Here is an 82,276-nt window from a genome sequence, read left to right as displayed (position 1 = left end):
ACTAATCCCCACCGAAGTGGTTCATCGTTCGACTTGCATGTGTTAAGCACGCCGCCAGCGTTCGTCCTGAGCCAGGATCAAACTCTCCGTGAATGTTTACTCGGCCAGTAAATTAATACTGCCGGTGCAACACGCACGAGAGCGGAACCGGAGGGGAGGAATAGTCCCCTCGGTTCACAGCGTCCTCGCTGTGTTTTTTCAAAGGAACCTCGTCCCAGCGGATGCTGGAGACGGGGTATCAACATATCTGGCGTTGATTTTTGGCACGCTGTTGAGTTCTCAAGGAACGGACGCTTCCTTTGTACTCACCCTCTCGGGCTTTCCTCCGGGCGCTTCCCTTCGGTGTTTCCGACTCTATCAGATCTTTTTTCTCGACCTGACCCCCAGTCAGCGGGGTTCGTCTTGGGTTTTCGGACTTCCGCCCGTCGGCCTTTCGACATTCACTACGTTAGCCGATTTCCCTGGCGACTCATAATCGAGTCCCGCGAGTTCGAATTCGGGTACGCGAGCGCACCGAAGACGACCCCGTCGAAGGGGTTCTCGGTTGGTAGTGGGTTGGCCGCTCCGGCTGCAGGCGATCGCCGTACCCGGTTCAGCGGCTTGGGCTACGTTACGCACCTTCCTCGGGCGAGTCAACTCCCGCCGTCAGCTTCGGCGGCGCCTCGGCGTATGGGCCCGGTACGGGCTCACCGTCGGGTCGTCGGCGGCCCAGAAGCGCCACGGGTGGACGTCGCCGTTGCCGCCCTCGCCGGCCACTCCGGTGCGGGGGCCGTTGCGGGCCGAGAGGCGGCGGGCGCGGACCGACTCGGCGCCCTCGACGATCTCGGCGGCACGGAGCAGAACTCCGCTCGTCCCGCCCTCGACCCAAGTTGGACTCTTCGGCGTCGAAGTTCCGCGTTGTTGAGGGCCGCAGGGTGTCGGCCCGCGGTGAAGGTTGGAGGCGCGTGGTCCAGCTGGTTCGAACGTGTATGGCTGATGTTGTCGTGGTCAGGCACTACGACCGCCTCTACCGGACGACACGGGACCTGGTCGAGCTGGTGGACCTGGCCGAGGAGACAGGCGTTGGCGCTGCGGTGGCCGAGAGAGCAGCACTACGCCGAGCAGGCAGCGGCCGAACGAGCGAACCTGAAACCCCGCCAACCCGCTCTGCCCAGCTGATCAGCCCCTCCCGAGCAACGGGGGAACCTCAGTTTGCTCCTGTCGGCCCCTTTACCGGGCCGCACTGTCGTTGATCACCGCGACTATGGCGGCCGGTAGGCCGCCCGTTGGCCGGAAGCGTGAGGCAGGCGGCACCGGAACGAGGCGACACAAGGCCCATCACCTTGGCGCGTGCCATCGCGTTGCGCGGGCTCTGGTCGGACAACGGCTTGCCGTCCTTGCCCAGCAGCGCGGCCAGCCGGCCGGGACCGAAGCCTGCGTGTCCGGGACGATCGGCCCATCGGCGGCGAAGTGAACGCGGAGTATCACGCGCCAAGCTCGCGAGCGGTTACGCGTCTTCGGGCCCGACTTCCGCGCCGACTCACCGAGGGGGCCGCGAGCCAGGCGCGCAGCGGCTCAGGCTCCGGCGGCTGGCTTGGCTCTCGGGCTCAGTCGGTACGCCGAGACTGTTGGATCACCGGCGAGGTAGAAGCGGTGCTGCCAGTCATGGGCTTTGCTCACGCCCACGCGAGGACCGACCCGGATGAGTGCCGCGGGTACTGGCTCGCCCTCGGACAGCTCGACCGATGCACCTGTCAGTAGGTCGGTGCCGTTGTGCTCTGCCGTGATGCCGAGCGCCTGGCAGAAGTTCCCCGGCCCCCGCGCGAGACGTGGACCCTCGACCTTGTTCCCCCGCCGCTCGCGAGCCAGGTGCTCCCCTTCGATGACCCTGCCTGCCCGGATCAGCACCGCTGTGGCGACGCCGTCTGCCCCGGTGACGACGTTGGCGCACCAGTGCAGCCCGTGAGAACGGTAGACGTACAGGTGTCCCGCGGGTCCGAACATTACGGCGTTTCGGAGTGTCCTGCCTCGATAGGCGTGGGAGGCGGGGTCGGCGGAACCGGAGTACGCCTCGGTCTCCGTGATGGCGATACTCACGGTTCCCTCGGGTGTCTTGTGGGTGAGGACAGCACCGAGCAGCTTGGGGGCGACTTCTTCGGCGGGATGAGCAAGATCCACAATGTTCATGCTGACCGCCTTGACATGATGGGACCTTCGGGGGTCGTGCGTACCAGGACGCGGCCCAGCAGATCGGGAGCGACCTCCACGAAGGGGCGGTCGAAGAACTCTCCGGGCAGCGGTGTACGGGACGTGGGCGCGATCACGGCTCACGAGCGTAGTCGAGGCAGGTGGGATCATTGATCGGGAATCATCCAGGAACCGATCAGGAGGTACCGAGGTGACCGAGCACAAGCGGCGGCCGCTCCCCCACGACTTCCATCCGCCCGTGCCGTCCTTCACGGTCACGAGCGACGACGTCCGGGAGGGCGCGACGCTCGGGGACGCTCAGGTGCACGCGGGTGGGAACACCTCCCCGCAGCTGCGCTGGGCGGGTTTCCCTCCGGAGACGAAGAGTTTCGCCGTGACCTGCTACGACCCGGACGCCCCGACGGGCAGCGGGTTCTGGCACTGGGTGCTGTTCGACATCCCGGCGTCGGTGACGGAGCTTCCGGCGGGTGCGGGCGGCGGCAAGTTCGAGGGGCTGCCCGAGGGCGCGGTGCACGCGCGCAACGACTACGGCACGAAGGACTTCGGCGGTGCCGCGCCGCCGCCCGGGGACGGACCGCACCGGTATGTGTTCACGGTGTACGCGGTGGACCAGGACAGGCTCGGTCCGGACTCGGACGCCTCGCCGGCGGTGGTGGGCTTCAATCTGCGCTTCCACACGCTGGCGCGCGCCCAGCTGATCGGTGAGTACGAGAACCCCGCCGAGGGCTGAGCCGCGCGGCGCGCAGGCCGCCGTTCACTGAACGTTTGCCCGCTTCCGGTCTTGAACGTGGCCGGGAGCGGGCACTTTTATTGCGTTGTCCATCCCGGCGCGCCCGGCCAGAGTTGATCCAGCCCGCCACGGGGTGGGCCGGCGCTCTTGGGAGGTGGGCCGGGATGCGGGACACGCTGGTGCTGAACGCGAGCTTCGAGCCGCTGTCGACGGTGACGCTGAACCGTGCGGTCGTGCTGGTGCTCCAGTCGAAGGCCGTGGTCGAGCAGACCCATCCGGAGCTGCGGCTGCGCGGCGCGCAGGTCGACATTCCCGCGCCCCGGGTGATCCGGCTGTGCCGGTATGTGCGGGTGCCGTTCCGAAGACAGGCACCGTGGTCGAGGCGGGGTGTGCTGATACGGGACCGGCACCGGTGCGCGTACTGCGGGCGGCGCGCGACGACCGTGGACCACGTGGTGCCGCGCTCGCGGGGCGGGCAGGACACCTGGCTGAACACGGTGGCCTCGTGCGCGGAGGACAACCACCGCAAGGCGGACCGGACTCCGGAGCAGGCGGGAATGCCGCTGCTGCGGGAGCCGTTCGAGCCGACCCCCGCGGACGCGATGCTTCTGGCCCTGGGGCAGGAGGAGTTCGAGGCGCTTCCCTCCTGGCTGGCCCGGTCGGCAGCCTAGTTGGACGGCAGTGGGGCCCGCCTTCGTGGTTTGTCACGATGGCGGGCCCCACTTGCCGTGGCGGACCGGGCGGGTCAGTCGATGGACGGCTTCTCGCGGCGCTCGGTGGCCGCGGGGGCGTTGCCGCCGCCCGGGGCGCCGCCCAGGGAGCCGAAGCCGCCGATGGCTCCGGACAGGCCCTTGAGGGCGTCGCCGATCTCGCTGGGCACGATCCAGAGCTTGTTGGCGTCGCCTTCGGCGATCTTCGGGAGCATCTGGAGGTACTGGTAGGAGAGCAGCTTCTGGTCGGGGTCTCCGGCGTGGATGGACTCGAAGACCGTACGGATGGCCTGGGCCTCGCCCTCGGCGCGCAGGGCGGCGGCCTTGGCCTCACCCTCGGCGCGCAGGATCGCGGACTGCTTCTCACCCTCGGCGCGGAGGATCTCCGACTGCCTGACACCTTCGGCCTGGAGGATCGCGGCGCGCTTGTCACGGTCGGCGCGCATCTGCTTCTCCATCGAGTCCTGGATGGAGGTGGGCGGTTCGATGGCCTTGAGCTCGACGCGGTTGACGCGGATGCCCCACTTGCCGGTCGCCTCGTCGAGGACGCCGCGCAGGGCCGCGTTGATCTCCTCGCGGGAGGTCAGGGTGCGCTCCAGGTCCATGCCGCCGATGATGTTGCGCAGGGTGGTGACGGTGAGCTGCTCGATGGCCTGGATGTAGCTGGCGACCTCGTAGGTGGCGGCCCGGGCGTCGGTCACCTGGTAGTAGATGACGGTGTCGATGTTCACGACCAGGTTGTCCTGGGTGATCACCGGCTGCGGCGGGAACGGGACGACCTGTTCACGCAGGTCGATGCGGTTGCGGATGGTGTCGATGAACGGGACGACGATGTTGAGGCCCGCGTTCAGTGTCCGTGTGTAGCGGCCGAAGCGCTCGACGATGGCGGCGCTCGCCTGTGGGATGACCTGGATCGTCTTGATCAGGGCGATGAAGACCAACACCACCAGGATGATCAGGACGATGATGACCGGTGCCATCGTTGCTGCCCGTACCCTTCTCCGCCTCGGCTCTTTCGGAAGATCTTGCGGCTGTTGAAGATCTTGCTGGTCGAGTCTGACAGACCGTGGCCCAACTCGTGGCCTGTTCGGTCCACTTGTTGTTGTCGCCTTTGGTGCGAGGTCACATGACGACGGCGGTGGCGCCCTCGATGTCCACGACGTCGACCTGTTCGCCGACTTCGTAGGCGTGGTCGGTGTCGAGCGCGCGTGCCGACCAGATCTCCCCGGCGAGCTTGATGCGGCCGCCGGAGCCGTCGACGCGTTCCAGGACGACGGCCTGCTTGCCCTTCAACGCGTCCACCCCCGTGGCCAGTTCGGGCCGCTGTCGGCGGTGCCTGGCCGCGATGGGCCGGACGACGGCGATCAGGGCGACCGAGACGACGACAAAGGTGAGCACCTGGACGACGACGCCGAAGCCGAAGCCCGCGACGGCCGCGGCCACGACCGCGCCCACCGCGAACATGCCGAACTCCGGCATCGCGGTGACCACGAGCGGGATTCCGAGCGCCGCCGCGCCGACCAGCCACCAGACCCATGCGTCGATGTTGTCCACATGGTCATGTTAGGCCGGGGCGGTGGCGGCGGACAGGGTGCGGAGCGGTGTTCAGGACAGCGGGAGTCCCTTGGCGGTCCAGCGGTCACCGGCCTGCTCGACGACGAGCGGGAGACCGAAGCACAGGGACAGGTTGCGGGAGGTGAGTTCGAGTTCCAGCGGGCCGGCGGCGAGGACCTTGCCCTGGCGGATCATCAGGACGTGGGTGAAGCCGGGGGCGATCTCCTCGACATGGTGAGTGACCATGATCATCGAAGGGGCGATCGGGTCCCGGGCGAGCCGGCCGAGACGGCGGACCAGGTCCTCGCGGCCGCCGAGGTCGAGACCGGCGGCGGGCTCGTCGAGCAGGAGCAGCTCGGGGTCGGTCATCAGGGCGCGGGCGATCAGGGTGCGCTTGCGCTCGCCCTCGGAGAGGGTGCCGAACTTGCGGTCCAGGTAGTCGCTCATGCCGAGGCGGTCGAGGAAGGCGCGGGCGCGCTGCTCGTCGATGTCCTCGTACTCCTCCTGCCAGCCGGCCGTCATGCCGTACGCGGCGGTCAGGACGGTCTGGAGCACGGTCTGGCCCTTGGGGAGCTTCTCGGCGAGGGCGATGCCGGCCACGCCGACGCGGGGGCGCAGCTCGAAGACGTCGGTCCCGGGCTTCCCGAGGGTCTCGCCGAGGACGGTGGCGGTGCCGCTGCTGGGGTAGAGGTAGGTGGAGGCGACGTTGAGCAGGGTGGTCTTGCCGGCGCCGTTGGGGCCGAGGATGACCCAGCGCTCCCCCTCCTTGACCGACCAGGAGACCTGGTCCACGAGAGCCCGGCCCTCACGGACCACGGATACGTCCTGAAGCTCCAGAACATCGCTCATGAGCGCGTTGTCTCCCCTTGCAGTGTGCCGCCGGTCTCGGCATCGCGTACGCCTGTGGCTGGGCCCGCCGCGCCGGTGGGCGCACGCAGCCCTCACCGAATCTACGCCACGAGCCGGGCGGGCCGTTCCATCGGTCCGGTCCTTAGGGTGGAGGCATGCTCTCGGAACCGCGCTCTGGACGCCTCGCCGCTTGGGGAAACTCACTCTTGTCCGGATATGTCTCGCCGGATGACGCCGTGCTCGCCATCGTCGGGGACGACGCCGTCCACCGCGTGGAAGGGCTGCCCGGTGAGTCGGGTCCGGTCGGGCTCACGCTGGCGCTGGGGCGGCTGCGCCGGCTCGGGGTGGACGCGCTGCGGGTGGCGCTGCCCGCGCCGGGGCATCCGCTGGGGCTGAGCGGGCCGCCGGAGTTCAACGCGCGGGCGCTGGAGGCCGGGGAGGCGGTGCTCTGCCACGGGGCCGCCTTCGGGCTGGTGCCCGAGTTGCACGAGGCCGGGCCCAAGGGCGATGTGCACGCCGAGGTGCTGTGGCACGTGTTGCCGGTGCGGGAGGCGCCGCCGGTCGACGTGCCGTCGCTGGGCGAGGCCGAGCGGGAGCTGGCGGAGGCGCTGCGGGAGGCGACGTCGGTGCTGTCGCGGCTGGACGTGGCCGGATCGGGCCCGGTGGCGGAGGCGGCGATCGACGCGTACCGGGCGCGGGCCGAGCATTCGGGAGGGTCGGCGCGCAGCGCCTCGTTGAGGGGCGGTGGCCGGGCGACGGGCGGGCCGGAGGTTCTGGCGCCGGGGTATCCGCCGCGGGCGGTGCGGGTGCTGGAGCTGGCGCGGCGGGTGGCGCTGCTGGTCTCGCTGGCGTACGGGAACGGGCACGGGGGTGCGGTGAGCGCGTCCGAGATGGCGGCGCGGGGGGACGCGCTGCGGCCGGTGGAGCGGACGGCTCGGCGGGCGCAGGTGGCGGCGTACAACTCGATGCTCGAGGAGCGGGAGCGAGGGGCGCGCTGACGGACGGCCGCGACGGACGTCCAGGCCGCGCGCGGACCGCGAAACGGCCTCCCGGGGGGAGCCGGGAGGCCGTCGGTCGTGGTGGGCTCAGGGCCTGACCGGGCTCAGCGGCCTCAGCGGTTGAGGCCGAGGTTGCCGAAGGCGGGGTTCAGGACGCCGATGACGTTCACGCTGTTGCCGACGGCGTTGACCGGGATGTGGACCGGGGCCTGGACGACGTTGCCCGAGACGACGCCCGGGGAGCCCTTGGCGGCGCCGCCGGCCCAGGCGCCGTCGGTGGCGGAGGCCATCGACGCACCGGCGGCCACGAGCCCCCCGGCCACCATCGCCACGGCCGCTGCCTTCTTCAGGTTCTTCACTTCTGACCCCTCCTGGTGATCGCCGCGGCAGGCGCCGCGGCACGCACTGGAGAACGGCCGGGCCGCACGGAGGTTGCGCCATCCGGGGGACATTCCCACGACGGTATGAATCTCAGTCCGGAGCGGGACCCTCCGAATTGCCCTCGGCGGGCGGGATCACCCGCTCAGGCCGTGGCGCACGGCCCACAGCGCGGCCTGGGTGCGGTCCGCCAGGTCGAGCTTCATCAGGATGTTCGACACATGGGTCTTGACGGTCTTCTCGGAGAGCACCAGGGCCCGGGCGATCTCGCGGTTCGAGCGGCCGTCGGCTATCAGGGCGAGCACTTCCCGCTCCCGCTCCGTCAGCGATGTCCCCCGGCTCTGGCCGGAGTTGCTCTCCTCCTGGGACAACAGGGCGCCCGCGACCTCCGGCTGGAGGAGGATGTGCCCGGCGTGCACCGAGCGGATGGCGCCGGCGAGCGCGTCGGGATCCACGTCCTTGTAGACGTACCCGGCGGCGCCCGCGCGCAGCGCCGGGACCACGGTGCGCTGCTCGGTGAAGCTGGTGACGATCAGTACGCGCGCGGGGTTGTCGAGTTCGCGGAGCCGGCGCAGCGCCTCGACCCCGTCCATGACGGGCATCTTGACGTCCATGAGGACGACGTCGGGCCTCAGTTCCTCGGCGCGGGCGACTCCCTCGGCGCCGTCCGCCGCCTCGCCCACGACCTCGATGTCGTCCTGCACCTCCAGGAAGGTGCGCAGGCCCCGGCGGACCACCTGGTGGTCGTCGACGAGCAGCACCTGGATCGGGTCAGCCACCGGGGACCTCCATCTCGATCGCGGTGCCCTTGCCGGGCACCGATTCCACCGTCAGCCGTCCGCCGGCCCCGCTCGCCCGGTCCCGCATGGAGACCAGGCCGAGGTGGCGGCCCGCGCGGCGCACCGCATTCGGGTCGAAGCCGGTGCCGTCGTCGGTGATCCGCAGGACGGCACCGCCGCCGCGGCGGTCCAGGGTGACGTCGACATGGTCCGCCCGCGCGTGCCGCAGGGCGTTGTGCAGGGCTTCCTGGGCGACGCGGAGCATGGCCTCCTCCTGCGCGGCCGGCAGGGCGCGGATGCCGCGGGCGGTGAAGGTGACACGCGCGCTGTGGGCGCGGTCGAGGACCTGGATCTGGGTGCGGAGGGTGGCGACCAGGCCGTCCTCGTCGAGGGCGGCGGGGCGCAGTTCCACGACGGCGGCGCGCAGTTCGTCGACGGCCTCGGCGGCGAGCGCGGCCACCTGCTGCAGTTCGCCCTTGGCGCGTGCGGGGTCGCGGTCGACGAGGGCGGTGGCGGCCTGGGCGGTCAGGCGCAGGGAGAACAGTTTCTGGCTGACCGCGTCGTGCAGTTCGTGGGCGAGGCGGGAACGCTCCTCGGCGATGGTCAGTTCGCGGCTGCGTTCGTAGAGGCGGGCGTTGGTGAGGGCGATCGCGGCGTGCTGGGCGAGGATCGAGAGCAGTTCCTCGTCCTCCTCGGTGAAGCCGCAGCCACCCTCGTGCCTCACGCCGTTCTTGTTCGCCAGGAAGAGGGCGCCGATGACCTCGTCGCCGTCGCGGACCGGCAGGCCCAGGAAGTCGGACATCTCGGGATGGGCGGCGGGCCAGCCCTCGAAGCGCGGGTCCTCGCGCAGGTCCGCGAGGCGCTCCACCCGGGCCTCGCTCAGCATGGCGGCGAGGATGCCGTGCTGGCGCGGGAGCGGGCCGATGGCCCGCCACTGCTCCTCGCTGACCCCGTCGACCACGAACTGGGCGAAACCGCCGTGGTCGTCCGGTACGCCGAGGGCGGCGTACCGCGCGTCGAGCAGTTCACGGGCGGAGGCGACGATCGTCTTCAGGACGTCGCGCACCTCGAGGTGTCTGCTCATGGCCAGCAGCGCGGAACTCACCGCGGCGAGGCCTGACCTGGGGCCTTGACTCATGTCCTCACGGTACCGGCGGGGGATGACGGTCGGGATCGGCCCCGCGACGGCCGTACCCGGGCCGCTGGACCTAGGTCCGGCGACCGGTACCGGACGGGCCCCGGACGCGGGCGCGCACCACGTCAGGCCGGCCGGGATCCGCTCACCCAGAGCGTTGCAGTGGCAACCAGGGGTGAGAAAACCTCTGCCTCGATGTGAGGGCACCCATAGGACGCAGGTCACGTACGAACGGACATAGGAGACGGAGGGGCCCGTCACGAACGGCACAGACGCTCTAGTCTGTCCCGTTTTGTCCGTTCCGCTCCACTATCCAGCTTCGTACGTCACACCTTTGCCACCGGATTTTGCGGCAGCTAAGAATTGCTCTCGTCGCTCAACGCCGCGGGTTTCCGCTCGCGGCGTTTGTGTGGGACGGACCCCCTCCCGCAGTCCGGAGAGCGGCCTCCGCGCTACTCGAAGAGGTCTATTTCGCCATGCCCGCAAACTTCCGCCTTCCCGGTCGTGCCCTGGCCAAGCCCCGCAGGATCGCCGTCGCCGGCGTCGCCGTCCTCGGAGCGGCCGCCGTCGCCTTCTCCGCCGCGCCCGGCCACGCCGAGACGACGAGCAGCGTCGCGGCCGCCCCGGTGCAGCTCGGCACCCAGCCGATCCAGGGCGTGAAGGCCAGCGTCACCGACCAGCTGGCGGGCGAGAGCGTGAAGGTCCAGGCCATCGCGGCCAAGAAGCAGGCCGTCGTGACGCAGCAGGCCCGGACCGCCGCCCTGCACAAGGCCGCGGCCGCCCAGAAGGTCAAGTCCGCGCACCAGGCCAAGCAGGCCGCGAGCCGGTCCGCCAAGCGCCCGCAGGCGCAGACGGTCGCGTACTCCACCAACTACGGCAACAACCTGGACGGCTGGATCCGTCAGTCGCTCGCCGTCATGAAGCAGCACAACATCCCCGGCTCCTACAGCGGCCTGCACCGCAACATCATGCGGGAGTCCTCGGGCAACCCGAACGCCATCAACAACTGGGACATCAACGCCCGCAACGGCATCCCGTCCAAGGGGCTGCTGCAGGTCATCGACCCGACCTTCCGCACGTACCACGTCCCCGGCACGTCGTGGAACATCTACGACCCGGTCGCCAACATCACCGCCGCCGCCAACTACGCGGCGCACCGGTACGGCTCGATGGACAACGTCAACAGCGCGTACTGAGGCCGGCGCGGATCTCTGACGAGACGCGGAAGGGCGGCACCCCGTTGCGGGGTGCCGCCCTTCGTGCCGTGACGCGGCGCGGCTACTTGCGCATGACCTCCGGCTCGTGGCGGCGCAGGAAGCGCGCCACCAGGAAGCCGCACACGACTCCGAGCACGATCAGCATGACCATGTCGAGGCTCCAGGCGGAGGCCGTGTGGTTCCACAGCGGGTCGGTGCTGGTCGGGTCGTCGGTGTTCGGGGCGATGTTGTTGAAGTCCAGCGTGGTACCGGCGGCGGCCACCGCCCAGCGCGACGGCATCAGGTACGAGAACTCGTTGACGCCCACGGTGCCGTTCAGCGTGAACAGGCAGCCGGTGAACACGACCTGGACGATGGCGAACATCACCAGCAGCGGCATGGTCTTCTCGGCGGTCTTCACCAGCGAGGAGATGACCAGGCCGAACATCATCGCGGTGAAGCCGAGCGCCATGATCGGCAGGCACAGCTCGAACAGCGTGGCGTTGCCCAGGATCAGGCCCTTCTCGGGGATCTCACGGCTGGAGAAGCCGATCAGACCGACCATCAGTCCCTGGATCACGGTGACCGCGCCGAGCACGATCACCTTGGACATCAGGTACGCCGAGCGGGACAGGCCGGTGGCGCGTTCCCGCTCGTAGATGACCCGTTCCTTGATCAGCTCGCGGACGGAGTTCGCGGCGCCCGCGAAACAGGCGCCGACCGCGAGGATCAGCAGCACCGTGGTCGCCGTGCCGTTCGGGACGTGCAGTCCCGTCGTCCGGTTGATCTGCTCGTTGACCAGCAGACCGCGGTTGTGGTCGATGAGCAGGCTGACCGCGCCGAGCACCGCCGGCAGGATCACCGACAGCGCCAGGAAGCCCTTGTCGGAGGCGATCACCGACACGTACCGCCGGATCAGGGTCATCAGCTGCGAGCCCCAGCCCTGCGGCTTGGGCGGCTTGATGGCCGGCGGGGGCATGTGTACGGACTGCGGCTCGACGGCGTCGATGTCCGCGGCGTACATCTGGTAATGCTGCGAACCCTTCCAGCGGCCGGCCCAGTCGTAGTCGCGGTAGTTCTCGAAGGCGGAGAACACATCGGCCCAGGTGTCGTAGCCGAAGAAGTTCAGCGCCTCCTCCGGCGGGCCGAAGTAGGCCACGGCGCCGCCCGGCGCCATCACAAGGAGCTTGTCGCACAGGGCCAGTTCGGCCACCGAGTGGGTGACGACGAGGACCGTGCGGCCGTCGTCGGCGAGTCCCCGCAGCAGCTGCATGACGTCGCGGTCCATACCCGGGTCGAGACCGGAGGTCGGCTCGTCCAGGAAGATCAGCGACGGCTTGGTGAGCAGCTCGAGCGCCACCGAGACGCGCTTGCGCTGGCCGCCGGACAGGGAGGTGACCTTCTTGTCCTTGTGGACGTCCAGCTTCAGCTCGCGCAGCACCTCGTCTATGCGGGCCTCGCGCTCGGCCGCCGTGGTGTCGGCCGGGAAGCGCAGCTTGGCCGCGTACTTCAGGGCCTTCTTCACGGCCAGTTCCTTGTGCAGGATGTCGTCCTGCGGGACCAGGCCGATGCGCTGGCGCAGCTCGGCGAACTGCTTGTAGAGGTTGCGGTGGTCGTAGAGGACCTCGCCCTGGTCGGCGGGCCGGTAGCCGGTGAGCGCCTTCAGCAGGGTCGACTTGCCGGAACCGGACGGGCCGATGACTCCGACCAGCGACTTCTCCGGGAGGCCGAAGGAGACGTCCCTGAGGATCTGCTTGCCGCCGTCGACCGTCACGGTCAGGTGGCGGGCGGAGAAGGACACCTCACCGGTGTCGACGAACTCCTCGAGCCGGTCGCCGACGATCCGGAACGCCGAGTGGCCGACGCCGACGATGTCCGTCGGGCCGAGCTGCACCGTGCCGCCCTTGGGCACCGGGTGGCCGTTGACGTACGTGCCGTTGTGCGAGCCGAGGTCACGGATCTCGAAGCGGCCGTCGGGTGTGGCGTGGAACTCCGCGTGGTTGCGGGAGACCTGGAGGTCGGAGACGACCAGGTCGTTCTCCAGGGCACGGCCGATGCGCATCACGCGGCCGAGCGAGAACTGGTGGAAGGTCGTCGGGCTGCGGTCGCCGTAAGCCGGCGGCGCCCCCGCGGCGCTGCCGGGGCCGCCCTGCTGCTGCGGGATCGACGGCGTCTGCGGGCCCTGCTGCGGCTGCTGCCAGTCGGCCTGCGGTGTCTGCGGCCGCGGTTCCTGCCGCTGCGACCAGCCGGGGTTCGCGCCCTGGGTCGCGTACGGCTGCTGCTGCGGCTGGGCCTGCGGGGTCGCCGCCGGGGCCGCGGCGCCGGCGAGGCTCAGCACGGGCCCGTCGGTCGCGTTCCCGAGATGCACGGCCGAACCGGGTCCGAGCTCCAGCTGGTTGACCCGACGGCCCTGCGCGAACGTGCCGTTGGTGCTGCCGTGGTCCTCGATGACCCAACTGCGGCCGTTGTGGCTGACCGTGGCGTGACGCCAGGAGACCCTGGCGTCGTCGAACACGATGTCCCCCTGTGGATCGCGTCCCAGGGCGTAGGACCTGGACGGGTCGAGCGTCCAGGTCCGTCCATTGGTTTCCAGTACGAGTTCCGGCACTCCATGCCCCACTGAGTTGTCCCCCGAGTTACCCCCGTAGCGGGGAGTCTAGGGATGTCGAACATCGGGGGGAACTATTTCAGGCTCAGCCCACTGACCGAAAGCCGGGCCTTGTGAAGAGTGTCTACGTCCGCTTCGGCCGCCTTTTCGCCGACGGGGTTGAAACCCGGCCGCAGAGTGGTATTTCACGCGAGGGGGACATGCGCGGCGGCCGGGCCGCGCCGCGGATCGGGGGGTCTGCCATGAGCGCTGCCACGGGCGTCGGGACCGTGAGGCACGGTGCGCGCCTGCCGTGGCTCGACGTACTGCTGTCCGCGATCGCCTGCGTGAGCTGGGCGTTGACCGGCATGGCGGGCGCGGCCGCGCTCGGTCTGCACCTGCTGCGGGCCGACGCGTCGGGCTCGCTGGGACCGATGACCGCCGCGGTGGTGGCACTTGGGGCGGGTGGTTCGGTCACGCCGTCCGGCGATGTGTCCGCGTTCGGCCTGAAAGGCGCCGAGGCGCACACCGCCCTCCAGATCACGCCACTCGGGGTGAGCCTGGTCGGTGCGCTGCTGCTGTCGTGGTTCTTCCTGCGGTCCTTGCGCTCGGCGGGAGTGGTGATCGCGCCGGCTGAACTCCTGGCCCGGGCGGGCGCGGTGGTGGCGCTGTTCGTGGCGGTGCTGGGCGGGCTTGCCTGGGCGGGGCACGACGTCGTCACGATCGACGGGGATGCGCTCGGGCCCGGCGGGCTGCCGGGCGGCGCGGGATCCGGTGGCGTGAGCATTCCCGGGCTCGGTGACCTGGGGGACATCGGCGGGCTCCTGCCCGGCCGCATCGGCGGGCTCATCGGCGCCAAGGCGGCGGTCGGCTTCACCGTCGACACGGCGCCGACCGTGCTGGGCGGGCTCGGCTGGTCGTCCGGGGTCCTGCTGATCGCGCTGCTCGCCTCGCGCCGCACGCCGCTGCCGCGCGGCTGGGAGGCCGTGCACCGGGTCGTGCGGCCGGCCGTGTCGGCGCTCGTCACGGTGCTGATGGCCGCCGTGGCGGCGGGGCTCGCGGCGGCCGCGTACGCGGCGATCGGCGACGACCACCCCCGGCGCGTCGCGGGCGCGGCACTGCTCGGCACCCCCAACGGTGTCTGGCTCGGCATCCCGATCGGTCTCTTCGTCCCCTGGGACGGCAGGGCGACGGGCGGACTGGCCGGGGTCCTGCCGGACCCCTTGGACAGGCTGCTGACCGCGCACTCCGACCAGCCGGTCACGCTGTCCCGGCTGGCCGGCCTGGACGGCCGGGTGTGGCTGCTGGGCATCGCGGCGGTGCTGGCGATGCTGCTGGCGGGCGTACTGACCGCGGTACGCACACCGGCGGGGGCCGCTCCGGTCCGCCGTGACGCTCCCGGCTTCGCGGGACGGTGCGCGCTGCGGCTGGGCATCGCCACCGCGCTGACGCTGCCGCTGCTCGCGTGGCTGACGGAGGTGTCCGTGGACGCGTCCTTGTCCGTCCTCGGCCTCGACGTGTTCGGCGCCGGGGTGGGACTGCGCGGCCACCTGGGCACGGCCCTGCTGCTCGGCGCCGTGTGGGGAGCCGGCGCAGGTGCCGTGGGCGCCCTGCTGGCCACGGCGGCGGGAGCCGCCGGCAGCCGCGCGGCACCGCTGGCACGGGGCGAGGCGGGACCGGCCGCAGTCGTGGAACACCGGGGCCATGAGGTCCGGCCCGGTCCCACCGAGGGCACCCCCTACGCCCCGGCCGCGCCGTACCGCCCACCGAACCCGTCCACCAATCCGTACTTGCGCCTGCCGCGCGGACTGCGAGGCCCGCGGGACACCCACCCGCCCGAGGACCGGGGGCCGGCCGACCGCGCGGAGCCGGCCGCGCCGGGCAGCGGTGGGCGGCCCCGGCCGGCCGCTTCGGGGCACGACATGTACGGGGCGCCGACGGTGGCCGGTCCCGTGCCGCCCCAGCCCCCGCCCCAGCCCCTTCCTCCCCCGCGACCGCCGGGGCGGCCTCCGCGGCCCCCTCGGTCGCCCCGGTCGCCCCGGTCGCCGGGAGCACCGGACGGCGAACCGCCGCCTCTGCCGCCGATGCCGCCCCGGCCTCCGGAGAAGTGACCGCCGGACGACGGGTGGCTGGTGGCGGACGACGGGGGCGGGTGGCAGCCGGGCCGTCGTCCCGTGGACATCTGTTGTTCGCTGTCCGGCAGGCGGACCTGAGGGGCAGGGGGCACTGGGTGCCGGATACGGTGGAAGCACCATGAGCGCTTCGCAGACCTCTGCCGATCCCACCCTTCTCGTCAAGATCTTCGGGAAGGACAGGCCGGGCATCACGGCCGGTCTCTTCGACACCCTCGCCGCCTACTCCGTCGACGTCGTCGACATCGAGCAGGTCGTCACCCGTGGCCGCATCGTGCTGTGCGCGCTCGTCACACAGCCGCCCGCCGGGCTGGAAGGCGACCTGCGGGCCACCGTGCACAGCTGGGCCGAGTCGATGAGGATGCAGGCGGAGATCATCTCCGGCCACGGCGACAACCGGCCGCGTGGCCTCGGGCGTTCCCTGGTCACCGTTCTCGGCCACCCGCTCACCGCGGAGGCGACCGCCCGGATCGCCGCCCGGATCACCCGGGCCGGCGGCAACATCGACCGTATCTTCCGGCTGGCCAAGTACCCGGTGACGGCGGTGGAGTTCGCGGTGTCCGGCGTGGAGACGGAGCCGCTGCGCACCGCCCTGGCGACGGAGGCCGCGGCACTCGGTGTCGATGTCGCGGTCGTCGGGGCGGGCCTGCACCGGCGGGCCCAGCGCCTGGTCGTCATGGACGTGGACTCCACGCTCATCCAGGACGAGGTGATCGAACTGTTCGCCGGGCACGCCGGCTGCGAGGACAAGGTCGCCGAGGTGACGGCGGCGGCGATGCGCGGCGAGCTGGACTTCGAGCAGTCCCTGCACGCCCGCGTGGCGCTGCTGGAGGGGCTGGACGCCTCCGTGGTGGACAAGGTGCGCAGCGAGGTCCGTCTGACGCCGGGCGCGCGCACCCTGATCCGTACGCTCAAGCGGCTCGGTTACCAGGTCGGTGTCGTCTCGGGTGGTTTCACCCAGGTCACGGACGATCTGAAGGAGCGGCTGGGACTGGACTTCGCGCAGGCCAACACCCTGGAGATCGTCGACGGCAGGCTGACCGGCCGGGTCACCGGCGAGATCGTCGACCGGGCGGGCAAGGCGCGGCTGCTGCGCCGGTTCGCCGCCGAGGCGGGTGTCCCGCTGTCGCAGACGGTCGCGATCGGTGACGGCGCGAACGACCTCGACATGCTGAACGCGGCCGGCCTCGGAGTCGCCTTCAACGCCAAGCCGGTGGTGCGGGAGGCGGCGCACACGGCGGTGAACGTGCCGTTCCTCGACACCGTCCTGTACCTGCTCGGAGTCACCCGCGAGGAGGTCGAGGCCGCGGACGCCCACGAGGAGGGCTGAGCGGCCCCGCCGGCCCCCTCCCGCACCGCCGCCCGGTTACTCCGACGGCGCCCAGTAGTCGAGCAGCGTGGCCACACCCGGCTCCAGGGACTTCCAGGATCCCTCGAAGGAGACCACGGCGAACGCGGCGGCCGGGAACCCGCGCCGGCTCATCCGCTCGCGGGCGTCGCCCTCGGCCGAGCCGGACAGCACCTCGGCAAGACCCTGGATGCCCGGGTTGTGGCCGATGAGGATCACATTCCGCACGTCGTCGGGCGTCTCGTTGAGCACGGTGATCAGCTCGCCGGGCGAGGCGTCGTAGACCCGCTCCTCGTAGACGGTCTTCGGCCGGTGCGGCAGCTCGTGGACGGCGAGCTTCCAGGTCTCGCGGGTCCGGGTCGCGGTCGAGCACAGGGCGAGATCGAAGGAGACACCGGTGCCGGCCAGCCTGCGGCCGGCGACCGCGGCGTCCGTGCGGCCCCTTTCGGCGAGTGGTCGTTCGTGGTCGGTCACCTGCGGCCAGTCGGCTTTCGCATGCCGGAAGAGAACAATCCTGCGGGGTTCTGCGACGCTCATGGGTCCCAGCTTCGCATGAAACAGGTTGGGGGGCGCAGGGAGTTGACATGCGGCTTCCCGGGCGGGGCGGGCGGCACGAGGACGTGCGCGGGAGCGGCGACCGGATGCCCCCGCGGGGAGTCAGAGGGCGAGCAGTTCCCGGGCGTGCCGCAGGAGCTGGGGGATGGTGGGGTCGCCGCCCGCCGCCTGGGCGTCCGCCGGATTGCCTATCAGGAGGAGCAGCGCGACGAAGGCCAGCACGGGCAGGGCCAGGGCCCACCACGGCAGCCGGGAGTCGACGCCGGCGCCCGTGGTCGCCGGGTGGGGCCGGGTGTGCGTACGGGCCGACATGATCGCCTCCGCTGGTCTCCGAGGTCCGCGGACCGCCTCGCGCGGTCACATCTCGAAGCTACGGAATCCGCGCTCCCCGGCCCATCCGGTGATCCACCCACTTGCCCCTGACCCTCACCCCCTAGGGGATGGGGGGATAACCCCACCATCGACCCTGAGGACGGGCCTCACCGGCGGGCGGACGTCACAGGACTCACCCCGCGGCACGGGGAAAGCGGCCGCCGCCGCGCGGGGCCGCGGCGGCGGAGGGTCACGGCGCCGCGAGGGTCGCGACGATGGCGATGATCACGAAGATGGCGAAGAAAGCGCCGAGGACGAGCAGCATCTTCCGCTGGCCGTCCTTGGGGTTCGGGTCGAGCACAGGCTGCATGCGCCCCAGTCTCGCACCCTTCGTCCGGAACTCGGTCTCCGGGGGCCGCCTCAGCGCGCCGCCTCGTCCTCCACCGTGCGGTCGCGGCCCGCCACGTAGCCGACCACCATCTGCGGCACCATCAGGCCGGCCATGAGCGCGATGGGCAGCCCCCAGCCGCCGCTGCTCTGGTACAGCACGCCCACCAGCAGCGGACCCGGGATGGAGATCAGGTAGCCGGTGCTCTGGGCGAACGCGGACAGCTGGGCGACGCCCGGGCCGGTCCTGGCCCGCATGCCGACCATCGTGAGCGCGAGCGGGAAGGCGCAGTTGGCCACGCCGAGGAGCATTGCCCAGGCCCAGGAGCCGGCGGCGGGCGCGAGGTAGAGACCGGCGTAGCCGGCCAGGCCGCAGACGCCGAGCACCAGCACGATCGGGCCCTGGTGGGGCAGCCGGGTGGCCAGGCGCGGGATGACGAAGGCCAGCGGCACGCCCATCACCATGGTGACGGCGAGGAGCAGCCCGGCCTTGCCGGCGGGCACGCCCGCGTCCCGGAAGATCTGCGCCATCCAGCCCATGGTGATGTAGGCGGCGGTGGCCTGGAGTGCGAAGAAGACGGCCAGCGCCCAGGCGGTGCGGCTCCGGGCGATGCGCAGCGTCGGAGCCTGCGCCTGCCGCGCGCGCGGCGGTTCCCCGGGCGCGGCCGGCGTCCGCGCGGCGGACCGGGCGCCCCTGTCCCGTACCAGCGGCAGCCACGGCAGTACCGCCGCCGCGGCGAGCAGGGCCCACACCGACAGGCCGGACCGCCAGTTGCCGCCGAGCGCCCCGGTCAGCGGCACGGTCACCCCGGCGGCGGCCGAGGTGCCGAGGGCGAGGGCCATCGAGTACAGCCCGGTCATGGTGCCGACCCGGTCGGGAAACCAGCGCTTGACGATGACCGGCATCAGGACGTTGCTGACGGCGATGCCCATGAGGGCCAGCGCGCTGGCGGCGAGGAACGCGGCCGTGCTGCCCACGTAGGGCCGTATCGCCAGTCCGGCGGCGATGGCGACCATGCCCGAGCACACCACGGCGGCCGGCCCGAAGCGGCGGGCCAGCCGGGGGGCCATGACGCCGAAGACGGCGAAGCAGAGCGGGGGCACGGAGGTGAGCAGCCCGGCCACGCTGCCGCTCATGCCGAGCCCCTGGCGGACCTCCTCCAGGAGCGCGCCGAGGCTGGTGATGGCGGGGCGCAGGTTCAGCGCGGTCAGCACGAGGCCGACGACGAGCAGGCGCGTGGTCCACGCGCGCGTGGCGGCGCCGGAGGCCCGCGCTCCCTGCGGTTCCGGTTCCGGGACGGGCCGGGAAGCGGCGGTCGGGACCGGGGTGCGTCCGGTCGTCGGTGTCGTCGTCCGGGTCGTTTCCTCGCGTGGCATGAGAACCATCATAGAATCATGGGATGATTGGTTGTCGACAGCCGGTTACTCCACCCCCGGGTCCCGCGTGCGAAGGTGAGCCATGCCACTGAGCCATCCGCGCCGGTCGGCGCTGTCCGAACAGGTCATCGCCGCACTGCGCAGCCAGATCACCACGGGCGAGTGGCCGGTCGGCTCCCGCATCCCGACGGAGCCGGAGCTGGTGGAACAGCTCGGTGTGGCCCGCAACACGGTCCGCGAGGCGGTCCGGGCGCTGGCCCACAACGGCCTGCTGGACATCCGCCAGGGTTCGGGCACGTACGTCGCGGCGACCAGCGAGCTGGCGGGCGTGATGCACCGCAGGTTCGCCGAGGCCGATCCGCGGCACATCGCCGAACTGCGCTCCGCGCTGGAGTCGGCCGCGGCCGGGCTGGCCGCCCAGCGGCGCACCGAGAAGGACCTCAAGCAGCTCCACGCGCAGTTCCTGCGCCGCGAGGAGGCCTGGGAGTCCGGGGACACGGAGGCGTTCGTGTCCGCGGACGCCACCTTCCATCTGGCGGTGGTGGCTGCCTCCCACAACGACGTGATGACGGCGACGTACGCGGATCTGGGCGAGGTGCTGCGGGACTGGCTGCGCGCGGACGTCGGCGCGGCACTGACGCCGGACACGTACATGGACCACACCCGGCTGCTCGACGCGATCCGCGCGGGCGACGCCGAGGCGGCCGCCGCCGAGGCCGCGAGCTACCCGCTGCTGTGCCGTCCGGGCCGGTTCACCTCGCCCGCTGGTGAGTGACCCAGGCCGAGCGCACCCTCTTCCAGCAGCGGCCGGTCATCCGCACGGTCTGCGCGGGTCCCGCGGCCACCGGGGAGCCGTCGCTGCCGATGTCCCACCAGCGGTCGCACTCGACGTGCAGGCTGACGCGGTCGGTCCCGGGATACGGGTTGTGGCAGTACGCGGTCACCTCGGAGCCGGAGACGGTGGTGCGGCAGCCGGCGCCGAACGGCTCCGGCGCCGCGGGCGGACCGGCACGCGCGCGTGTGTCCGGCGTCGACCCGTACGGCAGCGGCAGCGCGAGGGCGACGGCCACGATCAGTGGGGCCGCGCCGCGGAGCAGACGCACAGCGGAACCTCCTCGGCCGTCCTGCGAAGGAGAACGCGAGGTGAGGGCGGACTTTCAGCGTGCACACCCGACACGCCGACTGCCCGGCCGAGTGCCCCGGCCGGGTGAACCGGCCGCGGAGGACAGCACCGGGCAACGGCGGAGGGCCCGCACCCCCTCGGGGTACGGGCCCTCACACGTCGCTGAGGCTCAGCGGCAGCGTCACGCGCCGATGGCGTGCAGACCGCCGTCGACGTGGACGATCTCGCCGGTGGTCTTCGGGAACCAGTCGCTCAGCAGCGCCACGATGCCGCGGCCGGCCGGCTCGGGGTCCTTCAGGTCCCACTCCAGCGGGGCGCGGGTGTCCCACACCGAGGCCAGCTCGCTGAAGCCCGGGATGGACTTGGCGGCCATGGAGCCGAGCGGGCCGGCGGAGACGAGGTTGCAGCGGATGTTCTGCTTGCCGAGGTCGCGCGCCATGTAGCGGCTGGTCGCCTCCAGGGCGGCCTTGGCGGGGCCCATCCAGTCGTACTGCGGCCAGGCGTACTGGGCGTCGAAGGTGAGGCCGACGACCGAGCCGCCGTTCTGCATCAGCGGCAGGCAGGCCATGGTCAGCGACTTCAGGGAGAACGCCGAGACGTGCATGGCGGTGGAGACCGACTCGAACGGCGTGTTGAGGAAGTTGCCGCCGAGCGCATCCTGCGGCGCGAAGCCGATGGAGTGGACGACGCCGTCGAGGCCTCCGAGCTCCTCGCCGACGACGTCGGCCAGACGGCCCAGGTGCTCGTCGTTGGTGACGTCGAGCTCGATGACCTTGGCGGGCTTCGGCAGCTTCTTGGCGATGCGCTCGGTCAGCGTGGGCCGCGGGAAGGCGGTGAGGATGACCTCGGCGCCCTGCTCCTGGGCCAGCTTGGCCGCGTGGAAGGCGATGGAGGCCTCCGTCAGCACACCGGTGATCAGGACGCGCTTGCCCTCGAGAATTCCGCTCATGGTGATCAGTGACCCATTCCCAGTCCGCCGTCAACGGGGATGACGGCTCCAGTGATGTACGAGGCGTCGTCGGAGGCGAGGAACCGCACCGCCGCGGCGATCTCCTCGGGCTGCGCGTACCGGCCGAGCGGCACCTGCCCCATGATGTTCTCGCGCTGCTCGTCGGAGAGCGCCCGGGTCATGTCGGTGTCGACGAAACCGGGGGCGACGACGTTGAAGGTGATGTTGCGCGAGCCCAGCTCACGGGCGAGGGACCGCGCGAAGCCGACCAGGCCGGCCTTGGAGGCGGCGTAGTTGGCCTGCCCCGCCGAGCCCAGCAGACCGACCACCGAGGAGATCAGGACGACACGGCCCTTCTTGGCGCGCAGCATGCCGCGGTTGGCCCGCTTCACGACGCGGAAGGTGCCGGTGAGGTTGGTGTCGAGGACCGAGGTGAAGTCCTCCTCGGACATGCGCATCAGGAGCTGGTCCCGGGTGACGCCGGCGTTGGCGACGAGGACCTCGACGGGGCCGTGCTCGGCCTCGATCTCCTTGTAGGCCTGCTCCACCTGCTCGGGGTCGGTGATGTCGCACCTGACGGCGAGGCAGCCAAGCTCCTCGAGGGCGGCCGGCGGCTCCCCCGAACGGTAGGTGATGGCGACCTTGTCGCCGGCCTCGGCGAACGCGCGGGCGATGGCGAGGCCGATGCCCCGGTTTCCTCCGGTGACGAGAACCGAGCGGCTCAACGGATCACCCTTTCGATAGCGGTCTGAAGCATTCCGACAACCCGCCCGAACACCTCGATGACAGGCGGCTTCACCGAAAACCTATCGGTCCGGCCACGCCGGCGGGCAATCGGGCACCGACAGTGGCGCTCCCCGGCTCCTGTCGGGTTCCTACAGTCGGAGGGCTCGCAGGCACACCGGGTCAGTCCGCCGTTCCCGGCGCGTGCGCGGCCAGTCCTTCAGTGCGAGCGGTCTCAAGCATCCTGCGGTCGTAGGTCACCAGGGCCGTGAGGTCGTCCCGCAGCGACATCGCGCTGGCCACATGGACAGCGTCCAGCGTCCTCAGACGCCCTACGAGCAGGGCCGCTCCGTCGCGCACCTCCCGAGTGAGGAGGATCTCGGTGATCCGGGCGTCCAGGTCCTCCATCGCCTTCGGGAAGTGCCCCATGAGGTCCAGGGTGCGTACGGTCTCCACGAAGCCGAGGGTGCTGGTGGCGAGCGGTTCCGTGGCTCGCTGCTGAAGGAAGGCGTCCAGTGCTCCCCAGTGACTGCGCCGGGTCATCCAGGTGACCAGCGCCGAGGTGTCCATGTAGATCAACGGTCGCCCTCTTCGCGCTCGGCCAGCAGCAGCGCCACGGGGTCGACGTCTTCCGGCACCTCGTAGTGCGGCATGCTGTGACGCTCGGCGGCGGTGATCGGCTTCAGCTTGATCTTTCCCTGCGCCACCAGATGCGCGTACCGCTCCATGGGACTGCCGGCCGGTGACAGTATCGCGATCACGTTGCCGTGTCTGGTGACCTCGATCGCCTCACCCTTCTCGACGCGGGCGAAGACCGCGCTGGGGTTGTACGAGAACTCACGGACGGAAATGGTGCTCATACCGCGCTCCCCTCACAGCAGGGCAGATTGTGCGTACACCTCCCTGATAGTACCTACATTCAGCCGTACCGCCGGGGCATCACCCCTCCGTGAACCGTGACGGCCGAAAGCACGAGAGGCCGGTAGCGGCGAGGGCCGCACCGCCCTCCGGCTTCCAGGGCACCGCCGCTTTCACGTGGCCCCGCCGCTGCGCGCGGTGTCGACCGACCCGGCGAGCCCCTCGATGTCCGAGGCCAGGATCCGCCAGGGACGTGAGAGGTCGACGACGTGCCGCCAGATCCTCAGCCGCCCCTCCCCCACCGGTACCTCCACGACTCCGGGCCTGCCCGAGGCGTAGACGAGATGACCCTCGGCGAGACCAAGGCGTACGCAGTACGCGGTCATCTGGTACAGGTCGCCCCGCTGCGGTCTGGTCTTGAACTTGGCGTCCAGGACGACGGCCTGGCGCATCGCCCCGTCGCGCGGGGACGGCAGGTAGTGCACGAGGTCGGGCTTGAGGACGTGCCGGCCCGCGACGTCCAGGGAGAAGTTCCGGTCCTGCGACTCGGGCCTGCCCCCGACGCGCAGGCGCAGGGCCTCGCCGACGGCGCGGGCCAGGTAGGCCTCGAAGAGGCGCCACATGGTCACGAGCATCCCGTCGACGGCGACCTCGCGGCCGTCGCCGAGTTCGTAGGAGGCGCCGCGCAGGACGAGTTCGGCGAGGACGAGGGCGTGGGCGTAGCGGGTGTTGCGCCGGTCGGGGGCCCACCGGGGTGCCGGGGCCCCGGCGGGCAGGAGCCGGACTCCGTCGAGCCGGGCGGTGAGGCGCTGGAGGGCGGAGCGTGGGGCAGGGTCGAGGCCGGGCACGCGCAGGAGGCGGCGGGCGGCGGCGAGGAGGAGGCGGTTCTCCGGTATGTCGGGCGTGTGGTCGTCGTAGACGACTTCCAGGGGTACGGGGACACCCGGCCTGCGGCGGAGCTGGTCGGCGTGGCGGATGCGGCCCCGGACGACGGGCAGCGTGTCGTACGTCTCCCGGTAGTCGTGGAGGACGCCGTGCAGCAGGGCGCGGTCGGCGGCGGAGACGAAGGCGTGCGCGAGGGCCGGGAGGAGGTCCGGGCGCGTGTCGGCGGTGACCGGGCGCGGATCGAAGTCGACGCGTTCGGGGGCGTAGGAGACGAGGTGGAGCAGACGGTCGACCGGGACCTTGGGGGTGATCGTCAACTGGAGGGCGCCGTCGCCCCTGCCGAGGCGTACGGAGCCGACACGGTCCTTGGCCTTCACACGCCAGCGCGTGGCGGTCTCGGGGTGCAGGTGGACAAGGCCGTCGTGGGCGGCGAGCGTCGCGACCTGGGCGGGGGTGAGGTCCCAGGTCGTCCAGCCACCGCCCTCCGCGAGCCGGATGCGCGCGGCGGTGTCACGGCAGTCCCGTGGCCGGGTGTGGCGGGGGCTCACGAGTCCTCGGAGTCGGCGGTCTCACCTGAAGGCGGCAGGATGCCGAGCTGTTCCCTCAGCTTGTCCAGCCCGTAGGTGAACTCCACGTCGGTGCCGTCGCCCCAGTGGTGCTCGGTGAGGAGCGGGATGATCTGTGTCTTCCACAGCCGTTCGAGGGCGCCGTCGCCCGTGTGGGCGAGGTCCTGCATGAAGTACGAGGGGCCGACGCGGAAGGAGCGGTCTCCGGGGCTGCCGTCGGCGAGGAGGCGGTTGATCTCGTCGAGGAGGCGGGCGTGGGAGTCGTCGTACGCGGCAGGGTCCTCGCCCTGTTCCTCCGCCCGCCTCCGCAGCCAGGAGTCCAGCACTCCGGCGACCGGTGGGGTGTCGGGGTGCAGTTCCATGAAGGAGAAGCGGCGGCGCATGGCCGCGTCCATGTACGCCACCGAGCGGTCGACGGTGTTCATGGTGCCGAGGATGTACAGGTTGGGCGGGAGGCGGAAGCCCCGGCCGTCGTCGGAGCCGTACAGCAGGTGGACGCGCTCGTTGCGGTACTCCAGGAGGAAGTACAGCTCGCCGAATATCTTGGCCAGGTGGCCGCGGTTGATCTCGTCGATGACCAGGACGAACACCTCGGCCGGGCGCCGCTCCGCCTCGTCGGCGAGCTTGCGCAGCGGGCCCCGGACGAGGTCGTAGGCGAGCCCGCCGCCCGTGTCGCCGTCCTGGCCGCCGCCCAGGCGCGGGCGGATGCCCTCGAAGAAGTCCTCGTAGGCGTAGGCGGGGTGGAACTGGACGAGGCGCACGTTCGTGGCGCTGGAGGCGCCGGCCAGATGGCGGGCGAGGGCGAGCGCCGTGTACGTCTTCCCGGTGCCGGGCGGCCCGTGGAAGATCAGCTGGGGGGGTGGCGCGGAGGAGTTCGACGCAGTCCTGGAGCCAGGTCGTGTCGGGCAGGTGGAGCGCTTCGGCCAGTTCGGCGGTGGCGTCGGGCAGGGCGGCCGGGCCCGTGGGCAGCGAGGCGGTGCGCGGCATGTCGCCGATCAGGGCGAGGACGGTCTCTGCGTATTCGGTGGCCTCCAGGACCTGGGAGTCCGCGTCCTGGACCACACTCGACAGTCCGGAGGGCAGGTCCTTGAGGAAGTCCAGGGGCTTGTTCAGGTTGCGCCATTCGACGGGACGCTCCAGCCGCTCCGCACTGTGGGCGGCAGGGCCGTCGACCACTCCGACGTACGTCTCGAAGCCGTCGGTGGACAGCACGATGTCGCCCTTGCGCATGCGGTTGAGGAAGGCGTCGAGTTCCCGGGAGACGGCCTCCCTGCGCGCGGGTCCGGTGGCGGGGAGGGCGGTTTCCACGGCCCTGCGGACACTGTCCAGGTCCCGGGCCGCCGCGGTCGGGGGCGGGAAGCCCGTGTCGAGGGTGACCTTCGAGTCGTCGCGCCACGGTCCCCGGACGAGGGGCACGCCGGTGGTGGCGTCCACGCCCCGGACGATCCAGAGCTGGCGGGGAGCATCCTCGTCGGCCGCCGTGTCGTCGAGTGGCTGCTTGGCGGCCACCAGCGCCTCCCAGACGGGCATTCGCCGGTCGGGTAAGGCACGGACGGTGTCCAGGCTGCTGCGGCCCTGGTCGAGCAGCCCTTCCTCGTCGAGCAAGGTGCGCCATTGGTCGCGCTCGAAGGGCCACATGGGCAGTCCGGCGCCCGCCTGCCCGTCCTCCCCCGACGCCAGGTACCAGCCGGGTGTCCGCGCGCCACGCAGCACCGGTCCCAGAACGTCGGGGTCGACGGTGAATTCTGCGGCCAGCTCTTCCAGCGCTACCCAGTGTCCCCCGTCCGGAAGCTGCTCCAGCGCGGTCATCGCGACTGAGACGAACGGCTGCTGCCGCTCCCACTGCCGGTAGCGCCGACAGGCATCCAGGTAGAAGTCGACGGGGTCGGGCCAGCGGTCGAGGGCGTCGACTCCGATACCGGTCAGCTGCCAGCGGCGCGCGCCCCGGTACAGCCATCCGGCCTTGACCAGGTTGGTCGCGTTCCGGTTCACGTAGTCCTTGAAGGGAGTGTTGTTCTCCTGTCCGGACTCGCCGACCGCCTGTAACCAGTCGGCCTCCAGCCCCGGCTTCCTGGCGAGAACCCGCTCCCACAGGTCCCGGAAGATCATGCCGTCCTGAGGAGCGTCTCGCCGCAGGATGGTCGCGGCGGCGTGCAGGGCCTGGGCGACGACGGTCGTGATGCTGGGCACGGCGTCCATTCTTCGCAGGTACGGGGGTGACTGCGGCGCCCGGACTCAGTCCAGGCCGACCGGGGTGATCGGCGTGACCGGGATGTCGTCGGGGCCGTTCGTCTGGACGAGCAGCAGGTCACCGACCGTGGCATCGCGGCCGAGACCGAGGCTGGATACCGGGACCGCGCCCGGGGCCTTTGCCGTGCCGACGGGCTGGAGCCGCAGCTCGCCCTCCGCGCCCCGGTAGGCGAGGACCGCCCACACCTCGTCGTGGCCGATGCGGGACACCACGCTGCTCAGCCGGTCGGGGAGGACCGCGCACACGACGGTGAGCCGCTGCTGCTCCGTCCTGGGGACGGGGATCGCCGCGAGCCGCTCCAAGACGCCGGGCAGGGCCAGCGTGCCCTCCAGCAGCCGCTGGACGGTCTCCCGTTCCTCGTCCCGGCCGTCCCCGGCCTCGGCGGCGGTGAAGTGCACCAGGGGCAGGCCGTCGTCCAGGGTGCGCTGCCATTTGTGCAGCAGGAAGTCGATGGTCAGGGCCTCTTCACGGGTGGGCGGGTGCACCTCGTCGCCCTCGCAGAACTGGGCGAGCCAGGCGTTGACGTCCCCCCAGCGCCACACCGGCGAGCGTCCGGTGATCCCCTCGGGGTCCGGGAAGGGCAGCTTGTCCTGCCGCCGCTCGCCGCTCACCCACTGCTGGACATTCTGGCGCGAACGCTCGACACGCTCCGCGATGTCCGAGACGCCGACGAGGTCGGGGTCGGTGCGCACCAGTCTCAGGGCGGGCAGGGACTTGCGCAGTCGTACGACGATGCGGTGGGCCGCGTCGATCGCGTTGACCCCACTCTCGGAGACGTCCAGAAAGTGCCGGCCGCGATGCCGGGTCAGCACCCCGTCGAAGGTGTCGTGGACGATCGCGACGGCCTGATCGTCGTCCACCTCGATCCCGTCCACGACGAAGTGAAATTCATACTCCATAGACGCCCCAGTCCCCCATGCGTATGCCTGTTCGCTCTTCCTGGTCCGGTATCTGCGCCTCTCGCTCCAGGGAACGCCCCCTGTGGCAAGCTTCGCCGAGCCCGGCGGCGTTGTCAATTGACAACGCCGCCCCGGAGGGCCGCACGCGGGTTGTCCGGAGGCAGCGGGCACCACTTCGCCTTGCGGGCTATTCGACGGGCCTCCTGGCCGGGATTCTTCGGCGTGCAACCCACACGGATCACCGTGCAGTGGTGGTCCGGGCACGGGCAGTACAGCGTGCCCCAGTGGGCCTCCGACGCAAGCGTCCACCCCTCGGCGACGAGCCGCTTGAGGACCGCCCTGACCTCCTTGCTCGGATGGTCCGCCGCAGCGATCTCGCGTCCGACCACGTACGCCTCCACAAGCCTTCGCCCGTCGCAGAGCTGACCGTCAACTCGAACAGGCCGGCAAGCCTACCCGGCCCTACCGACATTGACGGAAACCATAACTCAGCACGCGTAGCGGGGCTTTGCGGAAGATGATCGTCAACTACGGCCGAACGGGACGCGGGTCGTCCGGGACGCGGACCGCGCACTCGGCCCACACGGTCTTCCCCGGGCCCGTCCGCCCGTCCACGCCCCAGCGGTCGGCGACGGCCTCCACCAGGAGCAGGCCTCTCCCACCATCTGTGCCCTCGGACGGCTTGGTCGCCGACCCGGGGATCTCCGGGTGACCGGGGTGGGTGTCGGACACCTCGACGCGGACGAGGCCCGCGGTCCGGTCGTACCTGAGCCGCAGCTCGAAGTCGCGCCCCGGGACACGGCCGTGGAGGACCGCGTTGGCGGCGAGTTCGGCCACCACGAGGGTGACGGTGTCGGAGGCGGGGCTGCCGTACGGCAGCTGCCACAGGTCGAGCCGGTGGGTGGCGAGCCTGCGGGCGAGGCGCGCGCCCCGGCGCGTGGCTGAGAACCGCTGGACGAACACACTTACGGTAACGGCCTCTTGGGCCCGTGGTGCTGGCATGCGGCCAGCGTTCCGGGCCACTCCCGGCCTCCAACAGGCACGACACCCATACAGGCGTGGCTGTATCGGTGCACACTCTGGACTGGGTGGGTAACTCCCCGTGACCCCGGGCGGGTCGGGCGGGGTTGAGCGAGGCGTGAAAGCGCGGACACGGGAGGCACGCGGCGATGAGGGCGGACCACGGCGGAGGCGGAAACGGCGGCGCGAACGGCACGGAGGCGGAACTCTCCGACAGTCTGAAGACCTTCGGCGCGGTCCTCAAGGCGCTGCGGGAGGAATCCGGCCTGACGCAGGAGGAGTTCGCGGTGCGGGTGCGGTACTCGGCCGCGTACGTCGCCAAGATCGAGCAGGGGAAGCGGTTCCCGCCGGCGGACCTGCCTGCGCGGGCGGAGGAGATCTTGGGGCCGGTCGCGGTCAAGGTCCTCACCGCGGCGGCGAAGAGCCTGACGCGGAGAGCGGGGCTCGCTTCGTGGTTCCGGGAGTGGGCGGGCATCGAGGAGGAGGCGATCTCCTTGTATGCGTATGAGTGCCGGGCGGTTCCTGGGCTGTTGCAGCCAGAGGGGTACGCCCGGGCGGTGTTCGAGCGTCAACTTCCGCCGTTCACCCAGGAGCAGATCGATCGCAAGGTGACCGCACGACTTGAGCGTCAGACACTCTTGACCGAGCGGCCGAACACCGCCTTCGCGTTCATCATCGAACAGGCCATCCTAGAGCGCGGGGTCGGCGGCGCATCGGTCACCAGGGCTGTCATCGACCACCTGCTGAACATGGGCGACATGACCAACGTCGAGATTCAGATCATGCCGCTGAATCAAGAAGACCACTGCGGAGTCGATGGTCAGCTGTACATGGCCGAAACGCCGGGACACCAGTGGTTCGGTTACATCGAAGGGCATCGATCGAGCAGTCTGATTGCAGAACCCGGCGAGGTGAGTGTCCTCCATCAGCGCTATGGCAAGCTGCGTTCCCAAGCCTTGGACTGCCGGGCTACGGTGAACCTCCTGGAACGGATGCGAGGAGCGCTATGAGAACCACCCCTGAGCTGAACTGGTTCAAGAGCAGCTACAGCGGCGGAGACGGGGACAACTGCGTCGAAGTCGCCGTGCGTCCCGAGGCCGTCCACGTCCGCGACTCCAAGGACAAGCGCATCCGTCCTCTCGTCGTCGCGCCGACCGCCTGGTCGGCGTTCGCGGCACTCGCGGCCGGCGCGTCCCTGGACGGTTGAGCTCGCGTCGTACGTGACGCCAGCGGGCGGGTAAGGGAGTTGGTCCCGTACCCGCCCGCTGGTCTGTGTCCGAGTGTCCTACTCCTGCTCGTCCTCGCCGAACAGATTGAGCATGTCGAGCTGGATGTCGCCGCCCTCGACCTCGTCCAGGCCGAACAGGCCTCCACCCAACTGATCGGGGGCGGACTTGCCCCGCCGCTTCTTCTTGGCCGCTGGTGCGGTCGGGTGTTTCGGAGGGCCTCCGGTCGGAATCACGCGAGTCAGCGGACTGGTACCAGGGGGGTGGCGCAGGCTCTGAGCCGGGGGCGGGGTGAGGGAGGGGTGGGTGAAGGGCCGCCCCTCGGCCATCGCCTCGTAGACGCGGACGATCTCGTCCTTCGTGTCCTGGAAGACGGCGGGCTGCTTGTTCTTGAACGCCCGGAAGCTGTCCAGAACCAGGTCCAGGTCTGCGCGCTCGATCCCGTACAGGTGGAAGTACGCGGCGTCCAGCTCCGCACGCATGAGGAAACGACGCCTCTCGTCCCACACGAAGGGTGGCCCCTCGTCGCCGAGGTACTTCGCCCAGGGGGCCATCTCGTAGGAGGTGTAGGAGAGTTCCAGGACTCGGGGGCGAATCCAGTCGGCGAGGGGAGCGTCTTGGGTCCAGGGGGCGGAGAGGCCGTAGGTGGCAGGAGGCAGGACGGGAAACTGCTCCAGATAGGTGTACGTGAGGTGGGCGCCCTGCACTTTCTGACGGGCTGCGAAATCCAACACGAAAGCGGAGAGGTTGGCCAGCAGCGCATACATCGGTTCATCCGCAGACATTGGCAACATCACTGGCTGGGTGTGCCCCACAGCCGTCCTTGGTAGCACCGTCGCGATTACCGTGCGATCGTCCGATGCCCGGCACACATCACGCCAGCCCATTAGCCATCCGTGCCGCCACGCCTTGCGCGGAACAGATCTGTCTTCGGCCAGTCGTTCCTCGACGTCACCCTCAGCAACCCAATGGCGTGGCAGTGGAACGGCAGATGGATCGCGGTGAGCTTCGTGATCAAGCCTCGGGAGGGTGCCCTTGTTGATCTGGGCCTGAGTGGCGTTCTCAAACGTCGCAAAGCGGCTGTCGAACTGGTGGAGGAACTTCCCCTCATACAGAGGCAGATAGCGCACATCCTCACTGACAAAGACCGTGCCGTCACATGTTCCACCCTGACCAAAGAGCGTCTCGGCAGACTGGAACTTCTTGGAGGCCGTGGCCATGTCGAACATGCGGAGAAACGGCCCATTACCCAGCTTCCAAGGATCCGCCGGGCCACCACTGACGTGCCGCCGCAGCAGCGGCACTCGATCGTGCACCCCCTCCAACACGAGGAGATGACTCCGACTCTCACAAACCGGCGCCGTCCGCGTGTTCGGATTGATCCGCTTGAACCCCTCCTCATCCAGCGTGAACTCGCGAGCGTCCAACTGATCCGGCCGCCGCGCACGGAACGCGAGCCGCACGACCGGGTAATGCTTGGCGAGGTCGCGGCCCGCCATCGTGAACAGGCAGAACGCCACCCGGTTGGTGACCGCCGGAAACAGCTTCTCCTCGTTCTCCATGTCCAGCACGGCCACCATCTGCCGCTTCTCCACCAGATCCGAGAAGAACGACGCCGTCGTCTTGTCCGTGGCGATCCCCGTAGGCAGGACCAGCCCAGCCATCCCCTCCGGGCCGATCAGCTGCCGCGCCTTCTCCGCGAAGACGGCGTACGTGTTCACGTCACCGAAGCCGGTCTTCGGGAACAGCCCCGACTTCCGGTACATGGTGACCTGCCCCTTGGACTCCCGCTGGTCGAACTGGTACTCCACGTACAACTGGCGGTCGCCCTCGTTCGGGCGGCCCTCCTCGTCCACGCTGGTCGCCAGCGCCTCGATCATGCGGTCGCGGATGCTGGCCGTGTCCGCCGCGGCGATCTTCTCGTCCCGCGCCGCGAACCACTCCTTCTTCTGGATCTTGACCCGCTCCCACGGCGGGTTGCCCAGCACCGCGTCGAAGCCGCCCTGCCAGCCGGTCTCCGGGTTGACGTCGTCGGCCTCGTACTCCTCCACCCGGAAGACGCGCGGGAATTCCAGGTGCCAGTGGAAGAACTGGTTGCGGCGGACGATGTCCCTCAGCATCGCCTCAGCGCCCTCGTCCTCCAGCGGCCCGTCCTCCTCGTCCTTCTCCACGGCCCGCAGCACGTTCGTCGTGATGGGCGCGGGGACGCCCTTGTGCTTGGGCCACAGGAACGACGCGCACCACACGTCCGCGACCCGCTTCAGGTGCCGCAGTTCGGGCTGCTTCTCGAACTCCTTGTGGGCGCGGGCGTGCCGGCGCACCTCGGCCAGGCTGTGGTCACCGATCCCGGCGATCTTCTCCGCCGCCACGCGCACGGACGCCGTACTCGTCCGCACGACCCGCTCGGCGAACGGGAGGTGCTCCGCGCCCTTGCGTTCCCGGTCGTTTTGCTGGCGCAGCTCGGTGAGGACCTTCTGTTCGTCGCCCTCCAGCTTCTCGAAGGCGCCGTCCGGGATGCCCTTCTCCAGGACGGCCGGGGTCGCCCCCAGCAGGGCGTTCCCCGTCTTGATCCGGTCGTCCAGGTAGGCGAGGGGCTCACCGGGGGTCAGGGACTCCAGCCACAGCGACACCTTGGCCAGTTCGGCGGCGAGCGGGTTGATGTCGACGCCGTGGACACAGTGCCGCACGACCTTGGCCATCGCCTCGCGGACCAGCTCGGGGGCCGGCTGGCTCTCACCGTGCTGCATTCCCGCGTACCGCAGGGCGATGCGTCGGGCCGCCGCGACGAGGAAGTGGCCGGAGCCACAGGACGGGTCGACGAAGTTGATCTTCAGCAGGTGGTCCGGGACGCCGGAGGCGGCGTACCGCTCTATGACCGGGTCGAGGGCGGTGTCGAGGAGCTTCTCGATGAGGGGGGACGGGGTGTAGTAGGAGCCCGTCAGCTTGCGCTTGTTGCCCGCGACGAGGTCCTTCAGCTCGAACAGCTCGTTCTCCGGCTCGCGGGCGGGGACGAGTTCCAGCAGCGACTCGTAGACGCTGCCCAGTTCCTCGGCGCCCAGGTGCCGGTAGTCGACGCGGGTGGTGCGGCCCTTGTCCTTGATGCGGGAGAGCAGGCGTACGGCTTCCAGCAGGCGCTCGTTGGGGAGCTTCGCGGCCCGCAGGGGTTCCGGGCTGCCCGGGAGGCGGGTGGCCTGGGCCTCCTGGTCGATCTCGTCCGGCTCGGGGAGGTAGTAGAGGCCGCCGAGTTCGGGCAGCGCCAGCGCGGGCTCCCCGCCGATGGCGCCGAGGGCGTCGAGGACGCGCTTGAGGCCCTGCCACAGGTCGGTGTGGTGGTCGCCCTTCCTGCGGGAAGCGATCCGGCGCAGGCGGGCGGTGGAGAAGTAGAGGTTGTAGCGCTCGCGTGCCGCCTGGTTCGCCTTGACCTCCGCCTTGGTGGCCCTGGGGCCGGGGTGTTCGAGGAGCGCGTCGCGGTCCTCGGCGACGAAGAGGAAGATCAGCTGGTAGGCGAGGCGCAGGAGTTCGTGGTGGAAGTCGTCGAGGGCGCGGCGGCCTCCGGCCGTGATCGCCTCGGCCAGGTGCGGGTTGTTCTGGAGGAAGCCCGTGCCGAGGACGTTCAGCGCCTTGGCGACCTGGTCGCGCAGGAGGTTGCGGGAGCGGATGCCGGTTTCCACGGCGAAGTCGCGCCACCACTCCAGGCGGCAGTCCGCGGGGGTCAGCGGGAGTTCGTCGGGAGCCGCGAGGCCGTCGGCCGCCTCCTCCTCGTCGGCGTCCTCCTCGTCCTCCGCCACCGCAGCCGCCGCGCCCCGGCGCTTCTTCTCGGGCTTGGGCACCAGCTCCAGGCGGGAGGCGTGCAGCAGCGCGTACATCAGCAGGAAGTCGGAGAAGTCTCCGCCGCCGAAGATCGCTTCGAGGTCGAACTCGACGTACGCGGAGCCGACGAGGGCGGTGGAGTCCCGGAGCAGGCGCAGGACGCGGCCGTTGGAGAGGATGCCCCACAGGTGGTCCGGGGAGGCGTTGAGCAGCTCCTGCATCATCGACTGCGGGACGCGGGCGCTGCCCGCCGACCAGCGGTCGAGGGGGGTGCTCCAGCCGAGGAGGTGGACGGGGAGATGGTCCATCCACTGGTGGCTGACCTGGTACGGCTCACGGCCGGGCAGCTTGATGCCGCCGCGCCGGGCGGCGAGACGGCCGTAACCCAGCTCCTCCAGAACAGTGAGGAGCCAGACGCGGGTCGCCTTGGTGGGGTCGGCCTTGCCGTCGAGTTCCTTCAGTTCCTCCTGGAGGGAGGTGTACGCGGCGCGCAGCGCGTTCCACTTGCGGCTCGCGGCGTCCTCGATACGCACCCCGCGTCCGAGCCCGTAGTCGGCGGGGGCGCTGCCGGGCAGTTCGGGGTCGCCGGCACGGATCTTGGCGAGGAGGTCCGCGGAGAGCAGGCCGCCCTCGACGCGTACGGCGGCGGAGGCGGGGAGGCGGTCGGGGGCGAGGGTGGTCACCGGTCTCCTCCGGAGGCGGGGGGCTGTGCGGCCGGGGCGCTGAGGTACACGTACACGCCGAGCAGGTCCGGGTCGCCGGACGGCCGGACGTCGATGCGGCGCACGGCGGCGGCGCCGCGTTCGCGGCCGCGCTGGCCGGCGGCCTCGCGGACCCGCTGGTGGGCTTCGCGGAGCCGGTCCGCGAGGAGCAGGCCGCGGGCCTCCAGATGTTCCTTGATCTCGTCTTCGCGAAGTTCCGCGGCGGCGCGGGTGGCCTGCTGGTCGCGCAGGGCGGGCAGGGTGTTGAGATCAGGGGTGGCGGTGAGCAGGGCGGCGGTCTCCTCGTCGGACAGCCAGGTGCGGCCGCCGTCGTCACCGGTGCGCCAGGCGAGGACCTGGGCGTCGTCGGCGACCAGGACGCGCGGTTCGTCGCTCGCCGTGCGGCCGGGCAGGGTGAGGCGGAAGCGGTAGCGGGCGAGCAGCAGGACCGTGCGGCGGTCGACGGCGCGGGTGCGGATCACGCCGAGGCGGCGGGCCGGGCGCTCCTCAGGGGGCAGGCCGGTGTCGACGGCCGCGTCGAGGAGGTACCGGGCGAGGGCGCGCACCGCCGGGTCGGTGCGAGACAGGGCGTGTTCGCCGCGGGCGACGGGCAGGTCCTCGCGGAAGACGAGGTCTCGGGCGGTCGCTTTGGCACGGCCCTTGGCCTTCGCCTTGGCCGCTCCGCCCGGCGCGGCCATCTGGTCGGCGTCCTCGTAGAAGCCGAGGGCGTGCTTGAGGCCGGTGGGCAGCGGATCCACGGGGGCCTTGAAGCCCCGGTCGCGGGCGTCGCCGATCGGCTGGGCGCCCAGCTGGGCCAGGGACTCGCGGGTGAAGGTGGCGATGTCGCCGGGGTCGCCCAACGCCTGGCGCAGTGCGTCCAGTTCGGCCTCCACCTCCTCGGGGCGCAGACCGGAGTGGGCGAACTTGGTGAGGACCTTCGACTCGCGCTCGGCGGCCGACTCCCACTCCTTGTGGAGGGCCTCGCGGGCCCGGCCGAAGTCGGGGTCGTCCTCGAAGTCGAGGGTGAGCTGGCCCTCGGGCTGCTCGCCCCGCAGCAGCAGCGCGCTGGCGAGGGCCTCCAGGACGCCCCGGCCCTGGTCGGGGACGAGGACGGCCACGCCGGTCTGGTCGGCAATGTCCTTGTGCTTCTGGATAAGGACCTTCAGGACGAGTCCGTCGATGCCGGTGTCGGTGTCGTAGACGGTGATCTCGCGGACGCGGCGGCGGGGCTGGCCGAACCGGTCGACGCGACCCGCGCGCTGGAGGTGGCGGGTGGGGTTCCAGGACAGGTCGTAGTGGATGACGGCGCCGAAGTGCTCCTGGAGGTTGACTCCCTCGGAGAGGCAGTCGGTGGCGACCAGGACGTGCCGGCCGCGCCGGGCGGTCAGCTCGTCGACGCGGGCCTGCCGGGCGTCGGGGTGGAGGGTGCCGGTGACGGCCTCCACGCTGGCGCTGCGGCCCAGTTCCTCCTTGAGGTGCCGGGCCACGTACTCGGCGGTCGGGATGTAGTGGCAGAAGACGATCGGGTCGTAGCCGTCGACCAGCTGCCGCTTGACCCGGTCGACGAGGATCCGCAGCTTGGCGTCCGTCGTGGGGCCGGCGAGGGCGTCCGCCCGGTCGGCGAAGCCGGCCAGGGCCTTGGCCTCGCCCGTACGTCCCTTGCGAGGCCCCCCGGGGGTGGCGGCATCCTTGTCCGGGAGTGAGCCGGGCACCACGTCCATGCCCTCGGCGGTCTCGTCGTCGGTGAGTTCGAAGGCGGCGGCCCGGCCCAGCTTGTCGGCCTCGGCCGGGGTGCGGGTGGCGGCGATCAGGGAGCGGGCGCGCAGGGTGGCGGCGGCCGCGGCCGGCGAGGACAGGACGCAGCGCAGCAGGGTGAGCGCCGTCCACCAGGACATGCGCTGGCGGTGGTCGCCGCCGGGGCCGCGCACCTGGTGGCGGGTGTGGGCGAGGATGTCGGCGACGAAGCGCGCGTAGTCGGCGTCGAGCCGGTAGAGGGCGTCCTGGGTGTCCCGGTCCTCGGGGAAGGGCGTGTCCTGGCCGACGTACCGCTTGATGTCGTGGCGGCGGCGCTGCACGAAGTGGCGGGCCAGCTTGTCGCGGTCGGCGGACCGGTTGGTGTCCAGGGTGCGCAGGGACGGGTCGAGCAGACCGGTGAGCTTCGCGAACGCCTGCGGGTCGCCGCTGTGCGGGGTGGCGGTGACGAGGATGAGGTGGCGGTCGCGCTCGGTGCGGTCGGCGAGCGCGGACAGCAGTTCGTACCGTTTCTGCTGCTCGTTGCCGCCGGTGCCCACGCAGGTGTGCGCCTCGTCGATGATCAGCACGTCCGGGCAGTGGCGGCGGAACGCGTCGCGGCGCTCGTCCTGCTTGATGAAGTCGGTGGAGACGACCGTGACCGGGTAGTGGTCGAAGATCGACCGGTGGGGGTCGTCGATCGCCTTCTGCAGCCGTGCGGCCGTGGACGGCAGCACCAGCTCGGGATCCATACCGAACTTGTCGCGCAGCTCGCGCTGCCACTGCTCGGCTAGCGAGGGCGAGCAGAGCACGGTCATGTTGCGGGCGGAGCCCTGCTCCATGAGTTCCTTCGCGATCAGCGCGGACTCGACCGTCTTGCCGATGCCGACGTCGTCGCCGATCAGCAGGCGTACGGGGTCCATGCGCAGCGCCATCATCAGCGGCACCAGCTGGTAGCGGCGGGGCTCGACGGCGACCGCGTTCAGGGAGCGGAAGGGGCCGGCACCTGCCGTCGAGGCGATACGCAGGGCGGTGCGCAGCAGAGATGCGGACGCGAAGTCACCGGCCTCACCGGGCAGGGCCTGAGGCAGGCCGAAGCCAGGCTCATGGACCTCGTCCGGGAAGAAGGCCGCCACGAACTCGCGGTCCCCGTCCAGGGGCTGGGCGAGGACCAGGTCCTCGGTGCTGCCCGGCAGGACCACCCAGTCGCGGTCCCGGGCGCGTACGAGGGTGCCGGGCGCCCGGTCGGTCGTGGCGCTCATCGGTCGCCTCCCCTGTGGTCGCGGCCGACGCCGAAGACGTCCGGGTATGCGCGCACGGTGTCCTTCCAGTCGGGTTCGGCTCCGGCCCTGATCACCAGCCAGCCGTCGTCCATCATGCGGTACTCGTCCTGCTCGCCGAGCCGCCGTGCCCCGTCGTACTCCAGGAACACGGCGACCTCGGCTCCGGGGAGGTGGAAGACCGCGTCCGCGACGTCCGTGGCCGTCTCGTCGGGCAGCCGGTGACCGCCGTCCGCGAGGAGGCGCACGAACGCCTCGATGGGGGTGTCCGATGCCGGTTCCCGGCGCGGAGCGGGTGCCGTCGTCGAAGGCTCGGGGCGCGACTCGTCCCTCGTGCGGGAGTGGGCCAGCGCCACCAGCCACGGCGCGGCGCGGTGCCGGTCGATGCGGCGGTGGAAGCCCTGGTTGGAGTACGACAGCAGGCAGTCGTAGCAGCCGAGTTCACAGCGCTCGGCCGCGCCGTCGGCCCGGTCGAGGTCCTTGCCGTCCTCGTCGTAGTGGATGATCCGCAGGGCTTCCTTCGCCACCAGGGCGAGGGCGTCCTCGTCGTCGTACAGGCGGCGCAGTACGCCCGCTCCCCCCTCGGCGCTCTCGACGAAGAGGGTCCGGCCGTGCCGTTCGGCGTCGGGGAGGTCCTCGCTCTCCAGCTCGGAGTCCTCCAGCTGGAAGTGCGCCTCGATCCCGCGCTCCAGCGCGTAGCGCAGGGAGACGGCGGTGAGGTCGTCGACCGGCTCGGCCAGCCGCACCACGGCGATGTTCTTGGTGTCCTGCGCGTAGGGGATGACCTGGAGGGTCCGCTGCGCGCGGTCGAAGGACGCCAGCGACTCCTCCTCCGCGGACTCCTCCTGGGCAAGACGAGCCGCCTTGCCCTCCGAGAGCCATCTGCCGCTGACCGGGTCCAGCCAGAAGCCCTGCCCCGAGCGGTCCTGGGCGTCGCGCTTGCGGTAGCCGAGGTTGAGGACGCGGACACTCGCCGAGTCCCCGTAGGTGACCTCCGCCAGGGGCGCCCCGTCCGTGTCGCGCACCTGTGCCTGGTGGGCGCCGCCGGGCGCGTACCGATACACGGTCCGCAGGTCGAAACCTCGCTTGAGGCGCTCCTCCTCGTCGGAGGAGATCCGGCGGCGGGGCTCGGCGTGCACCTGCGTGAGCTGCATCAGTTTCGGCAGGGTGCGGTGGAGCGGGACGGCGCAGTTCTCGCAGCGGTCGGCTCCGTCGACGCGGTCGTGCCAGTAGCCGCAGGCCTCGCACAGCCTTACGTCGCTGGTCGCCACCTGTCCGGGACGGTCGCCCATCGGGACGGTCACGCGGTCGATGGTGTAGCGGTTGCCCTCGTGGTAGATCAGCGCGCCGGGGCCGAACTCGCCGATCGCGATGAAGCGGGGGCGCTGGATGTAGGCGCCGTTGCGCTGCCCGTAGATCCCGGCCGACCGCTCCCCGGGCACGTAGGCGGCCAGGGGCAGGCGGGGGAAGGAGTAGCCGGGCAGGAAGCCTTCGGAGGCGAAGTAGCGGTAGGTGTAGAAGTCCGTGTACGACCCGCTGTCGGCCTCGTTGCGCAGCAGCTTCAACTGGTTCTCGGCCTCGGCCCGCCGCCCCGCGGCCAGGTCGCGGTCCCTGCGGCTGAGGGAGAGGTCGTTGGCCCGGCGGTGCTGCTGTTCCACCTCGCTGCGCGCGGTGCGGTAGAGGCGGCGCCAGCGCTCGCACGCCTCGTCGAGACTGCCGAGCGCCTGGCGGACGGTGCGCTCGACCCAGCCCTCGTACCACCAGGAGGAGCCCGAGAGCTCGTCGTGGAGGGGGGCGAGAACCTCGGTGGCCCGACTGATGGCGCGCAGCCGGGCGGTCTCGCTGTCCAGGTCGTCGCGCACCCGCGACAGCAGGTTCAGGGGCCATCGGCCTTCCTCGTCCGCGGTCTCCGCGTCGAGGACGTCGGTGAGGCGGCTGCCCAGGTGGACGCCCGTCTCGGCCAGCCAGACCGCGTGGACGTGGGAACGGATCAGCTCCTCGTTGGCCAGGTCGAGCCGGGGCGGGGTGACACTGCCGGACACCATGAGACCCGGGCGGCGGAAGTAGTACTGGTCATGGGGGGAACCGGTCGAGCAGTAGGTGGTGACGAGAGCGGGCTGGCCACTGCGGCCGGCGCGTCCGGAACGCTGCGCGTAGTTGGCCGGAGTCGGGGGGACGTTGCGCATGCCGACCGCGTTCAGCTCGGCGATGTCCACGCCCAGCTCCATCGTCGGCGAGCAGTAGAGGATCTCCAGGTCCCCTTCGCGGAACGCGTCCTCACGGACTCGGCGGGTCGTGGCGTCCACCTGCGCGGTGTGCTCGTGCGCCCTGATGCCGGTGAGTCCGGCGGCCCCGGCACGGTAGAGGTCGCGGAAGTACGGGTTGACGCGGACGTCGGCCTCCGCGTCGGTCACCTTGCGCACCGGATCCGGTTCGGGTCTCGTGCCGTCACCGGGGAGCCAGCGCAGGGCGGAGGCGCGCAGCTGGTGGCCGTAGGAGCCGTCACGCTCGTCCGGGACGGCGGCGAGCAGCCCGCACTCGCGCAGCACCCGCATCAGGTCGCGGATGACCGCGTCGGCGTCGGCCACCGCGATGCGCTTGCCCGCCTGGCCGGGGAGGGCGGCGAACTGGCCGATGCGACGCAGGTATCGGCCGTATCCGCCGAGTCCGCTGAGATGCACGGTGTCGGCCGCCGCACCGGTCCGGCCGGGGCCCGCGTAGGCCAGGCGGGAACGGACACGCGGCTCGCGCGGGGAGAGGGCCCACGGAGCCACGAGGTGCGCCTGGCTGATGCTGCCGAGCCGGTCGAAGCCCTCCTGGGTGAGGCAGCCCACCTCCACCGCGAGGGAGCGCCGGAGTTCGTCGAGGAGGTCGCGGGCCAGCTGCTCGCGGTGGGCGGGTGTGTCACCGGTGAGAAGGGGATGGCAGCCCTCCCAGCACGCGAGGTCACTCGCGATCTCGGTGAGGGACGTGTAGTCGAAGCGCAGCAGGCCGGTCTGAGAGAGGTTGGGCATGGTGACGCGCCAACCGCGCTCCAGGTCGGCGTAGACGCGGTAGGCGAGGATCTCGCGCAGGGCCGAGTGGGCAAGGTCGCGCTGGTGGAACTTGGCGGTCGGCGCCTTGGCATACGTCTCCAGCGGGAGGGCGAGGGTTTCGAACACCGCTTGGGGTAGCCGGTCGTAGGTCAGCCCCTGCTCCCCCGCCGTTTCCAGGGCCCGGTACAGGGCACCACGTACTTGGCTGACCAGGGCGAAGTCGTTGAAGTGGCCGGCCTGGAGGCTGGCGTCCTGCCGGTTGTCGACGAAGGTGAGCAGTTTGCGTGCCCTCTTCGTCAGGTCGGGCTGGTCGCGCAGGGAGCGCACGACGCGGGAACTGATCAGGGAGACGGCGGAGCTGCGGCCTTCCGCGGAGAAGGTGCCCAGCTTGGCGAGGTCCTTGAGCCGCAGCTGCTCGTACGAGGTGCGGCAGTGCAGGCAGAAGCGGAACGGGGCGGCGATCCACCAGGCGCGCAGGCCCGTGCCGGGCTCGGTCGCCCGGCCGTCCGGGCCGACCCACACCTCCTCGGGAAGATCTCCGGAGCGGGCCTTCAGGACCGTCGACCGGCCGTCGTCGTCCGTCTCGACCCAGCTCGCCGGGAGGCGCCGGAACACGGCTTCCTCGTCGTGTGCGTCGGGCCAGGGCCGGTCGTCGCTGACGTAGAGGAAACCGTCGCCGTCGGCGGCCGGGGCGTCCGGGTCCTCCCGGGCTTCGAACACCGCACCCTCGTGCTCGGCGGGGCGGGTGACCACCAGGTACTCCTTGCCGCAGTCGCGGCAGAAGTGCAGGGGGACGAGCGGCTTGTCGCGGTGGTCGGGGACCCGGGTCTGGTACTGGCTGGTGAGGTGGCGACGGCCGGGTGGCTCGAAGCTGACGTAGACGGTGTCGCCCTTGGACAGGAACTGGTGCAGCCGGAAGGCGAACAGGGGCCTGTCCAGCTCCGGGTGCCTGGCCTTCGCGCCGACGCGCAGCACGGTCTCGATGGCGCGGTGGCATACCTCGGTGGACTCCCCGCTCGCGTCGGCCAGTAGCCCGGACGCCTGCGGGATCGTGAGCGGTGGGCGGCGGACGAGCCGCCCGCTGGGCTCCTCGACGGCCAGCCCCACGGTGTCCTCGACCCAAACCGCGAGGGGGTCGCGGCTCAGGGCCTCGTACTCGGGCGGGAGCTCGTCTGGTACAGCGGCGGCGCGACGGACGGCGTCGGCGAGGGGTTCGCGGGGGTGTACTCCGGGTACGGCGTCGGGTCCCGGGTCGGTCGAACGCTCCAGGGTCTCGCCGATGACCCGCTCCGGTTCGATCTTCGTACCGAACAGGCGCGTGGCGACGTCAGCGATCTCCTCCCGGGCCTCGGCGAAGGTGACGCCGGTCGCCATCGTGGCCGAGGTCCCGACGCACTGGAGGGCGGGTGCTTCGCAGGCGTCCCGCAGCCGGCGGACGAGCAGGGCGACGTCGGCTCCCTGGCGGCCCCGGTAGGTGTGCAGCTCGTCCAGGGCGAGGAAGCGCAGGCCACGAGCGGCGCCGATCAGCTCCCGCCGCTCGTCGGGGCGGGTGAGGAGGTACTCCAGCATCACGTAGTTGGTGAGGAGGATGTCCGGCTTCTTGCGCAGCACCTGATGCTTCTGCTCGGAGTCCTCCTGGCCGGTGTACCGCGCGAAGGTCACCTTGCGGCGGTCCTCGGGGACGCCCCACGTGAGGTACTTCTCCAGCTCGTGGAGCTGACTGTTGGCCAGCGCGTTCATCGGATAGACGACGATCGCCGAGATCCCGTCGGGATTCGGGTTCCGCAGCACCTTGTCGACGATCGGCACGATGTAGGTCAGGCTCTTGCCCGAGCCGGTACCCGTGGTCAACACGTACGAGTCTCCGCGGTCGGCCACGGTGATGGCCTCGCGCTGGTGCCGGTGGAGGGAGAGGGTGCGGCTGCCCGGGTCGTTGGGGTGTTTCTTGTGCCGGAAGTACTCCCGGCACATCGGGTGCAGCAGACCGTCGTCGCACAGCGAGGCGACCGTTCCGCCGCTGCGGAAGGTGGGATTCAGCGCGAGCTTGGGGTCGGGCCAGCGGGTCTTGCGCTCACGCTCGCCGGCGAGGTGGCTCTCGATGTCGGGGTCTCGTACGGCGACGAGGGAGCTGGTGAACGCCTCGTACTCGGCGATGAGGTCCTGATGGACACCGAAGACGTCCATGGGTAGGTCAGCCCCCTTGATCCCTTGCGTCCGCTTGGTCGCATGTCACGTCCGCGAAGCAGACCCCCTCCGGAAGACGGACCACGCAACTGATCCACCCTACTGCCCCGCCACCCTCCTTTCGCCGGTGGTTTTCCGTTCTCACGCTCCAGCCTTTTCAGGGGAGCCCGAATAGCGAGACGTGGTTCACTGCCTCCGATGGTCACCACAGGCAAGTCCCGAAGGGATGTCCACCCGTGCCCCATGAAGTCGATCAGTCGTTTCTCGCCCTGCCCCTACGTCCCCTCGCCGACGCCGCCCTGGCACGCGCGCGTTCGCTCGGGGCCGAGCACGCGGACTTCCGGTTCGAGCGGGTGCGCAGTGCTTCCTGGCGGCTCAGGGACGCCCGGCTCGCCGGTTCGTCGGACACCACCGACCTCGGGTACGCGGTGCGGGTCGTGCACGGCGGGACCTGGGGGTTCGCCTCCGGGGTCGACCTGACGCCGGACGCCGCCGCCAAGGTCGCCTCGCAGGCGGTCGCGATGGCCAAGCTGTCGGCGCAGGTCATCAGGGCCGCGGGGGCAGAGGAGCGAGTGGAGCTGGCGGACGAGCCGGTGCACGCCGAGAGGACCTGGGTGTCCTCGTACGGGATCGACCCGTTCTCCGTGCCGGACGAGCAGAAGTCCGCGCTGCTCGCCGAGTGGAGCGCGCGGCTGCTCGCCGCCGACGGGGTCGACCATGTCGACGCCTCGCTGCTGACCGTGCACGAGAACAAGTTCTACGCCGACACGGCCGGGACCGTGACCACGCAGCAGCGGGTGCGGCTGCATCCGCAGCTCACCGCCGTGTCGGTGGACGACTCCAGCGGCGAGTTCGACTCGATGCGCACCCTCGCCCCACCCGTCGGGCGCGGCTGGGAGTACCTCACCGGCACCGGCTGGGACTGGGAGGACGAGCTGGAGCGCATTCCCGGGCTGCTCGCCGAGAAGATGCGCGCGCCGAGCGTCGACGCGGGCGTATACGACCTGGTCGTCGACCCCTCCAACCTGTGGCTGACCATCCACGAGTCCATCGGCCATGCCACCGAGCTGGACCGGGCCCTCGGCTACGAGGCGGCCTACGCGGGCACCTCCTTCGCCACCTTCGACCAGCTCGGCAAGCTGCCGTACGGCTCCGAGCTGATGAACGTCACCGGCGACCGCACCGCCGAGCACGGACTCGCCACCGTCGGCTACGACGACGAGGGCGTCGAGGCGCAGTCCTGGGACCTGGTCAAGGACGGCACACTGGTCGGCTACCAGCTCGACCGCAGGATCGCGCGGCTGACCGGGTTCGAGCGGTCCAACGGGTGCGCCTTCGCCGACTCCCCGGGCCATGTGCCCGTGCAGCGCATGGCGAACGTGTCGCTCCAGCCGGACCCGGCGGGACTGTCGACCGAGGACCTCATCGGAAGCGTCGACCGCGGGATCTACGTCGTCGGGGACCGGTCCTGGTCGATCGACATGCAGCGCTACAACTTCCAGTTCACCGGTCAGCGGGCGTACCGGATTCGCAACGGCCGCCTCGACGGGCAGGTGCGGGACTTCGCCTACCAGGGCATCACCCCCCAGTTCTGGGGCTCCATGGCCGCTGTGGGCGGCCCGCAGACATACGTGCTGGGCGGCGCCTTCAACTGCGGCAAGGCACAGCCGGGCCAGATCGCGGCGGTCTCCCACGGCTGCCCGTCGGCCCTCTTCAAGGGCGTCAACATTCTGAACACCACGCAGGAGGCCGGTCGATGAGCCCGCGTACCAGCAAGCCGCACGAGGTCGTCGAGCGTGCCCTCGCTCTGTCCCGGGCCGACGGCTGCGTCGTGATCGCCGACGAGCAGTCCTCCGCCAATCTGCGCTGGGCGGGCAACGCGCTGACGACGAACGGTGTCACGCGCGGCCGCACCCTCACCGTGATCGCGACCGTCGGCGGCCGGGAAGGCACCGCCTCGGGTGTGGTGTCGAGGGCCGCCGTGACCGAGGACGAGCTGGAGCCTCTGGTGCGGGCCGCGGAGGCCGCCGCACGCGGGGCCGGGCCCGCCGAGGACGCCCAGCCGCTGGTCACGGACGTACCGCAGTCCCCCGGTTTCACGGACGCGCCCGCCGAGACCTCCTCCGCGGTGTTCGCGGACTTCGCGCCGGCGCTCGGCGAGTCGTTCGCACGCGCGCGTGCCGGTGGCCGCGAACTGTACGGCTTCGCCAACCACGAGATGGTGTCGACCTACCTGGGCACGTCGACGGGCCTGCGGCTGCGCCACGACCAGCCGGCCGGGACGCTGGAGCTGAACGCCAAGTCCCCGGACCGCACCCGATCGGCGTGGGCCGGGCGCTCCACGCGGGACTTCAAGGACGTCGACCCGGCGGCGCTGGACGCGGAGCTGGCCGTACGGCTCGGCTGGGCGGAGCGCCGGATCCAGCTGCCCGCCGGGCGGTACGAGACGCTGCTGCCGCCGACGGCGGTGGCGGACCTGCTGATCTACCAGATGTGGTCGTCCTCGGGCCGGGACGCCGCCGAGGGGCGGACGGTGTTCTCCAAGCCGGGCGGCGGCACCCGGGTCGGGGCGAAGCTGACCGGACTGCCGCTGACCCTGCGCAGCGATCCGCACGAGCCCGGACTGGAGTGCGCCCCCTTCGTGGTCGCGCACTCCTCGGGCGAGGACCAGTCGGTGTTCGACAACGGGCTGCCCGTCGCGCCGACGGACTGGATCGCCGGCGGCGAGCTGAGGCATCTGCTGACCACCCGGCACAGCGCGGCCCTGACCGGGCTGCCGCTCGCGCCGGCGGCCGGGAACCTGATCCTGGACGGCGGCGAGGACCGCTCGCTGGAGGAAATGGTCGCGAACACCGAGCTGGGGCTGCTGCTCACCTGTCTGTGGTACATCCGCGAGGTGGACCCCGCGACGCTGCTGCTCACGGGCCTGACCCGGGACGGCGTGTACCTCGTGGAGAACGGCGAGGTCACCGGCGAGGTCAACAACTTCCGGTTCAACGAGTCGCCGGTGGACCTGCTGGGCCGGGCGACGGAGGCCGGGCGGACCGAGAAGACGCTGCCCAGGGAGTGGAGCGACTACTTCACCCGGGCCGCGATGCCGGCGCTGCGCGTACCGGAATTCAACATGAGCTCTGTCAGTCAGGGCGTATAACCTCGTAGTCGGCTGTCACCCGACTGCCCGAAGAGCACCGAGCGCGCACCGAGCCGCATCTAGGAGACACGAGAACCGTGACGGACATCGTCGACGAGCTGAAGTGGCGTGGGCTGTTCGCCCTGTCCACCGACGAGGACGCCTTGCGCAAGGCGCTCGCGGACGGTCCCGTCACGTTCTATTGCGGCTTCGACCCGACGGCGCCGTCACTGCACGTGGGGCACCTGGTGCAGGTGCTCACCGTGCGCCGGCTCCAGCAGGCCGGGCACCGGCCGCTGGCGCTGGTCGGCGGCGCCACGGGCCTGATCGGCGACCCCCGCCCGACCGCCGAGCGCACGCTGAACGACCCGGAGACGGTGGCCGGCTGGGTGGACCGGCTGCGCGGCCAGATCGAGCCGTTCCTGTCCTTCGAGGGCGAGAACGCCGCCGTGATGGTGAACAACCTCGACTGGACGCAGGGCCTGTCCGCGATCGAGTTCCTGCGGGACATCGGCAAGCACTTCCGGGTCAACAAGATGCTGACGAAGGACTCCGTGGCCCGCCGCCTGGAGTCCGACCAGGGCATCAGCTACACCGAGTTCAGCTACCAGATCCTCCAGGGCATGGACTTCCTCCAGCTCTACCGGAGGTACGGCTGCACGCTCCAGCAGGGCGGCAGCGACCAGTGGGGCAACCTCACGGCGGGCCTCGACCTGATCCACCGGCTGGAGCCGGACGCGGCGGTGCACGCGCTCGCGACGCCGCTGATGACCAAGGCGGACGGCACCAAGTTCGGCAAGACCGAGGGCGGCGCGGTCTGGCTCGACGCGGAGATGACGACGCCGTACGCGTTCTACCAGTTCTGGCTGAACGTGGACGACCGGGACATCTCCCGCTACATGCGCATCCTGTCCTTCAAGTCCCGCGAGGAGCTGGAGGAGCTGGAGCGGCAGACCGAGGAGCGTCCGCAGGCCCGGGCCGCGCAGCGCGCGCTGGCCGAGGAGCTGACGACGCTGGTGCACGGCGCCGGGCAGACGGCCGCCGTGATCGCCGCGTCCAGGGCGCTGTTCGGCCAGGGCGAGCTGACCGGGCTGGACGAGCGGACCCTGACCGCGGCGCTGTCGGAGGTCCCGCACGCCCAGGTCACCGAGTTGGGCCCGGTGGTCGACCTGCTCGCCGAGGTCGGCCTGGTGCCCAGCAAGTCGGCCGCGCGCCGCACGGTGAAGGAGGGCGGCGCCTACGTGAACAACGTCAAGGTCACCGCCGAGGACGCGGTCCCCGCCACGGAGGACCTGCTGCACGGCCGCTGGCTGGTGCTGCGCCGGGGCAAGAAGAACCTGGCGGCGGTCGAGGTCACGAGCGGCTGAGCCTGGACGCGGCTCAGGCGTCAAGGGGCGGTCCAACCGGATTTTCCGGTGGCCCGCCCCTTCGGCCGTCCCGCGCAACCGCGCGGACCCTAGGCCCGCTGGGCGTCCTGCCGCTTCTTGTTGCCCCACAACGCCATGTACGCCATGTCGCCGACGAAGACGATGACGATCGCGGCCACGAGCTGGAAGAAGTGCCTGCTCCAGTCGATGCCGCGGGTCGAGGCGACCCCGACCGTGCGGGCGACCGCGTTGCCGACGGTCGCGCCGAGCATGCCGAAGATCGTGGTGAGCCAGAGCGGGCTGTGCTGCCTGCCCGGGATGACCGCCTTCGCGATCAGCCCCAGCACGAGTCCCACGATGATCGCCCACAACCAGCCCATGGCTGCCTCCTCGTCCCGCTCGACGTGAGCATTACGCCCAGTGTCGGGGCGGCTTCGCCGCGTCGCACCCCGGGCGCGGCCGCCGGGGGCCGCGGGGACGCGGGCCGAGGACCGTTGACGCAGGCAGAACGGTGGCCCCGCCCTCGTGGGCGCCGGGAACGCGGCGTAACGTGGAGTGTGTGCGGGCCGTTGTCCCGACCGGTCACGGCCGGACGCGGGCCGGGGAGTTGTCCGATACGGGCGAATGGTGGACGGGTGATGCGGAAAGAGCACGGCGAGGGCAATGCCCAGGTGTTCCGGATCACGGGAGCCCGGACGGGCCTTCAGGAGGACGTGCGCGGCCGGCAGCGCCGGTACGTCATCTCGATGTCGATCCGTACGGCGTCGGTGATCCTCGCGGTGGCGCTGTGGAACGTCGAACGGTACGTGGCGATCGTGGCGCTGGTGCTCGGGGCCGTGCTGCCCTACATCGCCGTGGTCATCGCGAACGCGGGTCGGGAGGGCGCGCCCAAGCTGCCGTCGACGTTCGTCACCATGCCGCTGAAACCCATGATCACGCCGCCGGGCGGCGACGACGGTTTCGCCCGGTCCGCCACGGAGGACACGGCGGGCGACTCCGCCGCCGGGGCGCCGCGCGAGCCGCGCGAGAGCGCTTGACCTGGACCGTCCCGGCGGCCGGACGGCAGCATCTCCGGAAGCTCAGGAAAAGCTCAGATCAATCATGTTGTTCCGGTGCCGGGCTGTGGGTTACCCGTGACATACTTCCTACGCGCTCCGCATCCCCCGTCGGAGCGACAGACCGACGCCGGGCAGCTCCCCCCGTGGCTGCTCGGCGTCGCCTTGTGCGCCGTGGCTGTGAGATGAACCCGTGACCGACGAGACCCCGATCTGCTCCGCCAAAGGCTGCCGTGTGGCCGCCGTGTGGGTGCTGGCCTGGAACAACCCGAAGATCCACACACCGGAGCGCCGCAAGACGTGGCTGGCGTGCGAGGAGCACCGGGAGCATCTGTCGCAGTTCCTCGGTGTGCGCGGTTTCCTGAAGGACGTGGTCCCCTTCGGCGAGTGGGAGGCGGGGAACGGCGCGGACGGCGGCGTGGGCGGCGGCGCCTAACCGCCGATCGCCGACATCGGCCGCTCCGGCTGGACGAACGACGGGTCGTCGAGGCCCGCTCCCGCCTTCTTGCCCCACATCGCCACGCGCCAGATGTCGGCGATCTCCTCGTCGCGGGCGCCGGAGCGCAGCGCGGCGCGCAGGTCCGTCTCCTCGGTGGCGAACAGGCAGGTGCGGACCTGGCCGTCGGCCGTGAGCCGGGTGCGGTCGCAGGCCGCGCAGAACGGGCGGGTGACGGAGGCGATCACGCCGACGCGGTGCGGGCCGCCGTCCACGATCCAGCGTTCGGCCGGGGCCGAGCCGCGCTCCCCGGCGCCCTCGGGGGTCAGTTCGAAGCGGGTGCCCAGCGAGGCCAGGATCTCGGCCGCGGTCACCATGCCCTCCCGCTTCCAGCCGTGCTGGGCGTCCAGGGGCATCTGCTCGATGAAGCGGAGCTCGTAATTGTGCTCCACCGCCCAGGCCAGGAGGTCGGGGGCCTCGTCCGCGTTCAGGTCGCGCATCAGGACGGTGTTGACCTTCACCGGCGTCAGGCCGACCGCGTGGGCGGCTTCGAGGCCCTCGATGACGTCGTGGTGGCGGTCCCGGCGGGTGAGCGCCTTGAAGACGTCCGGGCGCAGGGTGTCCAGGGAGACGTTGACCCGGTCCAGGCCTGCGTCTTTCAGGGCGGCCGCGGTGCGCTTCAGTCCGATGCCGTTGGTGGTGAGGGACATCCGGGGACGGGGAGCGAGCGCCGCGACCCGCTCGACGATGCCGGCCAGGCCGGGGCGCAGCAGGGGTTCGCCGCCGGTGAAGCGGACCTCCGTGATGCCGAGGGAGGTGACGGCGATGCCGATCAGGCGGACGATCTCGTCGTCGGTGAGCAGGGTCGGCTTGGCCAGCCACTGCAGGCCCTCTTCCGGCATGCAGTATGTGCAGCGCAGGTTGCACCGGTCGGTCAGCGAGACCCTCAGGTCGGTGGCCACCCGGCCGTAGGTGTCGATGAGCATGTGGCCCCCTCCCTCGTCTCGGTCCATGTGGCGTACCACGCGGAGTTCCCGTCATTTGTGAGCCTACGTGACACCACTGACAACGACAGCGCCGGAAGTCACGAGATACGGCGCGGCCGCGTCGTAGGGATCTACGACGCGGCCGGCTCGGACGGGTGGGCGCTCAGTGCGCTCCGGTGCCCGTCATGGAGCGCACCTCCAGTTCGGCGTACTTGGCGTCGTCCGGCGTCTCCTTCGACAGGAGGGTGCCCACGACGCCGAGCAGGAAGCCGACCGGGATCGAGATGAGGCCCGGGTTCTCCAGCGGGAACCAGTGGAAGTCGACGTCGGGGAACATCGACGTCGGCTTGCCCGACACCACCGGCGAGAACAGCACCAGGCCGACCGCGGTGACCAGGCCGCCGTAGATCGACCACAGGGCGCCCGAGGTGGTGAACCGCTTCCAGAACAGGCTGTAAAGGATCGTCGGCAGGTTGGCGGAGGCGGCGACGGCGAAGGCGAGCGCGACCAGTCCGGCGACGTTCAGGTCGCGGGCGAGGGCGCCCAGGACGATCGAGACCGCGCCGATGCCGACGGTCGCCCAGCGGGCCGCGGTCAGCTCCTGCTTCTCGGAGGCGGTGCCCTTCTTGATGACGTTGGCGTAGATGTCGTGGGCGAAGGAGGAGGACGAGGCCAGGGTCAGGCCCGCGACGACGGCGAGGATCGTGGCGAAGGCGACGGCGGAGATGGACGCCAGCAGGATCGCGCCCCAGTTGGAGTCGACCCCGCCGAGGTGCAGGGCGAGCAGTGGCGCCGCGGTGTTGCCCGCCTTGTTGGAGGCGATGATCTCGTCGGACTTGATGAGCGCGGCCGCGCCGAAGCCGAGCGCGAGGGTCATCAGGTAGAAGGCGCCGATCAGGCCGATCGCCCAGATCACCGACTTGCGGGCGGCCTTGGCCGTGGGGACGGTGTAGAAGCGGATCAGGATGTGCGGCAGACCGGCGGTGCCGAGGACCAGGGCGATGCCGAGCGAGAGGAAGTCGAGCTTGGTGGTGCCCGTGGCGCCGTACTTCAGTCCGGGCTCCAGGAAGGCGGTGCCCTTGCCGCTGTTGGCGGCGGCCTTGCCGAGCAGGTCGGAGATGTTGAAGTTGAACTTCAGCATGACCAGGAAGGTGAGCAGCAGGGCGCCTGCGATGAGCAGCACGGCCTTGACCATCTGCACCCAGGTGGTGCCCTTCATGCCGCCGATGGTGACGTAGACGATCATCAGCACGCCGACCAGCGCGACGATGGCGATCTTGCCGCCGTCGCTGGTGATGCCGAGCAGCAGGGAGACCAGGACGCCGGCGCCGGCCATCTGGGCCAGCAGGTAGAAGATCGACACGACGATGGTGGAGGTGCCGGCCGCGGTACGGACCGGGCGCTGGCGCATCCGGTAGGCCAGCACGTCGCCCATGGTGTAGCGGCCGGAGTTGCGCAGCGGTTCGGCGACCAGGAGCAGGGCGACCAGCCAGGCGACGAGGAAGCCGATGGAGTACAGGAAGCCGTCGTAGCCGAACAGCGCGATGGCGCCGGCGATGCCGAGGAAGGACGCGGCGGACATGTAGTCGCCGGAGACGGCGAGGCCGTTCTGGAAGCCGGTGAACTGCCGTCCGCCGGCGTAGAAGTCGGCGGCGTCCTTGGTCTGCCGGCCGGCCCAGACGGTGATGACGAGGGTCGCGACGACGAACACCGAGAACAGGGTGATGATCAGCGGCCGGTGCTGGCTCGCCTCACCGGCCGCGAGGGTCAGCACGGGTGCGGTCGCGGGGCTCATTCGGTGCCCTCCATCCGGGACTTGATGGCCTCGGCCTTGGGGTCGAGCTTGGCGGCGGCGTGCCGCGCGTACCACCAGGCGATGAGGAACGTGGTGAGGAACTGGGCGAGGCCCAGGGCGAGGGCGACGTTGATGTTCCCGAACAGCCGGGTGCCCATGAAGCCGCCGGCGTAGTTGGAGAGCAGCACGTACAGCAGGTACCAGGCGGTGAAGGCGACGGTCAGCGGGAAGGCGAAGGATCGGTAGGAGCGGCGCAGTTCACCGAACTCCGCGCTGTCCCGCACCGCGACGAACTCCTCGGTGGTCGGGAGTGGGGCCTGGGTATTCGAGGGTGGCGGTGTCTCGGTGGCCACGTCGGTCTCCTCGCGTGTCGGATGCGGTTGGGACGGGGGCCCGATCGTGCTTCGGTTCCCCGCCCAAGGTCCACGGCGCCACGCGGTGACCGGTTCAAGTCCTGTTGGTTGTTTCGCAACCGGTCTGAACAAGTCATTGCTAAGTCATTGCTGGTGGGGGAGGCGGCAAGATAGCTTCACCCTGCACCACCCGTCATGTACCTGCGGGGCTGCCACCTGCGGCCCTTGCCGGTCTGTACCCGGATGTTGTGGGGATCCCATGGCTCATCTGCGTTCCAGACGCCGCCTCGCCCTTGCCGTGCCGGTCGCGCTGTCGCTGACCGCGTCGCTCGGCTTCCTGCCCTCGGCGGCGTCGGCGGCACCTCGCGCGGCCTCGGCTGCGCAGGCGAAGGACGCGCCGGTCATGGCCTACGTCGTCAACACCGGGACGGACCGCCACACCCTCGCCCAGGTGCAGCGGTCCATCGCCGCGGCCGGCGGCACCATCGTGACGACGTACGACAGGATCGGCGTCATCGTGGTCCGCTCCGCGAACCCGGACTTCGGCAGGACCATCCGCGGGGCCCACGGGGTCGACTCCGCGGGCGCCACCCGCACCGCGCCTCTACGCGCGTCGGAGACCACGGACGAGGGGGCCGTGGAGTACCTCTCCGCGGCCGAGGTCACACGGCTGAAGAAGGCCGCCGAGCCGTCGAAGCACCCGAAGGGCCCGGTCGCCCAGGAGCCCCTCGAGGCCGAGCAGTGGGACCTGCGGGCCATCGGCGCCGACAAGGCCGCCGCGATCAACCCGGGCAGCCCGAAGGTCACCGTCGCCGTGATCGACACCGGTGTCGACGACACCCACCCGAACCTGGCGCCGAACTTCTCCGCCAAGCAGTCGGCCAGTTGCGTCGGCGGCAAGGCGGACACCTCGCCGGGCGCCTGGCGGCCCGCGAGCCCCGACCACTACCACGGCACGCATGTCGCGGGTGAGATAGCCGCCGCCCGCAACGGGACGGGCGTCGCGGGCGTCGCGCCGGGTGTGAAGGTCTCCGGGATACGGGTGGCCGAGCCGGACACCGAGACGTTCTACCCGGAGAGCGTGGTCTGCGCCTTCGTGTTCGCCGCCGACCACGGCGTGCAGATAACCAACAACAGCTACTACGTGGACCCGTGGCTCTACAACTGCAAGGACGACGCCGACCAGAAGGCCGTCCTGGACGCGGTCGGCCGGGCCCAGCTGTACGCGCAGCGCAAGGGCACCCTGAGCGTGGCCTCCGCGGGCAACTCCAACCACGACCTGGCCGCCAGGTCGATCCTCGACACATCCAGCCCGAACGACACGACCCCGGTCGACCGCACGATCGACCCCAGGAAGTGCCTCGACGTGCCGGCGCAGCTGCCGGGTGTGGTGACGGTCGCCGCCACCGGCGTGCAGACCCTCAAGTCGTACTACTCCAACTACGGCGACGGCGTCATCGACGTCGCGGGACCGGGCGGCGACAAGTACCAGATCCCGGACACCCCGTCGGGCAACGGCCGCGTCCTGTCGACCATGCCGGAGGGCCGGTACGGCTACCTCCAGGGCACGTCGATGGCCGCTCCGCACGTCGCCGGTGTCGCCGCGCTGCTGAAGTCGGCCCACCCGAACGCCAAGCCCGCCCAGTTGCTGGCCCTTCTCAAGGCCCAGGCGGACAACCCGGGGTGCCCGGTCGAGCCCTACGACCCGGACGGCGACGGCGTCGTCGACTCGTTCTGCAAGGGCGACAAGAACCGCAACGGGTTCTACGGCTTCGGCCTCGTCAACGCGCTCCGCGCGATCAAGTGACCGGCACGGCCCGTCACTTCCACAAGCGCCCCCCACGCCTCGCATGCCTCGGGCATGCCGCACCGCAATGGTCCGAAACACTGGAGTTCACATGAGCGTTCGCCTCAACCGGCGTACCGTCACCATCCCGCTCGGGATGGCCGTCGCCTCCGCTCTCGCCTTCCTGCCGAACGTGGCCTCCGCCACCGAGGCCGGTCCGCAGGCGGCCGCCGCGAGCATCTCCGCCGCCGCAGACGGCGACGCGCTGAGCTACGTCGTCAACGTCCGTCCCGGCCACAGCTCCGCGGCCGTTCAGAAGGCGATCGGCAAGGCCGGCGGGTCGGTCGTCGTCGCGTACGACCAGATCGGTGTCATAGTCGTCCACTCGTCGAACGCCGGCTTCGCCAAGGAGATACGCAAGGACAAGGGGGTCGAGTCGGCCGGCGCCACCCGGACCGCTCCGCTGTCCCCGCAGTCGACCACCGAGATGTGGGCGCCACAGGTGCTCACCGGCGCGGAACTGGCGGCGGCGACCGAGGCGTCCACCGACGCCCAGGAGCCGCTCCAGGGCCTCCAGTGGGACCTGCCGATGATCAAGGCAGACAAGGCCCACGAGGTCACCCTGGGCAGCTCCAAGGTCACGGTCGGCGTCATCGACACCGGTGTGGACGACACCCACCCCGACCTCGCCGCCAACTTCGACCGGGCGGCCTCGGTGAACTGCGTGTCGGGCAAGCCGAACACGGCGGACGGCGCCTGGCGGCCGAACAAGGGCGAGAGCGCGCACGGCACGCACGTCGCCGGTGAGATCGCCGCCGCGAAGAACGGCGTCGGCATGGTCGGCGTCGCCCCGGGCGTGAAGGTGTCCGGCATCAAGGTGTCGACGCCGGAGGGCTGGTTCTACACCGAGGCCGTGGTGTGCGGCTTCGTCTGGGCCGCCGAGCACGGCGTGGACATCACCAACAACAGCTACTACACCGACCCGTGGAACTTCAACTGCACCAACGACCCCGACCAGAAGGCTCTGGTCGAGGCCGTGTCGCGGGCCACGAAGTACGCCGAGGGCAAGGGCACGGTCAACGTCGCGGCCGCCGGCAACGACAACTGGGACCTGGCCGGGAAGACCATCCTCGACCCGGGCAGCCCGAACGACTCCACCCCCGGCGACCGGGTGATCGACCCGAAGAAGTGCCTGGACATCCCCGCGATGCTGCCGGGCACCGTCACGGTCTCCTCCGTCGGTGCCAAGGGCATCAAGTCGTCGTTCTCCAACTACGGCCAGGGCATGATCGACGTCACCGCGCCGGGCGGCGACTCGACCTCCTACCAGCGGCCCGACGCCCCCGCCACCAGCGGCCTGATCCTCGGCACCCTGCCGGGCGGCCAGTACGGCTACATGGCCGGCACCTCGATGGCCTCGCCGCACGCCGCCGCCGTCGCCGCGCTCATCAAGTCGACCCACCCGAACGCCAAGCCGAACCAGGTGAAGGCGCTGCTGACCCAGGGTGCCGACAAGAAGGAGTGCACCACCCCGTACGACATCAACGGCGACGGCAAGATCGACGCCGTGTGCAAGGGCGGCAAGGGCAAGAACGCCTTCTACGGCGAGGGCATGGTCAACGCCCTCAACGCCGTGACCAAGTAGACACGGGAGATGTCGGCCGGTCACCGCACAGTGCGGTCATGACTGACATCACCTACGCGTGGTCCGCGCTGGGCGGCGATCCCGCCCTCCTGTCGCGGGTCACCACCGTACAGCGGGAAGGCGCGCTCCCAGCGCGCCTTCCCGTACGGGAGCTGGCACGTACGTGCGTGTCCGCCTGCGCCCTGGCCGCCGCCGAACTCGGCGCACGACGGGCGGGGCTCGCCGCGGTGCCGGCGGTTCGGGGGGACGACGGCGCCGTGGCCACGGCCTTCCTCAGTGAACGGCGTCTGCTGGTGGACGGGAAGGCACCCGTCTCCTTCGCGCCGCTGTCGCGGTTCTGGCGGACGGCGGACGGCTGGGTGCGCACGCACGCCAACTACCCGCACCACCGGGAGTCGTTGCTCCGGGCGCTGGACGTGCCGGACGACGTGGAGCGGGTCGCGTCCGTACTCGCCGAGCGGTCCGCGCACGAGGTCGAGGAGGCCGTGTACGCGGCCGGAGGCCTCGCCGTCGCACTGCGCACCCCCGAGGAATGGGCCGCGCACGAACAGGGGGTCGCCGTCGCCGCCCGGCCGCTGGTCGAGCGGGAGCGGCTGGACAAGGCCCACGCGCGCGTACTGCCGCCCGTCGCGAGTGCTCCCCTGCTGCCGGCCACCGGGCTGCGCGTCCTTGACCTGACCCGGGTGCTCGCGGGTCCCGTCGCCACCCGCACGCTCGCCCTGCTGGGCGCGGACGTGCTGCGCCTGGACGCGCCGGACCGTCCCGAGGAGGCCGGCCTGCACGCGGACACCGGCTTCGGGAAACGGTCGGCGGTACTGGACCTCGCGGTCGACCGGGCCCTCTTCGAGGAACTGCTCGCCGAGGCGGACGTCGTGGTCTCCGGATACCGGCCCGGCGCCCTGGACCGGTTCGGGCTCTCCCCCGAGGCGCTGGCCGGACGGCGGCCCGGACTGGTCGTGGCGCAGTTGTCGGCGTGGGGCCGTCACGGACCCTGGGGCGGACGCCGGGGCTTCGACAGCCTCGTACAGGCCGCCACCGGAATCGCCGCGACCGAGGGGTCGCCGGAGCAGCCCGGCGCACTGCCCGCGCAGGCCCTGGACCACGGCACGGGCTATCTGCTGGCGGCGGCGGTGCTGCGCGCCCTGACCGAGCAGACGCGGGAGGGCGGCACCCAGGTCGTACGACTGGCCCTGGCCCGCACGGCATCCTGGCTGACGCGGCCCGGCACCGGGACGGTCCCCGCGACGGACACCGTGCAGGGTCCGGCCTACGACAGCCCCGGCCCCTGGCTGGACGAAACGACCAGCCGGCTCGGCCACCTGCGCCACGCCCGTCCACCCGTCGCCTTCACCGACGCCCCGACGAACTGGCCCCGCCCACCGGGGCCCTGGGGCACGGACGCACCCGTCTGGACCTGACCGAAGCGGGCGGCACGCGGGCACGGGGCATGTGACGGCACATGGCCCCGGGAACCGCCCGGGACGGAGCGCGCCACGGCGGTGCGGGCGGAATCGGGCTCCCCCACTTGGCCGTGCGCGCTTGCCCCTTTCGGGGTGGTTGGTGAAGATCCTTGGGTGACGCTCATACGACCGGCCGCCGGGACGGGGGACGCGCGAGGGACCGGGCGGCGCGGCGCGACGGTCCGGGCCGCCACCGTCCTCGTCCTGGTGGCGCTCGCCGCCCTCATACCCCTGCTCGGCCCGTCCGCCGCCCTGCACGGCACCGGTGAGGCGGCGGCACCCGGAGCCGGCGGCACCGCGGTGCTGCGGACAGTGCTGTTCGCGGCCCTCTGCGTCCCCGTCGGCGAGTTGTTCGTGAACCGGCTGGCCGGCCGCGTGCCCGGTGCCCCGGCCGGACGTCCCCGCAGTCGGGCCCTCTGCGCGGCCGCCGCCGGTTTCCTCGCCGCCCTGGGCCTCGCCTCCGTGGTGGCCACCGGCAACCTGGTCCCGCACAGCCCCGCCCAGATCGACGTGGGCGGCCTGCACCGGACCCGCGACGGGGCACTGGCCCTGCTGGAGGTCAACGCGTTCCTCCTCACCGGCCTGTGCGCGCTCTCCCGGCGCCCGGCGACGCAACTGTGGCCGCTCGCCGCGGTGGTCGTGGCCGAGGCACTGCGCGCGCACCCCGGGACCGAGACCACCCCACTCACCGGCTCCCTGCTGACCGTCGTGCACCTGGTCTGCGGCGCCCTGTGGGTGGGCGGTCTGCTGCACGCGCTGCGCACACTGCGGCTGTGGCGCGGGGCCGCGGCGGGCGCCGCCCTGCTGGGCCGCTACGCGCGCGTGGCGGCCGCCGCGCTCGCCGGGGTGACCGCGACGGGTGTGTGCAGCACACTGCGCCGCATGCCGGCGGACACGGTGCTGCATCAGCTGACGGCGACGGCGTACGGACGCACCCTGGTCGCCAAGGTGGTCCTCGTGGCCGGTGTCGCCCTGCTCGCCCTGTGGGCGCGGATCCGGCTGCGGCGGGCACCCGACCCGCTGACCGCGTACGCCCCCGCGCGCGCCGAGGTCGCCGTCCTCGGCGCGGTCGTCGCGGTGTCGGGGCTGCTGACGGCGCTGCCGCTGCCGATCCGCTGGTGAGCGGACCCGTCCGGCCCGTCGGACGAAGGGGCGTCAGGCCCCCACCGCGCCCAGCAGGGTCCCGGCCACATAGGTCACCGCCATGGCCAGCGCCCCGCCGGCCACGTTCCGCAGCACCGCCCGGCCGGGCGCGGCCGCTCCCAGGCGGGCGCTGCTCCAGCCGGTGAGGACGAGGGCGGCCAGGACGGACACCACGGTGACGCCCAACCGCCAGGCCGCCGGCGGCAGCACGATCGCCAGCAGGGGGAGCAGCGCGCCCACCGTGAACGCCAGGAAGCTCGCCCCGGCCGCATGCCACGGGTTGGTCAGCTCGTCGGGGTTGATGCCGAGCTCCACGCTCGCGTGTGCCCGCAGTGCGTCCCGTTCGGTGAGCTGCTCCGCCGCCTCCCTGGCCACGTCACGCGTCAGACCCCGGGCCTGGAGCAGGTCGGTCAGCTCCCGCAGCTCCGCCTCGGGCTGCTCGCGCAGCTCCCGTCGTTCCAGGGCCAGCGCGGCCATCTCCGAGTCCCGCTGGGTCGACACCGACACGTACTCCCCCGCCGCCATCGACATGGACCCGGCGAGCAGACCGGCGAGCCCCGCGGTCAGCAGTGCCGAACGGGAGTCCGTCGCACCGGCCACACCGACGACGAGTCCCGCGGTGGACACGATGCCGTCGTTGGCGCCGAGCACGGACGCGCGCAGCCAGTTGAGCCGCGCGCCGAGCGCGCCGCCGTGCGGCTCGTGATGCGTTGGTTCCGTCACAGGACGGAGGATCGCACGGTTCGTCCGTCCTGTCCCCGCACGGTTCCTGATGTCCCGTGAGGCGCACCCCCGGTCCTTGTGGAGGCCGTTCGCCGGCTCCCCCGGGCGCCCGGTGGGCGAGGCTGTCAGTCGCGGCCCGTATCCTCAGTGACCATGCTCGAAGACCGCACGCTCGCAGGGTTGCCCCACACACCGTGGCCGGCCGCGTATCCGAAGGGATACGCGGTCGTTGACGTGGAGACCACCGGACTGGCCCGCGACGACCGCATCATCTCCGCGGCGGTCTACCGGCTGGACGCGCGCGGCGAGGTCGAGGACCACTGGTACACGACGGTCAACCCCGAGCGGGACCCGGGACCGGTGTGGATCCACGGACTGACGAGCGAGGCCCTGGAGGGCGCTCCGCTGTTCGCGGAGATCGCCGAGGAGTTCGCCGCGCGGCTGGCGGACCGGGTGCTCGTCGCGCACAACGCGGTGTTCGACTGGCAGATGATCGCGCGGGAGTACGCGCGCGCGGAGCGCGAGGCGCCGGTGCGGCAGCGGCTGTGCACCATCGCGCTCGCCAAGGAGCTGGCCCTGCCCCTGCCCAACCACAAGCTGGAGTCGCTGGCGGCGCACTTCGGCGTCGTGCAGCAGCGGGCGCACCACGCGCTGGACGACGCGCGCGTGCTGGCCGAGGCGTTCCGGCCGAGCCTGCGGGCCGCGGCGGCGGGCGGGGTGCGGCTGCCGCTGCTGGAGTGCCGGCCGCTGACGGAGTGGTCGGACCGGCCGGTGCCCCGGCAGCAGTCGGGCGGCTACCGCGCGGGCAGTTGGCGCGCCTCACGCAAGCGGCCCGCGTGCCCGTACCCCAACCCGGGTCGGTACGAGGACGGCAAGCCCCTCAGGCAGGGCATGCGGGTGGCCTTCTCCGGGGACACCTCCACCGACCGCGAACTGCTGGAGGACCGGGCCACCGAGGCCGGGCTGCACGTGGCCACCAGCCTGTCCCGGCTGACCAGCCTGCTGGTGACGAACGACCCGGACTCGGGCACGTCGAAGGTGGTCAAGGCACGCCGGTACGGCACTCCGGTGGTGGACGAGGCGGCGTTCGGGCAGCTGCTCAGGGACGTGGAACCGGCGGAGGGCCGCTGACGGGCGTACGGGTGATTACCGGGCGACTCGCCCACGGTCCGCTCGCCCGCGCCGCGGGCACGGCTCACCCTGTGGCGCATGGCGAGATGTGAAGTATGCGGCAATGACTACGGAATGACCTTCGAGGTGCACGCCCAGAACTCGGTGCACGTCTTCGACTGCTTCGCCTGCGCGATCCACCGCATGGCACCGATCTGCGAGCACTGTCGTGTCCAGATCATCGGTCAGGGCGTCGAGGTCGAGGGCCACTGGTACTGCGGCGCGCACTGCGCCCGCGCCGAGGGGAGGGTCGGAATCGTCGACCGCGTTTGAGGACACCCCTGCCGAAAACACCCCACGGCCGCGGAGGTACCGTCGTGGGGTGTACCGCTTCCTGTTGACCCGCCAGTGGGTGATCCTCACCATCCTCGCGATCGCGCTGATCCCGACGATGATCCGGCTGGGTTTCTGGCAGTTGCACCGCCATGAGCACAAGGTCGCGCTGAACAAGGTGATCGCCGAGTCGCTGGCCGCGCGGCCGGTGCCGGCCGAGTCGCTGACCTCGCCCGGCGCCACCGTGAAGCACGCCGACCTCTACCACAGGGTCACCGCCAAGGGGCACTTCGACACCGCGGACGAGGAGGTCGTGCGCCGCCGCACCAACGACAACGGCGACATCGGCTACCACGTGCTGACCCCCTTCGTCCTGGACGACGGCAGGGTCCTCCTGGTCAACCGGGGCTGGGTCCCCACGGACGCCTCGCAGACGGAGTTCCCCAAGATCCCGGCGCCTCCGCGCGGAGAGATCACCGTCACCGGCCGGCTGATGCCCGACGAGACGACCGCGGCGAGCGGCATCAAGGACGTCAAGGGCCTGCCCGACCGCCAGGTGATGCTGATCAGCAGCACGCAGCAGGCCGAGCGGCTCGGGAAGCAGGTCCTCGGCGGCTACGTCCAGCTGACCTCGCCCGCGCCGCAGGGCGGCAGCCCGCGGCTGCTGCCCGCCCCGGAGCACGGCGACATCGGCCCGCACCTGGCGTACGCCATCCAGTGGTGGCTGTTCACGGCGGGCGTCCCGGTCGGCTGGGTGGTGCTGCTGCGCCGCGAGGCACGTGAGCGCGCGCAGGCGGCGGCGAAGGAAGCGGCGCCGGAGGCGGAACCCGCAGCCGTGTAGCGGCGGACGTCCCCGCCGGCCTCGCCCCGTGCCGGAGCGACCGGGCAGGATAGGCCCATGGATCTTGGACTGAAGGACCGGGTGTACGTCGTCACCGGCTCCACGCGCGGACTGGGCAACGCCACCGCGCGCGAGCTCGTCGCCGACGGCGCGAAGGTGGTCATCACCGGGCGGGACGGCGAGCGGGTCGCCGCGGCGGCGGCCGAGCTGGGGCCGCACGCCGTCGGGGTGGCCGTGGACAACGCGGACGCCGACGCGCCGACGCGGCTGATCGCGGCGGCGCGGGAACACTTCGGCGGCTTCCACGGCGTGCTCGTGAGCGTCGGCGGACCGCCGGCCGGCTTCGTCGCCGACAACACCGACGAGCAGTGGCAGGCCGCGTTCGAGTCGGTGTTCCTCGGCGCGGTGCGGCTCGCCCGCGCGGCGGCGGCCGAGCTGGAACCGGGCGGGGTCGTCGGGTTCGTTCTCTCCGGGTCGGTGTACGAGCCGATCGCGGGGCTGACCATCTCCAACGGGCTGCGGCCCGGCCTGGCCGGGTTCGCCAAGTCCCTCGCCGACGAGCTGGGACCGCGGGGCATCCGGGTCGTGGGTGTGCTGCCGGGCCGCATCGACACGGACCGCGTGCGCGAGCTGGACGCGCTGTCCGCGGACCCGCAGGCGACACGGGCGGCCGCCGAGTCCCGCGTGCCGCTGCGCCGGTACGGCATGCCGGAGGAGTTCGGCCGTGCGGCCGCGTTCCTGTTGTCGCCCGCCGCCTCCTACGTCACCGGTGTGATGCTGCCGGTGGACGGCGGGGCCCGGCACGGGTTCTGAGCCCGGCACCACACCGGGCCGGGTCAGGTCACCCGCTCCGCACGATGCCTCACCGCCCTCAACCGCACCTCCGCCGGAAGGGCTTCGAGACGGGCGGAGTCCCGGGCGTGGACGAGGGCCCGGCCGGTGAGGTGGTCGAGGACCGCTCCCGGGTCCGCATGGGGTTCCAGGAGGAGCCGCACATGGATCCTGGGGGCGCCGCGGCGGCCGGTCAGACGGACCTGGGCGCCGGCGACGCCGTCCGGCTGCTCGGCGTCCGCGGCCAGGACGTTCTCCAGGGCCCGGCCCCGCAGCAGGGCCGTCTCGCCGTCCCCGGTGTCGACGACCACCTCGCCGAGCCGCCGCCGGCGCACCACCGCGGCCAGCCACCACAGGGCCAGCAGCACCAGGACGGCCAGGGCGCCGAGAACGGCGGGCCACCACCAGCCGGCCTCCCGCCACCGCGTCCGCTCGGCGGCGCTCAGCAGGACGTCGTGCCGGCCGCGGTGGATCCACCACGAGGGCGGCCGTACGCCCACCCCCACGGCGAGCACCGATCCGCCCACCACCAGCAGCACAAGCCCGACGAGCCCGGTCAGCACCCTGTGGACGATCCTGAGCACGTCCTCACCCCTTCCGTCCGGGCCGCGTGACGCGCACGGTCAGGGCGTGCGGCCGGGTCAGGCCCAGTCCCCGGACCGCCTCGGTGAGCACGGTGTCCAGGTCGGCGCGCACTTCCTCCGGCGTCCGGAAGTGCGAGACCACGCGTACGTCGGCCCCGCGGCGGCGCAGCCGCACGCGCGCCGACCGTACGCCGGCGATCTCCATGGCCCGGTCGCGCAGCACCAGCGCGGCGGCGTCCCGGTGCAGCCCGGCCCGCACGTCGGGATGGGCGCGCCGCATGGGCAGCAGGTGGCGCAGCCCCGGAGTGGCCGCCAGCACGAGCAGCCACAGGCCGAGGACCGCGGTGACACCCGCGCCGACGAGCACCCAGGTGTCGTCCAGCGGTCGCTCGGCCAGCTGCCGGGCCAGTTCCCGGCGCCAGCGCAGTCCGGGCCGGCCGGCGCGGACGGCCGCGATGTCGTACAGGAAGGCGCCCGCCACGATCAGCAGCAGCAGGGCGACGATGCCCGCTGGCACCCGCCGCGGCGACCAGAACCGGCCGCGGCGGCCGTCCCCGCCGTCCTGGGCGGTCGGGGGGCCGTCGGTGTCCGGGTCGGCCGGCCACCCGAGGGTGTCGTCCTTCTCGATGACCGGCAGGCGTTGTGTGGTGCCCTCCGAGCCCTGGGGCTCGCTCATCGCGTCCTCCCCTGTGCCGTGCCGTTCGCGGGTGCCGGATGCAGCCGTTCCACCCGGACCGTGACCTCCGGCACCTGCATTCCCACCAACGCGCCTACCCGCTCGACCACTTGGCGACGCACCGCGCCGCAGCACGCGCCGATGTCGCTCGGGTAGGGGAGGTCGAGGACGATCCGGACGCGGGCGGCGTCGTGGCGCACCACCACCGTGGCGTCCGGTGGCGCGGCGTCCGGCGGCAGGGCACCGAGCGCCTCACGGGCCGCACGGGCGGCGATCTTGGCGACGACACGGTCGGCGATCGTCGTCGCTCCGCGCTCGCCGGGCAGCAGGCCGGCCGGGACGGTGCCCGGCTCGCCGTTCCCACCGTTCACCGCGGGTCACCTCCGGCGGTCACGGGGGCGGAAGAAGTCGCCGAGTTCCATGTCACCCTCCAGGAACCGGCCGACGACGAAGCCGACGGCGCCCAAGGCCGCCACCAGCAGGAAGGCGCCGAAGCCGCCGAAATACCCGGCGAAGCCCAGCGCCATACCGGCGATCATGCCGGCCACGGCCATGCTCATTGCGCGCTCCTCAACTCCTCGGCCGTCGCCGGGCCGTCGTCCGCTCGCCCCCGTCATCGGTCCTTCGCCGCCGTGGTGACCGGTGGGTCACTGGAGGCGCGGCGCGATCTCCTCCTCCTCTTCCTCCGGCAGCTGGACATCGCTGACGGCGATGTTGACCTCGACGACCTCGAGACCGGTCATCCGCTCCACCGACGCGATCACGTTCTCCCGGACCGCCCGCGCCACGTCGATGATCGACACGCCGTAGTCGACGACGATCTCCAGGTCGAGCGCGGTCTGCACCTCGCCGACCTCGGCCTTCACACCGCGGGTCACGGACTTCGTACCGCCCGGGACGCGGTCGCGCACGGCCCCGAAGGTCCGCGCGAACCCGCCGCCCATGGCGCTCACCCCGACCACGTCGCGGGCGGCCATCCCGGCGATCTTCTCCACGACCCCGTCGGCGATGGTGGTCCGCCCGCGGGTGGCGGGGTCTCCCAGGCCGCGCCGGGTCGCCTGTGCCCTGCGGGTCGCGGTGGTCTCCGGTACCTCCCGCTCGCCCTCGGGGGTGCTCGTCCGGTCCTGTTCCATGGTCATCGCCGTACGTCCTTTCGGTCGCCGTCCCGAATCACGGTAGGCGGACGGGCGCGATCGCGCGCCCGGTGCGGCGGCGCCGTCAGTCGCCGGCGCCGGCGAGGTCCCGCAGCCGCCGGGCCTGCGCCTCGCGTTCGGCGGCGCGCTGCTCCTCGTACGACCGTTCCCGGGCACCGCGCAGCAGCGCCTTGGTCTCGACCACGGCGTCGCGGGGCGCTGCGAGGAGCGCCGCGGCCAGGTCCCGTGCGGTCGCGTCGAGCTGGTCCGCGGGCACGGCGAGGTTGGCCAGCCCGGTGTTCACCGCCTCGGCGGCGCCCACGTACCGGCCGGTGAGGCAGATCTCCAGTGCGCGGGCCTGGCCGACCAGGCCCACCAGCGGATGTGTGCCGGTGAGGTCGGGAACCAGCCCGAGACTGGTCTCGCGCATGGCGAACTGCACGTCGTCGGCGACGACGCGCAGATCACAGGCCAGTGCCAGCTGGAAGCCCGCCCCGATGGCGTGCCCCTGGACCGCGGCGACGGACACGATGTCGTTGCGCCGCCACCAGGTGAACGCCTCCTGGTACTCGGCGATGGTCGCGTCCAGCTCGGCGTCGGAACCACGCGCGAGGTCGAGGAACGACGGCTCGCCGTCGAACCCCTCGGGCGTGAACGCCTGCCGGTCGAGCCCCGCGGAGAAGGACTTGCCCTCACCGCGCAGCAGCACGACGCGGACGGAGCCCGGCAGCAGCCGACCGGCCTCGGTCAGCGCCCGCCACAGAGCGGGGCTCTGCGCGTTGCGCTTGGCCGGGTTGGTCAGCGTCACCGTGGCGATCGAGTCGTCGACGGTGAGCCGTACGCCGTCCTTGTCGAGTACCGGATCGAGGTCGTGCTCGGGCGGGACCATGGTGCGCCTCCGACGGGTGCGGTCATCGTGGATGCCCTCGCGGGCATCATAAGTGACTGCACAGTAACTACCCGGCCGATCGGAGAACCGACCGGGTGGTCACCGTCGAAAGCCGGTGGGCCGCCCGCGGTTTCAGGCCGACGGGGCCTTCTTGCCCCGCGTCGCCCCGCCACGCCCACGGAGCGTGACACCCGACTCGCTGAGCATCCGGTGAACAAAGCCATACGAGCGGCCGGTTTCCTCGGCCAACGCCCGAATGCTCGCACCGGCGTCGTACTTCTTCTTCAGGTCTGCCGCGAGCTTGTCGCGCGCGGCGCCGGTCACCCGGCTGCCCTTCTTCAGAGTCTCGGCCACCCGTGCCTCCTCATGGGAAGTGCGCTCTGGTCCCCTCATGATCACCCCTCCGGGGCCCGATGGCCACCCATTCGGCAAGGTCCGTGAGACCCACCCGTGACGACAGGAGCACATCCCCACAAGCGGAATCCGTCATTCCGCGCCTCGGCGTCCGTACCGCCGTTCGGGTTCTTCCGCGAAGTGCCTGGTCAGAGACGCACGACGGCCGAGCCCTTGGCACATAAGGGCTCGGCCGCGAAATCGATGGAGGACACACCTCGATACGAGGAGATCTCACACAGATGGTGGATCACCGATGGGCCGAATGATCCATACGCCGTTGATCGCCTGTTCGGTCAGGCGAGGGCGACGAGGTCCGCGTAGTCCGCGCCCCACAGGTCCTCGACCCCGTCCGGCAGCAGGATGATCCGCTCCGGTTGCAGCGCCTCGACCGCGCCCTCGTCGTGCGTGACGAGGACGACGGCGCCCTTGTAGGTGCGCAGCGCGCCGAGGATCTCCTCGCGGCTGGCCGGGTCGAGGTTGTTGGTGGGCTCGTCGAGCAGCAGGACGTTGGCGGAGGAGACGACCAGGGTCGCCAGTGCCAGGCGGGTCTTCTCGCCGCCGGACAGGACCCCGGCCGGCTTGTCGACGTCGTCGCCGGAGAACAGGAACGAGCCCAGCACCTTGCGGACCTCCACGAGGTCCATGTCGGGAGCGGCCGAGCGCATGTTCTCCAGCACTGTGCGGTCCGGGTCCAGGGTCTCGTGCTCCTGGGCGTAGTAGCCGAGCTTGAGGCCGTGGCCCTCGACGACCCGGCCGGTGTCGGGCTGCTCCACCCCGCCCAGCAGGCGCAGCAGCGTGGTCTTGCCCGCGCCGTTCAGGCCGAGGATGACGACGCGGGAGCCCTTGTCGATGGCCAGGTCGACGTCGGTGAAGATCTCCAGGGAGCCGTACGACTTCGACAGGCCCTCGGCGGTCAGCGGCGTCCTGCCGCAGGGCGACGGCTCCGGGAAGCGGAGCTTGGCGACCTTGTCGGACTGGCGGACCGCCTCCAGGCCGCTGAGCAGCTTGTCCGCCCGGCGGGCCATGTTCTGCGCGGCGACCGTCTTGGTGGCCTTGGCGCGCATCTTGTCGGCCTGCGCGTTGAGCGCGGCGGCCTTCTTCTCGGCGTTGGCCCGCTCCCGCTTGCGGCGCTTCTCGTCGGCCTCGCGCTGCTGCTGGTAGAGCTTCCAGCCCATGTTGTAGACGTCGATCTGGGCGCGGTTGGCGTCCAGGTAGAACACCTTGTTGACGACCGTCTCGACCAGGTCGACGTCGTGGGAGATCACGATGAAGCCGCCGCGGTAGGTCTTCAGGTAGTCGCGCAGCCAGATGATCGAGTCGGCGTCGAGGTGGTTGGTGGGCTCGTCCAGGAGCAGGGTGTCGGCGTCGGAGAACAGGATCCGGGCCAGCTCGATCCGGCGGCGCTGACCGCCGGAGAGGGTGTGCAGGGGCTGGCCGAGCACCCGGTCGGGCAGGTTGAGCGCGGCGGCGATGGTGGCGGCCTCGGCCTCGGCGGCGTACCCGCCCTTGGTGAGGAACTCGGTCTCCTGGCGCTCGTACTGCTTGAGTGCCTTCTCGCGGGTGGAGCCCTTGCCGGTGGCGATGCGCTGCTCGTTGTCGCGCATCTTGCGGATCAGCGTGTCCAGGCCGCGTGCCGAGAGGATGCGGTCGCGGGCGAGCACGTCGAGGTCGCCGGTGCGGGGGTCCTGCGGGAGGTAGCCGACCTCACCGGAGCGGGTGACGGTGCCGGCGGCCGGGATGCCGTCGCCGGCCAGGACCTTGGTGAGGGTGGTCTTGCCGGCGCCGTTGCGGCCGACCAGGCCGATGCGGTCGCCCTTGGCGACGCGGAAGGTGGCGGACTCGATGAGGACGCGGGCACCGGCGCGCAGCTCGATGCCGGAGGCGGAGATCACGGACAGACTCCAGGGCTGGGGCGCCCCCTGCTCGTAGAGCTCGGGGGAGGGAGGCGGGTGGGCGGCTGAGGACGTACCCGCGGTCTAATGCACGAGGAGAATGGCCATGGGGGACATTCTAACGGGGGCGGGCAAGCGCTTTTCCGGGTGTGTTCGCGCCGGGGCGCTGTCAGTGGCCGGTGCCAGACTGGGCGGCGCACCGCACTCGTCGGTGCGAACCGACTCACAGGGAAGTGATCGGCATGGCGGACACGGCCGGCGAACGCCCGAGCATCTACCCGACGCTGCTGTACGCGGACGCCAAGGCGGCCGTCAAGCAGCTGACGGAGGCCTTCGGCTTCACGGAACTGGCGGTGTACGAGGGCGAGGACGGCCTCGTGCACCACGCCGAGCTGGTGCAGGGCAACGGCGCGGTGATGCTGGGCTCGAAGGGCCGCGGCGGCCGCTTCGACGAGGCGATGCGCGGCGCGGGCCCCGCGGGGGTGTACGTCGTGGTGGACGACGTGGACGCCCACCACCGGCACGCGGCGGAGCACGGCGCGGAGATCCTGATGCCCCCGACCGACCAGGACTACGGCTCCCGGGACTACATGGCCCGGGACGTCGAGGGCAACATCTGGAGCTTCGGCACGTACGCGCCCCGCGTCGGGGGCTGACCGCACCGCGGCCCCGGGGGCCTAGTTGCCTCCGGTGTGGACCTGGAAGGCCGCCCGGCGCAGGGCCTTGGCCAGCGCCGGGTCGGGGTGCGCGGCGGCGAGCGCGACCAGCACCTGCACGGTGCGGGGGTGGCCCACGGTGCGCACCTCGTCGAGCAGCATCGGGACGGTCGGCTGCACCGCGGCCTCAAGGTGCCGTACGAGCATCGAGGCCTCGCCGTGGTCGGTGACCGCGGCGGCGGTGTCGACCCACAGCCAGGTGGCCTCCTCGCGGGTGAGCAGCTCGTGGGCGTCCTCCGCGTCGACGCCGTCGTGCTCGGCGAGCCACAGCAGGGCGTACGGCCTGAGCGCCGACTCGGCGAGCACGGCCCGTACGTCGGGCTCGGCGGGCGCGCCGACGACCCGCAGCGCCTCGAAGGCGAGCCCGCGCAGCAGGGCGTCCTCACCGCGGGCGGCGCCCAGCAGCTCGGTGACGGCGCTGCCGACGGGCCGGGCGGCGAGCCAGGCGCGGTACTCGGCCCGGGCCGCGTTGGGCCGCAGCTGGGCGCAGCCGCGGAGCATGTCCTCGGCCGACTGCTCGATGTTCCCGGCGGGGCTCTGCGCGGCCACGCAGATCTGCTCCAGCTTCACCCACACCGCCCAGCTCCCGAGCGGGGTGAGCGTGGCCTGCCCGTCCCCGACGGTCAGCGCCCCCACCGCGGCGAGCGCCCGCAGGGCCCACCCGAGCAGCGGCGCCAGCGGGTCACCCCCGTCGCCGGGCACCGCGGCCCGCGGCCCGGACGGGGAAACGCCGGCATCGGCGTCGGACAGTGACAGGCCGGACTCGGGCGCGACGGCCGTGACCACCGCACCGTCGGTGTCGGAGCCGGCGACGGGCGCGGTGACGGGGGCCACGCGAAGGACGGCCTCGGGGCCGGGGACGGCGCCGGGCTCGGCGGCCGCGTCCGTGGCCGCCGAGGTACCGGACGCGCCAGCACCGTCGAGGTCGGAGACGACGCTCACCCCGGCGGCAGGGGCTGCCACCCGGAGAGCGGGGCCCGGCGCAGGTGTGGCGGGCGCGATGTCCCCGGGCACGGCGCCCTCGGGCGACGGGGCTGCCGCGCCACCGCCGGGGACGGTGACGGCGGCGGGGGCCGCCCGGAGGCCGCTCTCCAGGTCGGGAGCGGCGCCCGGCGCGGGGGCGGGGTCCGTGGCTCCGGGTGCGGGGTCCGGGGTGTAGGAGACCTCGCAGCGGTCGGTGCGCAGTTCCGTGACGCGCTGGCGGAGGAGGTCGAGGAGCTGGTCGACCGGGACGGGGCCGGCGGAGAGCTGGAGGAAGGACAGGACCTGCGGCATGGCCGACACGACCTCGGCGACGGCGGCCGCCTCGTGGCCCTCCGGTTCCGGGCACGCGAGCGACCAGGCGTCGAAGAGGGCCACCCAGCCGCGCAGGACGGCGCTGTCGTCGCGGTCCCAGGCGCGCAGCCGCCAGCCGGGGCGGGCGTTGTCGCCGTGCACCTCGATGAGGCCGGAGAGCCGGGCGGTGTCCCAGTCGGCGCGGACCTGAGCGGCGGTCAGGCCGAGATCGGCGGCCGCCCTCTCGGTGGTCGCGTCGGAGAGGGTGGCCTTGTCGTCGGCGGTCGGCCCCCCGCGGCCGGGCCCGAGGGCGGCGTCCGCCCAGCGGGCGACGCGGGCCGCCCCGGCCAGAAGGGAGCGCGCCGTTCTGGCCAGCACCGCGGGTGCCGGAGTGCCCTCCGGGGGGCGCGGGGCGTGGCGGCGCGGTTGCCGCTGGTTCACGGCTCTGGGGGCGGCGGCCAGGGGTCGTGGGCGGACGATGCGAAGCCTGGAGTCGCGCGGGATACGGGACGTCACGGGTGCAGTCTTCCGGTTGACGGTCCGAAAACCCAAACGGAATGTCACGGCGGGCGATGGAGAAGGCCAAGGGAAGGCCGCGAGGACACCCGGGGGGGCACCTTTCAGCCGGTTCCGGAAGGGTCCCCGGGACCTGGGCGTACTCCGGTCCCCCAGCGGGTGACAGGCGGCGAAACGGAACCGTGCCGCCGCCTCACATCAGCGGCGTGAGGAAGCGCCGCAGGGCCTCCTCGTAGCCCTCGGGGTCGGCGTTCCACATCGCGCCGTGCGGAGCGCTCGGCACCGTGTGCAGCGCGATCAGGTTGGGACGGCGGTCGGCGAGGCGGCGGGAGAGCTGCCAGGGAGCCACCTGGTCGCCCGGGCCGTGGAAGATCAGCGTCGGCATCGTGAGCCCCTCCGGGTCCGTCGCCCCGGCCAGGCGGTCGCCGTACAGACCGGTGCGCCCCTGCGCGGCGCGCACCGCCAGCGGCAGCAGGGGTCCCGGGGTGTGCCGCGCCCGGGCCAGGGCCCGCAGCGTCACCTCCCAGTTGAGCACCGGGGAGTCGAGGACCAGTCCGGTGATCCGGTCGCGCAACGCGGAGCGGGTGGCGGCGCGCAACGCCATCGTGGCCCCGGTGGACCAGCCGTGCAGAACGATCCGCTCGGCCCCGTACCGCACGGCGTAGCGGATCGCCGCGTCCAGGTCCCGCCACTCGGTCTCGCCGAGGTGGTTGAGGCCGTCCGGCGGACGGGGCGCACCGAGGTCGCCGCGGTAGGCGAGGGCGAGCACCGGGAAGTGCCGGCGGTGCAGGAACGCCAGGATGTTCATGGGGAGTTCGCGGGTGCTGCCCAGGCCGTGCGCCGCGATCACCCAGGTCTCGCGCACCCCGGGCACGAACCAGGCGGGCAGGGAGCCGAGTTCGCCCGGTACGTCGACGTCGGCGTGCTCGATGCCGAGGGCGGTGCGCGGGTTGCCGACGTGCAGGTTCGGGGTGAGCCACACCTTGTCGCCGCGGTGCAGGGTGCCGTGGGTGACGCGCTCGAGCCGGCGTACGACGGTGTCGGGCCGGTGCGGGGCGGTGGGCAGGACGGGGCCGACCACCGCGTGGGAGCCGTTGCCCGCCAGGCCGTAGGTGCCCGGGCGCAGGGAGGCGAGGTCACGGGTGAGGCTGATCTGGCCGGCGGCCGTGGCGTGCACGGTGAGCCGGGGTTCGGTGGGCAGGGGCCGGCCCGGGAGCACCTTGAGCGCGGCGTCGCTGGCCAGCCGGCCCGCGGCGACGCTCGCCGCGCCGGCCGCCAGGACAGCGGTGACGGCCGCGGCCGTCGCTTTGACTGTGGGCACGGCTCCAGTGTCCTGGCGCACCCGGTCACCGGCCAGTGGGACGGAGGGTCGGGGTGACATGTCCGCGCGGGTTCCATGAAGAGCGGCGTTCATTCCCGCACGGCCCGCACCGCCCGCACACGCGCTCATTCCCGCACGGCCCGCACCGCCCGCACACGCGGCCACCGTCCCCGGGCCGTCCCGGGCCGTCTCCGGGCCCTCCCCAGGCCTCTCCGCAGCCTCCCGCCCCGGCCCCGGGCCTCAGGTCCCGACTCCGGCCCCGGCTTCCGCTCCCGCGCTCACCCCTGCCCCTGCCCCTGCCCCTGCCCCTGCTGTCCGTACCCCCGCAGCCGCTCCCCCGCCTCCGCAAGTTGCTCCGGCGTCAGCAGAGCCGGTGTCAGGCCGGGGACGCCGGACGCCGCCAGCCACACCCGGCACATCCACTCGAGCTGGGCCGTGCGGTCGTAGGCCTGGTCGAGGGTGGCGCCGTAGGTGACGGTGCCGTGGTTGCGCAGCAGGCAGCCCGTGCGGCCGGCGAGGGCGCGGAGCATGTTCCCGGCCAGCTCCTCGGTGCCGTACGTGGCGTACGGGGCCACGCGGACGGGGCCGCCGAGCGCGCCGGACATGTAGTGGATCAGCGGGAGCTCGGTGACGAGGGTGGAGACGGCCGTCGCGTGCACGGCGTGGGTGTGGACGACGGCGCCCGCGTCGGTGCTGCGGTAGACCGCGAGGTGCATGGGCAGCTCGCTGGTCGGCACCAGGGTGCCGAGCACCTGCCGGCCGTCCAGGCCGACACCGGTGACGTCGTCGTCCGTGAGCCGGTCGTAGGGGATGCCCGAGGGGGTCACCAGGACGGTGTCGCCCACGCGCACGGACACGTTGCCGGAGGTGCCGACGACCAGTCCGTCCGCCACCGTGCGGCGGGCCGCCGCGACCAGCGCCTGCCAGGCGCGCGCCGTCTCCCCGAGTTCGCTCATGTGCCGATCCTGCCAGGACGCCAACCGCGAGCGACCGGTCCTTCCCATGGCACCGCAGGAACAGACACCGCGATGACCGACTCAGTTCATCTTCTGTTCACTCAGGTTACCTACGTTCAACGCGCCAATGACGCTCGAACGATTGCCTGGGTAAATGGAAAGCTTCTCGCTGATCCTCGCGATGGTGGTTGTCACCGCACTCGCGTTCGATTTCACGAACGGTTTCCACGACACCGCGAACGCGATGGCCACGACCATCTCGACCGGTGCACTCAAGCCCAAGGTCGCGGTGACCATGTCCGCCGCGCTGAACCTGGTGGGCGCCTTCCTGTCCGTGGAGGTCGCCAACACGATCTCCAAGGGTCTCGTCAACGAGAACGGCATCCGTCCCGAAGTCATCTTCGCCGCCCTGGTGGGCGCGATCCTCTGGAACCTGCTGACGTGGCTGGTCGGACTCCCCTCCAGCTCCTCGCACGCCCTCATGGGCGGTCTGATCGGCGCCACCATCGCCTCGGCCGGCTTCGGCGCCGTGCACGGCGGCGCCCTGGTCACCAAGGTCCTCATCCCCGCGGTCGCCGCCCCGGTGGTGGCGGGTCTGGCCGCGCTGGTCTCGACCCGGCTGTCGTACGGCATCGGCAACAAGTCGAATTCGCACGGCAAGGCGGCCGAGAAGGGCCACCGTGCCGGACAGATCGCCTCCGCCGGCCTGGTCTCGCTGGCCCACGGCACCAACGACGCGCAGAAGACCATGGGTGTCATCACCCTCGCCCTGGTCGCCGGCGGCGCCCTCGCCCCCGGCTCCAACCCTCCCACCTGGGTCATCCTGTCCGCGGGCCTGGCCATCGCGCTCGGCACCTACATCGGCGGCTGGCGCATCATCCGCACCATGGGCAAGGGCCTGACCGACCTTCAGCCGCAGCAGGGCTTCGCCGCCCAGACCAGCGCGGCCACCGCCATCCTGGCCTCCTCCCACCTCGGCTTCTCCCTGTCCACCACGCACGTCGTCTCCGGTTCGGTGATGGGCGCGGGTCTGGGCCGCAAGGGCGGCGTGGTCCGCTGGTCCACCGCGAGCCGCATGGCCGTCGCCTGGGCCCTCACGCTGCCCGCCGCGGCCCTGGTCGCGGCCGGCGCGGAGGCCGTGACGCGTCTCGGCGACTGGGGCACCTGGCTCGTGGCCGCGTTCCTGGTGGCCTCCAGCGCCGCGATCTGGAAGATCTCCCGCCGCGAGGTCGTCGACCACACCAACGTCAACGGCTCCGAGGAGCCGGTCGGCGTGATCACTCAGGCCATCGCCGCCGTCACCCCGCCTCCGGCCTCCCCGGCGGCCGAGGGGCTCACGGCCACGATCCCCGCCCCGGCATCCGCGTCCACCGCCGACCCCGCGCCCGTGGCGACGCCGCCGGCCGCCGCCGTCTGAGCCGGCGTCACCGGCAGAAGGAAGAGAAGCAGCATGAAGATCGACTGGGCGGCACTCGGCTCCGTCTTCGGCGTCAGCCTCGGCGTCACGGTGGGCCTCGTGGCCCTGTTCACCCTCGGCATCGCCGGGCTCTCCCGCCGCGAGCGGGCCGTGGCCCAGGGCGACGGCGGCGGGGCCCTCGCGGTCACCGGCGCCTACGCCTGCTTCGCCGCGTGCGCCGCCGCCGTGGCCTACGGCATCTACCTGATCGTGGCCTAGCCCGGCCCGGGGCCCGGTACCTCCGGGTCCTGGCCCCGCACGTCACCCGCCCATCCCGGGCCGTCCCCGCGACGTCCCGGGATGGGCGGTTTCGTCGTCCCGTGCGCCCGCGGTGTGTGCCTCATCTCAGTACGCCTGCGCAGGTCAACGGCAGGTTGACGGGTGTTCGCGGTGCGTGGTGGACTTCCGGAGCCAAGTACGGCGGCAGGAGAGGAAGTCCGGTGCGAATCCGGCACGGTCCCGCCACTGTGACCGGGGAAGAACATCCCCGGGAGTCAGGAACTCTCACCGCCGGTCTCGTCGAACCAGGGCGTGGACACCCTGAGTGAGGACATATAGCCATGCGCGGCTGCCGACCGAGGTTCACCAGCGGCTCACCGACCGACCGCACGACCGGCTGACCCGATGGGTGCCGATCGCGTCTTCGCGTACGGCGCCGCTGCCGGCCTCCTCGGTGACGTGCTCCTCGGCGATCCGCGCCGCGGACACCCCGTCGCCGTGTTCGGACGGGCCGCGGGTGCCGTGGAACGCGCGCTGTGGCGGGACCACCGCGGCCGGGGCGCCCTGCACACCGCCGTGTGCGTGGGGGGTGCCGTGGCGTCGGCCGCGCTGGCCGCGTCCGCCGTGCGTTCCTCCCGTACCGCGTCCGTCGCGCTGACCGCCGCCGCCACCTGGGCCGTCGTCGGCGGCACCTCCCTCGCCCGGGAGGCGCGGCAGATCGGGCGCGCCCTGCAAGCCGGGGACGTCGAGGGCGCCCGGGCGCGGCTGCCGCATCTGTGCGGGCGCGATCCGCAGGCGCTGGACGCCGACGGGATCGCCCGGGCCGTCGTCGAGTCCGTCGCCGAGAACACCTCCGACGCGGTGGTGGGCGCGCTGGTGTGGGGCGCCGCCGCCGGAGTGCCGGGGCTCGTCGGCTTCCGCGCCGTCAACACCCTGGACGCCATGGTCGGGCACAAGTCGCCCCGGTACCGCCGCTACGGCTGGGCCTCGGCCCGCCTCGACGACCTCGCCGGCTGGCCGGGGGCACGGCTCACCGCCGCCCTGGCGGCCGTGGCGGGCGACGACCCGCGCGGCGCCGTACGGGCCTGGCGCGCCGACGCCGGCAAGCACCCGAGCCCCAACGCCGGCCCGGTGGAAGCCGCGTTCGCGGGGGCGCTCGGAGTGCGGCTGGGCGGCACGCTCTCGTACGGCGGGCGGGTGGAGCACCGCCCGGTGCTCAACGGCGCCGGACGCGCCGTCAAGCAGGGCGACATCGAGCGCGCGGTACGGCTCTCCCGCCGCGTGGGCTGGCTCGCGCTCGGCGTGTGCGCGGGCGCACGGCTGCTGAAGAGAGGACGGACGTCATGAGGGGCGGTCTGCTCGTCGCCGGCACCACCTCCGACGCCGGGAAGAGCGTCGTCACGGCCGGGATCTGCCGGTGGCTGGTGCGCCAGGGCGTGAAGGTCGCCCCGTTCAAGGCGCAGAACATGTCCCTCAACTCCTTCGTCACCCGGGAGGGCGCCGAGATCGGGCGGGCGCAGGCCATGCAGGCCCAGGCGTGCCGCGTCGAGCCGACCGCGCTGATGAACCCGGTGCTGCTCAAGCCGGGCGGCGAGCAGAGCAGCCAGGTCGTCCTGCTGGGCAGACCGGTGGGCGAGTTGAGCGCCCGCGGCTACCACGGCGGGCGGCAGCAGAAGCTCCTCGGCACCGTCCTCGACTGCCTCGCCGAGCTGCGGGGCACGTACGACGCGGTGATCTGCGAGGGGGCGGGCAGCCCGGCGGAGATCAACCTGCGCCGCACCGACATCGTCAACATGGGCATCGCGCGCGGCGCGCGGCTGCCCGTGCTCGTCGTCGGCGACATCGACCGCGGGGGCGTCTTCGCCTCCTTCTTCGGCACGGTCGCCCTGCTGTCGCCGCGGGACCAGGAACTCGTCGCCGGGTTCCTCGTCAACAAGTTCCGCGGGGACGTCTCGCTGCTCGAACCCGGCCTGGACATGCTGCGCGGGCTCACCGGCCGGCGCACGTACGGCGTGCTGCCGTTCCGGCACGGGCTCGGCATCGACGAGGAGGACGGACTCCGAGTCTCGCTGCGGGGCGCCGTGCGGGAGTCCACCGTGGCGCCGCCGGTCGGCGAGGACGTGCTGCGGGTCGCCGTCTGCGCCGTGCCGCTGATGTCCAACTTCACCGACGTGGACGCGCTCGCCGCCGAACCGGGCGTCGTCGTGCGGTTCGTGGACCGGCCCGAGGAACTGACCGACGCCGACCTCGTCGTCGTGCCCGGCACCCGCGGCACGGTCAGGGCGCTGGAATGGCTGCGGGAGCGCGGCCTCGCACGCGCCCTGGCGAGCAGGGCCGCCGAGGGGCGGCCGGTGCTGGGCGTCTGCGGCGGCTTCCAGATCCTCGGCGAGCACATCGAGGACGACGTGGAGAGCCGGCGCGGACACGTCGACGGACTGGGCCTGCTGCCCGTACGGGTCAGGTTCGCCCGCGAGAAGACCCTCACCCGGCCGGAGGGCGAAGCCCTCGGGGAACGGGTCGAGGGGTACGAGATCCACCACGGGGTCGCCGAAGTCATGGGCGGCGAAGCCTTCCTGGACGGCTGCCGGGTGGGCGCCGTCTGGGGCACGCACTGGCACGGCTCGCTGGAGTCGGACGGCTTCCGCCGGGCCTTCCTGCGCGAGGTGGCGGCCGCCGCGGGCCGCCGTTTCGTGCCTGCCCCCGACACCTCGTTCGCCGCGCTGCGCGAGGAGCAGCTCGACCGGCTCGGCGACCTGATCGAACAGCACGCGGACACGGACGCGCTGTGGCGGCTCATCGAGTCGGGCGCGCCGCAAGGACTGCCTTTCATTCCACCGGGAGCGCCCGCATGAGCACAGTGTTGTTGTTGTCGACCGCCGACACCGATCTGCTCGCCGCCCGAGCCTCGGCCGCCTCCTACCGGATCGGCAACCCGACCCGCGTGGACGTCGGCCAGGAACTTCCGGGGCTGCTCGACGGCGCGGACATCGCCGTCGTACGGCTGCTCGGCGGCAAGCGCGCCTGGGAGGACGGGCTCGCCGCGGTGAAGGCGTCCGGCGTGCCGACCGTGCTGCTCGGTGGAGAGGCCGTGCCGGACGCCGAGTTGATGGCCGAGTCCTCGGTGCCCGCCGGGGTCGTGGCGGAGGCGCTGAAATACCTCGTCGAGGGCGGCCCGGACAACCTGGCGGAACTCGCCCGGTTCCTCTCCGACACGGTGCTGCTGACCGGCGAGGGCTTCGAGGAGCCGCGGCGGATGCCCGAGTACGGCGTCCACGGCGAGCGTGCCCGCCTGGCCGGCCGTCCGACCGTCGGCGTGCTCTTCTACCGCGCCCACGAACTGAGCGGCAACAGCGCGTTCGTGGACACCCTGTGCGACGCGATCGAGGCGCACGGCGCCAACGCCCTTCCCGTCTACTGCGGTTCGCTGCGCGGCGCGGACGCCGGGCTGTACGAGATCCTCGGACGCGCCGACGCCCTGGTCGCCACCGTCCTCGCGGCCGGCGGCACGCACGCCTCGCAGGCCTCCGCGGGCGGCGACGAAGAGGCCTGGGACGTCGGGGCGCTCGCGGACCTGGACATCCCCGTGCTGCAAGGGCTCTGCCTGACCTCATCGCGCACCGCGTGGGACGAGTCCGACGCGGCGCTGTCCCCCATGGACGCGGCCATGCAGGTCGCGATCCCGGAGTTCGACGGGCGGCTGATCACCGTCCCGTTCTCCTTCAAGGAACAGGGCCCGGACGACGTCCCGGTGTACGCGGCCGACCCCGAACGGGCCGCCCGCGTCGCGGGGATCGCCGTACGGCACGCGCGGCTCAGGCACAAGGCCAACGCGGAGAAGCGGATCGCGCTCGTCTTCACCGCGTACCCGACCAAGCACTCACGGGTCGGCAACGCGGTGGGGCTCGACACCCCGGCGTCGGCGGTACGCGTCCTGGACGCGCTGCGGGAGGCGGGGTACGCGGTCGAGGGCTACCCCGACAACGGCGACGAGCTCATCCACCGCCTCATCGAGGCCGGCGGTCACGACGTGGAGTGGCTGACGGAGGACCAGCTGGCCGCCGCACCCGCGCGCGTGCCGCTGGCCGACTACCGGGCCTGGTTCGACACGCTGGACCCGGAGCTGCGGGACGGGATGACGCAGGCGTGGGGCGAGCCCCCGGGCTCCCTGTACGTCGACGGCGACGACATCGTCCTCGCGTCCCTGCGGTTCGGGAACGTGGTCGTCATGATCCAGCCGCCGCGCGGTTTCGGCGAGAACCCGATCGCGATCTACCACGACCCCGACATGCCGCCGTCCCACCACTACATGGCGGCCTACCGGTGGCTGGAGAACTCATTCGGCACCGACGCCGTCGTGCACATGGGCAAGCACGGCACGATGGAGTGGCTGCCCGGCAAGGGCCTCGGGCTCTCGCGCGGGTGCGCGCCGGACGCGGTGCTCGGCGACCTGCCGCTGGTGTACCCCTTCATCGTCAACGACCCCGGCGAGGGCACCCAGGCCAAGCGGCGCGGGCACGCCACGGTCGTCGACCACCTCGTCCCGCCGATGGCACGCGCGGACACGTACGGCGACCTCGCCAAGCTGGAGCAGCTCCTCGACGAGTACGCGCTCGTCTCCGACCTGGACCCGGTGAAGGCGCCCGCCGTGCGCGCCCAGATCTGGACCCTGGTCAAGGCCGCCGAGCTCCACCACGACCTGCGCCTGGACGAGCAGCCGGACGACGACGCGTTCGACGAGTTCGTGATGCACATCGACGGCTATCTGTGCGAGATCAAGGACGTGCAGATCAGGGACGGTCTGCACATCCTCGGCGGCGGCCCGGTCGGCGAGCCGCGGGTGAACCTCGTGCTGGCCGTGCTGCGCGCCTCCCAGGTGTGGGGCGGGCAGGCGAACGCGCTGCCGGGGCTGCGGGCCTGTCTCGCGGAGCACTTCGGCCTGGTGGAGAAGGAGTTGCTGGCCGAGCCGGGCGCTCCGGTGAAGGTGCCGGTGGAGCTGACGGACCTGCTGGAGGGCCCCTCGCGCACGGCGGCGGACGCCATCGACCTGCTGGAGCAGCTGTGCCGGCAGATCGCCGAGAACATGGAGGAGCGCGGCTGGGCGGCCGAAGCGGGTCCGGCGCTCGTACGGGAGGTGCTGGGCTTTGAACTCCCGGACGCCACGGCCGTGCTGGAGTTCGCCTGCACCGAGGTCGTGCCGCGACTGGCCCGTACAACGGACGAGATCGGGCACATCCTGCGGGCGCTGGACGGCGGTTACGTCCCCGCGGGGCCGTCCGGCTCGCCGACCCGGGGCCTGGTCAACGTGCTGCCGACCGGCCGCAACTTCTACTCGGTCGACCCCAAGGCGATCCCGTCCAGACTGAGTTGGGAGGTCGGCCAGTCGCTCGCGGACTCGCTGGTGGCCCGCTGTCTCCAGGACACCGGCACGTACCCGAAGTCGGTCGGTCTGACGGTCTGGGGCACGTCAGCGATGCGCACCCAGGGCGACGACATCGCCGAGATCCTGGCGCTGCTCGGCTGCCGTCCGGTGTGGGACGACGCCTCCCGCCGGGTGACCGGCTTCGAGGTGGTCGGGCTGGAGGAGCTGGGTCGGCCGCGCATCGACGTCACGGTCCGCATCTCGGGCTTCTTCCGGGACGCGTTCCCGCACGTGGTCGCCCTGATCGACGACGCCGTACGGACGGTGGCCGAGCTGGACGAGCCCGCCGACCGGAACTTCGTCAAGGCGCACGCCGACGAGGACACCGCCGAGCACGGCGACCGGCGCCGCGCCACGGCCCGCATCTTCGGCTCCAAGCCGGGCGCGTACGGCGCGGGTCTGCTGCCGCTGATCGACGCGCGCAACTGGCGCAGCGACGCCGATCTGGCCGAGGTGTACGCGGTGTGGGGCGGTTACGCCTACGGGCGCGGCCTCGACGGACGAGCGGCGCGCGGGGACATGGAGACGGCGTTCCGGCGGATCGCGGTGGCGGCGAAGAATGTTGATACGCGTGAACATGACATCGCGGACGCGGATGACTACTTCCAGTACCACGGCGGCATGGTCGCCATGGTGCGGCATCTGACGGGGACGAGCCCCGAGGCATACGTGGGGGATTCCGCCGTTCCCGATCAGGTGCGGACGCGAACGTTGGGTGAGGAGACGCATAGGGTTTTCCGGGCGCGGGTGGTGAATCCCAGGTGGATGTCAGCGATGCGTAAGCATGGCTACAAGGGTGCTTTCGAGATGGCCGCGACTGTTGACTACCTGTTCGGCTACGACGCCACGGCGGGCGTGGTCGACGACTGGATGTACGAGAAGCTGGCGTCCGAGTACGTGTTCTCGCCGGAGAACCAGGACTTCATGCGGAAGTCGAATCCCTGGGCCTTGAGAGGCATCACCGAGCGCTTGCTGGAGGCGGCGGACCGCGGGCTCTGGGCGGAGCCGGACCAGGAAACCCTGGACCGGCTCCGGGCGACCTACCTCAAGCTTGAGGGAGATCTGGAGGGAGACGAGTGATCTCCCTGGAAACCCCCGCGTCGGCGGGGGGCAAACTGCCATCGGGCGTCACGGCTACAACGGCGCCGGATCACCCCCGCGTCGGCGGGGACCACATAGAGCGCGCCCTGGCCGAAGGCGTGAAGGCCGGAACACCCCCGCGCGTGCGGGGAGCGGGGTTCGATCATGACCGGTCCACAGCTCGGATTCGAGCCAGTTCGTCACGAGTCACCCGAAGGAGTAACGCCACGTGAGCACGCTCTATCCGTTCACAGCCATCGTCGGACAAGACGACCTGCGGTTGGCTCTCCTGCTGAACGCCGTCAGTCCGTCAGTCGGCGGAGTTCTCGTCCGCGGGGAGAAGGGGACCGCCAAGAGCACCACCGTCCGTGCTCTGACGGCTCTGCTGCCTGAGCTGGTCGTGGTCCCAGGCTGCCGCTTCTCCTGCGACCCGGCCGCGCCCGACCCCGGATGCCCGGATGGCCCTCACCCGTTGGGCACCGGCGTCAAGCGCCCCGCGCGCATGGTCGAGCTGCCGGTCGGTGCCAGCGAAGACCGACTCGTCGGCGCCATGGACATCGAGCAGGCGCTTACGCACGGTGTGAAAGCTGTGCAGCCTGGGCTCCTTGCGGCGGCTCACCGCGGTGTGCTGTACGTCGACGAAGTGAACTTGCTCCATGACCACCTGGTCGACCTTTTGCTTGACGCAGCCGCGATGGGCGCCTCGCACGTCGAGCGTGAGGGTGTGTCCATGCGGCACGCCGCGCGCTTCCTGCTCGTCGGAACCATGAATCCCGAGGAGGGCGAGCTGCGGCCGCAGCTCCTCGACCGGTTCGGGCTCACCGTCGAGGTCGCGGCCTCGCGGGAGCCCGACCAGCGGGTGGAGGTCGTACGGCGGCGACTCGCATACGACGACGACCCCGCCGCCTTCGCCGCGCGCTGGGCCGACGAGGAGGCCGCCGTACGGGCGCGGATCGTGGCCGCACGGGAGCTGCTGCCACAGGTCCGGCTGGGTGATGGCGCGCTGCGGCAGATCGCCGCGACCTGTGCCGCCTTCGAGGTGGACGGCATGCGCGCCGACATCGTCATGGCCAGGACCGCCACCGCGCTGGCCGCCTGGGCCGGGCGGACCGATGTGCTCGCCGAGGACGTGCGGCAGGCCGCGCTGCTGGCCCTCCCCCACCGGCGGCGGCGCAATCCCTTCGACGCTCCGGGTCTTGACGAGGACAAGCTCGACGAGACGCTTCAGGAGTTCGGCGGCTCAAAGGACGACGATCCCGACCCCGGTCCCGATGGACCCGGCGGTGGCGGCGGACAGCCCGCCCCCGACGACGGCGGACCGCAGGGCGATGACACCGCCGCACAGCCCAAGGCCGGCGACGGCGGCGGCGAGCCGCAGCCCTCCGGTGCCGGCGCCGGTGAGCAGTCCGCCGTACGCGCCTCCGAGCCGTTCCGCACCAAGGTGCTGAGCGTGCCCGGCCTCGGCGAGGGTGCCGCCGGGCGGCGTTCGCGGGCGCGGACCGAGCACGGGCGCACGATCGGGGCGCGGCGGCCCCGGGGTTCCCTGACCAAGCTGCACCTGGCGGCGACCGTGCAGGCCGCCGCCCCGCACCAGCGGTCGCGGGGGCGCTCGGGGCCGGGGCTGGTGGTCCGCCGGGACGATCTGCGGCAGGCGACCCGCGAGGGGCGCGAGGGGAACCTCGTCCTGTTCGTGGTCGACGCCTCCGGGTCGATGGCCGCCCGTCAGCGGATGAGCGCCGTGAAGGGCGCCGTGCTGTCCCTGCTCCTCGACGCCTACCAGCGGCGCGACAAGGTGGGGCTGGTGACCTTCCGCGGCAGGGAAGCGCAGGTCGCGCTGCCGCCGACGTCGTCCGTCGACGCCGCCGCCGTCCGGCTGGAGTCACTGCCGACGGGCGGGCGCACTCCACTGGCGGCCGGGCTGCTCAAGGCGCACGAGGTGCTGCGGATCGAGCGGCTGCGGGACCCCGCGCGGCGGGCGCTGGTCGTGGTGCTGACGGACGGGCGGGCCACGGGTGGTCCCGAGCCGGTCGCCCTCGCCGGGCGCGCGGCGCGCCTGTTCGCGGCCGAGGGGACCGCGTCCGTGGTCGTGGACTGCGAGTCGGGGCCGGTGCGGCTGGGGCTCGCCGGGCAGCTCGCGAGTGGACTGGGCGGTACCGCCGTGACCTTGGACGAGTTGCGGGCGGACAGCATCGCCGGTCTCGTCAGGGATGTTCAGGGCATTTCGACTTCGAGGAGGACCGCGTAATGCCGCAGGGACAGCCGAGTGCCGTACCCGATGACGGGCTGACGACGCGTCAGC

Annotated in this window: 73 protein-coding genes, 1 rRNA gene, 2 pseudogenes and 1 riboswitch (1 of these 77 running past the window's edge); of the genes and pseudogenes, 32 read left to right on the top strand and 44 right to left on the bottom strand. The window is 71.8% G+C overall.

All coding sequences use genetic code 11. The annotated features are described in order from the left end of the window. Positions 1–93 (bottom strand): 16S ribosomal RNA (locus ACIOWN_RS04035); the annotation flags it as partial. A 552-nt stretch (positions 94–645) separates the two neighbouring features. Next, positions 646–861: pseudogene (locus ACIOWN_RS04030) on the bottom strand (3-methyladenine DNA glycosylase); the annotation flags it as partial. Between the two features lie 53 nt (positions 862–914). On the opposite strand from ACIOWN_RS04030, the gene ACIOWN_RS04025 reads away from it, so the two are divergent. Then, on the top strand, positions 915–1,232 hold the full coding sequence (locus tag ACIOWN_RS04025; protein WP_401980257.1) for a recombinase family protein: 318 nt from the start codon (positions 915–917) through the stop codon (positions 1,230–1,232). Between the two features lie 322 nt (positions 1,233–1,554). Here ACIOWN_RS04025 and ACIOWN_RS04020 read toward each other — a convergent pair whose 3' ends face one another. Beyond that, a complete protein-coding gene (locus ACIOWN_RS04020) occupies positions 1,555–2,166 on the bottom strand; it encodes a DNA-3-methyladenine glycosylase (protein WP_401980202.1) in 612 nt (203 codons plus the stop codon). 17 nt (positions 2,167–2,183) lie between these two features. After that, a pseudogene (locus ACIOWN_RS04015) lies at positions 2,184–2,303 on the bottom strand (3-methyladenine DNA glycosylase); the annotation flags it as partial. A 74-nt stretch (positions 2,304–2,377) separates the two neighbouring features. On the opposite strand from ACIOWN_RS04015, the gene ACIOWN_RS04010 reads away from it, so the two are divergent. Both ACIOWN_RS04010 and ACIOWN_RS04005 read left to right on the top strand, forming a co-directional pair. Then, on the top strand, positions 2,378–2,917 hold the full coding sequence (locus tag ACIOWN_RS04010) for a YbhB/YbcL family Raf kinase inhibitor-like protein (RefSeq protein WP_362355166.1): 540 nt from the start codon (positions 2,378–2,380) through the stop codon (positions 2,915–2,917). A gap of 164 nt (positions 2,918–3,081) precedes the next feature. Beyond that, positions 3,082–3,588, top strand: a complete 507-nt coding sequence (locus tag ACIOWN_RS04005; RefSeq protein WP_100572616.1) for an HNH endonuclease — start codon at positions 3,082–3,084, stop codon at positions 3,586–3,588. 74 nt (positions 3,589–3,662) lie between these two features. Here the strand turns inward: ACIOWN_RS04005 and ACIOWN_RS04000 are convergent, their stop codons facing one another. From ACIOWN_RS04000 to ACIOWN_RS03990, 3 genes are all read right to left on the bottom strand, one after another. After that, a complete protein-coding gene (locus ACIOWN_RS04000; RefSeq protein WP_358737551.1) occupies positions 3,663–4,607 on the bottom strand; it encodes an SPFH domain-containing protein in 945 nt (314 codons plus the stop codon). 142 nt (positions 4,608–4,749) lie between these two features. Next, positions 4,750–5,181, bottom strand: a complete 432-nt coding sequence (locus ACIOWN_RS03995; RefSeq protein WP_362355161.1) for an NfeD family protein — start codon at positions 5,179–5,181, stop codon at positions 4,750–4,752. A gap of 51 nt (positions 5,182–5,232) precedes the next feature. Next, positions 5,233–6,030: an ABC transporter ATP-binding protein gene (locus ACIOWN_RS03990; RefSeq protein WP_100572619.1), complete on the bottom strand. Its 798-nt coding sequence runs from the start codon at positions 6,028–6,030 to the stop codon at positions 5,233–5,235. Between the two features lie 155 nt (positions 6,031–6,185). Between ACIOWN_RS03990 and ACIOWN_RS03985 the strand changes: the two genes are divergently transcribed. Further along, complete coding sequence (locus tag ACIOWN_RS03985) at positions 6,186–7,028, top strand: hypothetical protein (RefSeq protein WP_401980197.1); 843 nt, start codon at positions 6,186–6,188, stop codon at positions 7,026–7,028. Positions 7,029–7,141: 113 nt separating this feature from the next. Here ACIOWN_RS03985 and chpE read toward each other — a convergent pair whose 3' ends face one another. The 3 genes from chpE to ACIOWN_RS03970 all read right to left on the bottom strand — a co-directional run bounded on the left by chpE (position 7,142) and on the right by ACIOWN_RS03970 (position 9,323). Then, positions 7,142–7,387, bottom strand: coding sequence for a chaplin ChpE (gene chpE, locus ACIOWN_RS03980; RefSeq protein ID WP_362355152.1), 246 nt, complete (start codon positions 7,385–7,387; stop codon positions 7,142–7,144). A 156-nt stretch (positions 7,388–7,543) separates the two neighbouring features. Beyond that, positions 7,544–8,185, bottom strand: a complete 642-nt coding sequence (locus tag ACIOWN_RS03975; RefSeq protein ID WP_362355149.1) for a response regulator transcription factor — start codon at positions 8,183–8,185, stop codon at positions 7,544–7,546. Continuing rightward, positions 8,178–9,323: a GAF domain-containing sensor histidine kinase gene (locus tag ACIOWN_RS03970; protein WP_362355146.1), complete on the bottom strand. Its 1,146-nt coding sequence runs from the start codon at positions 9,321–9,323 to the stop codon at positions 8,178–8,180. The genes ACIOWN_RS03975 and ACIOWN_RS03970 overlap by 8 nt, the downstream gene beginning before the upstream one ends. A gap of 473 nt (positions 9,324–9,796) precedes the next feature. Here ACIOWN_RS03970 and ACIOWN_RS03965 point away from each other — a divergent pair, with 473 nt between their 5' ends. After that, on the top strand, positions 9,797–10,516 hold the full coding sequence (locus ACIOWN_RS03965) for a transglycosylase SLT domain-containing protein (RefSeq protein WP_362355143.1): 720 nt from the start codon (positions 9,797–9,799) through the stop codon (positions 10,514–10,516). A gap of 82 nt (positions 10,517–10,598) precedes the next feature. Here ACIOWN_RS03965 and ACIOWN_RS03960 read toward each other — a convergent pair whose 3' ends face one another. Beyond that, positions 10,599–13,124 carry an FHA domain-containing protein gene (locus ACIOWN_RS03960; protein ID WP_401980193.1) on the bottom strand — a complete coding sequence of 842 codons (2,526 nt, stop codon included), beginning with the start codon at positions 13,122–13,124 and terminating at the stop codon, positions 10,599–10,601. Positions 13,125–13,366: 242 nt separating this feature from the next. Here ACIOWN_RS03960 and ACIOWN_RS03955 point away from each other — a divergent pair, with 242 nt between their 5' ends. Together ACIOWN_RS03955 and serB are read left to right on the top strand one after the other, a co-directional pair. Beyond that, positions 13,367–15,214, top strand: coding sequence for a streptophobe family protein (locus ACIOWN_RS03955; RefSeq protein WP_401980190.1), 1,848 nt, complete (start codon positions 13,367–13,369; stop codon positions 15,212–15,214). A 142-nt stretch (positions 15,215–15,356) separates the two neighbouring features. Further along, positions 15,357–16,565, top strand: coding sequence for a phosphoserine phosphatase SerB (gene serB / locus ACIOWN_RS03950; protein ID WP_362355134.1), 1,209 nt, complete (start codon positions 15,357–15,359; stop codon positions 16,563–16,565). Between the two features lie 36 nt (positions 16,566–16,601). On the opposite strand, the gene ACIOWN_RS03945 is transcribed toward serB, so the two are convergent. The 4 genes from ACIOWN_RS03945 to ACIOWN_RS03930 form a co-directional block, all read right to left on the bottom strand. Next, positions 16,602–17,120 (bottom strand): SixA phosphatase family protein, encoded by a 519-nt coding sequence (locus ACIOWN_RS03945; protein WP_401980187.1) that lies wholly within the window; start codon positions 17,118–17,120, stop codon positions 16,602–16,604. A 120-nt stretch (positions 17,121–17,240) separates the two neighbouring features. Continuing rightward, on the bottom strand, positions 17,241–17,450 hold the full coding sequence (locus ACIOWN_RS03940) for a hypothetical protein (RefSeq protein ID WP_362355128.1): 210 nt from the start codon (positions 17,448–17,450) through the stop codon (positions 17,241–17,243). A gap of 250 nt (positions 17,451–17,700) precedes the next feature. After that, positions 17,701–17,820 carry an SGM_5486 family transporter-associated protein gene (locus ACIOWN_RS03935; RefSeq protein WP_267895383.1) on the bottom strand — a complete coding sequence of 40 codons (120 nt, stop codon included), beginning with the start codon at positions 17,818–17,820 and terminating at the stop codon, positions 17,701–17,703. Positions 17,821–17,870: 50 nt separating this feature from the next. Further along, the gene (locus ACIOWN_RS03930; RefSeq protein WP_401980184.1) at positions 17,871–19,214 is read right to left on the bottom strand and encodes a CynX/NimT family MFS transporter; all 1,344 of its coding nucleotides are present in this window, start codon (positions 19,212–19,214) and stop codon (positions 17,871–17,873) included. A gap of 82 nt (positions 19,215–19,296) precedes the next feature. Between ACIOWN_RS03930 and ACIOWN_RS03925 the strand changes: the two genes are divergently transcribed. Continuing rightward, positions 19,297–19,989 (top strand): FadR/GntR family transcriptional regulator, encoded by a 693-nt coding sequence (locus ACIOWN_RS03925; protein ID WP_362355122.1) that lies wholly within the window; start codon positions 19,297–19,299, stop codon positions 19,987–19,989. On the opposite strand, the gene ACIOWN_RS03920 is transcribed toward ACIOWN_RS03925, so the two are convergent. From ACIOWN_RS03920 to ACIOWN_RS03890, 7 genes are all read right to left on the bottom strand, one after another. Then, the gene (locus tag ACIOWN_RS03920; RefSeq protein WP_401980181.1) at positions 19,967–20,317 is read right to left on the bottom strand and encodes a hypothetical protein; all 351 of its coding nucleotides are present in this window, start codon (positions 20,315–20,317) and stop codon (positions 19,967–19,969) included. The two genes, ACIOWN_RS03925 and ACIOWN_RS03920, sit on opposite strands and share 23 nt — an antisense overlap. A 201-nt stretch (positions 20,318–20,518) precedes the next feature. Continuing rightward, on the bottom strand, positions 20,519–21,286 hold the full coding sequence (gene fabI, locus ACIOWN_RS03915) for an enoyl-ACP reductase FabI (RefSeq protein ID WP_362355116.1): 768 nt from the start codon (positions 21,284–21,286) through the stop codon (positions 20,519–20,521). A 5-nt stretch (positions 21,287–21,291) separates the two neighbouring features. Further along, positions 21,292–22,011, bottom strand: coding sequence for a 3-oxoacyl-[acyl-carrier-protein] reductase (gene fabG, locus ACIOWN_RS03910; RefSeq protein ID WP_362355113.1), 720 nt, complete (start codon positions 22,009–22,011; stop codon positions 21,292–21,294). Positions 22,012–22,192: 181 nt separating this feature from the next. Further along, positions 22,193–22,579, bottom strand: coding sequence for a type II toxin-antitoxin system VapC family toxin (locus tag ACIOWN_RS03905; protein ID WP_362355181.1), 387 nt, complete (start codon positions 22,577–22,579; stop codon positions 22,193–22,195). Between the two features lie 5 nt (positions 22,580–22,584). Then, positions 22,585–22,869: a type II toxin-antitoxin system Phd/YefM family antitoxin gene (locus ACIOWN_RS03900; RefSeq protein WP_362355110.1), complete on the bottom strand. Its 285-nt coding sequence runs from the start codon at positions 22,867–22,869 to the stop codon at positions 22,585–22,587. A 171-nt stretch (positions 22,870–23,040) separates the two neighbouring features. After that, entirely contained in the window at positions 23,041–24,300 is a 1,260-nt protein-coding gene (locus ACIOWN_RS03895) for an McrC family protein (RefSeq protein ID WP_401980178.1), read from the bottom strand. Beyond that, on the bottom strand, positions 24,297–25,166 hold the full coding sequence (locus ACIOWN_RS03890; protein ID WP_401980254.1) for an McrB family protein: 870 nt from the start codon (positions 25,164–25,166) through the stop codon (positions 24,297–24,299). The genes ACIOWN_RS03895 and ACIOWN_RS03890 overlap by 4 nt, the downstream gene beginning before the upstream one ends. Here ACIOWN_RS03890 and ACIOWN_RS03885 point away from each other — a divergent pair. After that, positions 25,084–25,863, top strand: a complete 780-nt coding sequence (locus ACIOWN_RS03885) for a hypothetical protein (RefSeq protein WP_401980175.1) — start codon at positions 25,084–25,086, stop codon at positions 25,861–25,863. The two genes, ACIOWN_RS03890 and ACIOWN_RS03885, sit on opposite strands and share 83 nt — an antisense overlap. A gap of 690 nt (positions 25,864–26,553) precedes the next feature. Here the strand turns inward: ACIOWN_RS03885 and ACIOWN_RS03880 are convergent. The 3 genes from ACIOWN_RS03880 to ACIOWN_RS03870 form a co-directional block, all read right to left on the bottom strand. Next, a complete protein-coding gene (locus tag ACIOWN_RS03880) occupies positions 26,554–27,468 on the bottom strand; it encodes a helix-turn-helix transcriptional regulator (protein WP_401980173.1) in 915 nt (304 codons plus the stop codon). 113 nt (positions 27,469–27,581) lie between these two features. Beyond that, positions 27,582–27,857, bottom strand: coding sequence for a hypothetical protein (locus tag ACIOWN_RS03875; protein WP_401980171.1), 276 nt, complete (start codon positions 27,855–27,857; stop codon positions 27,582–27,584). A 139-nt stretch (positions 27,858–27,996) separates the two neighbouring features. Next, complete coding sequence (locus ACIOWN_RS03870) at positions 27,997–28,470, bottom strand: ATP-binding protein (protein WP_401980168.1); 474 nt, start codon at positions 28,468–28,470, stop codon at positions 27,997–27,999. A 167-nt stretch (positions 28,471–28,637) separates the two neighbouring features. On the opposite strand from ACIOWN_RS03870, the gene ACIOWN_RS03865 reads away from it, so the two are divergent. Together ACIOWN_RS03865 and ACIOWN_RS03860 are read left to right on the top strand one after the other, a co-directional pair. Next, positions 28,638–29,498 carry a helix-turn-helix domain-containing protein gene (locus ACIOWN_RS03865; protein WP_401980166.1) on the top strand — a complete coding sequence of 287 codons (861 nt, stop codon included), beginning with the start codon at positions 28,638–28,640 and terminating at the stop codon, positions 29,496–29,498. After that, complete coding sequence (locus tag ACIOWN_RS03860) at positions 29,495–29,695, top strand: DUF397 domain-containing protein (protein WP_401980163.1); 201 nt, start codon at positions 29,495–29,497, stop codon at positions 29,693–29,695. Before ACIOWN_RS03865 ends, ACIOWN_RS03860 begins: the two co-directional genes overlap by 4 nt. Before the next feature lie 78 nt (positions 29,696–29,773). On the opposite strand, the gene ACIOWN_RS03855 is transcribed toward ACIOWN_RS03860, so the two are convergent. Genes ACIOWN_RS03855 through ACIOWN_RS03845 form a run of 3 tightly spaced genes read right to left on the bottom strand, consistent with a single transcriptional unit; the run spans position 29,774 to position 42,455 of the window. Continuing rightward, a complete protein-coding gene (locus tag ACIOWN_RS03855; RefSeq protein WP_401980161.1) occupies positions 29,774–34,207 on the bottom strand; it encodes an Eco57I restriction-modification methylase domain-containing protein in 4,434 nt (1,477 codons plus the stop codon). Further along, positions 34,204–37,218, bottom strand: a complete 3,015-nt coding sequence (locus ACIOWN_RS03850) for a helicase-related protein (RefSeq protein WP_401980159.1) — start codon at positions 37,216–37,218, stop codon at positions 34,204–34,206. The genes ACIOWN_RS03855 and ACIOWN_RS03850 overlap by 4 nt, the downstream gene beginning before the upstream one ends. Then, positions 37,215–42,455, bottom strand: coding sequence for a DEAD/DEAH box helicase (locus ACIOWN_RS03845; RefSeq protein WP_401980156.1), 5,241 nt, complete (start codon positions 42,453–42,455; stop codon positions 37,215–37,217). The genes ACIOWN_RS03850 and ACIOWN_RS03845 overlap by 4 nt, the downstream gene beginning before the upstream one ends. 236 nt (positions 42,456–42,691) lie before the next feature. Here ACIOWN_RS03845 and ACIOWN_RS03840 point away from each other — a divergent pair, with 236 nt between their 5' ends. From ACIOWN_RS03840 to tyrS, 3 genes are all read left to right on the top strand, one after another. After that, the gene (locus tag ACIOWN_RS03840) at positions 42,692–44,215 is read left to right on the top strand and encodes a TldD/PmbA family protein (RefSeq protein ID WP_401980154.1); all 1,524 of its coding nucleotides are present in this window, start codon (positions 42,692–42,694) and stop codon (positions 44,213–44,215) included. After that, the gene (locus ACIOWN_RS03835; protein WP_401980152.1) at positions 44,212–45,606 is read left to right on the top strand and encodes a metallopeptidase TldD-related protein; all 1,395 of its coding nucleotides are present in this window, start codon (positions 44,212–44,214) and stop codon (positions 45,604–45,606) included. The genes ACIOWN_RS03840 and ACIOWN_RS03835 overlap by 4 nt, the downstream gene beginning before the upstream one ends. A gap of 77 nt (positions 45,607–45,683) precedes the next feature. Next, entirely contained in the window at positions 45,684–46,952 is a 1,269-nt protein-coding gene (gene tyrS / locus ACIOWN_RS03830) for a tyrosine--tRNA ligase (protein WP_401980149.1), read from the top strand. Positions 46,953–47,041: 89 nt separating this feature from the next. Here tyrS and ACIOWN_RS03825 read toward each other — a convergent pair whose 3' ends face one another. Next, positions 47,042–47,332, bottom strand: coding sequence for a GlsB/YeaQ/YmgE family stress response membrane protein (locus ACIOWN_RS03825; protein ID WP_362355068.1), 291 nt, complete (start codon positions 47,330–47,332; stop codon positions 47,042–47,044). A gap of 258 nt (positions 47,333–47,590) precedes the next feature. On the opposite strand from ACIOWN_RS03825, the gene ACIOWN_RS03820 reads away from it, so the two are divergent. Both ACIOWN_RS03820 and ACIOWN_RS03815 read left to right on the top strand, forming a co-directional pair. Then, positions 47,591–47,989, top strand: a complete 399-nt coding sequence (locus tag ACIOWN_RS03820) for a DUF3099 domain-containing protein (RefSeq protein WP_362355065.1) — start codon at positions 47,591–47,593, stop codon at positions 47,987–47,989. 211 nt (positions 47,990–48,200) lie between these two features. Further along, positions 48,201–48,443, top strand: a complete 243-nt coding sequence (locus ACIOWN_RS03815) for a hypothetical protein (RefSeq protein WP_401980145.1) — start codon at positions 48,201–48,203, stop codon at positions 48,441–48,443. Here the strand turns inward: ACIOWN_RS03815 and moaA are convergent. The 3 genes from moaA to ACIOWN_RS03800 form a co-directional block, all read right to left on the bottom strand. Next, positions 48,440–49,429 (bottom strand): GTP 3',8-cyclase MoaA, encoded by a 990-nt coding sequence (moaA, locus tag ACIOWN_RS03810; RefSeq protein WP_362355059.1) that lies wholly within the window; start codon positions 49,427–49,429, stop codon positions 48,440–48,442. The genes ACIOWN_RS03815 and moaA overlap by 4 nt on opposite strands. Before the next feature lie 163 nt (positions 49,430–49,592). Further along, positions 49,593–51,224: a cation acetate symporter gene (locus ACIOWN_RS03805; RefSeq protein WP_362355057.1), complete on the bottom strand. Its 1,632-nt coding sequence runs from the start codon at positions 51,222–51,224 to the stop codon at positions 49,593–49,595. After that, positions 51,221–51,577, bottom strand: coding sequence for a DUF485 domain-containing protein (locus tag ACIOWN_RS03800; RefSeq protein ID WP_362355054.1), 357 nt, complete (start codon positions 51,575–51,577; stop codon positions 51,221–51,223). The genes ACIOWN_RS03805 and ACIOWN_RS03800 overlap by 4 nt, the downstream gene beginning before the upstream one ends. 259 nt (positions 51,578–51,836) lie before the next feature. Between ACIOWN_RS03800 and ACIOWN_RS03795 the strand changes: the two genes are divergently transcribed. The 4 genes from ACIOWN_RS03795 to ACIOWN_RS03780 all read left to right on the top strand — a co-directional run bounded on the left by ACIOWN_RS03795 (position 51,837) and on the right by ACIOWN_RS03780 (position 57,590). Next, complete coding sequence (locus ACIOWN_RS03795) at positions 51,837–53,384, top strand: S8 family peptidase (protein ID WP_401980141.1); 1,548 nt, start codon at positions 51,837–51,839, stop codon at positions 53,382–53,384. Between the two features lie 91 nt (positions 53,385–53,475). Continuing rightward, positions 53,476–55,008: a S8 family serine peptidase gene (locus ACIOWN_RS03790; RefSeq protein WP_362355048.1), complete on the top strand. Its 1,533-nt coding sequence runs from the start codon at positions 53,476–53,478 to the stop codon at positions 55,006–55,008. Between the two features lie 38 nt (positions 55,009–55,046). After that, on the top strand, positions 55,047–56,426 hold the full coding sequence (locus ACIOWN_RS03785) for a CoA transferase (RefSeq protein ID WP_401980138.1): 1,380 nt from the start codon (positions 55,047–55,049) through the stop codon (positions 56,424–56,426). 156 nt (positions 56,427–56,582) lie between these two features. Further along, positions 56,583–57,590: a CopD family protein gene (locus ACIOWN_RS03780; RefSeq protein WP_401980136.1), complete on the top strand. Its 1,008-nt coding sequence runs from the start codon at positions 56,583–56,585 to the stop codon at positions 57,588–57,590. Positions 57,591–57,623: 33 nt separating this feature from the next. Here the strand turns inward: ACIOWN_RS03780 and ACIOWN_RS03775 are convergent, their stop codons facing one another. After that, positions 57,624–58,334 carry a VIT family protein gene (locus ACIOWN_RS03775; protein WP_362355039.1) on the bottom strand — a complete coding sequence of 237 codons (711 nt, stop codon included), beginning with the start codon at positions 58,332–58,334 and terminating at the stop codon, positions 57,624–57,626. 153 nt (positions 58,335–58,487) lie between these two features. On the opposite strand from ACIOWN_RS03775, the gene ACIOWN_RS03770 reads away from it, so the two are divergent. The 4 genes from ACIOWN_RS03770 to ACIOWN_RS03755 all read left to right on the top strand — a co-directional run bounded on the left by ACIOWN_RS03770 (position 58,488) and on the right by ACIOWN_RS03755 (position 61,431). Further along, positions 58,488–59,465: a DEDDh family exonuclease gene (locus ACIOWN_RS03770; RefSeq protein WP_362355036.1), complete on the top strand. Its 978-nt coding sequence runs from the start codon at positions 58,488–58,490 to the stop codon at positions 59,463–59,465. 78 nt (positions 59,466–59,543) lie between these two features. After that, the gene (locus ACIOWN_RS03765; RefSeq protein ID WP_100572659.1) at positions 59,544–59,777 is read left to right on the top strand and encodes a hypothetical protein; all 234 of its coding nucleotides are present in this window, start codon (positions 59,544–59,546) and stop codon (positions 59,775–59,777) included. A gap of 49 nt (positions 59,778–59,826) precedes the next feature. Beyond that, positions 59,827–60,618 (top strand): SURF1 family protein, encoded by a 792-nt coding sequence (locus tag ACIOWN_RS03760; protein WP_401980135.1) that lies wholly within the window; start codon positions 59,827–59,829, stop codon positions 60,616–60,618. Between the two features lie 57 nt (positions 60,619–60,675). Continuing rightward, positions 60,676–61,431, top strand: coding sequence for an SDR family oxidoreductase (locus tag ACIOWN_RS03755; protein WP_362355030.1), 756 nt, complete (start codon positions 60,676–60,678; stop codon positions 61,429–61,431). A gap of 23 nt (positions 61,432–61,454) precedes the next feature. Here ACIOWN_RS03755 and amaP read toward each other — a convergent pair whose 3' ends face one another. The 8 genes from amaP to ACIOWN_RS03715 all read right to left on the bottom strand — a co-directional run bounded on the left by amaP (position 61,455) and on the right by ACIOWN_RS03715 (position 67,019). Then, positions 61,455–62,033, bottom strand: a complete 579-nt coding sequence (amaP, locus tag ACIOWN_RS03750) for an alkaline shock response membrane anchor protein AmaP (protein WP_362355027.1) — start codon at positions 62,031–62,033, stop codon at positions 61,455–61,457. Between the two features lie 4 nt (positions 62,034–62,037). After that, entirely contained in the window at positions 62,038–62,709 is a 672-nt protein-coding gene (locus ACIOWN_RS03745) for a DUF6286 domain-containing protein (protein WP_362355024.1), read from the bottom strand. Then, complete coding sequence (locus ACIOWN_RS03740; protein WP_362355021.1) at positions 62,706–63,080, bottom strand: hypothetical protein; 375 nt, start codon at positions 63,078–63,080, stop codon at positions 62,706–62,708. The genes ACIOWN_RS03745 and ACIOWN_RS03740 overlap by 4 nt, the downstream gene beginning before the upstream one ends. Positions 63,081–63,086: 6 nt before the next feature. After that, positions 63,087–63,269: a hypothetical protein gene (locus tag ACIOWN_RS03735; protein WP_362355018.1), complete on the bottom strand. Its 183-nt coding sequence runs from the start codon at positions 63,267–63,269 to the stop codon at positions 63,087–63,089. An 87-nt stretch (positions 63,270–63,356) separates the two neighbouring features. Continuing rightward, entirely contained in the window at positions 63,357–63,848 is a 492-nt protein-coding gene (locus tag ACIOWN_RS03730) for an Asp23/Gls24 family envelope stress response protein (protein WP_362355015.1), read from the bottom strand. A 79-nt stretch (positions 63,849–63,927) separates the two neighbouring features. Next, positions 63,928–64,731, bottom strand: a complete 804-nt coding sequence (locus ACIOWN_RS03725; protein WP_362355012.1) for an enoyl-CoA hydratase/isomerase family protein — start codon at positions 64,729–64,731, stop codon at positions 63,928–63,930. A gap of 132 nt (positions 64,732–64,863) precedes the next feature. Continuing rightward, complete coding sequence (locus ACIOWN_RS03720; RefSeq protein ID WP_029385158.1) at positions 64,864–65,085, bottom strand: helix-turn-helix domain-containing protein; 222 nt, start codon at positions 65,083–65,085, stop codon at positions 64,864–64,866. A gap of 335 nt (positions 65,086–65,420) precedes the next feature. Further along, entirely contained in the window at positions 65,421–67,019 is a 1,599-nt protein-coding gene (locus ACIOWN_RS03715) for an ABC-F family ATP-binding cassette domain-containing protein (protein ID WP_401980130.1), read from the bottom strand. A 242-nt stretch (positions 67,020–67,261) separates the two neighbouring features. On the opposite strand from ACIOWN_RS03715, the gene ACIOWN_RS03710 reads away from it, so the two are divergent. Further along, positions 67,262–67,675, top strand: coding sequence for a VOC family protein (locus ACIOWN_RS03710; protein ID WP_401980128.1), 414 nt, complete (start codon positions 67,262–67,264; stop codon positions 67,673–67,675). Positions 67,676–67,696: 21 nt separating this feature from the next. Here the strand turns inward: ACIOWN_RS03710 and ACIOWN_RS03705 are convergent, their stop codons facing one another. From ACIOWN_RS03705 to ACIOWN_RS03695, 3 genes are all read right to left on the bottom strand, one after another. Continuing rightward, the gene (locus ACIOWN_RS03705; RefSeq protein ID WP_401980252.1) at positions 67,697–68,920 is read right to left on the bottom strand and encodes a hypothetical protein; all 1,224 of its coding nucleotides are present in this window, start codon (positions 68,918–68,920) and stop codon (positions 67,697–67,699) included. A gap of 799 nt (positions 68,921–69,719) precedes the next feature. Then, on the bottom strand, positions 69,720–70,847 hold the full coding sequence (locus ACIOWN_RS03700; protein ID WP_401980126.1) for an alpha/beta hydrolase: 1,128 nt from the start codon (positions 70,845–70,847) through the stop codon (positions 69,720–69,722). A 278-nt stretch (positions 70,848–71,125) separates the two neighbouring features. Then, positions 71,126–71,803, bottom strand: a complete 678-nt coding sequence (locus ACIOWN_RS03695) for a class II aldolase/adducin family protein (protein WP_401980123.1) — start codon at positions 71,801–71,803, stop codon at positions 71,126–71,128. Positions 71,804–71,957: 154 nt separating this feature from the next. Between ACIOWN_RS03695 and ACIOWN_RS03690 the strand changes: the two genes are divergently transcribed. The 7 genes from ACIOWN_RS03690 to cobO all read left to right on the top strand — a co-directional run. Further along, entirely contained in the window at positions 71,958–73,220 is a 1,263-nt protein-coding gene (locus ACIOWN_RS03690) for an inorganic phosphate transporter (RefSeq protein WP_362354993.1), read from the top strand. Between the two features lie 33 nt (positions 73,221–73,253). Then, on the top strand, positions 73,254–73,478 hold the full coding sequence (locus ACIOWN_RS03685) for a hypothetical protein (protein ID WP_362354990.1): 225 nt from the start codon (positions 73,254–73,256) through the stop codon (positions 73,476–73,478). 161 nt (positions 73,479–73,639) lie between these two features. Further along, positions 73,640–73,784, top strand: a riboswitch (cobalamin riboswitch). A 99-nt stretch (positions 73,785–73,883) separates the two neighbouring features. Then, positions 73,884–74,825 (top strand): cobalamin biosynthesis protein, encoded by a 942-nt coding sequence (locus ACIOWN_RS03680; protein WP_401980120.1) that lies wholly within the window; start codon positions 73,884–73,886, stop codon positions 74,823–74,825. Next, on the top strand, positions 74,822–76,330 hold the full coding sequence (locus tag ACIOWN_RS03675) for a cobyric acid synthase (protein WP_362354984.1): 1,509 nt from the start codon (positions 74,822–74,824) through the stop codon (positions 76,328–76,330). The genes ACIOWN_RS03680 and ACIOWN_RS03675 overlap by 4 nt, the downstream gene beginning before the upstream one ends. Next, complete coding sequence (gene cobN, locus ACIOWN_RS03670; protein ID WP_401980118.1) at positions 76,327–79,977, top strand: cobaltochelatase subunit CobN; 3,651 nt, start codon at positions 76,327–76,329, stop codon at positions 79,975–79,977. Before ACIOWN_RS03675 ends, cobN begins: the two co-directional genes overlap by 4 nt. 229 nt (positions 79,978–80,206) lie before the next feature. After that, complete coding sequence (locus ACIOWN_RS03665) at positions 80,207–82,222, top strand: putative cobaltochelatase (protein ID WP_401980116.1); 2,016 nt, start codon at positions 80,207–80,209, stop codon at positions 82,220–82,222. Further along, positions 82,222–82,276 carry the 5' portion of a cob(I)yrinic acid a,c-diamide adenosyltransferase gene (gene cobO / locus ACIOWN_RS03660; RefSeq protein WP_326801924.1) on the top strand. Its footprint extends 554 nt past the window's final position, so the window shows 55 of its 609 coding nt (coding positions 1–55); the start codon lies at positions 82,222–82,224; its stop codon lies off the right edge, out of view. The genes ACIOWN_RS03665 and cobO overlap by 1 nt, the downstream gene beginning before the upstream one ends.

The organism is Streptomyces sp. NPDC087787, from assembly GCF_044743035.1.
In the GTDB taxonomy this organism is placed as follows: domain Bacteria; phylum Actinomycetota; class Actinomycetes; order Streptomycetales; family Streptomycetaceae; genus Streptomyces.
Note: the sequence above shows the minus strand (reverse complement) of the source record. Positions and strands in the feature narration are given on the sequence as shown.

Bases quoted from the DNA above. Each gene is read 5' to 3' on its own strand.
- ACIOWN_RS03790 (WP_362355048.1), top strand. From the start codon at position 53,476: ATGAGCGTTCGCCTCAACCGGCGTACCGTCACCATCCCGCTCGGGATG.
- ACIOWN_RS04005 (WP_100572616.1), top strand. From the start codon at position 3,082: ATGCGGGACACGCTGGTGCTGAACGCGAGCTTCGAGCCGCTGTCGACG.
- ACIOWN_RS03685 (WP_362354990.1), top strand. From the start codon at position 73,254: ATGAAGATCGACTGGGCGGCACTCGGCTCCGTCTTCGGCGTCAGCCTC.
- ACIOWN_RS04020 (WP_401980202.1), bottom strand. From the start codon at position 2,166: ATGAACATTGTGGATCTTGCTCATCCCGCCGAAGAAGTCGCCCCCAAG.
- ACIOWN_RS03710 (WP_401980128.1), top strand. From the start codon at position 67,262: ATGGCGGACACGGCCGGCGAACGCCCGAGCATCTACCCGACGCTGCTG.
- ACIOWN_RS03850 (WP_401980159.1), bottom strand. From the start codon at position 37,218: ATGAGCGCCACGACCGACCGGGCGCCCGGCACCCTCGTACGCGCCCGG.
- ACIOWN_RS03990 (WP_100572619.1), bottom strand. From the start codon at position 6,030: ATGAGCGATGTTCTGGAGCTTCAGGACGTATCCGTGGTCCGTGAGGGC.
- ACIOWN_RS03945 (WP_401980187.1), bottom strand. From the start codon at position 17,120: ATGAGCGTCGCAGAACCCCGCAGGATTGTTCTCTTCCGGCATGCGAAA.
- ACIOWN_RS03675 (WP_362354984.1), top strand. From the start codon at position 74,822: ATGAGGGGCGGTCTGCTCGTCGCCGGCACCACCTCCGACGCCGGGAAG.
- ACIOWN_RS03870 (WP_401980168.1), bottom strand. From the start codon at position 28,470: ATGCCAGCACCACGGGCCCAAGAGGCCGTTACCGTAAGTGTGTTCGTC.
- ACIOWN_RS03925 (WP_362355122.1), top strand. From the start codon at position 19,297: ATGCCACTGAGCCATCCGCGCCGGTCGGCGCTGTCCGAACAGGTCATC.
- serB (WP_362355134.1), top strand. From the start codon at position 15,357: ATGAGCGCTTCGCAGACCTCTGCCGATCCCACCCTTCTCGTCAAGATC.
- moaA (WP_362355059.1), bottom strand. From the start codon at position 49,429: ATGCTCATCGACACCTACGGCCGGGTGGCCACCGACCTGAGGGTCTCG.
- ACIOWN_RS03935 (WP_267895383.1), bottom strand. From the start codon at position 17,820: ATGCAGCCTGTGCTCGACCCGAACCCCAAGGACGGCCAGCGGAAGATG.
- ACIOWN_RS03680 (WP_401980120.1), top strand. From the start codon at position 73,884: ATGGGTGCCGATCGCGTCTTCGCGTACGGCGCCGCTGCCGGCCTCCTC.
- ACIOWN_RS03880 (WP_401980173.1), bottom strand. From the start codon at position 27,468: ATGGAGTATGAATTTCACTTCGTCGTGGACGGGATCGAGGTGGACGAC.
- ACIOWN_RS03725 (WP_362355012.1), bottom strand. From the start codon at position 64,731: ATGGTCCCGCCCGAGCACGACCTCGATCCGGTACTCGACAAGGACGGC.
- ACIOWN_RS03940 (WP_362355128.1), bottom strand. From the start codon at position 17,450: ATGTCGGCCCGTACGCACACCCGGCCCCACCCGGCGACCACGGGCGCC.
- ACIOWN_RS03795 (WP_401980141.1), top strand. From the start codon at position 51,837: ATGGCTCATCTGCGTTCCAGACGCCGCCTCGCCCTTGCCGTGCCGGTC.
- ACIOWN_RS03835 (WP_401980152.1), top strand. From the start codon at position 44,212: ATGAGCCCGCGTACCAGCAAGCCGCACGAGGTCGTCGAGCGTGCCCTC.
- ACIOWN_RS03755 (WP_362355030.1), top strand. From the start codon at position 60,676: ATGGATCTTGGACTGAAGGACCGGGTGTACGTCGTCACCGGCTCCACG.
- ACIOWN_RS03965 (WP_362355143.1), top strand. From the start codon at position 9,797: ATGCCCGCAAACTTCCGCCTTCCCGGTCGTGCCCTGGCCAAGCCCCGC.
- ACIOWN_RS03695 (WP_401980123.1), bottom strand. From the start codon at position 71,803: ATGAGCGAACTCGGGGAGACGGCGCGCGCCTGGCAGGCGCTGGTCGCG.
- ACIOWN_RS04000 (WP_358737551.1), bottom strand. From the start codon at position 4,607: ATGGCACCGGTCATCATCGTCCTGATCATCCTGGTGGTGTTGGTCTTC.
- ACIOWN_RS03845 (WP_401980156.1), bottom strand. From the start codon at position 42,455: ATGGACGTCTTCGGTGTCCATCAGGACCTCATCGCCGAGTACGAGGCG.
- ACIOWN_RS03745 (WP_362355024.1), bottom strand. From the start codon at position 62,709: ATGAGCGAGCCCCAGGGCTCGGAGGGCACCACACAACGCCTGCCGGTC.
- ACIOWN_RS03765 (WP_100572659.1), top strand. From the start codon at position 59,544: ATGGCGAGATGTGAAGTATGCGGCAATGACTACGGAATGACCTTCGAG.
- ACIOWN_RS03820 (WP_362355065.1), top strand. From the start codon at position 47,591: ATGCGGAAAGAGCACGGCGAGGGCAATGCCCAGGTGTTCCGGATCACG.
- ACIOWN_RS03955 (WP_401980190.1), top strand. From the start codon at position 13,367: ATGAGCGCTGCCACGGGCGTCGGGACCGTGAGGCACGGTGCGCGCCTG.
- ACIOWN_RS03805 (WP_362355057.1), bottom strand. From the start codon at position 51,224: ATGAGCCCCGCGACCGCACCCGTGCTGACCCTCGCGGCCGGTGAGGCG.
- ACIOWN_RS03865 (WP_401980166.1), top strand. From the start codon at position 28,638: ATGAGGGCGGACCACGGCGGAGGCGGAAACGGCGGCGCGAACGGCACG.
- ACIOWN_RS03970 (WP_362355146.1), bottom strand. From the start codon at position 9,323: ATGAGTCAAGGCCCCAGGTCAGGCCTCGCCGCGGTGAGTTCCGCGCTG.
- ACIOWN_RS03905 (WP_362355181.1), bottom strand. From the start codon at position 22,579: ATGGACACCTCGGCGCTGGTCACCTGGATGACCCGGCGCAGTCACTGG.
- ACIOWN_RS03730 (WP_362355015.1), bottom strand. From the start codon at position 63,848: ATGACCATGGAACAGGACCGGACGAGCACCCCCGAGGGCGAGCGGGAG.
- ACIOWN_RS03985 (WP_401980197.1), top strand. From the start codon at position 6,186: ATGCTCTCGGAACCGCGCTCTGGACGCCTCGCCGCTTGGGGAAACTCA.
- ACIOWN_RS03785 (WP_401980138.1), top strand. From the start codon at position 55,047: ATGACTGACATCACCTACGCGTGGTCCGCGCTGGGCGGCGATCCCGCC.
- ACIOWN_RS03825 (WP_362355068.1), bottom strand. From the start codon at position 47,332: ATGGGCTGGTTGTGGGCGATCATCGTGGGACTCGTGCTGGGGCTGATC.
- ACIOWN_RS03860 (WP_401980163.1), top strand. From the start codon at position 29,495: ATGAGAACCACCCCTGAGCTGAACTGGTTCAAGAGCAGCTACAGCGGC.
- ACIOWN_RS03930 (WP_401980184.1), bottom strand. From the start codon at position 19,214: ATGCCACGCGAGGAAACGACCCGGACGACGACACCGACGACCGGACGC.
- ACIOWN_RS03735 (WP_362355018.1), bottom strand. From the start codon at position 63,269: ATGAGCATGGCCGTGGCCGGCATGATCGCCGGTATGGCGCTGGGCTTC.
- ACIOWN_RS03900 (WP_362355110.1), bottom strand. From the start codon at position 22,869: ATGAGCACCATTTCCGTCCGTGAGTTCTCGTACAACCCCAGCGCGGTC.
- cobN (WP_401980118.1), top strand. From the start codon at position 76,327: ATGAGCACAGTGTTGTTGTTGTCGACCGCCGACACCGATCTGCTCGCC.
- ACIOWN_RS03690 (WP_362354993.1), top strand. From the start codon at position 71,958: ATGGAAAGCTTCTCGCTGATCCTCGCGATGGTGGTTGTCACCGCACTC.
- fabI (WP_362355116.1), bottom strand. From the start codon at position 21,286: ATGAGCGGAATTCTCGAGGGCAAGCGCGTCCTGATCACCGGTGTGCTG.
- ACIOWN_RS03770 (WP_362355036.1), top strand. From the start codon at position 58,488: ATGCTCGAAGACCGCACGCTCGCAGGGTTGCCCCACACACCGTGGCCG.